The organism is Gluconobacter albidus (genome assembly GCF_002005485.1).
GTDB lineage: Bacteria > Pseudomonadota > Alphaproteobacteria > Acetobacterales > Acetobacteraceae > Gluconobacter > Gluconobacter albidus.
Map to the genome: position 1 here is coordinate 57,672 of NZ_CP014690.1, position 115,343 is coordinate 173,014.

Sequence of the window (115,343 nt, forward strand, 5' to 3'; positions counted from 1 at the left end):
CTCTGTCATTCCCCTGGATTGTGATGGCACTCGCTGCTGTAAGCTTCCTGATCGCATGGCAAGCCCGCTCCTATGGGTTCCGACCTGGCCATCGGCTCGGGCATGGAAAAGAAAACTGAGTATTCGATGACAAGCAGCGGATTGCGTTACCGCGTGATCACGCCCTGGCTAAAGATTGGTGCGCCGCTATACCTGCCAGGACACCCGACGCTGCTGCGACCGTTGCATTATGCATCGGGCTAGCCGCATCCCCAGCTACATAGACCCCGGACACAGAGGTTGCGCCCCAGGTATCGACCTTGATGAACGGACCGGTAGGTCCGTTTTCCAGAATACAGCCCAGATCCTCGGCAATCGGGCTGGCAGGTCTGGTTTTCGGTACCGTGAACACAGCTGCGACTTCAATGAGCCGTCCATCCGCCAGCTTCACGGCATCCAAACCAGGAGCATCTCCGATGAGAGAAATGATTGGAGTACGTTCGATCACGACGCCGCGCTTGTTAAGCAACATTGCCTGCTCTGGATCAGGCTCGTAAATTCCCTGAGTGAAGTAAGTTGTTGGCCCCCAATCGGGTATTAATGTTGCCTGATGGATTGACATTGGGTTTGTGGCGATAATTCCAAGCTGATGATTGCGGACCTCATATCCGTGGCAATAAGGACAATGAAGAACGGTCTTGCCCCATCGTTCCGCTACACCAGGGATATCGGGCAAAGTATCGGAAACGCCAGTAGCGAGTATCAGCCGCTTCGCCTGAAATTTTGCTCCGTTGGCTAGAGACACAGTAAACGTCTTGCCATTCCGTGCCACCTTCTGCGCGTCGTTCTGCAAGATCTGCGCAGTTGGATATCGCCGTAATTGTGCAGTGGCTTCACGCATAATGGTGTTCGGCGCTTTGCCGTCCTGGCCGAGGAAACCATGAGACGCGTCTGCGAAGCGGTTTCGCGGTAAGCCAGCATCGATCAGCAAAACGCTCATGCGAGCCCGTGCCAGCTGAATAGCTGCCGCTTGTCCGGCAAAGCTGCCGCCTATCACGATCACATCATACATGGTTAAATCCTATTCAACTTCATATGTAATGTCTGAAGTTACATATATGCATATCAGCTTTTTGCAACTCTTGATGTGACATGATAGAAGAGCCTAAAGGGCAGGCGATGCAACTGGACGGGCGATTATCGAGAATGATGCATTTGCTGATCCATATGGATCGCGCGAATGGGCCCATCACCTCCGGTGAAGCAGCGGAAATGCTGCATACCAATCCGGTTGTTATTCGGCGTACGATGGCAGGCCTGCGGGATGTGGGGTTCGTTCGTTCCATCAAGGGGCACGCTGGCGGGTGGACGCTTCTGAAGCCGCTGGAAAGTATCTCGATGCTTGATGTCTACAAAGCCGTGGGGCAGCCACGTATTTTCGCAATTGGCCTGGCCGACCCGGCGCCCGATTGCCTCGTCGAGCAGGCCGTAAATGCGTCAATGACGAGCGCACTCGAAAAAGCTGAGGCGCTTCTGATTGCTCAACTAGGCGAGGTCACTCTTGCAGCAATCGCCAAAGATTTTGACCGGCGCTTTTCTGCGTCTTGTGCGAGCTCTCCCTGAACCAGGGTAGTCTGCCGCTTTAGAGCTCAAAAAGCTTTGCAGTTACTCGATGGAATGAAGCTCAAACGTAAAGCCGCACAATGCATAAAAATGGTAGCGGCTGTTTGCAGGGGACCCTTCTTCTATGTGAGGTGTGCTTTGAGAGACCTTTTTGCCATAAACCTGTCTTTCATCGCGGAAACAAACGTTCGAACATTTACGGACTGACGTTCTTTGGCAGGGAACAGGATGAAGACCGGAAGTACTGAGGCGGGGGTGTCAGTCAAAATTCTTCGAAGCTGCCCATTTTCAACAAATTGGTGAGTTTGGTAGGATAATGCCGTGACGATGCCTAGATCTTCGGTGGCGGCTGTGAGAGCCGCATCGACACTGTTCACGAAAAGCCGGGGCGAGACTTTTATCGAAAAACCAGATTTCCCGCCCTGTCGCCACTCAGAATATCCCGCTGCATATTCATTAACCTCAATGAGGCTATGCGTTGCGAGATCCTCAAAGACCTGTGGCTCTCCGTGTTTCTTCAGATAAGCTGGGCTGGCAACAAAAATTTTCTGGACCTCTCCGATTTTCTGCATCTTCAGGGCGCTGTCTTGTGGAGGCGCAATCCGGATGGCGAGATCAACTCCTTCTTCCACAAGATGAACAACCCGGTCTGTCAAAAAAAGCCTGATGTTCAATTGCGGCCAGGCTTTTAAAAGTTCTGTGACAACGGGAAGGACGTGTACCCGTCCAAAAATAACGGGGGCGGTAATCGACAATACTCCTTGGGGAGCAGTCCTCGCACCTTGCGCTATAGCAATCGCACCATCTAGGTCGAAAATCGCTGCCCGACACCGAGCCAGAAACACCACGCCTTCAGTGGTCAGATGTACAGAGCGGGTTGTACGGTTGAATAAGGAGATTCCGAGAGCTGTCTCGAGGCTTCTCACCGTCCGTGTTACCGTTGTTGCGGAAAGACCCAGCTTTCGGGATGCTCCGACAAAACTGGCGTGATCGGCCACGGCCATAAAGATCCGCAATGCCGGAAGGTCGATCAGATCTCTCTCCTGTAATCAACAAATTATAGCCACAAAACGTAATAATGAAGTGCGCTTTTGGTAGATTATCGCACGCTTTGTTGCGTGAGAAGACAACGTATCTGTTCAACCGTTTTTTTCGGGAGTTCCCCATGAAGCTCTATTATCATCCCCTTTCGGGGCATGCGCATCGGGCGCACCTCTTTCTCTCTCTTGTCGGCTTGCCTCACGAATTGACGCTTGTCGACCTTGCCGCGGGTGAGCAGAGAACTCCGGAATTTTTAAGGCTGAACGCCTTTGGAGAAATTCCCGTTCTAGATGATGACGGGACTATCATTGCGGATTCCAATGCCATCCTTGTTTATGTCGCGCGAAAAATGGGGCCATCTCATTGGCTGCCAGAGGACCTAGTAACAGAGGCGGAAATTCAACGCTGGCTGTCTGTTGCGGCAGGAAAAATCACATATGGATGCTGTGCTGCGCGTCTTGTGACAGTCTTTGGAGCCCCCTTCAATCCGGAAGAGGTCATCCAGCGTGCTCATGACACACTCAAAGTGATCGAGCAAACCTTGCTGGGCCGGACCTGGATCGCAGGAACCCAAGAACCGACAATCGCGGATGTCGCGCTTTACAGTTATGTCGCGAGAGCTCCGGAAGGAAATGTTGATCTATCAGAATACAAGGCCATTGGTAGATGGTTGCAGCGCACGGAACGCCTGGAGGGATTTGTTCCATTCGCGAATATTGTAGCGGATTTAAAAACAGGAGAGGCGCAATGAACTTCTCTCATCTGAGTCTAGATCATGTAGGCATTCGTGTGACGGATCTCGCCGTTTCCGAACGGTTTTATGCCAAATTTGGCTTCATCCGTGATCCAGAAGAATACGCTCCAGCGGTGAAAGCCTGTGGTCTACATCACCCATCCGGGCTTCGTATTCATCTTATTTTTAATGGTGTGTCAGACCCGGCTGGTAATATTCTGATGGATGTTCCTGTCAAATATCCAGGATACACACATGCGGCATTTATTATCGAAAGTATGGTGGGTCTTGTGGCCTGGCTGAAACAGGAACGGATTACGATCACAGAAGGCCCAGTGCATATGGGGCATGACAGACGCGTCGTCTGTTTTATTCGTGATCCAGACGGGAACGTTTTGGAATTTAACGAAATTCTCCAGTAATTTGTCTTTCTGGAACTCTGAATTTGATAGCCGAATGAGGACACCGATAATAAAATTCAGCCGATATCACTTAGATCGAGTACTACCAAGGTAGATTGTTCGACGCATACGCTGAACGAATGAATCAAGAAGGTCGACGCCGGTAAGCAGACTAGTCTTGAATTTCTATCTGTTCGTGCATTTTAAACCAGATCAGGGACGGAGAGAATGGAGCAGGGTTCATGAGGCGGCATGCCTACCATTCGTGGCGGCAAAGAGCGCGAGGGAGGCGAGGCACATGAGCGTTCCTGCGATCGCAAAGCCCCACCAACCTGCAATGCTGTAGAGTGCGGCCCCGCAAGACGATCCGAGCGCACCGCAGACGAACACACCGCCCATATAAGCAGCATTCAGGCGTCCGCGCGCAGTGTCGTTGAGACTGTAAACCACGCGCTGGCTGATGACCTGATTGGTTTGCACCCCACCATCCAGCAGCAGCGCAAGTACCGCGAGGACGATAATCCAACCTGCAGCGACGGCCCAGCCCGAGGTGAGAGACGTTGCGCCTACGAGTGCGATTGCGCTCAGTGTCGCCGGACGGGTCAGTCCGGCGTCAGCCAAGCGTCCTGCGAGAGGAGCGGCCAGTGCGCCGCCTGCTCCCGCGAGTGCGAAGAGGGCAATCTTGCTCTGGCTAAAGCCGAACTGGGCATGAAGCAAAAGCGGAATGGCGGTCCAGAACATGTTGAAGACAGCGAAGACGAGACCATGACAGGCGATGCGAACCCTTAACGTCCTGTATTGGACCAGAAGATGCATGATCGACCGCAAGAGGCTTCCGTAAGACATGCGACGGGTTGGGGCCTGAACGGGCAGAACGCGCGCCAGCCCAAGACCCGCGAGCATCATGACGACAGCAGAGACCCAGAACACGGCTCGCCAGCCGAACGCGGCCGCCATAGCGTTTGCGACGGGCCGCGAGAGCATGATCCCCGACAGCAGACCGCCCATGATATTGCCGATCGTTCTGCCACGTTGACCGGGTTCCACGAAATGCGTGGCGAGCGGCAGCAGAATCTGCGATCCCACGGAACACAGACCGATGGTGACGGAAAACAGCATGAATGTCGCGACTGAGGTGCTGAGCGCCGCTCCGATCAGACTGACGACAAGCCCGGCAATCGTTAGGAGGATCAGACGACGGTTTTCGGACTGGTCGCAGAGCGGCACGATCAGGACCAACCCAGCCCCGTAGCCGAGTTGGGTCAGCGTGACGATACTTCCCGCCCATGTGGAGGAAATGGCCAGTGCACTCGTGATGGGGCCGATCAGAGCCTGCGCGTAGTAGATGTTCGCGACCGTCAGGCCGCACACCCCGGCGAACAGTCCGGTTATCGCCGGTGTCAGGCGGAATGTCGTGTGAGCGGTAGCGTTTGTCACGGGCGGCCTTCTGGCAACTTTTGAGGCGAGTGGCGGCTCAGAACGTGTTCCTGAAAATGATCTCGTCTGTCGGAAGGATGCCGCCGGTCGGGTGAGGGGACTTGGCACATTTACCGACCGCGACGAACATGACGATTTCATGGTCCTCGGGAAGATTGATCAGCTTGCCCACTGCGTCGAAGTCGAAACCGTCCATCGGGCATGTGCCGTAGCCCATGCTTTCGGCCTGTAGCATGATGGCTGCCGCTGCCATACCGCACGAGCGCATGCCTTCGTCGCGCTGGACCTGTTCGCGTCCACGATAATACTGATCGATCGCGCCGGTCATGAATTGCTGCACTTCGGTGGAGGCGTTTTCCCAGTAGCGCGTGGTGGATTTCTCCCACGCCTTGATGTCAGCGCAGAGAACCAGAAGCACGGAAGAGTCGGTAACCTGAGCTTGATCCCATGCGACGGCGCGGATCTTGGTGCGCAGTTCTGGATCGGTCACGGCGACGAAGCGCCAATTCTGGATGTTGAACGCCGTTGGCATACGGCGGGCGAGACCGAGCAGTGTGTCGAGTTCAGCGTCCGTCATGCGGTGGTCGGGATCGAAGACTTTGGTAGCGCGGCGTTGCAGAATGGCACTGGCGACGTCGAGGGGCATGACATTTCTCCTGTTGTGTGGCTCTGTTGTACAATTTACCCTGTCAACGCGGAGAGGGCATTAAGGGTGCTTAGGCTTATGAGACGGCCCGTCTGATGGGTGTTCCATCGTTCCCCTTGGCCCGTCCGGGATAGCCGTAGGCCTACAGAGTTTCATTTCGGGTGATGGCATCTTTGCTGATGCGAGGCGCCATAACACTACATTCTTTTTGGGAGGTATGATCTACCATGTATCAGGGCTGGTAATGGTTTCATGAGATCGCCTTGTGTCATACACACTACCAGCCGTGACGCTGACTGGCGATCTCTTCATCGTCGGGGATCTGTTCCCGAGACTGGGGCCGGAGCATAGCATCACTGATATCGCTTCCTATCATGTCTATGCTCCTGATTTATATGGCTATTCATGGAATTTTTCAAATGTACGGAAGGAAAAAGAAAGGCATGTTTAAGACATTACTATTTCCTAACATGCCCTTCAGGAAGAATACTAGCGCGTCATAGATTTAAACAATTGTGTCTGTTCGACCAGCGCGCGTTCGGTTGGCAACCGTTCCATACTCGATGCACCATAAAATCCATGGCAATCAGGGCAAGCCTTGAGGACTTTCTGGGCATCTTCAGGCATTGCAATCGGTCCGCCATGGCAAAGAACGATGACGTCGTCTCTCACACTTTTGGCAGCATCCGTCATCTGGTTGATCAGCGTTATACAGTCGTCCAGTGTGAATGCTGTTTCTGCACCAATATTGCCACCAGTTGTCAGGCCCATGTGGGCAACCAGAACATCCGCGCCCGCTTTTGTCATGCTGACAGCTTGCTCTGGGTCGAAGATATAAGGGGTCGTGAGCAAATCTTTCTTGCGGGCCCGAGCGACGACATCCACTTCCATAGCATAGCTCATGCCGGTTTCTTCAAGGTTTTTTCGGAATGTACCGTCAATCAGCCCGACTGTCGGGAAGTTTTGTATACCAGAAAAACCCACCCTGCGTATTTCGTCGAGGAATACATCAAAGTCCACAAATGGATCGGTACCATTCACGCCGGCAAGTACTGGCGTGTTTGGGACAACTGGCAGCACCTCACGTGCCATCTCCATAACGATCTGATTGGCGTTGCCATAAGCAAGCAAGCCCGCAAGTGAACCGCGTCCAGCCATGCGGTAACGACCGGAGTTATAAATGACGATCAGATCGATGCCGCCCTCCGCCTCACATTTGGCGGAAAGACCTGTTCCTGCTCCGCCCCCAACGATGGGGCGCCCTTCTGCGATAAGGCCGCGCAAACGACCAAGAATAGTTTCGCGTGCAATGCTAGGCATTGAATTCGGTCTCCTTGAACATTGTCTGAAATTCGTCCGCCATTGCCTGAGCAAAAGCAGAATCATTGAGCGCATATGGCAGGCGTATCAGCCTTCGCCTTGCGCTTTCGCGCAGCATCCCTGATAACGCCGCGACGAATGCTTCATCGGCTTCGGGATCGAAAAAGACCTCTCCAGCCGCATCAAGTAAAGAAAAGCCGCCTTCCGGTATAAAGAATGCGACGGGGCCTTCGCAGTGATTCAGGCGTTCGGCAATCATTTGCCCCATCTGACGACATTCTTCGGCTGATGTACGCATCAGTGTGATGTGTGGGTTATGCTCTACCAGAACACGATTTCTATAATTTTGTGGAACCGTATCTCGGGCAGCGAAATTGACCATGTCGAGACCACCGCAACTGCCGACATAAGGCACTTTAGTGCGTTCAACTGCGCCGAGCCGGTCTTCTCCACAAGGAAAAATACCATTCGCAATGAGGTCGCAGAATTCCGTTGTTGTAACGTCAATTACACCGCGTATGACTCCACGATCAATAAGCTGTTCCATCGAACGACCACCCGTGCCGGTGGCGTGAAACACCAAACAGTCAAACTGATGATGCAAGGTATCAGTCAGGTGTGTGACGCAGGGTGTCGTTACACCAAACATCGTCAAGCCAATCGCAGGGCGTTGGTCTTCGGGTTCATGCGTCGCAGAACGCACCATACCGGCCATGGCATTCGCTGCGTTTTCGAGCACTCGCCGCGACACACGGTTCAGCCCTTGCATATCGACCACGGAATACAGCATTGCTATATCGGATCCACCAACATAAGGCGCAACGTTTCCAGATGCCACGGTGGACACAAGAATTTTTGGAATACCGATGGGCATTGCCTGCAAAGCAGGTGCTACCAGTGCGCTGCCTCCAGACCCCCCTAGTGCCAGTACTCCTGCCACATCAGGGCGCGAGGAGAGATAGTGCAACAACGCGTCAGACATTCCTGCAATTGCTGGACCTCTGACATTCCCGAATACGGCATCGGGCCCACGCGGGTGGCATGATGCGACGTCCCATGCCACGACATCGGTGGCTTGAATGACACCGGTGCAATTGTGTCCTGTGGAGACATCGACAACTCTGGAGAGCACACCACGTTCCGACAATTTGGTTTGCAGATAACGGAGTTCTGCGTCCTTGGTGTCTCGCGTTCCGATGATATAGACGTATTTTGCCATCGTCAGGCCATCCGGGGACACGGCTCAAGCAATGTGACCGTCAGTGGTCTTTCCAGTCCTGCCGTAAACGTCTCTTTCATGGCCAGGAAATGTGCCGTCTGCTCATGAATTAGAAGCGCGTCGAGACTCTCCCACTGTTCGATAAACACGAGATGCTGCGGGTTGTTTTGGTCACGCTTGCAGTCATAGGAGATATTGGACGGCTCTAAACGCGACGCGATAACGCATGCCGCAACTGCGCCGAGGACGGCATCTTTGTGTTCAGGTCGGATGTAGATTTCGGCAATGATAGTAAGGACATTTGTTGATAGGTCTGACATGCTTTCTCTCCGCCGCCTGACTGTTCTTGTCAGACTAACGCGGAGTGACACTTTCAGCCTAAGACTATAGTGTCGCGTGACACTTTTCTTTCTACTAGTTCGCATGCCTGACGTATGCGCGTCAGCGCTACGGTCAGATTTTTGAAGGATACGGCACCCAGGGCGAGCCTTACGCCTGTTGTTTGAAGGGTGTCGCAACTGGCAAAAGCGCTCGGTGGTGCGATTGAAACACCGAGTGCCTTTGCGTTTTCAGCGACGTTCTCTGCTGTGGATGCATCCATGGGCAGCCAAAGGTGAAAGCCGTCTCCACCCGGTTCTGTCATGCGTTTGCCCAATATATTACGGGCAAGATTCCGTCGTCTTGCGGCTTCGGCACGTAAAGATTGACGGACGCTGCTAGCCGTTCCATCGCTCAACCACTGAGCCATCATCGCATAGGACAGGGGAGCGATCATCAGGGATGATGCAAGCAGTACTGGAAGTGTCTGCGCTGCGAATGCAGCTGGGGGGGCAAGCGCGCCTATGCGCAAACCTGGACTGATGATTTTTGACAGACTGGAAACATGAAAAGTCCGTTCCGGAATGAGCGCCGCGAGAGTGTGGTTTAGCTTGCTCTGTCCAGCATAGACACCATCTTCGATGACCAGAGCATCGAACCGGCGGCATAACTGGGCAATGGCATGTACTCGATCGCTATCCATGCAAGCGGTGGTTGGATTATGCAGGGTGGGCGTTACATACACTAATGCCCGTCCAGTTTGGGGTGACGATAAGGCGGCTTCCAGCCCATCAGGCATCATCCCGCGCGCATCCATGGCAATACTTTGCAAGGTTTTTCCTCCGCGACGCACTGTGTCCAGCATGCCGGGGTAGGTCACCTCTTCGGTTATAATGCTGCCCACATGTGGGCGCGCGACGGTGAACGCCACGCTGAGTGCCTGTTGCGCTCCACCAGTCAGTAACAGATTTTCCGGATCGATTTCGATACCGCAACCTGTCAGCCAGTGCGCCATAATTCGACGGTGTTCGATATGTCCAGCAACAGGTGGATAAACGTTAAAAAGGGCGGCGTCGACGGTACGGGCCAGACGTGACAGGGTGCGAGCGAGTGCTCGGTCACTAAACATGGGCGGGGGCATATTGGTGGACATATCCAGCAAAATCGACCGATCATCCGCCCGTGCTGCAACGAAAGATCCACGCCCATGCTCGGCCCGCACTAATCCGCGTCTTTCAAGAATGGCATAAGCGCGCGTAACGGATCCAATGCCGATGCCCAGACGCCACGCGAGGTCACGGTGTGCTGGCAGTCGATCGCCAACAGACAAAATACCATGGAGTATGTCTGATCCCAGCACGTCGGCTAGACGCTCTGCTGACGATCCGGTTCCGTCTGGGAGACGTGCATTCCAAGGTGACTGGCTTCGCATTGTTTTGCCTAATTAATTTTAGAAAGCTCAATAGTGGGGGAATACCCCGCTCTGGATGGCAGATGGAGGGTGGTTAGGACTATTCTATCGTATCGTCCCGCCCCCGCGAAGCCAGAAGCCAATCGTCAGGGCTACCTGGAGGGTTCGAAAAACCCTCTGGTTTTGAGTCTGTCTCTGTGATTCCATTTCTCCTGCATTGATTGAGGGAGAAGATGAAGCAGGCTGGTTTCTTTGACGTTGAAGAGCGGCTTGCGCGATTGAGCGGGCTTGGTGATCAGCTTGAAGCGTTCTGCCCTGCTCTGGAGAAGGCCCTGGCCTATTCAGATGGAAGCAAAGGCGGGCGACGGCCATTTGATCCGGTGCTGATGTTCAAGATCCTGGTGATCCAGACGCTGAACAATCTGTCTGATGAACGGACGGAATATCTCATCAACGACCGGCTGTCGTTCATGCGTTTCCTTGGTCTGGGGCTTTCAGATCGGGTGCCTGATGCCAAAACAATCTGGCTGTTCCGTGAACGCCTGACACAGGCGGGGGCCATTGAAAGACTGTTTGAGCGCTTTGATGCGACCCTGCGGAACGCAGGCTATCTGCCGATGTCGGGTCAGATCCTGGATGCAACGCTGGTGGCTGCTCCAAAGCAGCGCAATACTAATGCCGAGAAGGTAGATCTCCGGGCAGGACGTACCCCCGAAGACTGGCAGGACAAGCCGTCCAAGCTGTCGCACAAGGATCGCCATGCGCGCTGGACGCTGAAGTTCACGAAGGCGAAGCGGCAGGATGATGGAACCATGCCATCCAGCGATCTCGCCATCCCGTTCTTTGGCTACAAATCCCAGGTATCGATAGCGGGGCCGGGTTTGATGCCATGGAGAAAGTCGGAGAAGCGCAGGCTTCGGAGACGTGGTTGTGGATCAGACCCGGTTCCCAGCATGCCGGGAACCGGGTCTATACTCTCAGAGCGAACCAGGCCGGTTCGGGGCTGAAGTCCCTGAGAGATCCGCCGATCGTCTCGTCTTTTGTGAAGCATGAACCCGGTCCGGCCGCGCTGACGGGGCAAGAGTAACAAGATTGTGGCGTCTGCTTTGAGTGAAGTTGATCGGCCACGAATGACACACCTGACTGTGACCGTAGCGTTGGTTCCCTCACCAGAAAGGACCGACCATGACATTCCGTATCATTGGTATTGATCTGGCCATTCGCGGAGATCACCTCGCTCAGATCTATGACGATGGCCGCCCTAATGGCCGTGCAATTCGTTTCAGGCACGATCAGCCCTCACTCGCCGCTTTTGTTCAGACAGCCGTGATGGGGCTGAGAGCGGATGACCACATTCAGGCCATCATGGAGCCAACCGGCATGAGCTGGTTTCCTGTTGCCCACCATCTTGCAGATGCTGGCGTCACCGTGGCTCGTGTCAAGGGAAAACGGGTCAAGGCTCTACGCCGTTACCTTTCCGAACACGCCAAAACGGATATGGCTGATGCCCAGATCCTGGCGGCCATACCGTCATTTGGTGGACCACGTCTTGATCCAGTCCACATTCCGGATCCGCAAAGCCACGCTCTTCAACGTCTAATCAAACAGAGAAGCCGCTTTCAGAACGAGATCGCGGATGCCAGGCGGCGCCTGCTTGATCTCATTCGTTGGGCATCCCCCAGGCTTGAAGCAGTCTTGCCCGACTTAGGAACACGGCTCTCTTTGGCCCTGTTGCAGAAATGGTTTCACCCCTCGGATGTTTTGAAGGCGCGTCGTACGACATTCGCCAAATATGTTGGAGCTCATGCGGGAGGGAACCATCCGCGCAGTGGGCCCTTTGTGGAAACGCTGATCACAGGGTTACGTGAAGCGGCGCAATACGCTCAAGACCTTCATGGGACACACATTGATTTTTCGGAACTACAATTCCAAATCGCGACGGGAATTGAGAATGTTCTGAAGAAAATCCAACCAGTTGAAGATTTTGAGCAGCATATTGCAGATCTCTATAAACACCTCGACCCACAGGCTCTTCTGCTCAGTGTTCCGGGTGTCGGCCGTCATCTCGCGCCAACCCTGATCGGTATCTTGCAGAACATTGAGCGGTTTCATTCCGAAAAACATTTACGGTGGTTCTGTGGCCTGTTTCCCAGGAGGGCTGATAGTGGTGGTGTGGAGCGAGCGGGCCAGACCCTGATCCAGGGTGGCAATAACCGCATCAAACATGCACTTTATCTTGCTGCTGATACGGCACGAAAAACAGATCCTGAACTGGCAGAACTTTATTGGAGGCTGATGACGGCGAAAGGTCATCATCACAAACAGGCTTTATGTGCCGTTGCCAATCGTATTGTGAACCGGATCTTCAGCGTTCTCAAACGAGGAAAGCCTTATGAAGTGCGCGACAGGGAGGGAAACAGCATCACCCTCTGTGAAGCAAAAGCTATCACTCTGGAGCGCTATACTGTCGGAGAAAACAGTAGAGCAGGACGTCGTTCCAATCGGATCGAAAAGAACTCCTGAAACCGGAAAAATTGCTTGCGCTCTCGGTACAAGATCACGTCTCCATCGACCGGAAGTATCGGTTCATCCGGAAATGGAAGACGACGGATGCCGTTGCCAGCGATGGCGCGCGATTGAGAGAGGGGCTGCTGGATAAAACCAATACGGCCTCAAGCGTCTGGGCAGACACGGCCTATCGCTCCAAAGCCAACGAAGACTTCATGGAAAAGCAGGGCTTTGTCTCCAAGGTTCACAGGAAAAAGCCGCATCTCAAACCTATGCCCCGGCATATCCAGAAATCGAATGCCGGAAAGTCTGTGATCCGATCTCGTGTCGAGCATGTCTTTGCCGATCAGAAATCACAGACGGGACTGCTGATCCGAACTGTCGGTATCACCCGGGCCACCATGAGGATCGGGCTCGCCAATATCGTCTATAATATGCGCCGTCTTCTCTTCCTGGAGCGAATCAGCGCGAGCGCGTAGTCATCCAGCAGGGGACAGCCCCTAATCCGTTCAAAACACAAACAGAAAACGCCCCAAAGAACCGTCAATCAGATTGCCAAAACCCAGAAATCACGGGCCAAGCACATCAATCAACGGTTCTTCGATCCCTCCATCTGCATTTCGTGCCCTCTTGACGAGGCAAGCATCTCTTCCAATTTTTCTTTCGCTGGACGCCATCGGGTCCGGCATAGGCTCTGTGAGCCAGACAACTGAAGTCCATGTTGCTTTAATCGGAGGATGTGGATGTCGACACTGAAAGGACTTTATTCCCGCTATCGCCGCTCCTTGCGCACAGCCGCCCGGAGATGGCGCAACCGACTGGAGGGAGGCGTATCATGGTAACGCGCCCCCTTTTTGGAGACGATCCGCTAGCTCCGCGTGTCCTCTCCGTGCTCCGCCGCCTCGGTCATGACGGACGTGGCGTGATGCTGACGTCTCTGGTGGCCCATACCGGTATACCGGGGATCAGACTTCGCTCTACGCTGGAATGCCTGGTCCAGGCGGGCACGGTCACCCCTGCCGGGTGTGATCCTCTGGCTTCTGATCTCGCGTTCCGTGTCCCCATGCGGGCAAGAGCCGCACCGCCAGTTCCGATCGCGGCGTAAGGCACAACCGCGCCGGGTAGATCAGAAACGCCTTCTCCGAGCGGAAGCGCCATCTTTTCTGGAACGACCGCACGAATGAGAGGGTGGAGCGGGGCCTTCCATCGGAGGTCCCGCGTTTCTGCAGATGAAATCAAAAGCAGCGAGAACAGGGAGATGTCGAGTTTTATTCATTTTCTCAACCTGAAGGCGCTTCAGCACTATTGGAATAACCATCCCCCCGTGCCCCGTTCACGGGGGACAATGCGGCCAGTTTGGTCGCACTCCGCGGGAAAGACGGAGCGAGCGGAACAGACAGCCAAGCAACCTCGGCACCTTCGGCAGCGGGAGAGGCCACATGTCGCTGTCGGTCTCATCCTCATGCTGCTGGTCGGAATGGTCTCGCCGACATCAGCTCATGCACCGCAGGGTATGCTGTCGTGCGAGACAGAAAAGCAGCCGGTAAACATTCCATCCATGCCACTGGCCCGCGCCATAGAGATATTGAGCCGGCAGACCGGGTGCCCGGTCCTAATCGACCCGATCCTTATGGACGGCAGGACCTCGGCAGCCGTCAAGGGCGCCTATACGCCTCAGGCCGCCCTCCTGCATCTGTTCGGATCCGTGCATATCGACGTCACCGCCACTGTTTCTGGCTTGAGCGTCAGTCCTCTGGATGCGACGGCTCTGACATCGGGTGACACGCGGTCCGGCCTGAGGAGTGCACCATGACTCTTCATACGGACAGGCCGAACAAAATTATGTCGCTTCCGACCGTTCAGATCAGCACAGAACTGGCGGTCCTGCTTGCCCACTATCTCAGCTACGAGGAAAAAGACCGCGGATACGGCGGCCTCATGCATCGGGCGGCTGACCATCTGATTTACCACCTGGTATCTCGCTGGAGAACCGCGCCAGACCCGGAAGCGACGACCCGACCAACGCCGTGGTCCGAAAACTCCTGCCTGTCGCTGACCGCACGCACATGGCCAAGGCCTTGGGCTAGTCGTTGGGAGACCTCGAAAATCAACTGACATTGGCCTTGCCAAAGGCCGTGCGAGATCATGCCAGAATATTGTCCTGTTGTCTGCCATGCTGGCACCGGATGTAAGCCGGAAGGGCCATGAGCCCTTCCAGAGACTGATTCAGTCCGCAGGGGAGTTCGCATCCACATCCGAGGGATCAAGCGGTTCGACCAGTCCTTTTAACTCTGGATCAGTGGAACTGCTCTAAAAGAAAAACCAGACCCAGGGCGTGGGAACTATAACGCAATTCATAGATGGGAAAACGGCTATGGAAGACCTCTCCATGAAACGTTCCTGGCAGAGCAGGGACTGGTCCCACTTCATCAAGCTGTTCAGGGGCCTGACATTCTACGAGCGTTTTGAACAGGCGATCATTCTGACCCTGATTGCGCTCATCATGCTGGTCACCGCCATCGCGACGATTCATCTGATCGGCGCGGTATGGCATCTGGTCGTCGATGTCGGAATCGATCCGATCAACCAGACGATCTTCCAGGCGATTTTTGGCGCGATCTTTACTGTTATCATCGCCCTTGAATTCAAACACTCCCTGCTGGTCGTTCTTGCCCAGCATGAGAACGTCATCCGGGTACGGACCATCGTCCTGATCGCCCTCCTGGCGATTGCCCGCAAATTCATCCTGCTGGATCTGCATGATGTGACTGCCATGGAACTGTTCGCTCTCTCGGCGGCTGTTCTGGCGCTGGGTGCCGTCTACTGGCTGGTCCGCGAGCAGGATGCGCGTGTCGCGCGCGATGCCAGAGAACAGGCGCATCTTGAAGATAATCCTGCGGCCCGCTGTGAGCCTGAACGGTCTTCATCCTGAAGAATCGAAGTAAAGGCGGTCTATAACGCCGCCTTTACTCAATCCCCACTATGTCTCGTGCGATGAGGACGTCTTCTTCGCCGTCTCTGGCCCTGACGGTGCCAGATGATCTGTGTCGATGGGCCGGAACGGCGGAATGGGTTGTCCGGGAGAGTAGACCGGTCCCTTGTAGTTCTGATCCAACTGGCTTGCGTTCAAGCTGTCGACCAGCATATCACCTGTGCCGTCTTCGTAATGAGTGCGAGCCCCGGTTTCGGGGATTGTGGACGTTCCCTCAGTCGCCCTTGCATCGAACGATGTTGCAGTCGTCCGGACAACATCACCAGCATGTGCGCCCGACTGGCTCAGTAGAGACAAGCTCAGAGCAGCGCACGACAGAGATATTTTCATCCTCTTCATGCTCATGACCTTTCGAGATTCTCCCTCGGCCGGATGAATGGCCGGGGGAGAGTTTTCGTCACGCCATCAGGCTGCCTCTTTCCGCGCCTCAATCTGGGGCACGGCTTCCTCCGCACGTGCTGTAGAGGACGTAATCGCGATACGACGCGGCTTCATCGCTTCGGGTATCTCACGTTTCAGAGTAATGGACAGAAGTCCGTTCTCGAAGTGCGCATCGGTGACTTTCATATGCTCGGCCAGATCGAAGCGGCGTTCGAATTCTCTGCCCGCAATACCCCGATGGAGATATTCGGTGGCGCTTTGCGGCTCCGGCGCCTTTCGACCTGTCACGACAAGAGTATTGCGCTCCTGTGTGATCGTAAGGTCGGCCTCGGCAAGTCCGGCAACCGCCATGTCGATCCGGTAATCATCCTCACCGGTCTTGACGATATCGTAAGGCGGCCAGTTATCGACCGCCGGAATCCGGCTGGCGAGATCAAGGGCGTTGAGCATTCTGTCAAAACCCACGCTCGAACGGAACAGGGGAGCAAAATCAACGGTGGCTCTCATAGCCATATCCTCCTTTGAGCAACATGGACACAAGATCAAAACTGATAGTTCTGTCTGCCGACCCCTTCGGCGGCCGGCAGATTCAATCTGGGCACTCCGTGCATGGTGTCAAGAGGTATCAAAAATGCAGAAAGGCAGGTTTGGGCGTCCTCAATCGTTCGCGTGTTCAGAGTGGACCAGAACAATGCCTGATAGTATCGGATGGAAGTTGCTGGCCGTGGCATTCGCCGCGACCATGCTGATTGCCGCTCCGGCGGAGGCCTGGCCGTGGATTTATGCTGGACCACCCATTGTCGTTCCACCACCAGTCCTGGTCGCGCCGCTAGCTGTCAGTTGGGGTGGGCGGTCTCCTTCAGAAGGCTTATCAACCGCCGGTATGGCACATCAATGCCGCAAGGAGGCCTTCCACCCCATCTGACATGTCTTGTTCTATGATACGTTCTCAGAAGGGGCTGCTTTTATGCAGCCGAGCGGAGAATGCACTCGGGTGGGAGGAAACTCCATCAGCTCATGGTGATTGCGGACTGTCCGCTTAGGAGCTTGGCGAATGGGGGCTTGTATGTCCGGGATGAGGGCGACTACAGCCCGTCTGCTCTGTTGTTGATGAGCCGACAGGCTGTTTAGGGGGGGAAGCGGCAGGTCGGCTATGCACGCAGATATGACAAAAGCGGACACGAAACTTTGTGCTGCGATCTGGTTGCGCTTAATTTGTCTACCTTAGAATAAATCTCCGTGCTATGAAGTGACTAGTTTAATGGTCAGGAGATTCGATGTGCAAACTGTGAATTTGGTGGACGCAAAAGCCCACCTCAGTCGTTTGGTCGATCAGGCCATGCAGGGCGAACCCGTTCGCATTATGCGTCGGGGGAAAATCGTCGCACAAATCGACAAAGTCACATGCAAGCGCAAGCCTGTTGATTTGAACGCTCTGCGCTCGCTTACAGCCAATATGACAGTCCAGGCTGTGTCCGCGCGAGAAATGGTACGGGATATGCGAGACGAGGCACGATATTGAGCGTTTATATCGATACGTCCGTTCTGGTTGCCGCGCTGACCAACGAGGCAGAGACAGACCGGATGCAATCATGGCTTTCCAGTCAGGATCCAGACGAATTATTTATAAGTGATTGGGTCGCGACTGAGTTTTCTTCCGCACTTTCAATCAAACTACGGAGCGGTCAGATCAACGTTGCTGACCGTGCAAATGCGTTAGCCCTCTTTACTCGTCTGTCCGCTGAAAGCTTTCAGATTTTGCCCATAACGACACAGCAGTTCAGGGCAGCGGCGCGTTTTTCTGATCAGTATGCGTTAGGGCTGCGTGCAGGTGATGCCTTACACCTTGCCGTCTGCGCCGATCACGGAGCAACGTTATGCACTCTTGATAGACGCCTCGCTGAGGCAGGTCCTAATATAGGCTTAAAAACAAAGCTACTATAATTTGTCAGGAATGGGGGGGTAGCCGGTTGTGTTGGGATAAGAAGCGTAACCAAAGCCATCCCATCAGGGCAGACAGAACAGAGCCAGCAAAGATGCCCATCTTAGCTGGTGTCACAAGATCTGATCCGGAAAATGCCAAGTTTGCGATAAACAGACTAATCGTGAACCCAATGCCGCATAGCAACGAAAGCCCAAACAGCATCCCCGTCGGCGTTTCAGCCGGAAGCGTGGCGATCTTCAGGCGGGTCGAAAGCATTGTTATACCAAAGATGCCGACCGGTTTGCCAACAATCAGTCCTAATATAATCCCGAGCGGAGCAGCCTCCAGCATCATGTCCGGATGAACGCCAGCTAGTGAAACACCCACGTTCATGAAACCGAACAGCGGTAGAACGACCCAGGTAACGAAAGGGGTCAACGCAGAAGATGTCCGATCAAGTGGCGTAGCTTGTCTGGCATCCATTCCTGAGGTGACTGCTGGAAGGCATAGGCCGGTGATGACTCCAGCAAGCGTCGGGTGCAGGCCGGCATCCAGAAGCGCCACCCATAACAGGACGCAACCGATGCCGTAGCTCCAGAGAGTTCTGATCCCAATCCTGTTCGCGCCGACCAATGCGGCAGTCACGATCACGACCGCGATAAGCCCCGGCCAATACAGAGCGCTCCCATAAAATAGGGCGATCACCACAATCCCCAGCACATCGTCGAAAATGGCAAGCGCCATCAGCCAGGCCCTGGCTCCCGGCGAGACATGCCTTCCAAGAGCAAGGATGATTGGCAACGTAAACGCGGCATCCGTTGCAACAGGAACGGCCCAGCCGCGTGTCGCTTCCGGATGATCGCATGTTACCAGCAGATACGTAAGGGCCGGCACGATCATTCCCCCCAACGCTCCGATAAGCGGAAGGGCGATGCTGCGTAGTGATGAGAGGTGCCCGGAAACAATTTCCTTTTTGATTTCGAGAATGACCACCAGAAAGAATAGGGTCATGAGTCCGTCAGAGACCCATGCATCAATGTTTTCTGGCCCCCGCTCTCCCAAGATGGGTAATTTCATGGGCGTTGTTATCAGGGTGCCGTAACCCGACGCCCATGACGAATTCGCCAGGACAAGACCCAACAGGGATGCCAGCAGGAGAACAGACGCCCCACCTGCGGGAGAGGCCAGAAAACGTCGGATATGCGTTGTGGACGGAACAGAAAATTCGCTCATTCCTCTTTGTTGAATGAGGCAGGCTCCCACACAAGCCTGTAGCGATGCGCTACCTTGTCATAATGTTTCTATTAATGCCCGCTTTCCGGATGGCCGTTTAACGCGGCTGATGTTCGGCGTGTAGGCGTAAGCGGACCTGCTGCTTACGCCCTCATCTCGGACATGCAAAGCGCCGTAGAGAATTTCCAAAAGCAGACATGCTTTCTGTATGCCGTCTAACTACCGCTCATACGCCTGACTATGCATCCCATAATCTCTCAGGAATTCTTATCTGCCTCACCCAATGTCTGCGCCGCGACGATCGACCAGTCCTTTTCTCCATGCCCAGCATCAATGGCTTCTCCCATCTGTCCGAAGATCGCAGCCAGCATTGGCAGTTCACGACCGGTCGCAGCACCCGCTTCTGTCGCAAGCCTCAGATCCTTGAGGCCGAGAGCCGCACGGAAGCCGGGTTCGTAAACCCGGTTCGTGATATTCTTCGAGTAGACCTGATAAGATCGACTGCCAAACAGCGTATTTAGGATCAGATCAAAAAATACCTCGCGTGCGACACCATTAGCCTCTGTCAGCACAACTGCCTCCGCCATCGCCTCAATCGCCATGGTAATCATCATATTACACGCAATCTTAGCCGCATGAGCTCCCCAAGGTTTGTCCCCCATCGGCCAAATACGTTTGCTCAAAACCTCGAATACGGGCACGAGCCTGGCCAAATGTGTTGGATCGCCACCCGTCAGGATCTGCAACGCGCCGTCTGCCGCAACATCCGGCCTGCCAAGAACAGGGCTTGCCACAAATGCCACCCCGGCTTGGTTGTGCAGCGCCGTCAGCTCGCGCGAAAACGCGACCGAAATCGTGGACATCATCACATGGATCACACCTGATTTTGCGCGTGACAGCAAATCTGGATCGACGATTACGGAGCGAACAGCCGTATCATCTGACAATATTGTCAGTACGACATCGCCCTCGAAGGCCTTATCCGGTATTTCCAGCGTGGTCACACCTGCAAGCGTGCGGCCCGAGCGAGTCCAAGCGGAAACGTCATGGCCGTTGCGGACCAGATTGGTGGCCATAGCACGACCCATCGCACCGAGGCCGATAAAGGCTATCTTCATGCTAACGCCTCTGTGTTCGGCGCAAGCCATGCCAGTACTGGAGCCAGTGCTTCGTCAGAGTTTTTCTCGTAAATCAAGCCATGTCCGTTGCCGTGCACGCCATAATCCGGCAGGTGCATCAACTCGGCTGAAGCCCCCGCATTATTCAAAAATGCAGCAGTGGGCAGGCTTGCGGCGGCAAAGTCGCTAGCCTCGGCGGTCACGATCAGGATCGGCAATTCGACCAGAGACGGCAGGCGATACGTACCTGGCTCTGCAGCTTGCAGGACCGTTGCATCGCTCACAGGCGGTTCGAACGCCAGTGGCGCGGCAGCAGCGCCCCACGTCATCGGTCCGATGTTGGGAATGGTCGCAAAAGGCGGCCCCATTGGCTCGATCGCAACGATACCCCGCACGAGATCAGGTCTCCGATCAGCGACCAGCCAGCCATCCGGGCCGGAGGCAGAATGCGTCAGCAGGATCGCAGGGCCAATTTTATCCAAAAGGGCTGCGGTCCGGTCGGCATCCATCGTCTGGGAGACGCACAAATCAGCGGGCAATGGCCCATAACCCGCGATAAAATCGTCCATTGCCGACTCGTTATCCGCAGCAAACGGCCATTGTGTATGGCGCGGATTGGTACCAGGGAAATAGATCTGACGGCCGCCTTCATAGGAAAACGGCGGTCCCATTGCCCCGGTGATGTCCGTATGCAGGGGCGAACGCCCGTGCCCCGGCCGGTCGATCACTAGCACTGCATAACCTGCTTCAACCAGACGCTGCGCCCATCCCGCTCGGCCATCGGGCGTATCGAACCATTCCGTCCCCTGAAACCCGCCCCCATGCATCAAAACGATCGGGTAAGGACGTGTAACGTGTTCGGGTGCCTCCCACTCCACATACATCGGTGCACGCTGATAGGTGCGGCCAGATTGGACCACGCGCTCGCCTGGTATCCAGAAATGGCCTCGGCGAATACTGCGTAGCGGTGCATTCGACCATGGGTGATGAAAATTCATATCAGAACCTCAGAGAGGCAATACGCGCAGGCGCAGTGGTTCAAGATTGGTAAAGCGAGGCACATCCGCCATGACGGCCGCAACTTCCCGACTGCTGAATGCGACCTCGATACTGGCTGAATCGGTAAAGCGGCACTCGCAGATCGCGACAGTTTCGGAAGTGTCCTTCGCTGGGTAGAATGCTGCGAGCGACACAAGCCCATAGGCACCAAAGGCATTCCTCACCAGCGGCAGGTGGCGCTCCACATAGTATACCCGGTCGAAACGATCGGCTGGTGTGCCGCGATAGATCACATATAAGACCGCTTCATTCATGCGCCGAACCCGCCGTCAATCGTGTGCATGGCGCCCGTGATCCCACTCGCATGCGGACCTACGAGATAGGCCACCAAGTGTGCCACATCTTCTGCTGTGCCGTGCCGTTTGAGCGCCATCTCGTCATGCATCGCCTGCACGAGGGGACCGTCATGAGGATTCATGTCGGTGTTCGTCGGACCCGGTTGCACCACGTTAACCGTGATATCACGCGCGCCAAAATCTCGTGCCAGACCACGCGCAAGACCCTGCAATGCCGATTTACTCATTCCATAAGCCGTAAGACCTTCGAACGGCATTCTGTCTCCATGCACAGAACCTATCAGGATAATCCGGCCGCCCTCACTCATCTGACGCGCAGCTTCGACGGATGCGAAATAAGGGCCGCGAATATTGACGTCGATCAGATGGTCTACTGCATCCGGCTCCAGCGTTAGCGGGTCGCCTGGCAACAGAAGGGCGGAATTATAGACCAAAACATCAAGCGGCCCTATCTCGCGCAGGAGGGCAATCGTCGCATCGCGGTCTGAAGCGTCGCTGCGGATCGCGTGTGCGCCAGTACGAGCCGCGACTGCCTCCGCAGCTGTCTGCGATCCAGCCCAGGTGAATGACACGTCGTCGCCTTCTGCAGCAAAGCGCGCGACGATCGCCGCCCCAATTCCACGACTGCCGCCGATGACCAGAATTTTGCGTGTTGCCGAAGCCAACATTAGGAGCTCCTTGAATTTGTTGATTGATCGCTACATAATTCATTAAGCACTAACGTCAAGGATTTTTGAGTGACCGATCATTTATTATCAAAAGGAGCGCGTGGCCGCCCCCGCCGGTTCGATCCAAATGCCGCTCTCATCACCGGGCGCGCATTATTTCACACGCACGGTTATGAAGCGCTTGGTATTGCCGCCATTACCGAGGCACTCGGTATCCGGCCGGCCAGCTTCTATGCTGCGTTTGGGAGCAAGGCCGCCTATTTCGAGCGAATTGCAGAAGCGTATGTGGCCGAAGTTCTGCCGCTGGAGGCCTTCTTTCGTGATGACTGTCCGATTGTCGACAGTATTGCCGAGCTGCTGGGCGAAGCCGCACGCACATACACGACCTGCAGTGATCAAGCAGGGTGCCTGATCCTTGAAGCGTTGCGGGCCGATCGTAGCGGCGAAGGAAGGCGCATCGCTATGCGCGTTGCTCAGATCCGTCGTGAAAAGCTGCAAGCCTTCATCGCCCGCGGGGCACCAGCGGTAGCATTAATCGCAACCGACGTCGTGACGGTGACAATGGCCGGCATGTCGGCTGCTGCGCGAGATGGTGTCAGCTGTGTATGTCTGGAGCAGGTCGCAGCGGTTGCTACGGTCGGCCTACGTTCACTTATCGAGGGAAGCGCGTAGGCAGTTGATCAATAGTGATGATATGGTGATATGTTCGCAATCCCGACTCTACGAACTGATCTCAGGCTGACTTTCATTAAACTGCCTATCTGCTCAGTGATGTAGGAGCAGACAGGCGGCTTACGCCTTCAAAGCGGTCGTTCAGACGGTGTCTGCAACTTCCCAAAATCGGACGCAGCTAAATTTAGGATCTGACAGGCGATGGATTCTGCGTAATGTCGGGCAAACTGTGCATCCCAACCTTGGACTACCGCATTTCTCATTTTCGTCGTGGGCCTTCCTCTCTCTATAGACGGGCGTCGGTCGAAATCCGTGCCGGCAGGGTGAAGACGACATGGAAATACCCGACCGGCAGCAGATCGGCCTCCCGCTCGGCCAGCCATGTCCGCGCGGCGTTCACCTGACAGCGCGGACAGTGACGGTTGCGGCAGCTGTTATAGGCGATCCGCCAGTGTCCGCAGTACCCGCAGGGCGCGACATGCCCACCAGCGGCGCATGTTCCTGATGATATCCGCTTTGCCACCAAACCGGCGCTGGCAACTACGATGATCGGACGTGCGCTGGATGCCGACATATCGTTCGCTTGGGTCGCGGGCGACAGCGTGTATGGTGTCGGCGATTTGGAAATGGCTCTACGCCGCACGGGCAAAGGTTTCGTGCTGGGCGTGAATGCCAACCACTGGTTTTACTCCTGGCGACCTGACGTGATGTGGGTCGCCGAGGCCCGCGAGATTATCAACACCCTGCCTGACGAAGCCTGGGTCCGGTGTTCGGCCGGGCACGGTACCAAGGGCGAGCGATGGTATGACTGGTTGTATTGCCCGATGGCCGATCTCCACGCGTCGGAATATGCTGACACCCTGACCGGAACATGGACCCGAGGCCTGCTGGTCCGCCGCAATCCCGCTGATGGCGATCTGCGCTATTTCATAACCTGGTGCCCCCAGGGGACGCCGCTTGAAACGCTGGCCCGCGTTGAAGGCGCGCGCTGGCGGATCGAGGAAGGCTTTGAGACCGCCAAGAACGAATTTGGCCTTGACCACAACGAGACCCGTTCCTGGCACGGCTGGCACCGCCACGTCTCTCTGGTCATGCTCGCCCACGCCATGATGGCCGCCGTGCGCTCCCAGGCGAACGTCCTTGCGCTCAAAAAAAGACCGCTTCCAACGCGCAAAAGCTTATCCAGTGGTCAATTCAGGAAATCCGTCGCCTCGTCGTGAAAATCACCCAGGCCCAGATCCGGGTCCCGCATATCCTCCGGTGGTCCGTTTTTCGACGAGCCCATCAGGCTCAGGCATTAAAATAAAAACGCAACTGTGTGCTGATCACGGAATTTTCAAGCGTCGTATTATGTTCAATGTCGTATGCAGAGCGAATCGAACATAGGAATGTTATGAAAAACAACTTTTTTGTTACCTCATCTATCTTAATCGCTACGTTCCTTGGCTCTGCAAGCCAGGTATTGGCTGTTGAGCAAAAGCCAGCACTCGAGGACGCAGATGTTTTGAAGATGGCGTCGGCCGCCCGCAAAGCTTTAGCCGAGCAGCACATTAATGGCTGTATCGTTATCGCGGACCCTGATGGCGTTCCTCTCTATGTCGAGCGTCAGGTGAATGCTACTCCCAATTGTCTCTCTGCAGCATTAGGAAAAGCCAAGTCGGCCGCCATTTTCAAGACAGACACCAACGTGTCCTATGAAGGGCTGGTCAAAGGAGAGGTTCACAATCTCGCTGTGCCGGATCTCTCAAGCAACCCAGGTGGTGTTCCGCTCTTCGTCGGCAAAACCGTCGTCGGCTCCATTGCCATAAGCACTCCCGATGGCTCGAAGGATCTCGCAGTCGTCCATGCCGCTGCTAACGCTCTCTGACGCGCTGGAGTTGTCTTTGTATGAGCTCTAACCGTCTTTGGCGCTGCTGCCTCGCTGCCGCTGTAACACTGCTTGCGAGTTCGTCCGCAGCTTACGCTGATAATGCGACCAACACCCAGAGCTCGCCTGCATCTGTGAAAATGACAAACCTGCAGCAGACTATCCCCGGTTTTCTGCAATCGCCCTATGGGGCCCCATCATTCGGTGCACCATATGGGACGACGCACGCCCTCGGAGACTGGGGCGGGATACAGCCTTGGCTTCAAAAGCACGGCGTTTATGTCGCTCTTGCCCTGTACGAAGGGATTTCCGGAAATGTATCAGGAGGTCGCAAGAAAACTTACACCGTTGCAGGTCAGGTTGGCAGCACCGTCGATATCGACTTTCGCAAGCTTTTTGGAACCGGTCAGTGGTCAGATGATTTGTGGCTGCACACCCTCATCGTCAATGGGCACGGAACCAATCTCAGCCGCTCCTTTGGTGATAACGGCAATCAGGTTCAGCAGATCTACGGTGCGCGTGGAAACGTCGTTGCCCATCTCGTCTGGGCATATTTCGAGAAATCCTGGTTCAACCATAAAATCGACCTGGCCACCGGCTGGATCCCGACCGGGACGTTTTTCAACAATGCCCCTTGGGTGTGTAACTTCATGAACGTCTGGATGTGCGGAAACGTCACGCCGACGAAGTACCTCGTAGGCGGGCGGGACTGGCCTTCTGGCAATATCGGTGGGGTGCTGCGCCTGATGCCCAATCCTCATGTTTATGTCATGGGAGGTGTCTTCGCCGTCTCGCCACATTCATATAACGGCGGTATCTCCGGCTGGTCCTAGGGACAATCCAATCTGGGCAAACTTTCAACGGAAGCTGAAATTGGCTGGATTCCTGAATTCGGACACGACAAGCTGATCGGTCACTACAAGGTTGGAGTGATGTACGACAACTCGCGCTACAACAACCTGTATGAGGACATCAACGGGCGGCCATGGGTTGTCACGGGTCTGCCCGCTCGCAAACAAAGCGGTCAGACGTCTGTATGGGTCATGGCAGACCAGATGCTGGTTCGACACGGCGATGGCCCATCCAACGGCCTCGTCTTCGGTGCTCAATACGCCTACGCAGACGGTAAAACCTCACAGATCAACCACCATATCGTCGCGGCGCTTATGGATACAGGGCATCTGTGGGGCCGCCCGGAGGACGGTATCGGCATCGCTTTCCAGTGGGCCCATTTCTCCCGCAGTGCGGTTTTGTCCCAGCAGGCTGCTCTTGCCAACGGTTTGGCGCTGGTCGGTGCCAATTTCGGAACGCCATACGGCATTCAGGGCCATGAGACCATTTATGAAGCGTATTACACCTATCATGTCCGGACCGGTGTCACCCTTCAGGGCGACTTCCAGTACGTCAACCATGTCGGTGGAACGACGGTTTTTAACGACGCTGCTGTACTGAGCAGTGCTTTGAATGTTGCCTTCTAGGGAAGACGGGATGTTGAGGGTGTTAAAGCCTGCGTCACTGTCAGAACGGTATTTCAGAACTTGAGGATCTATCTCTATGCGCTTCACAAAAAAGGGTCTCTCCCGCCGGCAGGTTCTCGCAACCTCGTTGACGCTTCCAGCTCTCGGCAGCCTTCCGGGCTTTGCGCGCGCAGCCGGTCTCGTCACCCTTTCGCAGTTTCATGACCTGTGTGGAACCCTGACAGGAAAGTCAGGACTCAATCTTGAAATTTCCAACAGGATCCTCACAGCCCTGACGGCCCTGGACAGCAGCTTCCCCCAGAAGGTCGGTAGCCTCATCAGCGCCATGAAGACCTATGGTCTGAAGGACATGTCCGATTTCAAGCAGTTTGCTGAGCAGAATGCGAATCAGGCTCCTGTTGCGATGAGCATCATTTCCGCATGGTATCTGGGCTATACGGGCACACCCCTCATGGACGCCACGCCCGCCGTGGGCCATCCTGTCGATGACGCAACCTTCGTCACCTATGTGGGCGCCCTGATGTACGCGCCGACAGCCGACACAACCGTCATCCCAAGTTATTCCCGTGGTCACACCAATTACTGGGTGAACCCACCCGCCAGCCAGAGCGCTGGTTGATTGCTGATTTCAGGTAGGTAGAATCATGACCACTCAATACGATGCAGACGTGATTGTCGTCGGCTCAGGCGCAGTTGGCAGCAACGCAGCCTATGAACTTCTCAAACAGGGCAAGTCTGTCATTGTCCTGGAATCCGGCAGGTGGATCCCGCGTTGGAAAATCGTTGAGAACTTTCGTTCGTCTCCGCGGAAAGGCAACCATAACGACCCCTACCCGAACCAACCCTGGGCGCCGACATCTTTCTCACCCGATTATATTGAGAACACAGGTAGCTTTAAATTCCTTCCCGGAATGCTCCGCCTGGTCGGTGGTACAACCTGGCACTGGGCAGCGGCCACCTGGCGCTTCCTGCCCAACGATATGAAGCTCAGGACCCTTTATGGTGTCGGGCGCGACTGGCCTATTTCCTATGATGAACTGGAGCCTTATTACGGACGCGCCGAGTTCAATCTTGGTGTGGCCGGCAGCGACACGCAGGATCAGTCCGGGCAGGGCGGAGCAGGCCAGTTTCCACACCGCTCCACACCGTATCCAGTGCCTCCCGAAGCGGAAACCTACTACTTCCAGCGCATTAAGGCCCGCCTGGCTCCGGAAGGGTTCAACTTCATCCATGAGCCCAACGCACGCACCAATCAGCCCTGGGATGGTCGCCCTGGCTGCTCAGGCAACAACAACTGCATGCCCGTCTGTCCCATCGGGGCCATGTATTCCGGCGATGTCCATGCTAAGCACGTCGTAAAAATGGGCGGCAAAGTTATCGAGGACGCCACGGTCTATAAGCTCGAGAAGGGCTCGGACGGCAAAATTGTCGCAGCGCACTACAGAACGTCCGATCACAAAGACATCCGCCTGACTGCACGGTATTTCATCATCGCTGCAAACGGCCTGGAGACCCCAAAACTTTTGCTCATGTCTGATGTTGCCAACTCGTCCGACCAGGTCGGGCGCAACATTATGGACCATACTGGCATGGGGCTGCAGTTCCTGGCAGACGAACCGCTGTGGCCAGGTCGCGGGCAGGTTCAGCAAGGTGGCATCTTCAACTGGCGTGATGGTGAGTTTCGTCGTGAACACTCTGCCATCAAACATGCCTTGACCAACACCGTGCCAAACAGAGCCATCACACAGCATCTTCTGTCCCAGGGTATCGTGGGACCTGAACTCGATGAAAAAATCAAGGACTGGGCGGCACGTTGGGTGGATATCTCCTCGGTGTTCGAACTGCTTCCAAACCCTGAAAACCGCATTCAGCCCTCGGCGACCCGCAAGGACGCGCTGGGGATTCCGACCATGACCGTCCACTACAACACCGATGATTACATTGAGCGCGGAGCTGTCAAAGCCAAGGCAGATTACGCAAAGTTCGTTCAGACGATGGGTGGTACAGTTATTAACGACAATACCGGCTGGCAGAACCGTGACCACATCATGGGAACCGTCATTATGGGTAATGATGCCAAGACCTCGGTGGTCGACAAGGACTGCCGGGCCTGGGACCATAGTAACCTGTTCATGGCGACAACTGGCGTCATCCCGGCTTGCGGTGTCGTCAACCCGACCTTGACAGGCGTAGCCTTCGCCATTCGCGCTGCCGATATTATCGCCAAGGAAGTCTGAGTCATGACACGTTCTCTCATCGCTGGTCTTGGCCTTCTCACCCTTGCCGCCATCCCGCATTTCGCGATGGCTCAGGATGGCACTGACGATTTCATTAAAAAGGGAGCTTACATTGCCCGCGCGGCAGATTGTATGGCCTGCCACACCAATCCGGGTGGCAAAGATTATGGTGGCGGTTACGTCATTTCTTCACCGCTGGGGGACATCATTGCCTCCAACATCTCGCCTTCAAAAACCTACGGTATTGGCAACTGGACCGAAGGCCAGTTTGCTCAAGCCGTTCGTGAAGGCGTCGCCCCTGAAGGTAATCTTTACCCGGCGATGCCCTATACCTCATATTCCGGTATCAGTGATGCTGACATTCACGCGTTATATGTGTATTTTATGCAAGGTACCGCGCCTGTCGATGAGGCCCCGGTCAAGAAAACGAACCTTCCCTTTCCATTTTCCCAGCGCTGGTTGATGGCGGGATGGAACGTGCTGTATGCGAGCGGAAAGCCCATGCCCGCCGCAACCACACAAGAGGGGGGCGCCAAGCGCGGTGAGTATCTGGTCAACGTGTTGGCTCATTGTTCGACTTGTCACACACCGCGTAACATTGCCATGTCTGAAGACCAGAGCCGCTTTCTCGGCGGTGCGGACCTCGGGGGGTGGCACGCACCAAATATCACCTCGGATCCTGTCAGTGGCATTGGCGGATGGAGTGACGAAGACATCAAGTCCTATCTGCGTGACGGCAGTGCTCATGGCAAAAGCCAGGCGGCAGGAGGCATGGCAGAAGCGGTCGAACACAGTCTGCGTCACCTCACTGATTCTGACCTGACCTCGATTGTCGAGTACCTGCGTACCGTCAAGCCTGTTCGGGACCCGAACCAGAAAGCTCCGGGCTTCAGCTTCAGCACGCCAAAGCTCGCAGACCTCGCAAAGCTTGACGCACCGATCGACCGCAGCCCTGATGCGATGACACTGGGAACAAGCACCAATGGTGCGGAATTGTACACCGGTGCGTGCGCCTCGTGCCATCAGTTGAACGGGCAGGGGACACATGACCAGTTCTATCCTTCACTGACCTCGAACACCATTGTCGGTGGTCCAACGTCTCAGAACCTGGTTATGGCCATCCTCAAAGGCGTGGACCGTGCCACCAACAACGGAACCGTTGCGATGCCAGCCTTCGAAGGCCAGTTGAACAACGAGCAGGTTGCCGCTGTTGCAAACTATGTTCTCTCCAGATTTGGGAATGACGCCTTGCATGTCAGCGCTAGCGATGTCGAACTGCTCAAACGTGGCGGCCCCAAGCCCTTTATAGCACGCTACGCTCATAGCATGAGTGTTGCAGGAATAGCTGCTGCAGGATTGTTTGTTTTGATTATCATTTTTCTTCTAGCTCGCCGCAAAGTGGCAACGCGCTAAGGGACGAAGCTGGAGGGACCGAAGAACCGTTGGGTTGATGTGTCTTGTTTCTGATTCGCGGCTTTGGACGTTCTGATTGACGGTTCTTTTTGACGTACCCCGTTTTTTATGGCTTTGGGTTGATGGGATGACAAGTATCTCGTGGGCGTGCCCCCGAGATACTTGTCTGGCAACCTGATCCGGTGTTCTGCCACCCAGTTGGAAATGGGGGCGCACCGTATTGTAGTCTTTCCCGCCAGTCAGCCAGAGCCTGTCGGGCATGGCTGAGAGACGTGAACAGCGTCTCGTTGTGGCATTCATCCTTCAACCGGCCGTTGAAACTTTCGACAAAACTGCTCTGTTGCGGTGTCCCGGGGGCGATATAATGCCATTCAACCTTCATCTCATCCGCCCATTTCAGGATGGCATGGGATGTGAACTCCGTACCGTTGTCACTGACAATCATGAGGGTTTGCCATATCTTTCCACCAGGGCCGTCAGTTCCCGCGCCACACGTCCACCTGATAATGATACCGAAGGCTGTTCTGATTCAGTCCTTGGACGGAGGGTCGGGTATGGCTAGAGCGATTGCTTTACGGACGGATTATACGGCTGATGCGCTTCGGTGGCTGGCCGCTCGTACACGGGATGCGAATGTTGCAAGGCGCCTTTTGTCTCTGGCTGCGGTGCGTGAGGGTAGCAGTCGAGGCGAAGCGGCGCGGATCGGTGGCATGGACCGGCAAACCCTGCGGGACTGGGTGCTCCGGTTCAATGCTGCAGGCCCAGCCGGCCTGCGGTATCAATGGTGCAATGCCTCTGTCTGCCGCCTGACGGCGGACCAGCAGGCGGAGCTCTCGGCATTGATCGTCGCCGGACCTGATCGTAACCGAGGCTGTGTGGTCCGTTGGCGCAGTATTGATCTGAAGCGGGTGATTGAGAAGCGTTTCGGTGTTTCATATCACAATCGCCAACGCTATCCTCAAAACTGGAGTGCCATGGCGCATTAGCTCCGCCGCTTAAACACAGTTGCTAGAGACTGAATCAGCAAACGGTCTGATCGACTTCCGCAGAACTTCAGCAGATATCCTCGCTCATATTGCAGCCGCTTTGTTCCACGCGCTCATCCGCCGGGATAGAGTCTTCGGCACGATGGCTCCCATTCAGGCGATACGGTCAAACATAGATGAATAAATTCAAATAATTTTATCTGGACGCTGTCCACATGGTGAATGAACTATTTCAATAGTTCCTCTTCACGAGGCTCTTTTGAAATACTTTTCATAATGAGCCTCGTAAGGCGCTGCGCGAATTCAGCATCAAGTTTGCCTCCCAGAAGAAGGTGATACCAAAATGCACCATGAAACGCGGCGACCGCCATTTCCACATCGGCATCTTCCAGGATTTCTCCGTTTGCAATGCCGTCACGAAAAATGGTGGCGACGATTTCCGCTCTTGGCTCAACAAAACCGGCCCGGAAACTCTTTAGAAATTCGGGATCGTCCTGCGCGGACGCAATCAGGTTCCTGATCGCAGGTCCATCCTGCTGCAAGTTCCTGAACACGTTGACCAGAAAATGCAGCAACCGCTTCTCGGCGCGGCCGTCCGATAGAACGTCCGCATCACCAGCGCTTTCCAGGAACGCGGCCAGAACGAGTTCAGCCTTACTCGGCCATCGGCGATAGAGCGTCTGCCTGCCAACACCAGCCTCTGTTGCAATCATCTGGATGCTGACACCGCAATATCCGTGTTGCAGGACGAGCTGCCGGGCTGCCGCCAACAGGCTTGGCCCAACTTTATTATCGCGCGGGCGCCCCGGAGAGCGAGTAGAGGTTGTCATTTTCGTCATTGCGGTACGCCGGTCTCGTATATATTATGATACCTTGGTCTCGTATTTAGATTGCCCAAACAGGAAATGTCCATGTTAAAGCGAAGGGGCGTCTTTGCTCTGCTCTGTGTCGCATGTCTGACGATCATGGTCGGCTGCGTTATCGTACCTGGCCTGCCCGGCATCGCGACGGCTCTCGGTCTCTCCCAGGAAGCAAGCTGGCTGGTCACCTTGCCCTCACTCGGCGTAGTGATCTTTGGCCCCTTTGCCGGCCACCTGATTACACGCCTTGGCTCTCGCCAGGCCTTGCGTATTGGCCTCGCTCTGTACGGAGCGCTCGGGCTGGCATGTATATGGCTGAGCAACGCAGTATTGATCTTTTCTGACCGGCTTTTGCTCGGGGGAGCAACAGCGATCGTGATGGCTTCGGGCACAGGGCTTTTATCAGATTTTTTTGAGGGACACGCGCGGCTCAAGATGATCGCACTCCAGGGCATGGCCATTGAACTGGGAGGCGTTATCTTCCTGTCTCTGGGAGGACTCCTCGCCAGTATGGGATGGCAATGGCCGTTTTCGCTCTATCTGATGAGTTGGGTCTTTCTCGTCCTCGTCGAACTGTTCGTACCGTATCCGCCAGTCAAACCCGTTGCGTCACCCCAAACAGAAGCAGATCGAGGTTCTGTTCTGGGCAAACTGGCGCGAATATATATAGCCGCTCTCCTCTCCATGACCGTGTTCTTCACAGCGATCATCTCCTTGCCCAGACGGCTGGAAGGCATTCACTTCTCCGAGGCGCAAACAGGGTATTTTCTGTCATTCGTCTCTCTTGTCGCTGTAGGAGCAGCGTGGTTTCTCCCAAAAATCTGTCGGCGTATCGGGGAGCAAAACACTTTGCGGGCGGGCTTTCTGGCCTATGCAGCCGCCCATGCACTTTTTGCTTCCATGATGACGGCAGTCCCGATGATTGGCGCTGCAATCATGCTCGGGACCGGTTTCGGACTGACAGTTCCCCTCGTCAATCACCTGACGATCGAACGCACCCACTCTGTCGAACGCGGCTCAGCACTTGCCTACCTGTCTGTTGCCATTTTTATGGGGCAATTCCTGTCATCGTTTTTGGAATATCTCCCTGGCAATATAAGTTCTGCCTTCATAGCCGCCATTATTCTGGCTTTGGGCGGCGTTGCTGTCTCTGGTCGGCCATCGTTGTAAGAAACTGACCAACCTGCGGCGTTTTGCGACACCATCAACTATCCGTCGATCGGGTCTTCGTTCTCTTCAGATCCCAATGATCTGCGATACACCCCATTCAAACCCCTGCGCAGCAGCTCCTGCTGCTCAGCCGACCCGTCGACGGGCAGAAGGGTGCGCCTGGCAATCATCCAGCGACCTTTGTGCCGTTCAAGCTCCCAACGGTTCACGACCACGCGGTGAATGCGGTATCCCGTCGAGGCCCCATGATTTGGCAGTTCGCGTCGATGACCTTCATGGTCAAGATGAATAATCATGAGGTAGGATGTGACAATCGCGACGTCACCCCGCAGATCGATAAGCGGCAGACCAGTAAAATGGGCAAGGCCGCCTAGCAACTGTGTTTAAGCGGCGGAGCTAATGCGCCATGGCACTCCAGTTTTGAGGATAGCGTTGGCGATTGTGATGAGGCGCCGTGCGATAGCGACGATCACTAGTTTATGTGGTTTACCCCGCTCTTTCATGCGCTTGGCAACAGCTTTCAGAACTGGATTATGGCAGGCAGCTGCCAATCCTGCCTGGAACAGCACGTGGCGGAGAGATCTTCTTCCCCCTGAAATGACCCGTTTCCCACGCATCGCGCCACTATCATGAGCCATTGGCGCAAGTCCGGTCATGGCAGCGGCTTCTGTCGCTGTCATGGGGCCGAGCTTTGGCATTTCTGCGAGAAGCATGGCGACTGATACCGGGCCCATACCAGGAATGAAACGGAGAGGCTCTGCTATGGCGGAGAGTTCTTCTGCCTTTGCGATAACGCTTTTCAATCCGTTGTTCAAGCTCGCTGATCTGGCTTTCGAGAAATGCTTTGAGACTGCTGTCCATCTCCTCCAGTTCAGCGCTCACACCTTGCTTGCGGCGCGCCGAAATCTGGGCAGAAAGCCGTTTACGTGCCTCCACCATCTGAGCTCTGCGCACCGTCAGTGCCCGCAGAAACTGGAGCTTCTCATCCGGCAGTGTTCGTCCTGCTTCTGGACGAAAAGCCATAAAGCGCGCAATCAATTCCGCATCGATCTGATCGGTTTTCGCGCGTTTCCCCATGGCGAGTGCGAAAGCTTTGATCTGTGCTGGAGGCAACTGGACGGCATTGAGTCCCATACTGATGAGAACACGCCAGAGTGCCCATTCCTGTCCACCGGTGGCTTCAAATCCAACCGTGAGACCGTCCGGCATACTCTGAAGAGTTTCCAGTAATCTGGCATGGCCATCAGGTGAATTCTGAAAACGAAATCTCTGCTTTTCTGGCAGGCAAAAGCCATCAAGCCAGTCTCGAGACACATCTACTCCAATGACCGTTTCCGAAGACATATCACTCTCTCTCTTTCTTATGTTCGCGGTCCCGGAACCGGGCCGCCGTCAACTGTTCGAGACGGTGAAGAGAGGCGAGATCAGCCTGCTAGAAAACGTGGTCAGGCTACCAGGTGTTAAGCGCTGTATCTCACCTCATGAACGACCCTGGCCAGGGTCGTTCATGAGGTCATCATAACAGGCTGGAAACACATAAGGTGTTTAGTCCCGGGGTTTGATGGTGTGGTATTTTCACGCGAGTGGAAGGAAGCCTTATGGGACAGATACGTCATGGCAGCGCCACGACCACGCACGCCGTGCGAGCAGCAATACAGCGATCGCAGGCTTCGCTCGCGACGCTGAGCAAGAAGTTCGGGGTCAACCCGAAAACAGTTGCAAAGTGGCGGAAGCGTCAAACGGTTGAGGATCAGAAGACAGGTCCCAAAGAGCCGCGATCCACAGTTCTGTCCGAGACGGACGAAGCAATGATCGTGGCGTTTCGCCGGCATACGTTGCTGCCGCTGGATGACTGCCTTTATGCCCTGCAGGCCAGCATTCCCCATCTGACACGCTCGGCCCTGCATCGCTGCCTGCAGCGCCACGGAATATCCCGGCTTCCGGATATCGAGGGAGACAAGCCCAGACGACAACGTTTCAAACGCTATCCCATCGGCTTTTTTCACATCGATATTGCCGAGGTCCAGACTGCTGAAGGCAAGCTGTATCTCTTCGTCGCCATCGATCGGACCAGCAAGTTCGCTGTCACACAACTCGTCGGGAAAGCCGATCGGAAGACCGCCTGGGAATTCCTCGAATATCTCCTGAGCATCATTCCTTACCGGATCCATACCATTCTGACCGATAACGGCATCCAGTTCGCTGATCAGCCCCGTAACCGCAATACGGCCTGGTCTCGCCCCATGCGCTTCGACATGATCTGCGAAGCTCACGGGATCGAACATCGTCTGACGAAACCCAATCATCCCTGGACGAACGGTCAGGTTGAGCGGATGAACCGGACAATCAAGGAAGCAACCGTCAAACGCTTCCATAATCCAACCCATCAAACCACGGGACTAAACACCTAGATGATTTGGAGAGTCTTAAGTAATCAATTTTTCGTTTGAAGCGAAGGAGACTAATCAACGATGTCTGCTTGTTTGTAATAGGATCTAAAAGCAGACCTTTCGCTTCCCCCCCCCAAAGCCGCTGCACAACCGATAAAGGATTGTGGGTCTATGCGGGGGTGTAATTCCTCACGCCCGGAATGGCAGAGGCGATGAAACCATCTTTTCCAGAGTTGTTTTTGTCCGAGGACAAGGGCTCCAAATCAGCACATAGGAAGAGCATTTTAGAGACGATTTCATGCATACTACCCTATGTCCGATAATAGAAATTAACGGACATAGGGGGTGGGGAGGGGTCTATTTTTTGGAAAATTTGTACAGACCTGCCAGCTAAGACTAAAGCTTTAATTTTTTTTGCATTCGTATCAGTGGAACGTTCACTCCATCCCCTGTGGCTTCAACTCTTTCTAAAGGGTAATAACCGGAGGCGATGTAGAGGGGTTCTCCACTGAGAGTGGCCATGAGCTCAGCAGTTCTGAAACCATGATCTGCTGCAGCTTGTTCGCACTGCTTCAAAATAAGACTGCCGATCCCTTTTCGCGTGAACGCGGGGTCGGTGTACATTGCCCTGATCCTCGCAGGGTCTCGTTCAGGATTGAGTAGAATAGGATCACGAAGATCGCTGCTGTGATCACCTCCGTAAAGCGTTGCGCGCTTACTCCATCCTCCGCATCCCGCTAAAACCCCGTCATATTCGGCTATGAGATAGGATCCGTCTTGAACCAATTGGGTATCCAGACCCATGACGGCGTGACTGGCGATGATTTGCTCAGGAGTGAGAAATCCTACCTGTAATGCGTCGATAGATCTGTTGATGAGATTTTTTAACGCAGGAAGATCGCTGCTCGTAGCCCAACGTGTTCGAATCTTTCCTGCAGCGTAAGTCGTCATAATGGTCCTAAACTGGTCTCAGCCGAGCATTCATGGCTCGAACCTCATCAAAAATCTATTTTCTAAAACGTAGCTCTAAAGAAAAAAACCTATCAATCGGATGCATATCCTGCGGTGCTGAGGCAGACTACCGTCGGCTCATGAGAGATATCGTTGATTTTTCTATAGACCGTATCCTGTAGGGTGGCAGGAACAGTATTCCTTTCTGAGATCGGAGAAGAACATTCTCGAGTTTTAGAAGGTTGGCCCTTTCTGCTTGGCACATCCCACAGTTCACCCCACCTGTATGGGCAAACTGCTGACAGGGCGTTGCACATGATTCCACTTTCAATTCTCGATCTCGCGTTCATCACCGAAGGCAGTTCGGCGACCGAGGCGCTTCATCGGAGTGCGGATCTTGCGCAGCATGCGGAAAGTCTGGGCTTCAAGCGTTTCTGGCTGGCTGAACATCACTCAATGGCGGGCATTGCCTCCGCTGCGACTGCGGTAGTAATCGGCTATGTCGCAGGCGCTACGAAAACCATCCGGGTGGGTGCAGGCGGGATCATGCTGCCAAACCATGCCCCGCTTGCTATTGCCGAGGCGTTCGGCACGCTGGAAAGCCTTTATCCGGGCCGGGTCGATCTTGGGCTTGGACGCGCGCCCGGCTCCGATCAGGCCACAATGCGCGCGCTGCGTCGTGATCCGGCCTCCGCTGACCGCTTCCCACAGGACGTGTTCGAACTGCTGCGTTATTTTGAAAAACCGGAACAGGGTCAGGCAGTCTTTGCCGTTCCGGGCGCGGGGCTGACTATACCGGTCTGGCTGCTGGGATCGTCCTTGTTCTCCGCTCATCTGGCCGCCATCATGGGACTGCCATTCGCATTCGCCAGCCATTTCGCTCCTGATCTGATGGAAGAGGCTCTGACGCTGTACCGTGAGCGGTTTGAGCCTTCGGAGCGACTGCAGTCACCTTATGCCATGCTGGGCATCAACGCAGTCATCGGAGAGACGCAGATCGAAGCACAGCAGGCGGCAACATCTCTACAGCAGCATTTCATTGCTCTGCGTCAGGGACGTCCTTCGACTTTTCCTGCACCTCGGTCAGTGTCCTGGAATAGTCAGGAACAGCGTCTCCTTGACAGCACACTGCGTTATACCTTCGTAGGAACCGCAGAAGACGTCACAAAAAACATTTCCGCTTTCGCAGAGCGGTACAGGCCTGATGAACTCCTGATCGGTACGCCGTTATATTCTCAGGAGGCGAGGCGAAAGACCCTCAGTGGCATCGCGCACCATTTGATGGAAAAATAATCCCATACCTGAGCACACGGGGCGGCACCGCATGGGTTGTTTGTTATAGATGGTGGTGAAGCCGAACGCCATGACGCACATGGCCTTGTTTTTGTAGCATTGGGCAGCCACCACTAGGTCGCATAATATTTCTTATGCCAACTAGTGTTCGTTTTTTGAAGGATTCTGCTTTACTGTGGAATTTCGCAAAATGGAGGGATCGAAGAACCCTTGATTGATGTGCTTGGCGATTTGATTGACGGTTTTTACGATGCTCTCTGCTCTGCGTTTTGAGCAGATTGGGGCTGTACCCCGCTGAATGACTACGCGCTCGCGTTCAATCTTTCGAGGAAGAGGAAACGGCGCATATTATAGACGATATTAGCCAGCCCGATCCTCATGGTGGCCCGGGTGATACCGACAGTTCGGATGAATAGTCCGGTCTGCGATTTCTGATCGGCAAAGACGTGCTCGACGCGGGATCGGATCACCGACTTCCCTGCATTAGATCGCTGGATATGCCGGGGCATCGGTTTGAGATGCGGCTTTTTCCTGTGGACCTTTGAGACAAAGCCCTGCTTTTCCATGAAATCTTCATTGGCTTTGGAGCGATACGCCGTGTCTGCCCAGACGCTTGAGGCCGTATTGGTTTTATCCAGCAGCCCCTCTCTCAATCGCGCGCCATCATTGGCGGCGGCATGTGTTGTTTTCCATTTCCGGATGAACCGGTATTTCCGATCGATAGAGAAGTGCGATTTATAGCCAAAGAACGGGATAGCGAGATCCGTTGTGGGGATTGTTCCGTCATCCTGCCGTTTTGCTTTGGTGAACTTCAGCGTCCAGCGCGCATGGCGATCCTTGTGCGGCAGCTTTGCCCGCTTGTCCTGCCAGTCTGCAGGAATACGTCCTGTCCGGAGGTCGGCTTTCTCAGCGTTGGTATTGCGCTGTTTTGGAGCAGCTACCAGTGTGGCATCCAGGATCTGGCCGGACATCGGCAGATAGCCTGCGTTCCGCAGGGTTGTATCAAAGCGATTGAACAGACCCTCGATCGCTCCCACCTGGAGGGATCGAAGAACCGTTGGTTGATGTGCCTTGGTGCTGATTTCAGGCTTTTGGTGATTTGATTGACGGTTCTTGAGGTCGTTTTCGGTCTGCGTTTTGAGCAGATCGAGTGTAGTCCCCCGCTGGAGGACTACGCGCTCGCGTTGATCCGCTCCAGGAAGAGGAAGCGGCGCATGTTGTAGACAATATTGGCCAGGCCGATCCTCATGGTGGCCCGGGTGATACCGACAGTCCGAATGAAGAGCCCCGTCTGCGATTTCTGATCGGCAAAGACATGCTCGACACGCGACCGGATCACCGACTTCCCTGCGTTGGACCGCTGGATGTGGCGGGGCATGGGCTTGAGATGCGGCTTTTTCCTGTGGACCTTTGAGACAAAGCCCTGCTTTTCCATGAAGTCTTCGTTGGCTTTCGAGCGATACGCGGTATCGGCCCAGACGCTTGAGGCGGTATTGGTTTTATCCAGCAAGCCCTCGCGTAGTCTGGCACCGTCACTGGCGGCGGCATCTGTCGCTTTCCATTTCCGGATGAACCTGAACTTCCGGTCGATGGAAATATGCGATTTATAGCCAAAGAACGGGATGGCGAGATTCGTTGACGGGATCGTCCCGTCATCCTGCCGCTTCGCCTTCGTGAACTTCAGCGTCCAGCGCGCATGACGATCCTTGTGCGACAGCTTTGCCCGCTTGTCCTGCCAGTCTTCGGGAATACGGCCCGCCCGGAGATCGGCTTTCTCTGCGTTGGTGTTCCGCTGCTTTGGAGCAGCCACCAGCGTTGCATCCAGGATCTGGCCTGACATGGGCAGATATCCGGCGTTGCGCAGGGTGGTATCAAAACGATCAAACAGCCTTTCAATCGCTCCGGCCTGGGTCAGGCGTTCACGGAACAGCCAGAGTGTTTTGGCATCAGGAACACGATCTGAAAGCCCCAGGCCAAGGAAGCGCATGAACGACAGGCGATCGTTGATCAGATACTCCGTCCGTTCATCGGACAGAGTGTTCAGCGTCTGGATCACCAGGATTTTGAACATCAACACTGGATCGAACGGCGGTCGCCCGCCCTTGCTTCCGTCTGAATAGGCCAGAGCCTGCTCCAGATCAGGACGGAACACTTCAAAATCCACAGTCCGGGAAAATGCTTCGAGCTGATCACCAAGCCCGCTCAATCGAGCAAGTCGCTCTTCAACGTCAAAAAATCCCGCCTGCTTCATTTTCCATATCCCAATCAACTCACAGGAAATGGAATCACAGAGCTGCTTTCAAAACCAGAGGGTTTTTCGAACCCTCCAGATTTCACGTTTTTCATGACTTTTTGTCTTTCGCGTTGGTAGGCGGAACCGTCATTTCAGGCGAAACAGCAGGGGCAGTCGGCCGTTCGCCGGAACGCAGATAGAACGAGCGCATATAGGCCGCAGATCGGGCCTGTAGGATCGGATCGCCTGACAGCATCATGCCCTGGGGTAGGACAAGCGGGTCGAAAGTTATGCCGGTGCATGGGCCGTTTTCCTCACTCTTAATATCTGTAAGGGTCAAGGTTCCCGCATCGATCTGCCGATTATCCCGCGACCATTCCTTGCTCGGGTTATCAATCGCGTCGCCGCTACCCGCCAGTGTCACCATCAGCCGCCATTGCAGGGGGTGAGCGTGAAGGTCATTGATCAATTGGCGGAAGAGGTAATCGTGATCGTCCGCGTGACCATCGGCCGGTGTGACGGGCTGCAAAGGTACCATGGACCAGCGCACGGCTGTTTTCGCGCCGTCTTTAGCGACGAACAGGAAACTGTTTAGACTACGATAGGTGTCATCAGAAAAACCCGACGAAAGAGGCCGATGAGTGATCTGTGCGCCTGCCGCCTGCAACCAGGGATGAGCCGCCCGGAATGCCTTTACCCGCGCGGGGTCTGGTTTTCCGCTTGCCGGGTCGGGGCGCGACGCCAGCTGGAGGTCCTGAAACTCCTGCGGGGTCCGGACGGGAAAGACCGGGATGTCGTTCATGCCCATGCGCCACTCCTGGCTATCGGCTGGTTTCAGGCGCAGCGCCAGGCTGCGGACCTTTGCGGGCGCATCAGCCTGAAAGGGCATACCGCCCGCGAGGGCGAAACGTCCGATCACGGGAACTCTACCCGGTTGGAGGACGGACGCCGCCGAAATCCTGGCAGCATTGCCGTTACCTTCGAACCAGCCCGTCACGCACACACCCTTGGCGTGATTGCGCCGAAAGCCGGGGTGCGTGCCGTCCACTGCACGCAGGGCATCCAGCAGGCTGGTCTGTGTCAGGCGATGGGGCGTCAGCCCGCCGCCGGCCCACAGGAAACTCAGCGCCAGGGCCGTCGGTGCCGCGATCACACCGAGCCAGCGTAAGGCTGAGGCAGAGGGCACGAGTGGCTTCGTTGCCATGGTTTTCGATCCTTTGAAAGCGTCTGATGGCAAGACGCCCGACAGAACGGATCTATTCCCTTTGTGCTGCGTGCATTGCGAAATATTTTGCAGTCGCCCTGTCCGGGCGGGAATAAACAGACGCCAGAGGCGTCTTCATCAGCAGCGATACCGGAAACCATATGAGGCACGTGCAGGATTGAACGACGGTGATGATAGCAGGTTGCAGAACGCCATACCGGCCCTGAGACGGTATGCCCGTGTGCTGACACGTGACCCGCATCAGGCCGACGATCTGGTGCAGGACTGCCTGGAGCGTGCCCTGACCCGGATGGATCAGGTGCGTTGTGGGCCGGACCTGCGGCCCTGGCTGTTCACCATCGCGCATAACCTCAATGTCAGCCATTGGCGGCGTCTGCGGCGTCTGGTTTCCTTCATGGAAACGACCGATCCGGAACCGATGCAGGAGGCGGGGCAGATTCCCCATCTGGAATGGAAGGAAGTGGCGGGCGCCTTCGAACGTCTTTCCGACGACCACCGACAGGTATTGATACTGGTCGGTGTCGAAGGGCTGGAATACGCGACGGTCGCGGACATATTGGGGGTGCCGGTGGGTACAGTGATGTCCCGGCTGTCGCGGGCCAGGACGGCCTTGCACCGGCTTGTCGAACATGAGGAGCTTCCCATGCTCAGGAGGGTAAAATGACACGGCCCGACCGCCCCGTGACTGAGGACGATCTCCAAGCCTGGGTCGATGATCTTCTGTCTCCCGAACGGCGGAGAACCGTAGAGACGTGGCTGGATACCAACCTCGATACACGAACGCGGGTCACGGCATGGCGTGCGGAACGCGATCTGTTGCGGGCGACGATGGATGCCGAACTCCGACAGCCCGTACCGGCGCGTTTCAACATCACCCGGCTGAAACGACGCAGAGCCCGCCGTTTCAGCATGCCGCAGATGGCAGCTTCTGTCGTGCTGGCCCTGTCTCTGGGACTGGGCGGCGGATGGATGCTTCGTGACCGGGAAGTGCCCCTCGGCCTGGCCTCCGTCGAGCAGGAGGCGACGATCGTGCATGACGCCGGTAAGGGCAGCACAATCTCGTCAGGCAATGTCGCGCAACTGGCGGCATGGGGCGGTCGGACGCTCGGGCGACCGGTTCGTCCCCCCGATCTGTCGGCAGCGGGTTATCAACTCACAGGCGGACAACTGGTCACGACGGATCATGGTCCTGCCTGCGTCTTTTTCTACAAGGAAGGTAATGGCAACCGGATTACCCTATTCGTTCGACCCATGTACGGCCATGACATGACGGCTCCCATGCGCCCTATGCGACATATGCCGGGCTATATCTGGGCGCAGGACGGGCTCGGGATCAGCATGGTCGCAGACACGCCTGATAGCGATCTGCATCGTCTCGCCAATCATGCCCGAGATATGATGGGGGAAGCGGGGTAACGGTCAGATTGCCTTTTTTGACCCAAACGGGACTTTCTGCTTTCCCCTGATCCGCCTGTCTGTTCAGCGATACAGGAGCAGACAGGCGGCAGTCGCCTACATCTCGATTATAGATCAGAAACGGTGCATAGCCTGAAAGCGGACTTCATCCAATTCGACAATAACTGTTACGGCACATCTCAAACCTGAACGATAATCTATACAAAATCATGCCCACTGGTTTCAAACGCTGTACGGGAGAACAACCCGTTTCCTTTCGTTAGCCCCAGTAAGAAAAAAACTACTCCGAAGGAGTATTGATTTTCTGCTGTCCAGAAGCCTCCTCTCGTGAGAAGGCATCGCAGATGGCGAGCCCTAACCCTTCATCCGACACCTACTTTTATCGGTTACAGCGTAGCTCGTATTCTGAAGACAGCAGACATAGCATTCATGGTTATGATAGCGTTCTGCCGCCTCGCAATGACATCTGTCATTCGTCGGATCATGGCTCTTCGCCTTTTGACGCGAGGATGCTGGGTAGCCGCGTCTCAATCCAGTCTGCAAGTGCGGAGACTTTTTCTGCCGCCTCCTGCCCCAGCGGCGTAAGGCTGTATTTGACATGGGGCGGGACCACATTAAGTGCGACCCGATCTACAAGGCCGTCGCTTTCAAGCCATTGAAGTGTCTGAGCCAGCATACGCTCACTCACTCCGCCGATGAGACGACGTAGTTCGCCAAAACGATGTGTCTCATTCTGTAGCGCAATCAGAACCAAAACTCCCCAACGACTGGTTATGTGCTTGAGGACCTCACGCGAAGGGCATTGAGCAACCATCAGGTCGCCTCGACGGAGTTGTGCCGACAGGGGTTCTCCCTGAACTTTTGAATTTTTCTTCATACTTACATTTATGTATGTACTTACGAATAAGAAGCAATAGTCCTATCCTTGGACACGTCACAAATGACGATCAGGGAAATAAGCCATGACGATAGCGATTAGCGGTGCGAGCGGTCAGCTCGGTCATCTTGTTCTCAACGCTCTTGAAGGCCGGACAAACGCGGGAAACATCGTCGCTCTCGCACGCACGGCGTCAAAAGTCGCAGTTAAGGGCATCGAAACGCGAGAATTCGATTACACGAGAATCGAGACACTCGCTCCAGGTCTGACGGGAGTGGAAACCCTGGTCCTGATCTCATCGAACGAAATCGGCCAGCGTGTCACCCAGCATCGCAATGTGATCACAGCCGCAAAGGCGGCCGGAGTGCGGACCATTCTCTATACCAGTGTCCTGCATGCGGACACGTCCGTTCTGTCATTGGCTGACGAGCATCGTGCGACCGAAGCCGACCTGAGATTGTCCGGCCTGTCTTTCACGATCCTGCGCAATGGTTGGTACACCGAAAATTATACTGGTTCCGTTGGAGCTGCACTGAAAGGAGGGGCTTTCATCGGGAGTGCCGGAGACGGTCGTATCTCTTCTGCGGCTCGCGCTGATTATGCACAAGCGCTTGCTGTCGTTGCAACAGGCCCGGGCCATGTCGGGAAAGTCTATGAACTCGCAGGTGACGATGCCTGGACGCTTTCCGATCTGGCGGCAGAGATCTCGCGACAGACCGGAAAGGATATTCCATACTGTAATCTGACTGAATCCGATTACGCCAAAGCGCTTATCGGAGCAGGTCTTCCCGATGGACTGGCACACGCCATTGCGGGTTGGGACATCGCCGCGTCACAGGGCGCGCTTTTTGATGACGGACGGCAGCTCTCGGCTCTGATCGGACGGCCACCGACGTCCCTTGCGGAGAGTGTTGCGGCAGTGCTTAAGAAATCGTCCGAATGATGTAAATTGCGAGGATGTCTGCTTTCGGGACTTCGTCTCTGGCAGACTGTCGGGTTGGGGTGCCCTTTAAGGTGGAGGGATCGAAGAACCGTTAATTGATGCGCTTGGCTCATAATGTCTGGGCTTTGTCGTTTGATTGACGGTTTTTCGGTTCGTTTTTGAACTGCGTTTTGAGCAGATCGGGGGCTATTACCCGCTGAATGACTACGCGCTCGCGTTCAATCTTTCGAGGAAGAGAAAGCGGCGCATGTTGTAGACGATATTGGCGAGCCCGATCCTCATGGTGGCTCGGGTGATGCCGACTGTTCGGACGAACAGCCCGGTCTTTGACTTCTGATCGACAAAGACATGCTCGACACGCGAGCGGACCACGGACTTGGAGGGTTTGAAACCAGCTCTGTGATTCCATTTGTCTGGTTCTGACTGAGGCAATGGCGCTATGAAGCAGGCTGGTTTCTTTGTGGATTTTGAGGTGCTCCGTCCTGATCTGGAGCAGGATTTGGCCTACTCAGACAGGAGCAAAGGCGGCCGTCCCCCGTTCGATCCGGTGATAATGTTCAGGATCCTGATGATCCAGACGCTGAACAATGTGTCTGATGCACTGACAGAATATCTGATCAACGATCGCCTCTCCTTCATGCGTTTCCTTGACCTGGGGCTGTCGGACCGTGTGCCTGATGCCAAAACGATCTGGCTGTTCCGCGAGCGTTTGACCCAGGCGGGGGCCATTGAAAGGCTGTTTGACCGATTTGACGCGACCCTGCGGAACGCGGGCTATCTGCCGATGTCGGGCCAGATCCTGGATACCACGCTCGTAGCCGCCCCAAAGCAGCGCAACACGAACGCTGATCCGGGCAGGGCGTATTCCTGAAGACTGGCAGGATAAGCCATCCAAATTGTGCCACAAGGGTCGCCATGCGCGCTGGACACTGAAGTTCACTAAAGCAAAGCGGCAGGATGACGGGACGATCCCCACAACGGATCTTGCCATTCCGTTCTTTGGCTACAAATCGCATGTTTCCATCGACCGGAAGTTCCGGTTCATCCGCAAATGGAAGACGACAGATTCCGCCGCCAGTGATGGTGCGCGATTGAGAGAGGGGCTGCTGGATAAAACCAATACGGCCTCAAGCGTCTGGGCAGACACGGCGTATCGCTCCAAAGCCAATGAAGACTTCATGGAAAAGCAGGACTTTGTCTCAAAGGTTCACAGAAAAAAAGCCGCATCTCAAGCCCATGCCCCGCCATATCCAGCGGTCCAATGCATGGAAATCGGTGATCCGATCACGCGTCGAGCATGTCTTTGCGGATCAGAAATCACAGACAGGGTTGTTCGTCCGAACCGTTGGCATCACCCGAGCCACCACCAGGATCGGGCTGGCCAATATCGTCTATAATATGCGCCGCTTTCTCTTCCTGGAGCGGATGAACGCGAGCGCGTAGTCCTCCAGCGGGGGACAACACCCGATCTGCTCAAAACGCAGACCGGATGCCATCGCAGAAACTGTCAATCAGTACGCCCAAAATCCAAAATCAGAACCAAGGCATATCAACAAACGGTTCTTCGATCCCTCCATCTCATTTCGAAAAAGAGAACTCTACCGCTCTTCAGTATTGGGAACAGAAAACTTATTCCAAGAAACGCTTTGAAGTGATATATTAGAATACTAATCTCGATTAGAGTAAAAAATTGTCTATTTCCGTCCTCTCACGTAGCGCCCTGTCTGATCTTTCTTTGTCTGAATGGCAAGGACAACCTACCGTTCAGCACTATACGACCTTGCTGCGCCTGATCGACGCTGCTGGCCCCTTACCGTTCTCTTTCGCTGAACCCGTCGTTCAGTGGGTTGTCGATGACAAGCCGGGCCAGATCACCTGGTACGGGACTGTCGAGCACCCGTTCCGGCCTCTGACGGACTATCCCCCGCTACAGCAAGACGCCCTGCTCAAAAACTTGACAGTCTGCCTGCAAAAGCTCCAGCGGGTCGCCAGCAGTCATCCGCAGAGCTACGCCACGCTTCTTGAAAAGGCGCTTTTTGTTCCGAACCTAAAAGCTGTTTTCACAGACGGAACCCAACTAATTTTGGCGCCGTGGGGCGCGCAGGATGCCACGCACCGGATTGATCCCGCACTCCCCGATACCTTCTCCCGCACCCCTCTGGGGGCTCTGCTTGAACCCTCCTCAAAAAACCCGGACTTCCTGAATACCTCCGCACCCCAAAAGGGGGCAACAGCCTCTTATCCGGCGCAAAAAGCAGATCCTTTTTCCGGTACGACATCGGTCGGGACCTCTTTCGAGGCGCGACTTCACGACGAGTCTTCTATCGTTACAGCGCCCTTCCCGGCTTCTTCCGCACCACTCCCCTGGCTTCTGCCGTTGTGGATACGCATCATTCTGCATGTCCTGACATTTACGGCATTTTTTGCTCTGGCTTTCTGGGCAGTTCTGGCATTCGCGAGTCACTCGAAACTCATCACCATGTTCGGTCATGTCATGTTTGGAACGCATCTATGAGCCGCCAATTCCTGGGAAAAACCACTGGACATGACGTCGTCGCGCTCATGGCACAGGGCCAGCGGGTCATTGAATACTGGCCTGATTTCTGCCGCCTGCTCACTCAGCATTTTGGAGTTGAGGGCACGTCGCTGCTTGCAGAACCAGCTTTTCACGACAATGGCAGCATTGATTGGTACGGCGAAACTGGAACTCCAATTCCACAGGACGAATTGCTCGCACAATACGAGGCCATTAAGACAAAAATAGAAGCGCTGGGAGCACACCCGGAGAAAGCCACCACGGACACGGACAGAACTTTCCTCAGTCTCTTGCTCTTTGCAATCCAGATTCCAAGCCCAGACTATCTGCGATCCGGCCCGAATGGTCCTGTGCTGATTGGCTGGGGCCATCAGCCCGTGACCACCCGAATCGAACAGGTCGATCTGAAAGGCTTTGGCAAGCGCCCGCCTCCACGTCCGAAGGCCGATCCTCCGGCCTCTGAAACCAAGACGGCAGCCCAGCCTCCGGTAACCATCTTGCCTCCCCCCCCAGAACCGCCCGTAATGCGCCTCTGGGGGCCATGGCAAAGCTGGCTTCAACTGTTCGCCAAGCTCGCCGGACTGGCATGCATTCTGTGGCTCTTATCCCGTCTGGGCGGATGGATTGGTTCTTGGATCTGTCATTATCCAAACTTTCCGCTCTGGATCACTCTGCCACTCGTCCTGCTTATTGGCCTGCTGCTTCTCCTGCTCCTTCCCTGGCGCACTTGGTCGGACTTCCGGCGCGTTGGCCGTGTCGGGGCACAGACAGGAATTTTGCAGATCGTTCTGGCCTGGGACGACCTCAATGACCTCGATCTCCATGTCCTATGTCCCGATGGTGGACGTATTTATTTTGGTAACCGGAGCCATGGAGGAGGAATGCTTGACCACGATGCAAATGCCAGAACGACCGGAGCCGTGGCACCTACCAAGCGAGCCGTTGAAAACATTGTCTGGCAGGGAGCACCTCCTCCCGGACTCTACACGGTAGAAGTCGATCCTTTCTCGATGCCCATTTGCCCGCACACTCGCTTCCGTCTGACGGTACGCCATAACGGGCACGTGCTTGTGGCCAGACAGGGCATCGTATCGCAGACACGGGGCACGCTGTCGGTCTGCCAGTTCCGTATTTCGTCCTGATGCCCATTCTCGATCAAACCGGACCGCTGAATACCGTTGGCCATACGGCTTTTCTGGCTGCCCTCACTCAGAAATTCGGGCCAGATCATGCAGCGCTATTCGCAGTACCCACCCCTCACCCTCCCAACCAGACACTCTGGATCAAAGAGGGGCAAAACATCGTGCCGTTCAGGGATCTGCCTGAAACAACACGTCTGGAAGTCCTCCGCTATGTTGGAACCGCACTGTCCGACATCCGCCGCATGTCGCAGGTTGAAGAGGGAGATCTCAGAAGGCTCTTTCCCCAAGCACGGCGCATCCCGTCATTCGATTGTATTTATGTCGTCGATAGCCGCCCGGTTCTCAGTCAATGGGGCCTTGCAACAACACAGATCGATCCCCTCGCTGCCTATGACGATGGCCAGTTTCCGCTCATCCAGCAGACCCGACTTCCCACGCATCCTTCTTTATTGGTTTCGGGTCTGGCAGGTGCGCTACTGGGGCTTTGTCTGGCCTGTATCCTGACCTGGTTCAGTGCAACGACGCCTTATTGTGCCAGCGTGCCCCATCCTGCGGCATCAGAGCATATTGCAGTTAACGAACTGCCGCAGGGCGCGTGGGAGCAGCACGACCTTTCGGTTATGAAGGGGTGCTGGTTCCGTATCAGCAACATGAAGACCGAGAATATCCAGTCCAGTGCGGTTCAAAGTGTTGCAAAATGGACGTTCTGCTTTTCGGAAGACGGCTCACGTGGGCAGCAGCACCTAACCTATACGGATGGCAGCATGTGCACGGGCCCGATCTCCGCTGCTTTCGAAAACGATACACTCGCCGTAAAAGCCGAACGCTGTTACACGGCCCCCCATACCTTTCTGGTCCGGACAATTTTTCGCTGTACGCGCGGGCTGGAAGGACAGGCAATTTGTCCCGGTCATGATGCGGACCCTGCCGTTCCCGACTATACTGATCATAAGCATAAAATTGCTACCGGCGTTTTTCAGCGAGAGGCACCCTGATGAGTGCGCCTCTGATCCTGTGCCGGGACGCACGACCGGCCGATGCTCTTTTCGCGCGTCAGATTCATGATGCCGTTCTGCTCAGGCTTGGGGCTGCACATGCTGCCCTCTTCTCCTTACCACAATCCGATGTCTCGGCCACCGGCACGGAATGGATGACGACCGGCACACAGGCAATTGCCGCCGAAGAGCTACCGACCACAACACGAGAAGCCCTCTATGCCCATGCCGGGTCTATTCTCGCGGACCTCCGGCGGGTCGCCCAGAGCGAACCAGGCATTCTCCGCACCTATGCAGACCGTCTGCGCTCCTTTCCGGATCATGGCAGTCTGTTTGTGGTCGACGGTCGGCCCGTTCTAGCCCGATGGGGACAGACGCCCTATACGCCAACCTGGGTGTCTCGGTTCGATGATTTCCGTCCCCCCCAAGCAGCACGCGTTTTATTTCCGGCTTCCCCTAACCTTCTGATCACAGCTTTGGTGGCCATTCTCTTCGGCCTGATCGCTGCTGCGATCCTGATCTGGACACTCCCCCAAAACGGACAATGCCTTCTCGCAGACAATATTGCACGCTGGAAGCACCATGATCCAACCGTTATGGCAGGCTGCTGGGAGCGCGCGAACAACATGAGTGCAGCCAGTAACGACGTTCTGACACCGAGTGATTATAAACTCTGGGAAGTCTGCATGAAGCCGGACGGACAGAACGGATCACTCCGGCTGGAACTCGCCAACCAGGCCCCCTGTACCGCAAAAGCGACCTCCCATTTCGACGGCGACAAGACCGTTCTTGAGACCGAAGCCTGTCAGCTTCCATCTCTGATCTATCTGCCGCGCACCCTGACCTGTCATCAACACGACAGCGGACATATCGCGTGCATCATTCATGTTGATGCTCCTCTGAGCGAACTGCCAGCGGGGTATCATCAGGCCCATGAGGGATTGCTTGAGCGGATCAAACCGGAGTAAATCAATGACACATTCCGCAATAAACCTCCCGGAGCCGTTCTGATGTCTGGCAACCTGATTTCCCTGATTCCGAACAGCCTGATCCAGTTTGAAACACACGATCTGGATGCGAAAGGCTGGGGCAACGGCCGCGTCAGTTTCTGGGAAGAACCCTCTGAGCATAATGCCAGCTCCGATGCGACAGATGCTCCCGAGTTTACACTGCGCATGCTCGAACGTGATCCCGATACGGGAGACATGGTCTTTTTCAGCAAAGGTCGACTTCATAAGGTGCCCGATGACTGCGGCTATGCGATCGGACGCAAAGACGTCTTTGAAATGTTTGAAAACCAGTGGGTGCCACTTCCATTTCTGGCCATCATCGGCGACGGTGACAGAGAGAGTTTTCGCCCGGGGCCATCAAACTGGGTGCGCGGCCGCCTGCGGCGCACGGAAGACCCCGATACCCTCGAGGGGGAGAAAATTTTTCTGAACATTGCCTTCGATACGACACTGGCCTCGTCTGACGAAAACAGCTCCTATCTGGCACCAACGGCCGAAGACGAAAGCCGGGAACAGCGATATGCCTTCGTTTCGGAACCGCACAATATAAGTTGGCTTCTCGACAGTGACTGGCTCAAGGACTGGATTAGCGAACTATATCGCGTTACGCAAAGTGCCATTCCAAAACGCCGCCGCCCACGAACCGACGATGAAGACGAACAGCTTCCGGTTCTCAAATTCCAGGCCATTTATCAGACCTTTCTGAAGTTCCTGTCTGAAGCGACACCGCCACTCCCCGACGTCCGGCTCCTGAGCATCAAGGATCAGAAACCCGTTGATGTCGATCTTGTTCTCGATCTTGGAAACTTCCGGAGCTGCGGTATTCTGATCGAAGAACATCCCGGAGAAGGGCGCCGCGAAGCAGACAGCTACGTTCTTGAACTCCGTGATCTCGCCTCGCCGGACCTCACCTACAGCGACCCGTTTTCGAGCCGGATCGAATTTGGGCGTGCCCTGTTCGGATACGACATCTATTCTCGCCGATCGGGCCGTCCCCATGCTTTTTCATGGCCAAGCCCTGTCCGGACCGGTCTGGAAGCAGAACGAATGATGGGCGCCCGGATCGGTACTGAGGGTCTGTCCGGACTTGCCACGCCGAAACGTTATCTGTGGGACACCCGTCCGTCCGATCAAGGATGGCGTTTCAACAATGGCAAGGGCGCAACAGGACAGATCTCGGACCCACCGGTTAATGGGCCGTTCCGCCGAATGCTCGCCGAAACACTCGAAAAAGGTCGCTATCGCGCCGCACCTGAAGATCGAAAGGCTGTCAACCCCATCGGCCCGGGTGTCATGTCCCGTAGCCTGCTGTTTGTTCTGATGCTGAACGAGGTTCTGGTTCAAGCTATGGCCTACATGAACGCACCGGGGTTCCGCTCCCGCCGCCGCGACAGTGGCCGGGCGCGTCGCCTGCGCTCTGTCATGCTTACGATGCCGCCGGGAATGCCCGTCGCAGAACAGAGAGTCTTTCGTATTCGCGCCGAAGCCGCGATCTCGTTTGCCTGGAAAGCCGCCCAGCAGTCTGGTCCGCAACCTGCTCTTCGGGCAGGACTGGACGAAGCCACAGCAACCCAGATTGTATGGCTCCACAACGAAGTCACTCAGAGATTGGGCGGCCATGTCGAAGCCCTGTTCGAACTGTACGGCCAACCCACGGCCGAAGGCGAAAAACCGGCTATTCGCGTTGCCAGCATCGACATTGGCGGCGGCACCACGGACCTGATGATCACGACCTACACACTTGAAGGCGGGGATGCCCTCTCCCCTCGGCAGGAGTTCCGCGAAAGCTTCAATATCGCTGGCGACAACCTGCTGGAACGTGTGATCGCAACTGTGGTGATCCCACCACTTGAAGCCGCCCTGACCAAAGCGGGCGTCCCGTTGGCGGACCAGCTCCTGAACCGCGCCCTGAGCAAAGACCATGGCAATCAGGACGAAAAAGACCGGCACCGTCGCAAGCTGTTCGTCTCGACGGTTCTAGAACCGGCGGCTTTGCATGCGCTTGAACTGTATGAACAGATTGATAACTGGCAGCAGGGACCGTTGGGGAGTTTTCCTCTCGGAGACGAGACCCTGCGCAAGGCCGATGCCGACCAGCGCACGCGTTGCGTTGCCTTTCTGCACGAACAGATTGCCGCCCATCTGCAAGACCAGACCACATCTTTTGAGGCGAAATCATTCGATCCGTTCAGCATTGAAATTCAGGTCGATACCGAAACCATAGACCGCGCCATCCGCAGCACCCTGGAGACCATCATTTCCAGCCTGACCGAAAGTGTCTGGGCCTATAACTGTGATGTACTGCTCCTATCGGGCCGCCCGTCCAAACTGCGCCGGGTACGCAGTCTCATTACGGGGGCCATGCCCGTAGCGCCTCACCGCATTATTGCCATGCATGACTATACCGTCGGAAAACATTACCCATTTTCAGACTCGCTCAACCGAATCAACGATCCAAAAACTACCGTCGTCGTCGGGGCGGCCCTGTGCGTTCAGGCTGAAGGCAAGCTCCAGAACTTCGTACTTCGTACCAAGAGCCTCGCGATGCGCTCGACCGCCCGCTTCATTGGCAAGATGGACAAGTCGAGCGAAATCCGGAACGTCAATATGCTGCTGGAAAATGTTGATCTTGGCGGCCCTCCCGCCGGGGATGAGGTTGGGTTCTGCCTGAAGGATTTTGGCGGTTCTACCATGATCGGCTTTCGGCAGCTTCCCCTCGAGCGCTGGACCACAAGCGCGCTCTACTGCGTGGAATTCGACCTGAGCCAACAGAAACACCTCGCCGAATGCGCTATGCCCCTGACCGTTACTCTGGAACGCAAGTTCATTGAAGACGACGAAGATGAAAGCGGTGATTTTTCCAATCGCGAGATGTTTGAAATTACCCGCATTACAGACGCCAACGACGAGGATCACAGTCTGAGCCTTGTTAAACTGCGCCTTCAAACGACCCTGACACCCGAAGGTCACTGGCGTGATACCGGCTGTCTGATTCTGAAATGAGTATGCCTGTGACCCTCGCTTCCCAAACCCGCACCCTTGCCTCTCTGGCGACCACATGTGCCGACTGGGTGCAGCACCATGCTGCGGGAGCAAGCCCTTCCTGTCGTGCCGCCCTGCGCCGCGAACGCCGTCTGGCGCACCGGCTTCAGGCTGCGGCCTCCCGCCCCGCCGCTGTCGCAGTTTACGGGGCGTCCCAGGCTGGAAAATCCTATCTGATGTCGAGCCTCTCCAGTCCTGCAGAGGGACCGCTGCTTATCCGCTACGGTCAGCATACGCTCGACTTCCTGATGGACATGAACCCACCCGGGGGCGATGAGTCGTCTGGACTGGTTTCGCGCTTTACCCTCAATCCTCCAGCCGCACCGGCCAACGCTCCCCCCATTCCCGTCCGCCTGCTCTCGGTGACAGACATCATCCGGATCGTCGGTAATACGTTTCTGTCAGATTTCAAACTGATCGGCATCAAGCCAAGGGAATGGCGCGAGACGTCACAAATGCTGGAAACCCTTCCCCGGTCTGCTGGCGGGGGTATTTTCACCATTGATGACATCGAAGTTCTGGAGGAATACTTCACTCGGAAGTTCGGAGACCGCATCTGGCTGTCGGTCCTAGGCGAACCCTACTGGGATTGGCTTGCCGCCGCTGCGCCAGAGCTTCCTTTGCAGGCCTTGATAACCGCCCTGTCTCCGCTGTGGGGGCAGACACCCGAGCTGACCACCTATGCCACCGAGCTGGTTTCGGCCTTGCTTTCGCTTGGCCAGGTCAATCTCGCCTTCTGCGACGTTGAGGCGCTGGTCCCGCGTTCAGACAGCATTCTGAACGTCTCCACGCTGTTTCGCCCTCCCATGGGCATGGCCCCTTTGCGGCTAGTCGGTGAAAATGGCTCCACCGTCACGCTGCCACGCAACATCGTCTCGGCCATCGTTTCCGAACTCGTCGTTCCCATGGCGCAGAGCCGCTGGGAGTTTGTGAAAACGACTGATCTGCTCGACTTTCCCGGAGCCCGGTCCCGCTTGGAAATCCGCGAACTATCGGATGTCGCAGGGGTCTGCGGAAAACTGTTCCTGCGCGGCAAGGTCGATTACCTGTTCGAGCTGTATCAGGCCGATATGGAAGTCACGTCCACCCTACTGTGCGTGGCGGATTCAGCTCAGGAGGTGACCGGGCTTCCCGCCATGATCGAGGGGTGGATCAACGACACGATCGGCAAAACGCCCCGAGAACGTAAAAATCAGGCTGATGCGCTGTTCGTGATCCTGACGAAATTCGACCGGCAGTTCGAGGAAAAGGGCGGGGCAGACGAAAACAGCAGCGATGTCTGGGACAAGCGTCTCGAAGCATCCCTCATCAATTTTTTCGATGCCCCCTGGGTAACGGAATGGAAGCCCGGCCAACCGTTCAATAATGTCCAGTGGCTGCGCGCTTCAACTGTTGGGAGCCTGTATCGCCGCGACGCCCAGAAACGCGAAACCGAAATGCTTCCCGAAAATCACCTGCGGGTTGAGAGGCGCCGCAACTCGTATCTGGCCAGCACGACGGTGGATCGGCATATCCAGCATGCCCCCCGCGCGTTCGATGAGGCGATCCGGCCAAATGACGGTGGCGTCAGCTATCTGGCCGAGCGGCTGAAATCGGTTTGCGAAAGCAAAACCAAGAACGAACAGCTCGCCGCCCGCCTCAAGGCCTGCACCAGCAATCTTCTGTCCCTCATGCGGCCTTTCTATCACGATCCGGCCGGAATAGAGTCCGGCGCAGAAGCCCGCAGAGCCGCGTCTGAAATCGCACAGGCCTTGCTGAGCCTGCACCGCAATCGTCTGTTCGGAGCATTCCTGCTGCGACTGGAACTGGACCGCTCTGCAATCATCGAACAGTGGCGCGATTTCAGCAGCACGATCCATCATACCCCGCCGCCCGTGCCCGTAGATGATCTGCTGGGGGACATTCTGGGCGATGCGATCCCAGTTTCCGCCCCTCAGGAAGACCAGCATGACCGGTTCGCCAGCCTGATTATCGAACATTGGATCAACGACCGCCTATTGAGCCTACTGGCGCATCCCGAACAGCTTGCGGTCTTCAATCTGGACCTGTCTGTTGCCCGGCAGTTCATTGAGCGCCTTCAGAAACTGGCCGAAACCCTGAACCTGCGCGAGGCGATCGCCCAAAGGCTGCGCCTTCAGTGCAACCATGTCAGCACGCTGAACCAGTCCGGTGAAAAACAGGCGCTCATCTGTGCGGAGTTGATAGGCCGATTCGTAACCTATCTCGGTTATGCCAATCTGGCGTCGGAGGCCCGCCCCCGTCAGCGTAACAGCGACATCGCCATTTTCAGTGCTCCGCCCACCCCCCGTGATTATCCTGTCCTGAGCGAACAACCTTCCGTCTATCTCGATACCTTCTTTCGTGACTGGGTACTCGCTCTGCGCTCCCGTTTCGAAGAGGGTGGCCCACAGTTTGATGTGGATGCCAATCATGCCCTTGAAGCGCTGCTTTCCAGACTTGAGACCTCACCGCTATGAACACTGAACTACACGTTTCTGCTAGCCACGAAGTTGAGGAAGCCATCCTTCACCTCCCCGGCCGGGCCGCGGATGCCAGCCGGGAGCACGTGACGATCCGTGCGCCGGATTATTTTCCTGAAAGTCGGGCTACAGGCCGTCTCGAAGCCCAGGGGGCAGATCTTCTGGTGCATATCCCCCGGGAATTCGCGACCATGTTCGAGGCCAATGCGAGCTATCAGCTGGAAATCCCTGAACTCCAAATCGTCGGCGATGTCTTCGACTGGCCTGTACTGCGCGCCCGTCCCATCGTAGTCGAACCTCGTCCCGTCATACTTCCAAAAAAAATTACGACGAAACCCACTTCGGAAGAGGATGAAATGATCCATTCCGAAATACCCGTCGGGCCGCCTGAAAAAAAGACCGAACGCAAACACCTCGTTCCTGTTCTGGGTGGGGGGGTGATCGGGCTAGGCATTCTGGGATTTCTGGCATTTTATCTTCTGCATCACCCCACCCTCCCCGGCCAGGATAAGGTCGCCTCTTCTCGCAGTCCGATCGCCGCGCCCCTGAATGCGACCGCACCGGACAGCGACCCCTTCGCCAACAAATCCGTGCCCGATGTGATCCGAGAGGCAGGAACAGCCGTCCAAATCAGGCAAGAAGGTGAAACCCGCCTGAAAAACGGCAAGACGGATGATGGTGTCCTGCTACTGGAAGCCGCCGCTGATCGCGGAGATACTCCTGCCATGAACCATCTGGGACATCTTTACGATCCGACGACCTTCGATCCGAAAGGGCCTATCCCCAGCCCGGATGTGCGTGAATCCGCCCATTATTATCAATCGGCCGCCAAGGCCGGCGACACGAGCAGCGCACAGGACCGTGCCCGCCTCCATACCGCCCTGCAGCAGCAATCTGCCAACGACGACATGACAGCCCAGCTTGCCCTGAAGGATTTTTGGCCATGATCCCGGACGTTCGCCAGATCGCTAGAGCCACTCTATGCAGCCTTTCGCTGCTTGGACTGGCAACCGCCGTACACGCCGCCACCCCGCTCTTGCAGCCGGGGAAACACACGCTCTATCAGCGGATCATTACCCGCCCCGGCGCATCTCTCTTCAGTGATGCGAGTGGAAAAGACGCAAAACCACTGCCGGGCTTCGAAGTCTTCTATGTATTCGGTCGCGCTCAGGGGCGGGTTCAGATCGGAAGTTCGGCCCAGGGCCCGGTTCAGGGATGGATTGATGATGACCACACAATCCCCTGGGCACACACCATGGTGGCAACCTTCACAAATCCCGCGGGCCGCAACCGCGCGCTTTTCCTCGACACAGCTCAACACGAGGAAGATCTCCTGTCCGCTGCGGACTCTGCGGCGCGCGTCGATGCTCTGACCAAGGGTGTTCAGGCTGGTCATTCAGCGCCGGTCGTCGCTATGGAACCGGAAAATTTCGTCGATCCGTCCAAGAATTTCTATTTGCTTCCCGTGCTGGATGCCACGCAGATCGAGCGGGACAGTGGTCCGGCAATCAGAATGCTACATGTCATTTCCGCCTCCACGACTACGGGCAATACCGCCCGGACAGCATCGCCACAGACCCTGAAGCAGTTCAAGGCCGGGTTGGTCTTCGTCATCGACACAACAGCCAGCATGCAGCCTTATATCGACCAGACGCGAGCTGCGATTTCCAGCATCATTCATTCCGTCCAGAATACGGCGGTCTCGCAGAATTTTCGCTTCGGCCTCGTCGCCTACCGCGACAGTCTCGCAGACACGCCTGGGCTGGAGTACGCGACAAAACTCTACGCGTCGCCAGATTTTTCCCAGTCTCTGGATGCAATCCTTCCGGCCATTTCCACGGTTCACGACGCCAGCGTGTCCTCCAGCAGTTTTGATGAAGATGCGATTGCCGGTGTAAAAACCGCAGTCGATCAGGTTCCATGGCAGACGTTCAACGGCCGTTATATCGTTCTCATCACCGATGCCGGGGCACGAAGCAATGACGACCCCCATAGCCTGACGCATCTCAACATCGAGGATATGAACCACCTTGCCGCGTCAAAAGGCATTGCCTTGTTTGTCATTCATCTGCTGACCCCAGCAGGGAATGCGGCGAATGATCACGGCAAAGCCGCAACGCAGTATCGAAATCTTTCGAAGTTCAACAATGCTGGCAGCCTGTATTATCCTGTCCCGGGAGGTAGCCCGGACGCGTTCCGGCCTGTTATCCAAACCATGTCTACCTCCATGCTCCAGCAAGTGGCGGACATGACCGGCCGCCCCGTCGCCGGACTAACCCCGCAGGATGCGAAAGTCGATACGAAACTCTCAGTCGTCAGTCAGGCCATGCGTCTGGCCTATCTTGGCGACACACAGCACACAGCCGCACCGGATATTATCAACGCGTTCACCTCCGATCGTGATCCAGCCGATACGCTGCATAGAACCCTGAACATCCGTGTGCTCCTGACACGCAACCAGCTCTCCGATCTCGCCAACGCCCTTCAGCATATTCTGGATGCCGGGCTAGCCGGTCGAACCGCACCGGAAAATTTCTTCACCCAGCTTCAATCTGCCTTTGCGGCTTCGGCCCGTGATCCAAATGCTTTCTCGCATATCGACACGATCGGCCCGCTGCTTGGCGAATATCTGGATGGCCTGCCGTATAAGTCCGACGTAACATCTATCACACAGGAATCATGGCTCGCCATGGGCGCCGTCGGACAGCGTACCATCCTAAACAATATCGCAAGTCGTCTGCGTCTTTATCAGGAATATGAGTCCGACCCGTCATTGTGGGGGCAGATCGGGCAGTCTCACGATGATGGAGAGCGCGTCTATCCGGTACCCCTGGAAGCGTTACCTTGAACCCCGACCAATCCCTGCTCTTTGCAGAAAACCTATCTTGGCAGGCACCGGGGCAAAATTTCACGCTTAAAGTACCTCATTTTCGCCTGAACCCAGGTGACCGTTATGCGGTCGTAGGGCCATCGGGCTGTGGCAAAAGCTCGCTTTTGGGCCTGCTCTCCCTTTCACTTCGTCCAGACCGTGTCGACGTGCTGGACATTATGGGCAGTCCCACGGCATCCCTCTGGCGCGTACCCGGACAGGGGCGTCTGACCGCCCTCAGGGCGCGACATATCGGGTTCGTTCCGCAGATGAGCGCATTGCTGCCCTTCCTGAACGTCGAAGCCAACATTCATCTACCACTGGATGTTATGAACATTAAAAATCCTCATCACATCAACGATCTTATCGAATGTCTGGGCCTTGTCTCCCTACGGACAAACAGACCCGCTGCACTGTCGGTCGGGCAGCGCCAGCGTGTCGCCATTGCCCGCGCACTTTCGCATCAGCCTGATATCATTCTTGCCGACGAACCCACTGCGTCCCTGCATCCAGAACAGGCAACACATGTCATGACACTCCTGCATCAGCAGGCTGAACGGCACGCAGCTGTTGTTATGGTGACGCACGACGCCGAACGCGCGGCGGCAGCCGGGTTCACGCTGCTTCCAGTCTCGATGAACGGTTCTACGACCCAGATCGCTACAGCATGACAGACCGGCGCTTCATATTTCATGACATTCGTCTGGCGGCCCGTCTGGCCTGGTACGATCTTCTATCCGAAAAAATTCTGGCACTGTGCCTTATCATCGGTCTAGCAGCGACGGCAGCCCCCCTGATTATCCTGTCAGGCCTGCGAGGCGGACTTGTTGAAGGATTGAGAACCGTCCTTCTGGAAGACCCGCATGTGCGTGAGATTTCCAGCGCCAGCAACCGGGATTTTACAGCAGACTGGCTGGATAGCCTGCGAAAAGAACCGGATGTCGTTTTTGTCATGCCCCGAACACGCACTCTTGCGGCCAGTGTCCTGCTCGTTCCGCCCGGCCACCCCTTTGCGGGTCGACGCATCGAACTGATCCCGTCCAACACGGGTGATCCCCTGACCACACCCACGACGATGCCCGCAGACGAAAGCACCATCCTGCTTTCCGCAAGTGCCGCCGCCTCTCTGCATATTCAGGCGGGTGATCTCCTCGAACTGCATGTCACCCGTCTAGGCCTCGGCCCGGAAACAGTTCGGATTCCCCTGCATGTTCAGGCGATTACCCCGCAACGCGCCCTTAACCGGGATGCAGCTTTCGTATCGCTGCGTCTGGCTCAGACCGTAGAACTATATCGAGAGCACTCTCTTTCATGGTCCGATGCTTGGGCACAGGCGGCCACGCCAGCCCCGTCCTATCCCGGCTTCCGTCTCTACACCCGGCAGATCAACACCATCCCCGCCCTTGACACCAGATTGCGTGCAGCAGGCGTGGATATTTCGGATCGGGCGCAAGATGTCTCGGACCTTCTTCTTCTGGACCAGCGATTGACCGTGCTGTTCCGGCTGACAGCCCTGCTTGGAGTGACCGGTTTTTTCGCCAGTCTCACCGCCGCGCTATGGGCCAATGTGGAACGCAAACAACTTTCTCTCGCAACCCTGCGCTTTCTCGGCGTACAGCGTCTAACGATTTTTCCCGTCATCCAGGCACAAATTCTCGCGCTGACCGGTATTTTTCTGGCTCTGACAGGTGCGCTGATCGTAGGCAGCGCCATCAATCATGTCTTTGCAGAGACCCTGCCGCCCGGACATACGCTGTGCAGAATCGGGGCTGGTCTGTGGCTTGAAACCTGCCTCATAACCGCTCTGGGAGCTTTTCTGGCCGCCCTGGCCGCCGCCCGAAGCCTTCGCCGCATTGATCCCTGGGAGGGAGTCAGCACACCATGAAAACCCATCACACAGCCCTGCTTTTGCTGGGTTTCGCACCCGTGTTGTCTCTACAAACGGCTGCCGCACAGAGTTGGGACAAAAAATTCGTCGACCCACATCCCCTGCCGGATGATCTGGTTCTGCCTATGCCCTGCGGTGGCGCAATGACGTTCCGTCCCGTTGACGTTCCGACAGGAGACAATCTACTCGATGACGATGCCATTATTCTGGGCAGAAGCGATCCACAGGATGGCTACAACGAGTTTATGCGCCACGCCTATGTGGCTGCCCCTTTCGCCGTCAGCCAGCATCCGGAATTGCGCCGGTACTATCTCGGCAAATATGATGTAACCCAAAATCAGGCTGAAAGCCTGAGCGGAACCTGCGCGCCCCCTACCCTGGATGGACAGCATCCCAAGACGCATATTTCGTGGGATGAGGCCATTACCTTCTCCACGAAATATTCAACGTGGCTTCACACCCAAAAGATTCCGCTGCCAAACCATGACGGAGCAACCAGCTTTGTGCGTCTACCCACCGACGACGAATGGTCTTATGCTGCCCGTGGCGGCATGCATGTCAGCCCGACCGATTTCATGGCTCCCACATGGCCCATGCCGGAAGGTGCAGACCAGTATATCGCCGCAGGGCCAGACCTTGGCGGCATGCAGCGCGTCGGGCAGATGAAACCAAACCCGCTGGGTCTGTATGATATGCTTGGGGAAGCCAGCCAGATGATGCTGGAGCCGTACCGCCTCAACCGCGTTGGCCGCCTTCAGGGTCTGGCTGGCGGAATTCTGGTCTGCGGTGGAAATTACCTGTCCAACCCCGATGAGATTACGACCAATTCACGCGCCGAAGTTCCGCTTTATAGCCCGCAGACGGGTGAACCAACCCGATTGCCTGAAATGGGATTCCGCCTTGTTCTGGCGACAGATGCTATCGGCTCCCTTCACGGAACGGAACAGGCCCAGAACGCTTTCAACACCCTGATGAACAAAACCCTGCCTGCAAGTGCAGACGCCCAGACCGCGCTTGCAGGCCTTCAGAAAAACACGACTGACCCGGCCACACTCAACGGTCTGAAGCTGATCCAGACCGCCATGGCCAGCGACTCCCGTGCCCGTTTCGATGCAGATCGTCAGGCGCTGGCCGCACAAATTCAGGCACTAGTTGCCCTGGCAGCGGATATCTGGGAGGTCGACCATGCCATACAGCTTATTCAGAAATCGGCCGATATTCTGAAGTCGCAACCAACGCCTCTAACACCGGCCCAGACCGCACAAATCGCAAATCACCTTCAGGCCAGACAGACGGAGCTTGGAGGCGCCATCAATGGTTACATCAGTCTTCTTCAGGCCGTAACGAACAGTCAGGCCCTGCCCGATCTCTCCGCCATCACAGCACAGCAGGCAGATGCTATCAAAGCACTTCAGGATGATCGGGCAATACAGTTCCTGATGGTTACTGCTCAGAACATTCAAAGCAGTCATTCCGGAAAACTCCCTACAGGGCAGACTATAAAATCGCAGATCGAAGCAATTCATTAATTCTTTTCGTGTAAATTTTCACTTCCCAAGAGAATGCTTTTTTCTTATTCACAATGAAACATTATGTAAAAAGGTTGCTCCGTGTCACTTTCGCCCTTTCGTATCTCCGCTGCTTCTGTTGCTATGTGCGTGTTTGTTTCCGGATGCGCTCCTTCTTATGATTCCTCACTCACACCGGAACAGAACCGTCTGCGCCAACGCTCTGCCCAGCAGAACAATATGATTGGAGAGGGCGCCGCAGTGCTCGGTGGCCTTGCTGCTCTTGGTGTTGGCCTGGGAACGGGAAGTGTCAAAAATGCAGCCCTCGCCGGTGCAGCCGGCGCTCTGGTTGGCGGGGCTGTAGGCGCACTTGTTGCTAATCGTGCCCAAGCTCAAGAGCTGAGTGAAGATCAGGTTAAATCGCAGATCGCCACCGAACAAAAAAATATTGCACAAACTCAGACTGACATTCAGGATGCACAGAAAGAACTTCTGGAAACGCAGAACAATCTGAAACAGCTCCGTCAACAGCTAGCTCAGGGACAGATTTCTGCTGAAGCCTATCAAGCCAAGATTGCCGGTTATCAGAAAGATGTGCAGGCTCTGCAAAATCTTGCCAGTATGCGGCAGAAGCAGGCAGACAGTATGAAGTTGATTGCCGATGCACACGGAAATTCTAGTGCAGCCCTTGCCTCCCAGCAGAGCGCGGCTCAGTCAAAGCAGCTCGCAGAAGTTGCGTCCATTATGGCTCAGGACGTCGGACAGGCTGAGCCAATGCCTGCCGCCAAAGCCTGAATTTTCATTCTCCAAAGGGCTGCCTCGTGATGTCGCATCGGAAATTTACGATTCTTCCCCTTTTTGGCGCACTCTGTTTGAGTGCGTGTTCTGCCCAGCAATGTGACCCGACCACCGCCAATCTTTTCTCAGGTATCGGATGTTCGGTCGGGAATGGCTACCAGCAGCGAAACCAGCAACTGCAAACAGCACGTGATGCCTGGCATGAGCGCGCGCAAGCGACCGCTAACGAGAGCGCGGCCCTCAACCAGTCCTTAGCGGAGACACAGAAAAGCGTTGCTCAAACACGAACTGAGCTACAAGCTATGAACAGTCGCATCGGTGGATACAGGAAGCGTTTAGCCAAAGCTTCCAGTTCGAAATCCTCTGCCTATCTTGCCGCACAGAAGAGTCTTGCAAATCTGGAACAGATTAAAAACCAGGCTGCTGCCAATCCGACAGCAGAACAACTTGCCCGGGTTAAGGCCGCCGAGCAGGAAACACAGGATGCCGTTGATCTTGTCGCCACACGCTAGGTATTTAATTCCCGGATTTGATGGATTGATGATGAATCTTTCTGGCCCTGAAGTCCATATTTTGCAGACATATTCGTAAGGTGTGAGGCCACTGAGGGTCTTGAGCCTTCGCCCGGAGTCATAGGCTGCCATGAAGTCGTTAAGGTGTCTCCTCAGCTGCTCATGGCTGTCGTACTGGAAGCGTTTAACGGTTGCTTCCTTTATTGTCCGGTTCATCCGATAGAGGTTGCCCCCCGTTTTTCAGACAGGGGCATACGCTATAGACCGTTGTGAGAAAAGACAGGTTTATAGGCAAGGTCACGCGGAAGAGGTATTCGGGCGAGTTCAAGTCGCGTGTTGCGCTGGAGGCGAGCAGACGCTTTCCAAACTGGCGTCGAAGCACGGTGTGCATCGGGCAATGATTTCCCAGTGGAAGCGCTAGGCTGTCGCCGGCATGGCGGCGACCTTCTCTCGTTAATCCGGCGTCCAATCTTCAGAACGTAATCCATTTACCCGGGTAAATTCTCGTAGATTTCCGGTTATAACGACCAGTCCTTTGCTCCGGGCGTGCCCCGCAATCATTAAGTCGTACGGTCCGATAACACACCCACGGGCTTCCAGATCAGCCCTGATTTCTGCTGTATGTGCTGCCGCATCATCGTCAAATGGCAAAACAGACAAACGTCCAGAAAAATGCTCTACCTCACGTCGGATTTTTGCCGGATTTTGAGATTTTTCCGCCCCATAAAGGAGTTCGTAAAGCACAATATCTGAAATACAGAGGGCCTCGGCGTTATCGTTGAAACGTTCGCGTAAGCCCTTTGGACGGTCACGCAAGACGCGGATACAAAAATTTGTATCCAGAAGATAACGTAGCATCAAAAGCTTTCGCGTTCCTGCATTGCAGGTTGATTGCGTTCGGGTAACTCAGTGCCGGAGGACGAAAAAAAATCATCCCATGCGGCATGCGCGGGCGCAATAATGCGTCGTACGCCATCGGGAATGATCACGACCTCCTTCAGACTAAGGTCAAAGGCAACAGCTTTGGGAAGCCGTACAGCCTGAGAACGATTGGAAAGAAAGAGAGTTGTGCGGGCAAGCATGGCATCCTCCATATGGGATATCCTGAACGTATATCCATAAATTGATCTGATACCAACAACATTCGTTCAGCTTTAAATTGGACTATTTTCCGTCACTATCCTGAAAGGCAACGTCCATAATAAACATCAAAATATACGACGGCTCTTAATCTTTTTCCGCCGAGATCAGACTTCCCCTCTTCCCTCGAAGAAGATCAGTCATAGTGTATTTCATACTCCTTAAGATTCATTCCAATTCGATAGGGCCCTTCGAACAGATCCCCGAGGGCCAGACGCCGTCGCAACGTCAGACGGCGTTGGGCCAGATGATACATCCGGTCATGCAGCAGATGGCAGCGCTGACAGAGCGCGCGCAGATTGCGCCACCGGTTGCTGGTGGGGTCGTGATTCAGATGAGCCGCGGCTAGGGACACTTTCGTCTGTCGCATTTCCAAATGCTCGATCAAGTCTGGAGGGGACACCCGCCTGCCCCGGCCATTGAACCAGTATCCTGTGTCAGGATGCTTCCACCGGCCACCTGGCAGTACCTGAAGGCGATGGCCATGCGGCCGACCGCAGCGCTGGCACACGCCCCCTGCCCGCTCGAACCTGACCTGTCGGCTCAGTTCAGGCCAGTTGGGAGGGTAAAGCGCTTTCAGTTCCGGTCGGATCGGCATTCCCGTTTCCTATCACACAATCATAGTCCGATAGAGACTTCCTGCAGGTCCTGATCCCCGAGGTCGTGGATCAACTCCACTGACAGCGCGTTCCGAACTCTGGCCGACGACACCGAAGAAGCCTTATGCTCTCGACCATGACATCCTCTTCACTCGATCCCGTCCGTCTGACCGAAGCCCTCCTGTTCCAGAGCTGCGGTCCAGTGTCGCGAGCGATGCTGGCGCGGGCTCTGGGAGAGGAGGAGGAGATCGCTCAAATCGTGAGCGAGGTGTCCAGACGCACCAAGGGGCTTGGATTTGAACTGGTCGCGGCCGGAGACGGCTGGATGTTCCGCACCGCCCCCGATCTCGCGGGGGCCCTGAGGGCGGTATTGAAGCGACCGCCAGAACGTCTGCCCCGGGCCGTGCTCGAAGTGCTCCTGCTGATTGCCGCGCGTCAGCCCGTCACACGACCCGAGATCGAAAGCTTCCGGGATGCCATCCTGCCGCAGAAGACCCTCACCCTGCTGCAAGAGAAAGGCCTCATTCGCAGCGTTGGCCGCAAGCCAGTCCCAGGCCAGCCCCAGCTCTGGGCCACGACCAAGACCTTCCTCGTGACCTATGGTCTACGGTCGCTGTCGGAACTGGATCCGCTCCTCGAAGGCCTGAGAGGCCCGCTCTAGGCCGTTTTGGGCTTATTCTGCGGGGCTTTGGGTACTATTCTTTCGTCATTCTAACACGTGGTAATGTCCTCTTACCGCGTGTTAAAGTAAGGTTGCCTTAATTATCGTCCTGCGGCAGATTCCAAGGGACTTGAAAAGGAAGAATAACGGCATGACCGCTTCGACAGAGCCTGCAGAGCGTCTTTCCGAAGTCCCCTCTTCCGCTCTGCAGAGTGCTTTGGACGCGGCAAAGGACAGTGCCCGAACGGCAGCCTATGCGCCCGAGACCCTGCGCGCCTATGCCCATGACTGGCAGGCCTTTTGCCACTGGTGCAACGAACACGAGACGTCCCCGCTTCCGGCCGCCCCTCCTATCGTCGCAGCCTGGCTGCACAGTCTGGCGCCACATTTCAGCCGCTCGGCCCTCGACCGTCGACTGGCGGCCATTGGCTATCAGCATCGCATGCGGGGGCTGGAGTGGAGTTCTGGTCACGCTGCCATCCGTACCACTCTGCGCGCAGCAGGGCGTGTGTATGGCACGCCCCAGAAACAGGCCGCTGCCCTCACGTCCCAGGAACTCCGCAAACTCGTCGCACCCGAACAGAGCAAAACCGTTGAAACGCTGGCGGATCTGCGCGACCGGGCTCTTCTGCTGATCGGCTTTGCGGGTGCGCTGCGTCGTTCAGAGCTAGTTGCCCTTACAGCAGAGACCGTCAGGATCGTCGGCACAGGATTGAAGCTCCACATCGCCCGCAGCAAGACCGACCCCGAGCATCGCGGTGAAGAGGTTTTCCTTCCCCGGGGCAAGCATCGCGAAACCTGCCCGGTTTTGGCTCTGGAGCGCTGGCTGAAGAAAGCCGAGATTACGGATGGTCCTCTCTTCCGATCCATCAATCGCTGGGAGCAGGTCGGACGTGATGCCCTGCATCCGGATGCTATTCGTCAGATCCTGCTGCGCCGTGCCAGGGCGGCCGGGCTGAAGGTTCCTTCCGGAGAACGCCTCAGCCCGCATGGACTGCGCGCTGGCTTCGTCACCGAAGCCTTTCGGGCGAATGCCCGGGATGAACAAATCATGGCACACACCCGCCACCGCGACCTGCGCAGCATGCGCCGCTATGTCCGTCGAGCCCGCCTTGATCTGGACTCTCCCGCCCATCTTCTGGATCTGTAAGTCGTGCCCCAAACGACTGCTGAGATCATCGCAGATGTTGATGCCACGGTCGCACGCCTGGAAGCTTATCGGCTGGAGCTCGAAGCGCGGCCGATTGCTCACCGCTACAGTGAGCAGACCCTGACGGAGCATGAGGAACCAGATGCCGGGTTTCGTCTTCCCACCCGTCCACCGTTTCCTCGCCATGCCCCCAGACCACCCGCGAGCGGCACGGCGTTTTCAATCTCGGGGTCAGGGCTCGCAGAACCGCAGGTCCTTCCCTCTCCGCCCCTTTTCAATCCCCAGCCGGACTGGCTGGCACATGTCCTGACCGTCGCTGGCCCAGAGGCCGTGCTAAGTCAGTTCCGGGCGGCAGCAGAGGGCACTGGCCGTCTCTCGTGGGGACCGGATGTTACCAACCCCGAAGATCTGGGCCGAATCTTTCCTCCCCAGGATGCCCGGACGACTGCTTTGATCGACCAGATTGTCCAGAGCCAAAAGGCCCTTCTCGCCCGAGAGGCGGGATCTGGGTTCGTCCCGTTTGATCTCAATGCTCTCTGCCCTATGCCTCTGGATCTGCTCGCCCTCGGCCCCGCCTCCCCCGCAACACAGGCCTGGCTGTGGCAGCACTGGGGAACCTCGCGACCGCTGCAGCAGGTCGAAGTCATGGAGGGGCATCCGAAAGAGAATACACCCCGCTGGAGCATCTCATTCTGGTCGGCAGACTGGACGCCCTGGGGGGCCCTTCAGGCCATTGCGACCCGATGGCCCGACCTCAGCATTTCCATCCGCCCGCTTTACGATGTCTGATGAAATCCTTCTGGAGGTTGGCGTCTGGCACGGTCCGCTAGACGCGTTGTTGCAGGCCGTACGCCGTCGCGCGCTCGACCTTCGGACGCTTCCGCTGACAGAGCTGATTGACCAGTTTTTGATCTGCGTGGAAGAAGAGCTTAAAAACCGTCCGCTTGAGCAGACTGCCAACGATCTTGTTCTGGCAGCGACCCTTCTTCAAATGCGCTCAGCTCTTCTGCTTCGGGAAGATACTGAAGAGCACCTTGCCGCCCACTCAGCTGCCGAGCAGATCCAACGCGCCCTACTTCGAAAGGACACGCTTTTGCGAGCCGTGGAGTGCTTTGAAACTCGGCCTGTGCTGGGCGAAAGTGTTTTTAGACGGGGGGAACTGCCTCCCTCGTCTTTTGCTGTTGAAACAGCGTCTTCACCTCTCATCCGGGATGTGCTGGACGCACTTCTGTCAGTGTCCCGTCGGCGGGAGAAGCTTGTGCCTAAAGAGAGCATCTTCCAGCCCTACTTTGAACCCCGACTTTCTGTTCAGGATGCCATGGCATGGTGGCACCAGATGGTTCAGAACCATCCGGAGAGCACGTGGGACCTCATCGAGGGCGTGATTAGTCGCTCTTCTAAAGAAGGTTTCCAAAGCCTAATGCAGCGCAAAGCAACGTGGGTTATTCATCTTTCGGCGGTTTTGGAGTTGGCCAGAAAAAAAGAGCTGCTGCTTGAGCAGCTGACATGCCGCGAACCAATTAAGATCATGAGTCCAAAGCCCAGCACAAACGTATGTTGAGAAGGACATAGGTCGCATTGGATTCTACACACGGCTAGGAAGGCAATTGGGAATTGGACTCTACACACGCCCCAGCTCGCAGATATCTGCACTAGATTCGGTATTGGACTCTACACACACACCGACGTCATCGACAAAAAAACTTATTCACAGGCAGAAAACTGCTCTTATTGGTTATCCTCTGGACCCTACACACCTCATGTTTGGACTGTACTCACCAAAACCGGGTTATCCCTTGGACCCTACGCACACCATCTAATAAGATTACTAATATCTTTTTCTAGAACACCGTGCGCAGAGTCCAACCGAAGCGTGTGTAGAATCCAAGCACTGCGCTGTGCGTAGAGTCCAAATTGACACAATACCTCCGCTCGCCGATGGTCTGCTCATGGGAAAAATCCACAACCTTCTCGAACTGCATGGTTTAGAAGAGGCACGACGCCAAGCATCCTTAGAAAGCAAGGTGCAACGCTACTGCGTGGATGCCGCACATGAAGTGATGGCTGATGAAGCAATTTCGATAGGTATCACTCACTCCGGCTTCGCGATGGCAGCACTTCCTCATAAAAAAACTACCGAAACAGTTTGGGAACGTGACGGAGGTAATATAAAACTCCTGATCGAAAGTGGACTAGATAAAAATAAAGACGCCGTTGGAATTCCTTATGGATCAATGGCTCGTATGATTTTACTTTATCTGCAGACACAAGCAGTTAAAACTAAATCACGTGAAGTAGAACTTGGTGCGTCGATGAATGCTTGGTTAAAAGCGATGGGTATTACTGTAGGAGGTAATACCTATAATGCTGTTAGAGACCAAGCAAAGCGCATTAGCCGATGCAGACTAACATTTTTCCGAAACAATGGTAGGGAAGAACTCGTAAGTAATGGTGCCTTTATTAGGGACGCAATTTTTCCCGTAGATAATGACGTTAATCAACCTTCTTTATGGAGAGAGGTGGTTAGATTGGATGAGAGTTTCTACGAAAGCCTTATTGATCATCCATTGCCATTGAGAGAGGTTGCTATAAGGCAAATATCAAGCAAATCAAAGGCCATAGATATTTATATTTGGCTTGCCTACCGCCTTCATGTGCTTAAAGATCCAGTGAATATTTCGTGGGCTGCACTCAAGGGACAATTTGGATCTGAGTATAGTCAACTGCGGGGATTCAAGCGAGATATTATAGCTCCGCTTAAGCTTGCTCTTTCTGTCTACCCGGAAGCCCATGTGGAGTTTGATCAAGAAACAGGAATATTGCTTTATCCTTCTCCACCACCCGTACCAGAAAAGCGAATGATTGGTCGTTAGGGTAAATTGACTTGCTTTACTTTTCCTAGAAACATTTTCATTTAGCACACCAGCAGAAGCTTGATCAGGACGGGAGAGACCCCTGCCCCGGCCATTAAACCAGTATCCTGATAAGGATGCCTCCACAGGCCACCTAGCAGTACTTGAAAGCGATGGCCATGTGGCCGACCACACAGAATTGTCAGATACTCCTACCGAATCAATTCGGAGGATATAGCGGCTTTAGTTCCGGTCGGATTGGCATTCAGTCTTCATCAACACATTTTCAGTCTGCGTTGAACGGCGTTCGCGCTCCTCTCTCTGCTCCATACCAACTTCATGTTATCAGCACGCTAGTTTCTGGATTTACGGAGGTTTGCAGGCTCAGCAAAGGGCACCCGTGAAACTCTGCTGGACCAGAATATCTTTCCACCAGCTTCTTGCCGACGATCTACCATCGGCAGCAGAGCCTCTTTCAACCGATTGCTTCTCCTGTCGCCTCTCGCTAGCCATTCGCGGCATCGAATACCAGGACAATGCGTTTGCCAAGGAGGCTCCTCTGGGGGAAAGCAGATTGTTGGCTATCGGGTCACAATTCAAAATAACAGACATCCATGCGGATTGAAGTCAGCTTCGAGCTGTTTCCAATGCGAACAAGGTCCGCAAAATCATCAAAGCATGTCATCAATTAGCATCTGGGCCTTGAGGTGCCAGCGAAGCATCATGCAACAAATATCGGCGTCGATCGCCCCAACATTCAGATCTTTGTTGGCTTACTTGTGGGGCATGGGTCGAGCAGAGGCGTGTTTGTCACTACCTCATCCTTCAGCGCCCCGGCAATGGACTTCGTCCACCATCTGAGCCAGCGCGTCATTCTGATCGATGGAGCAACCCTGGCCGATCTGATGATTGAACATGGCGTGGGTGTGCGTGTCAGCCGCGCGGTAGAGATCAAGAAGCTCGATCTGGATTTCTTCGATCCGGGCTGAACGATCTTGCGCGGCCAGATATGTGCCGTCGCGCAGATGGCGCTGTCGATCGCCTGAAGATCACTTGAAAATCACGCTCTGATCCCCGACAGTCTTCTGTAACGAAGTATGGATTTTCTTCATATTGCGCTCAACGAGATCACAGGCGCATGTGTGAGATTATTGAGCGTTGTGGAGATTTCAGTGACAGCCGACCATGAACAGATTGCTGAGGACGTTGAAATCACCACAGAGGAAAAAAAGCCCGAACTTCGGATCGTCTTACAGGAAACGGTCAACGCTAGCCTGTGGGAGAATAGTGTCCCGATCCTTGAAGAATTGGAATTCGACAACAGAAGCGAAAATACATATCCGGTTATTGAAATAACCATTACCAGCGAGCCGCATTTTCTGACGCCTCGGTCGTGGATGCTCCAGCAGATCGGTCCCGATGAACTTCGGGTTCTGAACGATCGTGACCTGACACTGGATGGCTCATTGCTTTCGGCCCAGACCGAGGCATCAAGGGCCGTCGTGACCATTGTCGCCCGTGCGGGAGAACAGGAACTTGCGAGGGTAACACGCGATGTCCGGATGCTTGCCCGCAATGAATGGGGTGGCCTGTCCGGTATCCCCGACATCCTCGCCGCTTTTGTACTTCCCAATGACCCCGCTATTGCCCGTATCCTGCGCAGCGCATCCGAAATCCTCCGGCAAGCGGGGCAATCCCCTTCCCTCGAAGGTTATCAGGGGGACAAGGCGCGTGTATGGGCGCAGTCTCAGGCGCTGTGGTGCGCCATCTGTGCGCTGGATATCACCTACATCAATCCGCCTGCGTCTTTCGTTGAAAACGGCCAGCGTATCCGTCTTCCAACACAGGTTGTCGAGGAACGTCTGGCGACCTGTCTCGATACGACCGTTCTGTTTGCCGCATGTCTCGAAGCCATTGGTCTGCGTCCCCTGATCGTCCTGACGCGCGGGCACGCCTTCGCGGGCCTGTGGCTGGCCCAGCAGGATGCGGGTTCTTCGGTAGTCCAGGATCTGCCTGGCATTCGCAACCGCCTGAAGCTCGACGATCTACGTGTCTTTGAAACAACTTTGGCGACGGCAGCACGCAAACCCAGCTTCGCCGCAGCATGCGAGCGGGGCGAGGCCCATCTGCGCGACATAGACGATGACGATCAGGACGCGTTCCGCGAAGTTATCGATATTCACCGGGCACGCCTGCGCCGTATTCGTCCCCTCTCCACCTCTGCTGCCACGCCGGCTGACGACGCGGCAGAAACCGCCCTCGATGAGTCAGCGGGACAACCGGCATTCGAGGCTCCTCCCCCGTTACGTGAGGACCGCGAGGAAGAGCGCCTGCCGGATCGTCCGGCAGATCGCGTGCAGAGATGGTGCAATCGCCTGCTCGACATGTCCGCGCGCAACCGGCTGCTGAACCTTCCTAAATCCGATCGGCAATTGATTGAACTCGACTGCCCGGATGCGGCTGCGCTGGAAGACATGGTGGCGGAGATGCGCGCCGGCAGCAGTGCCAAACCGCTTCGTTTTGTCGCGGCCCCGGGGCTCATGGACGACGATGATCCCAGAAACAAGGCTCTCCATCAGGGACGACATCACGAAGACGCTTCCAGAGCGTATGCGCTGGAAGCTCTCAAACGGCGCGAGATCGTCGTTCAGCGGAAAGAGGACAAACTTCAGACCGCACTGACCGAAATTTATCGTCATGCCCGAAGCTCCGAACAGGAAGGCGGCACGAACGTACTTTTCCTGACCATCGGGGCGCTGGCCTGGACATCTCAGGACAAATCCAGACCGTATCTCGCTCCGCTCATTCTCGTGCCGGTCATTCTGGAAAGAGCCAGCATCAAGTCACCATTCACATTACGGGCGCACGGGGATGAAACCCGTATCAACACAACGCTGCTGGAAATGCTGCGTGCCGAATACGATATCCGGATCCCCCTGCTGGAAGGTGATGCGCTTCCGGAAGATGAGTCCGGCCTTGATGTTCCAAAAATTATCGAAGCCTTCCGGTTGCATCTTCGACATATTCCGGGATGGGAAATTCGCGAACATGTCAGTCTGACGACATTGAGCTTCGCGAAATTCCTGATGTGGAAGGACCTGCTGGAACGGAAAGAGCATCTCGCGACAAATGACGTTGCCAGCCGTCTGCTGAACGGGGTGCAAGACGGCGGACAGACCGGTTCTGCACTGGCGGAGGGCTTTAATCCTGCTGGCGATCTCGACGACGCTCTCGCCAAAGCCGATCTCGTTTGCCCGATGGAAGCCGACTCATCTCAGCTCAAGGCTATCGCACGCGCAGCAGCGGGCGAAAATTTTGTCCTGATCGGGCCGCCCGGTACAGGGAAAAGCCAGACCATTGGCAACATCATTGCCAACACGCTCGCGCAGGGTCGTACGGTCCTTTTTGTGGCTGAAAAACGGACGGCCCTTGAAGTGGTCCGTGCGCGTCTGGCCAAACTAGGCATTGCTGAGTTCTGTCTGGATCTATTCTCGCCAAAGGCGAACAAGATGGCGGTGCTGCAACAGTTCCAGACCGCACAGGCTGCGCTTGAGGATTTCCAACCTGAGGAATATTCGCGCACAAAGCAGACGCTTGACACCATTCGTACCGAACTTAACGCCTACGTCCGCGATCTCCATAAGCCCCGTCGCAATGGCTGGACGCCCTATCGCGGAATTGGCGTCACTCTTCGCGCTCAGGAATCCTCCATTACCCGCATCCCTCTGGAATGGGCCAATGCGGATGTTCATTCAAAAACCGATTACGATGCGCTGGTCCAGTCCGTTGAAGATCTGTCGACCCTTTATGCCCGTATCGGAGATGTTGTCGTATCACCCAGACTGGCAGGTCTTGAACAGACGGACTGGTCACCGCTGTGGGAAGGCAAACTGCTTGACGCTGTCAAGGAAGCACTCTCTGCCCTCGACACGCTAAGAGAGGCGGCGCTGAGCGTTACCAAGGCGCTTTCGCTGCCTCAGAACAATCTTTCCCATCAGCGACTTGAGCAGATCAAAGCGTTTTGCTCCCATCTTCTGTTGCCCCACGCAGTGGCATGGAGCTTCACGGAAAGCGCCCGCGAAACACGCGATGCCGTATTACTGGAACAGGAATCTGTTGCGCGGTGCCACGCCCTGACAGCAGATCTTGATACCCGCTGGAAAGACAGCATACGATCTCTTTCGCTGGCTGAAACACTTGCGGAATGGCGTACCACCAAGGAAAAATGGCTGCTTGCGCGTTCCATGGGGCAAAAAGCTATCCGTAAGCGGCTTGAGCCTCATGCCATCGCCCTGCCTGAAGACTGCGAAAACGACCTTGAGGCTCTTGTCGAACGTGCGGCCCTTCTTGAAAAGCTCGGGAATGCTTCTCACAAGACAAGCATCGGTCCGATGTGGCGGGGTCTGGAGACTGACTTCGACGCAATCAACGCCGCATTTGGCTGGGGACAGGAAACACGCACTCGCCTTGCGGGCTGTACAGCCGAAACGGGAGAACTGCTCACTGCTCGCGCCCACCTCAGGACGCTGCTGGCAGAAGGTCAGGATCTTCTGGCCCCTGGCGGAACAATCCACGCATCCCTGACCCGTTATCTCGCGGCATTTGCCAACCTTGATGCCGCCCTGAAAACACTGGGAAGTTGTAGCGCCAGCGACACTAGCCGCCTGATTTACCCCGAAAATCCTGCCTGGCTCGAACAGACCGCTGACAAGCTGCGGGACTGGAAAGAGGCGGCCCGTGAACTGCGTGACTGGTGTTCATGGCGTCGCGCCTGCCATCAAGCCACGCAACTCGGTCTAACACCCATGATCGAAGCCATCGAACACGGGTTAGTCGCGCAGGACGACGTGCTGGCCGTTTTCGAAGCCAATTATGCGCGCTGGTGGACCATGCACGCCGTCAGTGATTCTGCTCTGCTGAGTAGTTTCGTGGCTGCAACCCATGAAGGGCGCATCATCAAGTTCCGCGAACTGGACGAAAAGCTGAAAACCCTGGCCATTCGTCTGATCCGTGCACGCCTTGCCGGACGTATCCCCGGTGAAGCCGCGCGGCAGCACGATCCAGAATACAAAGTTCTGACACGCGAGATTGCCAAGAAAACCCGTCATCTTCCGCTCCGTCAATTGGCTGAAAAGATGCCAGGCGCCCTTCGGACCCTCACGCCTTGTCTCATGATGAGTCCGTTATCGGTCGCTCAGTATCTGCCCGCCGACGCAGATCCGTTCGATCTTGTCATCTTCGACGAAGCGTCCCAGATCGCAACATGGGACGCAATTGGCGCCATCGGTCGTGGCAAGCAGGTCATCGTGGTTGGCGATCCCAAGCAACTACCGCCCACGGACTTCTTCACCGCGGGTCGAGCGGCGGCTGATGCTGATACATCCGACGAAATGACCGATCTTGACTCGATCCTTGACGAATGCCTCGGGGCGGGTATCCCGGCCATCAGTCTGGAGTGGCATTATCGCAGTCGTCACGAAAGCCTGATCGCTTTTTCAAATCAGGCTTATTACGGTGGCGATCTGGTCACCTTTCCGTCACCGGTCACGGCGGATCAGGCAGTCTCTTTCCGCTTTGTCCCGAAAGGGATTTATGAACCCGGCAAAAATGGGTCGCACACTAATCCTGCGGAGGCGCGGATGGTGATCGCCGAAGCTGTCCGGATCATGCGCGATGGTACCGATCGCTCGGTTGGTATCGTTACGTTCAACGGAGAGCAGCAAAAACTGATTGTCGATCTTCTGGATGCTGAAGTCCGCAAAGACCCTGCGCTTGAAAGGTTCACGGGCGAGCAGGCTCATGAAGCGGTACTTGTGAAAAATCTGGAAAACGTGCAGGGCGAAGAGCGTGATGTCATGCTGTTCTCACTCACGTACGGGCCTGATATCGCAGGCAAAATCTCCATGAATTTTGGCCCCCTGAACCGTGACGGTGGGGAACGTCGTCTTAATGTGGCGATCACCCGCGCTCGTGAACAGTTAATCGTGTTTGGGTCGCTGCGGGGGGATCAGATTGCGATAGAACGAACACGCGCCGCCGGTGTCAGGGATCTGCGACGCTTCCTGTTGTTCGCTGAACGAGGCCCAATGGCTCTGGCCGGCGCGCATGCAGGGTCTGTTGGAGGGTATGACAGTCTCTTCGAAGTCGAAGTTGCGACGATGCTTCAAGCAAAAGGATGGGAGGTCACGACACAGGTCGGTGTTTCCGGATTCCGCGTGGATCTTGGGGTCATTGATCCCGATTTACCTAGCACTTTCCTCGCAGGCGTCGAATGCGATGGCGCCACATATCACCGGAGTGCCACGGCACGCGATCGAGATCGCCTGAGACAGGCTGTGCTTGAGAACCTCGGCTGGAATATTCTGCGTATCTGGTCCACGGACTGGTGGACGAACGCCCCTCGTGAGGTTGAACGGACTGATGCTGCCCTACAGAGCTTTCTGGAGATTGCCCGTCAGAAGCGCGCTGATCAGGCAGAGCAGGATGCAGCAAAAGCTGAGGCACTGCTGAACGCGACTGTAAATGAGCGCGAAGAAGAACCTGTTGTTTCGACCGAAATCCCGAAAGTTGAATCCGTTGCTGACGAACCCGTCTCAGAGACATCACCTAAAGGAACCAAACATTTAGAGCCCCTTTATGCAAAGGCACCCGAACATATTCCATCAGATGATGCGACCAGTTCGGATGTCGAGGCTGATCCATCCAGATTCACGCAGGACGATTATTTGCCGACGTTGACTCGCCTTGTCGTTCGCACAATCGATCAGGCAAGGGTCATTCGGGAAGATTCCCTTATTCAGACCCTGTCACGGGCACACGGTTTCAGTCGCGTCGGTAGGGAGATTCGTGAACGCGTCCAACGCGCTATTCCCTCATCAATGGCGCGCACCGAGGAAGATGTTGGCACTTTTCTGTGGTCGGATCGACAGCCTGTCGTTTCACGGCTATCCTTGGCATCATTACCGGCTGAGAAATCCTTGGACCCGGCGCTAGTCCCTCTTGCAGCCCTCGTAGACCTCGCCTGCCGCGCTATCGCCATCGACTGCCCAGACGAGGATGCCATTGCAAGAATGCGCGATGCCTGCGGCATGAGCCGTATGGGACAGGCAACGCGCGCTCGCTTCGCCATGGCTCTAAATGAAGCGCGCCGTATGAAAGATGCACACGACACGCCTCATCTATAGGGAAGCGCTGCTTGCTCCTTTTGAACTGATACGCTTTCAAAGGGATTAAAAACCGTAATACCCGTTCTTTGGAAATGTCGCAGAAGGGGGGGAAGCGGAATGTCTCCTATCTCTCAATTGAGGCGCAAAACCTGACGTTGGATGACATTATACATAGATTGAGCGGCTTCTACGGTTGTAGAGACGATTCAGGAAACAGACTATTTTCATTATGAAAGCTCTATTCTGTATCTATTTTTGAGGTTTACCTGGCATCTTACTTAAATCAAAACAGCTAGCATTATGCGCAATTCTAAATTCAAGCTCTATTTTTTCACCTGTTTCAATACTCGCAAAATTTTCTTTACCGGAATACAAATTATCTGTCGAAGTAATTAAAATATCTAATATTTCTTTAGGAGAAACCCAATCCATGTCTTTCCACATTTCGATAAATTCACCATTTTTTTCCTTTAAAACCAATCTCCACAAATGAAACGTTGAGAAGCAATGGTTTGTTTTATTTTCATGATCTGCACCAGTGATGCAATAATCATGAAGTAATGGAATATTGTATTCGGGTTTTTTTGCTTGCGAAGAACAGGAATAGTTTTTGTATTTCACGATGCACTTTCCTTTGCGTATTGCCTTTATTAAAACCATGATGAATTCTGACTATTAGATGAATATATCACGCCCGCAAGATATTTTGCCATGCTGAAAATGCAGGCCAAACAAGTGAGGTGTCACTGATGCCTTCCACATGTAACAAGAGCAATTATCAGAATTCCGCTTTCACTTGCTATATAGAGCTTTGCGAATGACCGATATGAGGCGGAAGCAGCAGGTCCGTTTACGCCCTCAACGCAGACATAGGACACAACAACATGTATTCTCGTAAGCGGACATGACTTAAATCACAGCACATTATCCGGCCTAGGACGGTTGTGGAATGCTCGCCTCGGAGCGCATTATTGGGCACAACTCCCGTTTGCTTGGGTGGGATTAGCAGTGGCTCACGATCAACTTCTTACGAAATGGACCTATCTTGAAGGGCGCTGCAATACCTTTGTCGCCGCGTTGCCGGAGGACAACATCCCCGTGATGTAACGTGCGGCGCGTTCGATGTCCGGGAACATAGTCTTTTCATTGATGCCGAGCTTGTTGAGTTCTCTGAGAATATCCTCCTTAGCGCCGGCGGGGATGAAATATGCTCCACTTTAATCCTGTCGATAGAGTTTGACTTGATTTCTTCATCTAAGCCGAAGGCAAAAAATGCCCCCGCCTGCGCTAGAATGCGCTTATTGTTCTGCTTTGGCTTCACTAAGATGACAAAATCTAGATCATTGGGCTCGATCTCATCAAGAAAGCCGCTCTTTTCCTGCCCTAATGAAATGAATTAGTCTTTTGAAGGGTGTAATTTCATTGAACTTTCCAAACTACAACTTCGTGTTTATTTTGCTCTTATAGGCCAAAGAGAGTCGCGCGAGATTTGTGAGGCAGCTTACTGTATCGCTGTCGAAGTGTCGTACCCGTCGCTTGACGACATGGAGCATGACAACGTGCCCGTCCATATCTTTCTGCATAGTTTTGCCATTTGAGGTAGGCACGCGCTTCTTAACCGTCTCGCAAGCAAAATAAAGTGCTGCTAGCGGCTTCATTGTCACATCAAGTAGCCGCGTAGGCAGCGAGAAATGCTGCATTCTGACCAACATCTCCAGTGCGCTCGTATCTCGATCGAAATCCTCAGGATGAGCGGCGATGAGTTAGCGCAAGAGGATATGCTCATTTTCGCGCGTAGTCGCTTTGCGGAAAATGAAGGGGGTCAGTTTGAAACCAGTGCTATCATGACCCCGACGAAATCCGTTACCGATTTGATAGGACTAATATTATAAGAAGGTTTTTATCGCAGATATATAATTATCTGCCGAGTCCGGACGAAATTTATCCATCTGCTCGACTATCTCTGGAGGGTAATTATTTTTTATATATGATTCCACTTTATTTTTATCAATTGATATTGTTATTTTTTCGTCTTTATCTCGTAGATATGGAAATAAAGACTCAGAAATATCTATCAAAGCAGCATTATAGAATATAATTGGCCACAGTTCATCAAGGCGCACAAATGGTTTTTTTTGAATATACCCAGTCCAATACGAGTAAGCTTGTACTATATTGCAAAAAGCATTTACTTTTTTCCTTGCGTCGATGTCGCTGACAGGCAGTATATCGAATAACGATTTCATTAATTCCAGAGAAATAGAATTGCGCATTATATCATTTTTTTCTTGTCCAATTAAAATATTATTTTCTATAAGATAATTAAAATTATTATAAGTACGAAGGCATGCTTCTCTATCAAGATCTAGGACTTCTCTTATATTCACAAGACTGAATAGTGCTTGTGGTTTAATGCCCTTTAATTTTGCTGTTTTTTCAGATTCTATTTTTTCTTTTTCTGTATATATTTGCCACAAAACTCCAAAACCTGCGAGTAATGCGATTAGGATTTCGATCCATGTTTGGTAAACAGTCTGCCATCTATATATCAAACCGTAAATATCCATAATTGTATTTTCCATCACATGATGAATAAAACCCAATAACGGAATTAATATTGAAAAAATTATGCAGAAGAAAATTGATAAAAATACCGTAAATAGGACTCTTTCATTTGAAAAATACTTCATTTTAACCCAGATCATGATATGATAAATTGAAATACAATTTTACGTTATTATACAATACAAACTGTTTGCAGGGAATCACTATCGTGAAATAATTTCCCAGAACGGACTTCCCGCCCCCCCCCCCCCCCCGGATATGCCTGTCCGCTCAGTGATGTAGAAGCAAGACAGGCGGCATCGCCTACATATCGGACGCTACGGCGTAGCCCAAGGCTTCCTCGAAGCGGACGTGGCGTACATGGTCGGGGCCCCTGCCAATCCCGGGGCGGCTCAAAGCATTCAATCTGACATTGTGCTCATCTGCCTGTGAATGATCCTGTGGCAATTTGCACAGAGACATTGTAGGTCTTCGAGACGAGTTTGATGCCCCGCTGACATCTGCGCGATCGGCAGCTTGTGATGCACTTCGATTACCGCGTCACCGTGCACTCCGAGAGTCATACTCGGGATTAAACCGCAGCACTCGCACGCTAGGTGCTGATGATCTTCAACAAACGCCCTGCGTTTTTGGTCAGCGAGGCCAGACGCACGCTCCCTTTTCAGGTGTGCCACTCGCCTTGGATGACCTTCGGCCCACTCCCTATCCTCTTCCGGCGGGGGAACGTCATCATAGTCATCATAAGAACCATCAGCCTTGCGATCACGGGCATTATTTTCAGAGCCTGTGCTGTGCTTATCCGATCCCTTACTATCGTACTTTGCCGGTGAACCGAGGACGTAAGTTTCTGGAACTACGGTAACCTTCGAGTCTGCCTCATGGACCTCATCCGCAAGCAATCTTCGGATCAATTCGCTCTTACTTAAAGAAACTTTTACAAGTATTGCTTTTGTCGAATTACCCTGATTTGGTACTGCATCCGGCGCACGACCGTGCTCTCGCATACGCTTTCGTATCTGCGCTTTAACTTGTCCAAGGGGTAAACGCCGGAAGTCACTTGATTCAGCTAGAACGACGGGCGTGCTGCCCTTCCGTGCCTTTTGGCTGTCAAGAACAACACGCCGAATGACCGCGTCTTGCGGGCACAAGCGGTCAAAAATAGCGTCAAATGCATCAGTATACCCGGGATTTCTCTCCGCACGGCCTCCAGTCGCACCGCCACGGCTATGAAGCCTTACCGCGCCGTTCTCAAGGTCGATGAAGGCCCGAATGCGTTGGCCGCCGGTGTCACGTAGATAGTAGGTCATGTCGAGATTATAGGCGCACCACGCTGCGAGGTCATGTTTTGCCCACGCTCGATGATGAACTGCACCGAGATTGGGAGAGGCGTCGGCTTTTAAATCCTTGCGTCGAATAGCAGACAGACCGCACTCCCCCCCAAGTTAGTCGCGAGCCAAAGACGATCAGACTGTCTTTCCCGGAGGCGCCTTTGTTCATAGACGAAGGTCTGTGGAACACGCCTCGAAGAGAGCTTTGCTGGTTGTTTTGGGTGCTTCACCCCCTATGTCCGATAAAGTAAAAAAACGGACATAGATTTTATGGCGAAAAACTGCCGGTTTTGGAGATTTCGTGCAGTTTTTGGGGTGCTCTTTGTCTGAATACCCGCCATACTGCTTGCCTCTCTGAATTATACGCCGTTGACGTATATGCTATTGGCATATATTCCATTGTGAATGTCAAAGCTGCAGACCGTTGTCGAACTGCCTGAATTCATAAAGCGGGCAAAAGCCCTGATGTCAGACGACGATCGTATGGCTCTGATTAACATGCTCGCTGCGATGCCAGATGCTGGCCTTTCTTTAGGCGGCGGTCTGCGAAAGGTCCGCTTTTCCCGCGAGAATGGTGGGAAGAGGGGAGGGTACAGAACTCTCTACGTTTTTGGTGGAAGACAGATGCCTCTGTTTCTCCTGACTGTTTTTGCCAAAAACGAGAAAGACAATCTGACGCGATCTGAACAGGCCGCCCTGGTAGGGTTGAGCAAGACGCTTGTTGCGAAATACGGAGAACCATCATGAGCGCTTATGACAGCATTCTGCAGGGGCTAAATGAGGCTCTTGCCTATTCGGACGCTCCGGCTGACGACTGTGTGACCCACCAGGTGCGTGTTCCGTCGGTTGACGTGGCGGCCATCAGAACCCGGACCGGACTCTCTCAGGCACAGTTTGCCAGAAGCATCGGGGTCGCCAAGGGGACCCTTCTGAACTGGGAGCATGGCCGTCGTCAGCCAACCGGACCGGCTCAGGTTTTGCTGGCGATGTTGGATAAGCGACCGTCGTTAGTGAGTGAGCTGCTTCCTGCCGCTCGCTGAAAAACAGAGGTCCCGATACGCTCATTCAGACGGCCGACATGGGGGACAGCCGAATGTCGGCTTTGTGTAGGGCGATCGGTAAAACCGGCCACGCACACGGACGACCCTCGCGAAGGCTTTTATCCTATTCCGATCGTTCAAATAACCCGTGAGATATTCTGAAAGCCGACATCCACAGACTCATTCACCAGCATCGAAAGCGAGTTTTCGTCCATCCACCACTCAATAGATAGACAATCCCGCAAATCCGGGGTGACTCACCTCGGCGATCGTGCGACTAAACGGTGAGGGGTGAAAGGAATTCTGCGGTATGGAGCAAACTGTAGCACAATCGGATTGCCGTACCTCTCGTCCTGCCACCTATTACATCGATGAGAGTGGGAACACCGGCGACCTGACCACGGCAAAGATCGAAACCTACGGCAAGGAGCAGCGCATGTTCACGCTTGCCGCCGTGGGTTGCGATCTGGACCAGCCGTTCAAGGACCGGTTCGAGGCCCTCAAGGTGGCCCATCGTATCCAGTCCGAGGAAGTGAAGTCTAGACAAAGCTATGAGCGGCCGCAATTCGTCTCCGACCTCCTCGACCTGCTGGAGGAGCGAGGATCCCCGATCTTCATCGAGGCCGTCGACAAGCATTATTTCGTCATCGCTAACATCATAGATCGGATTGTCGTGCCCTATGTTGGGGGGTGCGACGTTCAGCCAGGCGCGTTATGGATGAAGGGGGTGATGGCGGACCACATGGCGACCCACGGGCCGCCTGAGCTAGCCCAAGCCTTCATCTCCTGTTGTCAGAGCCGGGACTACGTCGAGGTCCGCGACTTCTACAAGCAGATCATCCGCTGGGCCCAGTCATGTCGGCTTCCCACCGAAGGTGTAGCCGATGCTTTCGTCCGTTTCACTCGCGACAGCCTCAAGGATTTTCGGAAACTCCCCAAGGCAAGGGCGGTGGAGCGCGCGCTGCCCATTTCGGACACTTCACCTAAAGGCAAGCTCCTCTGGGTCCTGCCGAACCTGACGTCCTTCACCCACATCTATGCCCGGATCAACCGGTTCCTTGAAAAGCGGGTGTCGGGCGTGACGCTGTTCCATGACGAGCAACTGCAGTTCGGCGACATCCTGCGTCAGAACAAAATGGTGATGGAGGCCTTTACCAACGAGGATGTGATACCTGCATTCAAGACCGCGGATTTCGAGTTTTCGGAAGCCGCGAAGTTGGAGTTCGTGCGCTCCCACGATTGCATTGGCATCCAGATCGCCGACGTCCTGGCCGGCTTTGTCGCACGATACATCCAGGATGCAGTCTGGGCCGGAATGGCGATGGATCCTGGCCGGATGTCGATTTTCAGCCGCCTTGTAACTGCTGGCGTGCGTGAGCGGGGAACAGGTGTGAACATCGTGGCCCCGGAAAGCCTGGTCCGCTTTCTCGGCATAGTTCCTCGAGCGAATTATTCATCAATATCTATTTAGAATAGAAATATTCCCTCTTTGGGCGGAATGAGCAGCGTGTTGGAAAGGAAGCTGTGATGGAAGCGGTCGGCGATCTTGAACGTGAAAAGTATCTCAGAAGCGCACCCGCTGATCTGCCATCCAGCCTTGGCAATGTCGTAGAATACAGGAAATCCGGTCTCAGCCTGAACCACGTCGTCGGGTGCCCGCTAGATTGCGGCTACTGCGTGCGCCACCTATTCGACAACTTCGAGATGAAGCGTCCTCACCTCGTGATGGACGATGAACAGGCCGTGGCCACGTTGATCGCGCATTGGGCCTTCGTGCCCCACGTCACCCCGGTCCAGATATTCAACCGCGCGACCGATCCGTTTCTGCCTGTGGTGAAGCAGCACATGCTACACTCCCTCGAACTGCTCGATGGGCACGGCCTCAGAAATCACGTTCTTGTCATCACCCGCTGGAAGGTCACGCCTGAGGACGTCAAACGCCTCGAACGCCTGCGGCATCTAAAGGTCACGGTTCTTGTGACCTGGTCTGGCATCGCGGACCCCCGTCTCGAACCGGTTGACAGCATGATCGCGGAAAGGTCGCTCGAGGTGCTAGCCGAACATGCCAGCCGGACGAAGAGGCTACTCTACTGGCGCCCCATCATAGCCGGTGTCAACGACACCGACGCTTGTATCGACAGGGCGAGCGCGCTGTCGCGACTGGCCGACGCCACCGTCTTTACAGGCCTGTTCCACCGCGAGCAGATTCGTGCACACTTCCGCTCGGCTGGCATTGAGGATCTCTATGCCGACGTACCCAGGCGGAAGATCCTCCCGCGCGAGGTCGAGCAGCACGTCCTGCGCCGCTACTCCGGCGCGCCGATCTTCCGCAAGACCTCCTGCGGCATCGCCTACGTCTATGGGGAGACCGACTACAACGGCCATTACGGCATCCGCGAGATATGCGACATCTGCCCTACCGGTCAGATCAGGCTATGCGCCGCAGGTCACCATGAGCCATCGCGTGAGCGGCTGTCGTCGCTCGCGAAGGCGGTCGGCCTAGACCCGGGACGAATTGAAATCGCTACGGGAAAGGTGATTGTCGAGGACAGCACCGAGCAGCAGCGCTATTTTATCCAGCATTCGCTAGGCTTTCAGGTGCATGATCGCGCTCAGCCGCATCTGCCGGAACGCCACGGCCGCGCCGAGGAGGGCTGGAATTGAGCGAGATAATGTGGGCCGTCGATGTCGAAGGCAGCGGCAAGTCACCCCCTGAGATCGTCGAACTGGCGATCGCCGAGATGGAGGGGCTGACTCTGACCGGGCGCAGCAAGCATTGGCGCTTCAGGCCAAAGAACGGCATCTCCCCCATCGCCTCCCGCATCCATGGGATCTGGGACGAGGACGTGGCCGATGCGCCCGAGTTCGAGGACGTCGTCGATGACGTGCTGCTGTGGCTCGAGGACAAGCCCATCGTTGGCCATAACGTTAAGGTCGAGGTCGACATCCTCAGCCAGGCGCTTGAAGGGTGGGAGCCCGCCGCTGCCTATGACACGTTGAAGATCGCGCGGCGCCTTCTCCCCACCGAGGAGAAGCATGGTCTGGAGCATCTCGGATCCAAGTTGGGCCTGAGCCCCGAGGCAGGAAAGATCACCGGCGGGAAAGCGCACTCCGCCCCCTTCGACGCGGTATTGTCGGCTCTGCTTCTGGACCACATGCTGCGTGACCAGACAGAGCATGACCGAAGGTCGATCCTTGCCGATGCGGACATTCTGGGACGCGCCCAGGGCTCGCTCCTGTGAGGCGGCCACCATTCCGCATCGCGGTCGCAGGAACGCACTCCACCGGCAAGACGACCTTCCTCACACGGCTGAAGGAACTATTCGAGCAGCGCGGGATTGCCGTGGCCTACGTCCACGATAGCGCGGTCAACGCCAAGGATAAGGGCTTCCCGATTCTTGCCGACCACACCTTCGACAGCACGGCGTGGCTGATGGCGAGGGCCATCGAACTGGAGGCCGAGGCCACCCTCGCGGCAGAGGTCATCCTCGTGGACCGTCCCATCGCCGACGCTCTCGGATACTTTCTGGCCGCACTGCGGCACACCAACAGGTCGATTGCTCCCGCCCGCGCCGGGGCTCTGGAGCGGATCTGCGAAGCCTGGGCGTCCGAATACGACCTCGCATTCCTGACGGTCCTCGATCCATCGGTCGAACTCGGTGCGGGGCGTGACGAGGATGCGCTTTTCCGCGCGCGGGCCGCCGAGGAGGTGACCCGTGTGGTCGACAGGTTCATGCCCGACCGCCACCTTCTTTGTCATGACGGCGCGGAGGCAGCCCTGGCGCTCGCCATCGCCGCGTTCGAAGATTACGACCGTGAAGCCTCATGATGGACTTCGAGCGGATCGTGCCCGCAAGGATAGCCGAACACCGGGCGATCGGGCTGGCGGGCGAGCGTCGCATCGGCCTCGGTTGCATGGCGCTGACAGGGATTTATGGCTCCGTTGGCCGTGAGCAAGCCATCGCGACGATCATCGCAGCCCTCGATCATGGCGTAACGCTTTTCGACACCGCCCCGCTGTACGGCAACGGCGCGAACGAGACGTTGCTGGGCGACGTGCTGGGCGGCCGCCCCGATGCGACCATCGCCACCAAATTCGGCCTCTATGCTGATGCCGGGGGCAGTCTCTATCGCGACAGTCGGCCCGCGCAGATCAGGCAGTCAGTCGAAGCCTCGCTCACGCGCCTAAGGCGCGATCGCATCGACCTGTTGATCCAGCACCGCACCGATCCCGATACGCCTGACGACGACGTTAAGGCCTGCATCGAGGATCTGATCTCCGCAGGCAAGGTGGGCGAGTTCGGGATCTCAAGTGTTTCCGCTGACCTGATCGCAAGGCAGCCGATGGGATGCGCCCTCGGTGCTGTGCAGAACGAGCTTTCCCTGGCGACCGGTCCCAAGGGAGCGGAGGTTGCCGCTTCGGCTGCGCGGGGAGCCTGCTTCATGGCCTTCTCCCCATTAGGACGAGGCATCCTGACAGGCTCAAAGCCGTCACGGCCAGACGATCTCAGGACATCCATGCCGGCCTTCGCGCAGCTCTCCACGAACGGGCGCTGCCACAAGGGTAGTTCTGGCGACGATATCGAAGTTGGGGCCCAGGCCTCCGCGCGCCGGGCACTGGCCTGGGTTCTTGCACAGGGCACCAATGTAGTAGCTATTCCCGGCTGTCGAGCCCCGGACCACGTCTCAGCGATTTTTGATGACGCCGATGGCTTTACCACCGTCCGTGCCCCTATGATTGAGGACAAGTGCTCCCAGCACGTTTCAGACTGAAGCGGCTTGGCATGCTTTGGGCTGACATGGCTTCGACCGTGTCCAAGCTATGCCGATCAGATGATGATGCTACATCGTCGGCGAACTCTACCTTCGGGAGCATCAGCAGTCCATCTGCCCTGAAGGTAAGACCTTCGGCACCGGCCTACGTCGAGGCAGAAGCGTTTGTCGCGGCCCATGCGCGCGCCAGCCGATTCAGCCGCGTCAAGTTATCCGTCAGCACGCGATCTGTGCCGAGGTCCGGTTCCAGATCGAAGCCCAGACCGGCCAGCATCAGCAGATAGCATATCGCTTCGGTCAGGAGAGTCGCTTCTAGGACTGAGCCAGCATAGCGTCCGAGCAGCGGGTCATCCCCGTGAGCGTATCTTCTCGTCTGCGCCCAAACAAGACATGCCCCTACAGGTCCAATCTGGTGGCAGGGCCTCAAACTAATCATGTCCGCTATGTGGAAAGCAATGTTGTAGCATGAATGACCGAAATGAGGCGTAAGCGGACCTGCTGCTTTCGCCTCATTCGGGACTTTTAGGTAGCACAATCGTAATTCCTTTAGCGGACTTTAGATATTACAGAACTTCACCGATCTCCCGGCTCTACAACTTCGGCCCCTAATTGCATCAGTTCCAGATCATACCGCGCACTGTCCAGATTGGGCACCAGCTTGTCACTGGTCGAAACCAGCTTCGTATGGCGTCAGTAAACCATGTTTTGCCATGCGGTCGACGGCTCGCAGACCGGGGTCAGCATGAACGGGTTATGCTCGCTAGAGGTCGTCATTCACCCGGTGTGAAAGCGGTAAGCCCAAGTCGACCCGATAAACCGATTGGTCTTGTGCGCCCACGTCAGGTATAATTAAGACATGTAGACAATAGTCGGCGCTAGAGATAACAGACTATACCAAATCACCGAATACGAGGCGCACAGCGCCTTCTCACATGAGATCCTTTCGATAGATCTCCCCAAACAGACCTATCATCAAGTCGCTCTTTACCTCTTTGAATGGGATCTCCCGATAGTTCTTTTTTTGCCTAGGCATAGCTGGACCATCGTGCGCCACGTTTTTGGTATGACCATTCACGCCCTCTCCACTTTCTTTAATATAAGGAAGAACAACTATTCTCCCGTAATTCTTGGAGATGATCTTCCCTTCATGCCAGATCGTGCGTCCTTCGTCCGATGACTCAGAAGACGTCACTTTAACCTGCCAGCCGATATCGTCGTCTGGCTCATACCAGAACACGAACCCGCCACTCACCAGCACATGCTCGCCTTGCACGAGGGCTTGGTCCAACATCTTTTTCACATCGGCTCGCAACAGCACCTTCGTTGCATCAGGCAGAAGTATTTCCCGGATAGCAGCTTTTGTTCGTCCCCAATGCTCTCGGAAGTCCAAATCGAATCCGTCGGATACTCTTGCTCTCCAAACCTTCAATGCCCATCTTTTATCTGCATACCTTGGTTCTGACCAAATATTGTCTTCAATCTTAAAAGTCACATACCGGTAGAAATTTCCTAGGCTAACCAATGCCGCTTTCAGATATGGCATTTCTATTAACTGGTTTTTTAATTCTGACTTTAGTGCTTCCATTTCGTCATCAACGTATCTAGGATTCCCAGCGAACGAAATATTTGACGTATCGACCGTCAAGTCCGCATTTCTACCTTTGGCAGCTACAAGCATCAACAGTTCCTCGTCCATCAGCCTCGTTTTCGCTGTGAGAGCCTTTTCGACTTTCAGTTGGAGAGAGCGTTTCTGGACTTCTGGCACGTTTCTGAGAGCAAGGGTCTGACGATACTGCTCATTCAGGCTGTCTCTCGCTACAAATGCTTCCTCACGAGTGCGATACCCATCTGCTCGAGGATTACCTGCAGGTCCTTCAATCTGTCGGGACCGCCATTTTGGTGGTAGGTCATCGTCTTCATAAAGTTCGTGCAGATACCAGTTCCCTGAAGCCGGTTCGTAAACTGGCCATACGGCTAAAATATTTGCATAATCTCGCTTTCGTTCTCCCCACTTCTTCATAATCAAACCTCTATCCTCTAATTACGATCTCGATCGCTTCAGGTTCCAGATTGTAGAATGCAGCCAAACCTTGCTTTGCCTCGGCAATCGACAGCGGCCGAACGCGAACGCTTCCATTGTCCATGGTAGCAGGCGCTTTAGGGCTGCCCGCAGGCTTCGGTGGCGGATGCTTACCCTTAAAATTCTTTGCTTCTTTCCAGATTAGGCCATCTGGCGTCCCCCATGCTCTCGGCTAGCTTACGCAGTTGGTTAACTACGCAATCTAGTCGTCACGAGAAAAGCTGCCGAGGTGAAGCAAGCGTTAGGCGGTTAAATCAATTCCCACGACCGCTAGCTTCACTTGGTAGTTCAGCCTCACCTCAAGGCTGGCTGCAAGGCTTTGGAGCCGCTTTAGAAGGCTCGAGAAATCAATCACAGATCCAGTATTCGGGCATCGCCAAGTGCGGTGCTTGCTCATGGTCACAAGTAGGCAGCCTGCACGACAATCATCATGCTGCATATATTGACCGATCAATTGGTCTTCCAGAGCCCGTTCGAGATCGACAACGGAATACCCATTGTTGGCAAGTTTCAATTCGATCACGGCCTTCACATTCGAACGCACTGAAAGGAGACGGATATCCGTTTCCTTATCATTGACCACCAGCGCCTCACGATCAACACGATAAGCTCCATTCTCGCGCTCCTGCAGACGCTTGGCGAACCATACCTGCATATCCTTTTCCTTTTGGATACCGACCAGGATTGATCGCTCGGAAAACTCGTGTGCGCGAATATCGTGCTGAAGATCGGTAAGCCGATCTATCATCATCCGAAACATGCCGTTGCGGTCCGCCTGCGGGGCTTCGCCATAAAGCTCGATCTGCGAAATATCGCGATCGGCAAGTGGGAGGCCTTCAGCTTCACAGGCCGCTTTCTTGCTCGCAAGCTGGTCGAGCCTGTCTTTGAAGTGGGCGAACAAAGGGTCATTCCGCATGTCCTGCTTGATGGCCCAAGCCTCAGCGCCAGTGCAGGCGAGCAGAGCACTCAGCACGGCTCCCCGCCCATCCTGCGCCTTGTCGCGCGCAGTCGGACTGAAGACTCCGCCGCCCGCCCGGTCGATGTCATCACGGAGGCGGATTTCAGCATAAGCCAGCCTAAGCAGCGAAAGAAGCACCGCAGGGGTGAAATCTTGACCAGAGAGATCGAGACAGAAGCGGACGCTGCGTCGGTCATCGAACGTGGCGAATAGATTTTCGCACAGACGATACCGGCTTGGCGGATCAAGCGTTCCGATATGCTGTTCCAACAGCCCAATAGCCTCTCGCGGCGCGGTGCTCAGCAAAAGCATCAACCAGAGCAGCGTGAAAGGTTCGCCAAGACCCTCCAAGAGCCGGTTTTGCGCCAGAGTGATCAGAAGGGACCGATCGAATGAACTCCGAAGCAAGTAGTCGATCGCCCTCTCAAGATGATCATGCATTCGAGCCTGCTGCCTGTCATCGGCGAACGCAGCCTCGGTCGTCGACAGCCATGCCCATACGCGCGGTGCGCAGAGCTCAAGGACCTGCTGGTCAGCCTGGGAGAAGTCCGCGAGCAATCCCGGGAATTCGAAACTGACGGCATCACCCAGTTGTGCTGAAAGCTCTTCACCAAGCGTAGCCTCGACGGCCTCAGGTTGATGCGCGACCAAATCCACTATCCATGGGGGGAAGCCGCCGGACTCGGCAGAAGCCAGGCAAGCAGCTGTCTCGGCATCCTTGCGTTTGAGATCACGTGCCCAGCCCGTGTGTTCTGCTTCAGCATAAACCCCCGCTAGCGCAAGGATCCAGGCGCTCCAAACAGTATTTCGTTCATCCGCAGGGCGCTTGCTGTACAGCGGAACCTTGATGGTGCGCCAATAGGTGCAGAAGGCGGTACGCACGCATTCGGTGATCGCAGCATTAAAATGGCCCGAGATTAATGCGCCGCTCCAATGGGAGCGCTGCCCCACGTCTCTGAGATCATGATTAAGAACATACCCAAAATCACTAACTATTCTGGCAATGCTCGCTTTTGAGAAATAGGCATCGGGATCACGCAAGACATCCTGCCGCCAATCGATCCAAGTTTGAATGGCCGCAGCTTCTTTGGCCTGCCGCGCAGCTGCCTGCCTCTTCCACTTCGCTTCCTGCGCCGCGTGGGACCGATCCAACTTCGCAGGGACGAGCCATTGCGCCAGCCTTTCGATCCAGGCGAGATTATCCTTCGCAACCTCGCGCAAAGCTGCGGCCCGACCTTCAAGTATCTGACCATCCACACGAAGCAGCTGTAGAGCATCGTAGAAAGCCTCGGCGCGGATGCGCTGATCACAGCCTGTGTCGGCCACCACCTCCAACAGCCAGTCGAAATCGTCATAGTCAATTGCACCGACGGTAGAGGCGTAGGCGATGTTCATTCCGAATTCGTTGTCATTGCGGGGCGGAACATGTGCGGCCCAAAATCGTCCCTCCGCTAAATAGATAAATTTTCGCCAAATTCTTGGGGCATGGCGGAGCCGCTCGATCACTTCTTCTACGGGCTTTTCATCGCCAAATTCATCGTTTTTCAGTCGAGCCGCGACTATGGCGGCCTTAAGCAATCCCTCAGTAGGTAGATGAGTATCCTCGAACTGACGCAGGCAAAATGCTGCCAACGCCGACGTGAGGTATCGATATTTGCTCGTATAAAGCGGCCAGTGTTTAATACGCTCGATGCTGTCTTCGATCAGCCGTGCCAACAAATCACGCAGTAAAGTGACTTCCGTTTCAGGGATCATCCAATGCGATATCAGCCTTGGCAGTGTCCATTCGATCCCGCCAACACTACGTTTGTCGACATCAATCTGTCCGAGAAGCCGGACGAAATCCTCAGCTGAAAGATGTTTGGGGAAAAGTGGATCAATCACCCCCTCTTTCACACGCGATGGCCAGTGCGGTTTGCTTAGTAATGACGCGATCAGGCTTGCCAGCTCACCCGGGGCCTTCATCTCTGCAAGAGCTGTGACAGCCGTTACACGGTCAGTCAGTGACGCTTGGGGATCATGTGCTACTTCTATTGCGATATCACAGCAATCGTCCATGCGCGCCGCCCGAATGAGATCGATCAGCAGTTCGCGAACTTCTGGGCTGGTGCTTTGTTCTTGCCAAAGCCTACGGACGGTGGGCGACAGATCGGACGATGCGAAACGCAATACTTGAGGGTAGGGAATGCGCACCCCGCGCCAGCCATCGCCTCCATAGCGTTCGACATAGGCCGCGAGGATGCGGGAGCGCGCGCTCGTGGAAAAACTTTCCGGGTCACCGTCATCCATCAAGGCTTCAGGCTCTCGGCGCACCATCTCATCGCGTACAGCGTCGTCCGTTATTGCCAGCCAAGCCGCGACTGGGCGCATCGAAGGGAATACCAGATCCCGACCATAGCATTCGCCGAACAGGAGCCGAAACAACGCTGCCTTTGGCATTTGGCCGTGGGCGCTGAGGCGCCGCAGTCGCTTGGCCGCGAGAAATTCGGAAGCTGAGCGATGGTGAAAGCGGACACGTCCATAGCTGGCAAACCCGAACAACGGACGCTGCAGTAATTCAACTCGATCCTTGTCCGACCAGTCATAAAGAATGATCGAAGGGTCGAGCGCTGCTTCTACCTCGTGTGCATCAAGCGACAAGTCTGAAAAACGAATGGTCCTTTTGCGAGTCAACACTAGCGCGAGAGCTAATCGTTCGGCGCCCTCGAGGGCTCGTGCATCGGACAGGCAAATGTGGCGCTTGCGCTCCCCTGCTTCCTGAAGTTTATGACGGATATCTTCGGCGATCTGTTCAGAGCGGGTTCCAAGACGCTTATATTCGTTCCAATAGGCACATATCTCAATCAGTTCTTGAGGGCGCCGAGCGAACTCCCAAGCGCGTCTATGGCCGATCTCCGCTAGCAGCCCAGCAATGTTCCTGACTTGCTTGCCTTCAGCAATCTGCTTGATCTGCACCTCGCTCAAAGGCGTAAGTCCGACGATGCGGACGCCGCTTTGCGGGTCATGGTCGACCGGTGTCTTCTTCGCTTGGGATCGCTGCTTGAGTACCTCGCCGCTGATTAGACGCCAGAACTCTGCATCAGAATCTTCGACAATATCTGGCGGCGGTGCAGGTTCGACGACAGGCACTTCACTGGCAAATGCATCAAGATCGAGCGCGATCGGCCGACTGGTGACGACAATCTTTGCTCGATGAAGTTGACCATCTATCGCGCGCGTAAGTTTGTGCAACGCGAGCCGGAAGTTGCCGTGAGACAATAGGAGTTCGTCGGCAGAATCGAGAAAGAAATGCGCTTCGGAGTGGCCGTCGGCCAACCACTGCTGATAGCGCATCATCTGTTCTCGGTTGAACAGGAGCGACAGTTCAGTCGTCGCAACAGATTCGAGGGTGAGAAAGAACGCAGCCTTTCCATTGAGGAACAACCGCTTTGCCGTCTCCCGGCATTCATGAGTCTTACCCGACCCTGCAGCCGAAATCAGCAAAACCCTAGACGATACTAGCAAATCATCCCATGTGAGACGGCCGCCAAATCCCATAGCCTCGAGCGCATCAAGCTTGTTGAGGTCTGTGATTTCCTCTCGCCCGAGATCGCGGAACGATCGCTGCACAGCGGAATATTGAGAGTGTTTTTGGGCGCCTGCCATGCGTTTCTAAATGCGCATCTTATTGTTCTGGCGCAAGTTCAGTTTATGCCGAGGCCTGCCGCCTATCCGCTGCGTCTGTCTGAGCTCGATGATCATGGCGACTGTCTCACTTTTCTGTTCGAAAGCTGACATTCCGCTTCTCCCCCAGTAATGTCTGTCCGCTCAAGGAATATGAAGCAGACAGGCCGAATACGCCTACATGTCAGACATCCAAGCGGCTATGATAGTTGCCCGAAAGCTGACATTGTTAGGCGGACCGCAGTAGACCGAGTTTGGGACATTTCTGCCGTCCCATAACAGCGTGCCGAACGGCAGGTCTGCCTAGGAACTGACAATCCGGCGTCGGCCCGACAGGAACTGAAGAACGGTAGAGATAAACCGGAAGCCGACCAGCGGGTATTGGCCGCGCATTACACAAACGGACGCAACAAAACCGGGGTCAGTGAGGTGCCTTGACGAGGAACGGAGTGCCCACGAAACGACGTGGCGTGACTTCGTCAGTTTCGAATACAGGGCGGAATGCGGCCGGACCCTGCACGCCTTCGAACTCAACATTCATCATGACGAGATCAGGCCCGTCGTAACGTAGCTCTCTGGCAAACTCCCCCGCCGACGCGTCGAAGTCAGAATCCGAGAGCTCATCGCCGAGCTTGGGATCGATGCGAGCCCGTTCGAGATAAAGTTTTCCGTGGATGGCGGCACCGGAGCTGCTCACGGTGACCAGAATCTCGATTGTTTGTTCGCTTTCGATAAAGTGGTCAGAAACCGTCAGCGACACCATGGCGTCGCGTGCGAGCAGGATGCCATAGGCGTTAAAAATATCTTGCAGCGCTTCTCGCGTTTCGTCGGACTTAATAAGCGCGCCGTGGTTCTTGTCCGTGAAGAGGATTTGCTGGTTCTCAAGCATAGCGCCATGCAGGTTGACCGTACCGTCCCCGCTGTCGCGCGTCTTGACGACTACGCTGTTAAATCCGTCCCACAGAATGTGTGTCATTGTCTCGAAGCGGGTACCGACGAACATGAATGTGCGTATGTCCGGCCAAGTTGTGGCGAGGGTATCATGGACCGCCGAGGTGTCGGAGAGGCTCTGCGCGTTCAGGCCCAGAGCGCCCGCAATGTCGGGCTCGAACACGTCGTGAGCGCGCAGGCGGCCAGCGCCGCCCCGCTCCCAGATCGGGCGTGCCCCCATCTGCGGGAACAAGTTATAAAGCCCTTGGAATCGAGGGTCGTTAGCAAGTGTCCTCGACTGCTCGACACTCATGAAGTCGGCGCGCTTATGCCCCAGCGCCGCCGCAAGCGCCACGACCGCGCCCCGGTGGGGAGTGCCAAAGGTGAGGAACGACACGATGCGGTCCAGGCCCGGCGTCGCCTGGAATGCATCACTTTGCAGGAAGTACCGCGCGACGAGGCCCCCCATGCTGTGCGCGACGAGATGAATCTCGGCGTCGACGCCGTGCAGGTCCGCGACGCGCGCAATCACCTTCGCCAAGGCCATTGCCCCCACCGCGATGGACTTCCGCCAATCGTAAGGCACGGTGAAGAGCGTCGGAACATCGCCGCTCTCGACGAATAGCGGCTCGTTGGTGTGATAGTCGGACAGGTTCGAGAAAGCCGAGATCCAGCAATCGTAGATGTTGACGATGCCGACTGCCTTACGGATGATATCGCGCGGCTCCAAGTCATTTGCACAAAGCCTGTCGAATTTCACGTCCGCGTATCCGAAGGCCCAGTCTCTCGCAGTGCCTGGCCAGAGCTTGCCGTCGGCATCCCACAGCTCCGAGCCCATAAGGCCCGGCACGAAGACGAGGACTTGGGTCACCGCCTGTACTCGCGGATCACCTGGAGGCATTTTTCGACGCTCTCACGCGCGTCGAGCGGAATTTCTGCGATCGAGTCGGGACAGAGTTTAACCTGCCGGATTACCTCCACAAGGTCGTCGCGATTCTGGCAGAAGTCGAACGCGCACCCCCGCGATTGCGGGTGGAACGAGGCGCCGTAGAGTGCTGACCATATTTGCGCGAGGGTGAGGATCGCCACCGCTGCCTCAAACGGACGTCCTGCTCGCTGCGCATATTCGCGCAGGCCGTAAACAGAGATCGCGACCTCCACGCCCACTCCGAGGGAGAAATAGTTCCAGTGATACTGCTTCGTGGCTCCCTCGCCGTCGACGTAAGCCAGCATGGGCGAGAATAGGCCTGCCATGACATCGACCTGGACCACCTCACGCACGTGCTTCAGAAACGGCAAATACTCCTCGGCGATGATATTATCCCCGATGTCCTTCAGTTCGTCATCGGAGCAGGTGGGTCTGAGGTCCGAGAGCCACAGTTCCCCAATCGTCCCTAGGCCCATCGGGACCGATGTCTCGACCTGGTAGAAGGTGAACATTTTTTGGCGCCGGCTGATTATTTCGAGCAAGTCGAACAACAGGCCCGCATGGGCGCTTACGTCAAATATCCCAATCTTGCGGGTATCGGAGTGTACGCGCGTGCGCACCTTGCGAGTGCGCGCAAGCGGTGATGACGTGGCGTTTCTCGTCGCGGTGTTCGCGAACAAAAGATTGGTTGGACGCTTGATGTTCATGCGCCCGCTCCTTTCTGAAACAATTGGCTGCAGCCCGGACGGCGGTAAAGCACCGGCACTCCCCATTCCACCGCAGCGACTTTGTGGTTGTCAAAAGCAACGCCCATCGCGATGCGGCCGACATTGACGGCCCAATCGATATTTCCGTCGCGTAGCAGATCGCCATAAAGCGCGCCGCAGAAGGTGTGAATGGAACGCAGCGAGATCGGCATTTGGTTGGCGACAACGGCAGGCACGCCGGCCTGCACGACGCGCTCAGCGATCGGGATGAGCGAAGCGATGTCGGAGCCGACATTGGCCGTGTCACAGGCCGAGAGTATTAAGAGCCGCGTCGATTTCGAGGCGAGCACCGAATATACAGTGCCGGCCCCCACCAGCTTCGAAGTCGTGGTCTTGTGCTTCGTAAAGACGAGCCCTTCAGGGCGCCCATGACCGATGAAGTGGACGATGTGCGGGTCGAATGCCTGAACCTCTTCGCGCACGGCTGCAGCTGCGGAAGCCTCGCATACTTTGAACGTCATCTTCTCTCCGACGACCGCGGGCGTGTACACTTCGATTTGCGCGCTGAGAGTTTTTTGCGTTTCGATCCACTCCACCGCGGGCTGATCCGTTGGCTGCGACACGACAAGCATAATGCGGATGCCTGCATCCAGCTTGAGCGCGGGTAGCGCCTTAGTAGTCGTGCCCTCGACGAGACGGCAAATAGAACGCTTGTCGTGCGGCGCCGATTTTAGGTCGGGCCAGACGACAAATTCCCAAGGTATGGCCTTTAGCTCAGGGTCGCACGCACATAGCGATAACTGAACCGATGTGCCGTTCGCTGTCCCGTTGTACAGATCTCGGACACTGCCGGCGAGCAAGACCTCTGCAATCTTCTCGCCGATTTCAGTGAGTTCCGCGGGGGTTAGTTTCTCACCGCCCTTGAAGCTGTCAAGGATCTTTGAACGAACAGCGATTAACGGCGCTAGGCTCACATGCGCGGTATTCGGCGCCACGGCGATGTTTTTGTCGGTTCGCGCAGAATGCATCATCGCGTCGGCACCTTCGCGATGTATGATCATGTCGATCTTCGCATAGTTCGCCATGCGCGTTCGTTTGCCTCCCCAAAGCACACAGTGACGACATTGTCACGGCTCCGAACCGCCCCGGACCTGCTGGAGGCGTTTGGTTGTGATTCACGCTGCCATATCGATGTTATCTGCGGTAGTATAGTAATTATCTTCAATTTCGGCGAGATGTTCGAGTGCCGGTTGTTCATGTTGACCCGCTGTCAAAGATGAGCATTCTACATGCTTTCACTGAAGGTCGTTGCGGATCACATAAACGATCCCGCTCAGAACGCGCCGGTCATCCACGCGTGGCACTCCATGCGCCAGAGGGAAAAATGGCTCAATCAGCTCCATCTGTCTCTCAGACAGCAAAAAAAAGTCACTCACAGCCTCACCTCCATCAGTAAAACTGTGAATCACAGAAAACCGTTCAATTTAATCAATTAACAAATCCTGAGTTTAATATATTTTTACAATACAAGAACAGTACGAAAGTGCTTTATACTATCTTATACTTTATTCTTATATTCAGGGTTACAGTTATCCCCTGCAAAAAAGCGTTGACACGATTTGATAGCCCCTTCCTTAATTCAAACTGAGCAGACAGACTGCTGTCGCCTTCAAGTCGGACGTAAATGAGTAGTCTTTTTCTTCTCCAAAGCCGACGCAATTTCTTGGGCGCAATTAGTATTCGCCAATCTCGGGCGGTTAACTCGCCGCAAAGGTTACCTCAGAGAATGAGGGACACTACATCTAAAGATGCAAACGTGAGTACTACTCACCTAAGTGAACAGATAGCCCGTTCGCACAGTTGGCCGGCCCGTCAGAAAAACCAACGTAGATAGTCGCTGACGAATACTTTTTCTTATACCCCCAGCCTTGCGGGGGCGGTGGATCGGCAGCGTCTATAAAAATATTTTTATTAGTAAATTTATAATACTTTTTCACGTTGTCTCTTTCAAGGCAACGGCCTTCATCGCGGTTACTCAGGCGCAGATAAACCATACCATACCGCCCAAGTGTGAACGGACGTACTTCGATTCCGTGAATTATGTAGGCATCCTGTGTGCGGATACTGGTCTCTATATCACCTCCCTGCCGAAGCTTCTGTTGGAGCGGAGGTGAGAAAATATTCGCAAGTCGGGGAGCAGGTTTCTCCATTTCAGTACGTATGGCGTCGAAAACCTCAAACAAGGTTCCATTGCAGCTACGAGCGTTACAGGAAATCTGCTTGGGTGTCTGAGAGACGGCACTGCTTGGCAGGATTAGAATAGTCATCAAGCACGGGATCAACTTCATTTTACTCAGCGTCCGCTCGCTCTATTGCGACAATCCTGATGCTCTTACGGGCGAGACGCCGTGTCAATATCGCAACAAAACGTCTTCTTCCAATGAAATTTGTCCAAAAGCAGACGGACCGCTTCCCCCCCTTTTGAGACAGCTCCCTTCCTCCTATCATTGATAGCCCCTTCTCAGTCGCACAATGCGATCCGACTATCGTCCTGTCACCAAACAGGAGAGCCAGGAATGACCGATACAGAGATCAGTGGGCAGCGCGTGTTGGAGATCACGATATATGGGGTCGTGCTGCACGTTCTGCTCGATAACGTGGATGCCGTTATGGAGGCTGAGCCTGACGAAGACATGCCAGAGAATCTGTTAGCTCTGCTGTCTCTCCGGAACCAGCCATTCATGATTCATGCGGTGCTGGACAATTATATCCTGAGCAAACTCGGAAAAGAGTTTGGAGCGCCGGTAAGCGCGGACGAGGTTCTCTCGATTGCAGAAGAAAACGATCCGTATTTCGGCACTTTGCTTGCCGCCGCTGCGGGTTCAGACATCATCACGCATCCTGATCCGTCCGCTACGCCATACTCGAACGCCCGGGTCTCAGGCGTGAAGCTGGAGGCGCCGTCACAACCGCACGAATGATGTGACGAGTTAATTTTCGACGTGCGTAAATCCTATGGATTTATGGACAGCCGCTCTACGGTCGCTCGCGTCCTGATGGACAGCCCTGCAGGCTGACCACAGGCGCGGCTCTGCCCACAAGTCCACAAGTTCAACACCAACAAGTATTTCTATATTTTTCAAATAAGATCGGTCGAACCGATTACCCTCCTATCGAAAGTCCCGAGCCTTCAGCAGCTCCGATCCCTGAAGCAATGGCGTTCGGTCTTCCAGACTGAGCACAACGACATGGATCACATCGCCTTCCTTCTGAAGCCTGCCCTTACAGGCCAGAAGACGGGACGCGAGAAGAGGGCGGCGGTATTTCTCCTGCACATCCTTCCAGACAATCAGATTGGCCGTGCCCGTTTCGTCTTCGATCGTGACGAACATGGTGCCGTTGGCCGTCCCTGGCCTCTGCCGCATCAACACCAATCCGCTGAGCTGGATCCGGCGCCCATCCCGTAGATAAGGAAGATCCCCGCAACGAACGATCCCTTCTTTTCGCAGTCCCTCCCTCAGAAACGCGACGGGATGACCTGTCAGACTGAGGCCCGTGGCCCGGTAATCCTCATGCACCGACGCCCGCTCTGACATCTGCGGCAGGGCAATCTCCGGCTCGATTACTTCCGGCAGTGGAAAGTTCCGCCCCCGATCCGCCGCTTCGAACAACGGCAGGGCCGTGTCCGCTAACCCCTTGATCGACCAGAGCGCAGTACGGCGCATCTGCCCGAACACTCGAAACGCATCCGCTTCCGCCAGACATTCCAAGGCCGAGACCGGCACATCCGCACGCCGCCAGACGTCATCAATACTCTCATAATCCGGCATTCGGGCCGCGATCAGGGCCGCCCCGTGTCCGTTCGCCAAGCCGCGCACCATCCTGAACCCCAGCCGGACCGCCGCGTATCGTCCGTTTCGGCCGCGCTCCAGGGTGCAATCCCATCTGGAAGCATTGATACAGATCGGCCGGACCTCGACGCCATGGCGTTGCGCGTCCTGAACAATCTGGGCCGGCGCATAAAACCCCATGGGCTGACTGTTCAGCAGGGCGGCACAGAACACATCCGGATGATGACATTTCATCCAGGCCGAGGCGTAAGCAATCAGGGCAAACGAGGCGGCATGGCTTTCGGGGAAGCCGTAGCTGCCAAACCCCTCGAGCTGGCTGAACGTCTGCTCAGCAAACCCCTGCTCATACCCATTGGCCAGCATCCCGTTCACCAAGTTGTCGCGGAACGGCGAGACCCCGCCTGTCGCTTTGAACGTCGCCATGGCACGGCGGAGCTGGTCGGCCTCGCCTGGCGTAAAGCCCGCGCAGTGGATCGCCACCTGCATGGCCTGTTCCTGGAACAGCGGGACACCCAGTGTTTTCCCCAAAATGCCGTGCAGGGTCTCGGACGGATAGGTGACAGGCTCCAATTTCTCTCTCCTGCGGAGATAGGGATGGACCATGTCGCCCTGGATTGGCCCCGGCCGGACAATCGCCACTTGAATCACCAAGTCGTAAAAGGTCCTGGGCTTCATGCGCGGCAGCATCGACATCTGCGCCCGGCTTTCGATCTGGAATGTCCCGAGTGTGTCGGCCTGCTGGATCATGCGATAGGTCTGCGGATCCTCGGCCGGGATCGAAGCGAGATCCATGCGGGTCTGATACACGGTGTGCAGCAGTTCGAACCCGCGACGCAGACAGCCGAGCATTCCGAGACCCAGAACATCCACCTTCATGAAGCGCAGCACGTCTATATCGTCTTTGTCCCAGACGATGATCTGACGGCCGTCCATGGCGGTCGGCATCAGGGGAACAAGCTGGTCCAGGCGATCCTCGGTCAGCACAAATCCGCCCGGATGCGTGCCAAGCTGGCGTGGGAAGCCGAGAAGCTGGCGGGCGAGATGAAACGTCAGGCCGAGGCGTCTGTCCTTCAGGTTCAGGCCAAGATCGGCAGCGCGCGCCTTGCACAGGTCCGGATCCGGCAGGGACGAGGCAATATGTTTGGAAAGCTGGCCGGTCAGATCCTCTGGCAGGCCCAGCACCTTGCCGACCTCACGCAACGCGCCTTTGGGCTGATAACGCTGCACGGTGGCACACAGGGCCGCGCGGTGACGGCCATAGTGACGATAGATCCACTGGATCACTTCTTCGCGGCGGTCGCTCTCGAAATCGACGTCGATGTCGGGCGGTTCCTGCCGTTCGGCCGAGATGAAGCGCTCGAACAGCAGACCCGAGCGAACCGGATCAATACTCGTGATGCCCAGGACATAGCAGACGGCCGAGTTCGCAGCAGATCCGCGCCCCTGACAGACAATCCCGAGTGAGCGGGCATGACGCACGATCGTATGTACGGTCAGGAAATACGGCGCGTAGGCGAGAGAGCCGATCAGCCTCAGCTCATGGGCGATCTGCGTCTCGACTTCTGGGGGCGCCCCGGCCGGGTAGCGACGCGGCAGTGCGGCTTCGACCAGGCGTGTCAGGGTGTCCTGCGCGCTTTCGCCCGTTCTCTCGGTTTCGGTCGGATACTGATAGGTCAGGTCATCCAGACTGAACGTGCAGGCCTCGGCAATTCGCCGTGTGTTGGCCAGAGCGTCAGGAAAGACGGCAAACAGGCGTGCCTGCTCTTCAGGGGCCTTCAGATGGCGATCGGCGTGAACGTGACGGCGGTTGCCGAGAGCATCGACAGTGCAGCCTTCCTGGATGGCTGTGATCACGTCCTGCAGAACGTGCCGGCGCGCATCGTGGTAAAGAACATCTCCTGTCACAACACAGACCAGACCGCGCGCTGTGCAGAAGCCCGCGAGCGCGTGAAGCCGCGCCAGATCTCCCGGCTGCCTGAGCACCGTCAGCGCGACAAACCGGGTCTCTTCTTCGCCTTCCCTGTGTCCGGGCAGATCCAGCAGGCTCTGAACGTGCCCGGGAAGTGCTGCCAGATCCTCGGGCGGCAACAGGATCAGGAGGAGATCCGGTGCCGCTCCGACGAGATCCTCCCAGCCCAGAAGGAAGACCTCCCGCTCGCCCCGGTGATGGCCAAGGGTCAGAAGCTGGCAGAGACCTGCCCAGCCCGCACGGTTTCGGGGATAGGCCAGGAGCGCGCTGCCATCGCGCAAAGCGAGGCGGCATCCGGGCAGGAGGCGCAGACCGGCCTCGCGCGCTGCCAGATGGGCGCGGATCGCTCCAGCTACAGTGTTCCAGTCGGTCAGACCGATCGTGTCATAGCCCAGGGCTTTCGCCTGGAACATCAGCTCATCCGGCTGGCTGCTCGAGCGCAGGAACGAAAACGAGGACGTCACCTGCAATTCGACGTAAGGCGTGCTCATGGCCTAGCGGCGGTGGGGATGGGGATGTCGGCTGCTGTCAGGCGCGTTGCTGGTGGGCGCGCGCATGACCACGAAGCCCGAGCGTTCGAGATAAGCGACCAGACGCTCGGCTACGAGACGCGCCATCAGCTCGGCGGCGTCATGCGTTCGCCTGCGTCCGTCGTAACACAGCGCGTGCATCAGGACTTCGGCCACATCCGAGGTGCTGGCCGGGATCAGATCATCGCGGGGGGCCATCAGAACATCCCCTGAAGAAACCACTCGCCCGAACCGGACCAGTCGTGGCGGCCGTCCCCTTTGCGAAACAGCCACAGGCGCAGGCCGGTCGTGGTCTCGACCCGCCAATAGTCGCGGATCGCGCCGTAACTTTCGGACGTCTGCCACCATTCGCCCAGCAGACGTTCGGGGCCGTCGGCCGCTGCAATGCGATGCGTCTGTCGCTTCAGGACGAACTGGCGGGGCGCACCGTCCGGAAGCAGGCCAGTCACCTGCACCCGGACGGGCAGATCGAACACAATGTTCGGCCGCGCCCAGAGCATCTGGCTCGCGAGAGGCGGTTTTGCCATGTTGCCTGGAGAAACGCGAGCCTGTCCGTCCTCCGGCCAGGCGGAAAACCGGGGCGCGAGCTGGTGGACCGAAACAACGCCCGGACGGTTCAGCAGCCGGTCGATCAGAGAGGCCGGGAGGCCCGTTTCAGAGGATCCCGCTTCGTCCGGCAGGACAGAGCGCTCAGGCCCGGCTTCCAGCGGCTCGCTGGCGCTCACGGTCAGGATGACGGTTTCAATTCCAAACTCGGGCGCGATCTGCGGGATCTGGTCCTTCAGCAGGCGCGTCAGACGCGTGCCATCAGCCGTCGGATCGGACGTCCCCACGCGGACGGCCTGGATGGATCCGTCCACGCGCACACAGAGAAAGTCGAGCTGCCGCGCCCCCTCCCCGCGTGCCACCAGCTTTTCGCAGACAAGCGGCACAAGGGCTGCAATCACCGTGGCAATGGCCTCCGGTGTGCTGATCGGCTCGACCAGAGACCGGGTCAGGGAGATCCGGTCCGCAGGTTGAAAGATGCTGAGCGGGCGGACCTGTCGTGCCAGAGCCTCATCGAGACAGGTCAGGAGGTCTGCGCCAAAGCGCTTGGCCAGAGGTGCGCGCGGGAGGTCCGCCAGCGCGCCGATCGTGTTCAGTCCGAGCCGTGCCAGGCTGGAGAGTGTCCTTTCTGTCAGAGGAAGCGCTGAACAGGGTAACGGGTGCAAGGCCTCTTTCTGCTGACCGGAAGGCACGAGACAGACCCGGTCGATCCCCGACCGGGCCAGAGCGCGTGAGGCTGCGGCGGTATCGCTCAGCGCCACAGAGCAGGAATGCCCCCTCGCCTTCAGGCGTTCCCTGACGAGATCCAGCATGGCCGTCTCACCCCCATAAAGATGGGCGCAGCCGGTGGTATCGCTGTAGAGCCCGTCCGGAGCGTCGAATGCAGGTAGCGGCGACAGCCAGATCAGCCAGGAGCACAGATCGGTCAGCGCGGCCCTCTGTGCTTCGGCGTCTTCTTCTGCCGTCAGAAGATCCGGCACCAGAGAGCGTGCCTGTGCCAGCGGCATTCCGAGTGTCAGTCCGGCCGCGAGCGCAGCCGGACTGACACCCGTGACGGTGTGGCGGTTATGCGCTGGCGCGTGCACGGCCAGGGGCCTGTCGGTCGGGAAGTCTTCCGGGCGGGAGAGCTGAAGGCGCTCGGTGCGCCAGAAGGGCATCCAGAGAGCGAGAAAGCGGCGCATGATCGGTACAGTCGAGGATCCAGTGAGCGGGGTGGCCTCCCCTCACCCGCAACAGCGCGGCAGAAAGGCGTCGGGAACCGGGAAGCGGCATGGCCAGTCCCGGAAGCGCTTGAGGCGATGAGGGATGAGAGAGGATCCGCCAGCGCGTGGCGCACGCGCAGGGATCTTTCCCGGGAGCGCGCGTGAGAGGGGCCGAACGCAGAAAGAAGCCTGTGTTGCCACTCGCCTCCACAGCCAGATTGAGACGCCGGATTTCCTTGAGGCTTGGGACGTGGCTGCCACTGATGACGGCCAGTGCGCGCTCTGGTCCGCGCAACACGTCTTCGGCGACAGCGAGTAGACTGGCGGGATCCGTTTCAATGCAGACCAGAGTCTCTGGAGACAGACCGGACTGATGCAGTCCGCAGGCATTCAGTTCGGCAGGTGTATCGCTGATCCAGAAGACAGGCCCCCTGCCCTCTTTCAGGATGGGCAGCAGCATGGCGAGACTGGCCCCGATCTCCAGAGGATCAGAAAGCAGGAAGTCATGCAGGCTGCCGGTCCTGAGGCCGCCGCCGAGATGGGTATCGACGGCAGAATGCCCCGTGGCGAGTATGTCAGTCTGGGAGTGAGGCAGGTCTCGACGCTCCAGGCGTCGGACCTGCTCGCGCAGTCGCGCCACGGCGTCCGTTGTCATTTATGTTCTCCTTAACGAGAACATAAAGAGAACAAACTTCCAGGCTAAGCAACATAAATCTTGGTGTCTGGAACCAAACCAGTGGACACTTTTCTGCAAATATTTGAAAAAAGCAGAAAAATTACCAACCTCGCAACGGTGTGAATTATGTATATTTGTACACAAATACATGTAAGAAAAGACATGTAACCATTGACATGTAACCAGCAACATGTCAGTCACTACATGTAAACCTGTAAGTGCCGGCTCTATCGTGAGGTATTTTCTGTGGCTGTTTTATCTATAGCTTCGGCCAAAGGCGGGTGTGGGAAGACCACCTTGTCGATCATTCTTTCAACTGCCCTTGCTCAAAAGGGGTACAAGGTCCGCCTTCTAGACTGTGACTTAAATCAGCACGCTAGCGAGTTCGGGGCCAAAAGCGAGATGCAGGATCTCACGGTTAGGCCGTCAATAGACGAGCATAATATTTTGGCTGAGGTGCGAACTGCGGAAAGCGAGAGTGACCTGACGATCATTGATCTTCCTGGTGGATCCTCCACCCTAGCCTTAAAAGCGTTGCAGCGTTCCAACTTCGTGCTTGTGCCATGCCAAGCGAGCCTTCCGGACGTGCGGGACGCATTCAAAACTATCGCTCAGATAGACGATGCAGAAGACCTAGCGCGAAGCTCTATTCCCCGTGCTCTCATCTGGAGCCGTGTGTTACCTGGCTTTGAGTCCAGAGCAGCGAAGCATGTTAGGGAGAGTGTGGAGCAGCAGAATGTACCAGTCTTTAGGGCGGCGATGCTGGAAAGAGCTGCCTTCAGAGAGATGCACATCACCGGCACAAGTCCGGTTGAAAATGCCGGTGCGTCTCCCGCGGCCCAGAATGTAGAAGCTATTGCCGAGGAGCTTCTTGAGAAGCTATCGGCTCTGGCGGAGAGTGCCAGATGACAAAATCGCCTCTACCGCCCATCACCGATGCGCTGACGCCTCGTCCTGCTAAACGACCTAATCTTCGTGATCTCAAGGCCCCACAGATTGTCGAAGACAGTAGCGTTTCAGAAAACAGCCGTGCGTTAGGCACAAAATGGGGCGCACAGACATCATTAGATGAGCCCGATCCTGCTATGACATCTTTGCGGATGGTTATCCCAGAGTATGTGGATCGACAGCTATCGCTAAAGGCTGCGGAAGCTAAAGTCACAAAGCAATATCTTGTTCTTAAGGCCCTCTCTGAAGCCGGGTATGAAGTGAGGGAGGCTGATCTGATTGAGGACAAGCGTAAAAGGCGCCGGCGCTAAGTCTTTGAACTAAAGGTACATGTTGAGAACTACATGTACCTTTAGCTGCTTTTGAGGTTATGAGTGTTCTCCATCCCCTGATTTAAACCCGCCTTGGAGCGATAGAGCAAAAGCAACCAATAGGCAGAATTACTTGTAATTCACAACATGTAAATAAACACATGTAAACAATGACGCATAAATAGGAAGTGAAAAGGAAAAAAAGGATTGGCTAGGAGCCGCGCAGCCCCTAGCCGAGCGCGACGATGCTCAAACCAAAAATGGATCGAGCACCATGCGCCGTTGCAATTTCCTCTGTGTTCCAGTGCCTCTCGGTCGGCCTCTTCTGCGGTGGACCGATACTTAGGAACTCATGTCCTGCCGTCGGTGCAACACCTACAGAGCAAAAGCAAGAAATGACCAAGATTACTTGTAATTTTCAACATGTAAACAATAACATGTACACAACAACATGTAATTATGAAATATAAATAGAGGGGAAATAAGGAAATGGCTGGCCGGGAGCTGCCCAGCCCGCAACAGGTGGGTCAACGCGTGTCCTCGCCACGCTCGCCGGCTGCGCCGTCTGCGCGTGGCTGCGGGCCGCGTTGATCCTGCCGCTGCGCGGCACTGTTGCAGTCTGAACAGCCCCCAGCCGGACGCGACGATGTTCAAAAACCAGAAATGGATCGAGCATCATGCGCCGTCATTATCTTCCTTACGTCCCAACACCACGCGGAAGGCCGCCCATGCGGTGGACCGATACGCAGGAGCCGGTGTCCTGCCGCAAGTGCAATGAGCACTGGGCTGGCGGTGATCCGGCTCTGACGATCCCGTGTACGGGCTGCAACGCGCCAGCCCATGAGCCCTGCCGTCGCAGTGCGGGCGGTAATGAGCGGGTCTGCGCGTGCCGGGATGAGGCAGCGACCCAGCTTGGACTCCTCTCACGCTGCGAAGGCCTGAGCTGGGGCAACCGGCATGTGAAGCCGCTTCTCCTGCGTGACGCTCCGATCGCCAGTGCTCTGATGTGCCGCTCTGTCCGGACAGGTGCCCCGGTCAGCAGGTTCGTGTCATGACACCGGATCTGACGTCGTATGACAGCATCATCGTGGCCGTATCGGGCGGAAAAGACGGCATTGCCTGTCTCCTTGCCCTCCTTGAAGCCGGTGCCTCGAAGGACCGCCTGGAACTATGGCACCACGAGGTGGACGGGCAGGGGCCATCCTTCATGGACTGGCCCTCCACCTCGCCCTATGTGAGCGCGCTGGCGCGGGACTTTCGCCTGCCGCTCTATCGCTCCTGGCGCGAGGGCGGCTTCGAGCGGGAGATGCTCCGCAAGGATGCACCGACAGCCCCTGTTCTTTTCGAAAGCCCTGAGGGTCTGATCCGCGCAGACGGGCAGGGGCCGAACGGGATGCGCCTGCGATTTCCCCAGGTCTCCGCCAGCCTGACGACGCGCTGGTGCTCCAGTGTCACCAAGATCGACGTCGCCGACCGCGCGCTACGCGGCCAGGACCGCTTCCTGCACCGCCGCACGCTGTTCGTAACGGGCGAGCGTGCCGGGGAAAGCCCAAACCGTGCCCGCTATGCCGTCTTTGAGCCGCACCGCACGGATACGCGGCACGGCACGCGACGTCGCCGTCATGTCGATCACTGGCGGCCGGTCCACCAGTGGAGCGAGGCGCAGGTCTGGAACAGCCTGAAACGCTGGAACGTGATGCCGGCGCTGCCATACCGCATCGGCTTCTCCAGACTGTCCTGTGCCACCTGTATTTTTGGCGATGTGCGGCAGTTTGCAACGATCCGCTGGCTCGATCCGGCCCGCTTTGACCGTCTCGTGCAGTACGAGCAGCAGTTCGGCTGCACGATCAAGCGCACCGTGTCGCTGGAGCAGCTCGCCGAGCAGGGCAGGCCGTATGCCGCCGCCCTGGCAGAACCCGATCTGGCCCGCGCGTGCCTGTCGGCGCGGCCGATCCCGACCGTCTTCACACCAGCCTGGGAACTCCCGGCCGGAGCGTTCGGGCAGGGCGGGGGGGCAACCTGAAAAAAAAGAAGAAAAAACAGAAGGTTGGAAAAAGGAAAAGAGGGGAGGGGGGGCAGCACAGGCCAGCCCGCCCTGCAAGAGGTGGGTCCGTCCGTGTCCTCGCTCCGCTGCGGGCCGGGCGGTCCCGACGCTGCGCGTCGCTCTGGCAGGCCGCACTGTCCTGCGCTCGCCGGAGAGGGTCAGGAAAGGAAATAAAGACAATGTCAGACACCCTCGAACGTCCCGCACAGGCGCACGCCTTCGACCTCAAACAGGCCCACGAAGAGGGCTGGACGATCCTCGAAGGCTGCGGACCCGACAATGACGAGACGCGTCTGGTGGGTCTGCATTGCAGCGATCCGCAGGCCTGGTGGCGCGTGGCGAGGAAGGCAGGCGAGGGTTCAGCCTACCACCGTGAGGCGCTGTCCCGCCTGTCCGAGAACGAGCGCGAGCAGATCCGCCTGCGCTTTGGTCCCCTCTGACCCCGCGCTGATCCGGGAGGTCTGACGCCTCTCTCCCCGCACTGATTCTGTTTTCCGGCCCCCCGGTCTGCCTCCGCGCAGCACCGGGCGCTGCCGCTTGTCCGGAGTTTTCCCATGTCCATGTCCCAACTGAGCTTTTTCGATACCTCAGCACTCGGCGGCAGCCAGTCCAATCTCTACTGGGGTGATCTTCCCGGAGACCGCGCCCTTGAGGAAGCCGCCGCTGCGGTCCGACAGGCGACACAGGCCCCGGCTCCGATCCCCGCTGTCCTGCCGAAGGTGGATTTCGTCCTGAGCGGAACGCGTGGCCTCGCCCCGGGCTGGAAAGAGCGCGCCCGCGACAATCTGGCAGCGATCCGCCTTCTGGCCACACTGGAAGCAGAAGACCGCAACGCCAGCGCGGAAGAGCAGGCCGTGCTTGCCCGCTTTACGGGGTTCGGGGCGGGAGAGCTGGCCAACAGCCTGTTTCCGCGTGCCGGAGAGACCTTCCGGTCCGGGTGGGAAGAGATCGGCAGCCAGCTTGAGGAACTGACCAGCCAGCAGGAGCGGGCGGGTCTGGCACGGGCCACGCAGTACGCCCACTACACGCCCGAGCTGATTGTTCATGCGATGTGGGATCTGGTGGCCCAGATGGGGTTCCGGGGCGGCCGTGCGCTGGAACCGGGCTGTGGCACCGGACTCTTCATGGCGAGCGTGCCCCCGAAGCTGGCCCCGAAAACCGCCTGGACTGCGATCGAGAACGACCCGCTGACGGCCCGCATCACGCGCAAACTGTTTCCGAACCAGTGGGTCCGCGGCGAAGATTTCACGACAGCCAGGCTGGCCGAACGCTACGATCTGGTGATCGGCAACCCGCCGTTCAGCAACCGCACGGTCCGGGGCACGGACGAGCTGGGACGCCTTGGTCTGTCCCTGCATGATTATTTCATCGCCCGGTCCATCTCCCGTCTGCGTCCCGGAGCCGTGGCGATGTTCGTGACGTCGCGATGGACGATGGACAAGTCCGATGCCGGCGCACGGCGGACGATCTTCGAGACCGCCGATTTCGTGGGCGGCGCACGTCTGCCAGCCGGCGCCATGCGCGACGATGCCGGAACGGATGTCGTGGTGGACGTGCTCGTGTTCCGCCGTCGCGCACCGGGAGAGGATGCGGGCGATGCGACATGGCTGGACGTGGCGGCGCTGGAGGACACCGATCAGGGCGAAGGTCCGCTGCGGATCAACCGCTATTTTGCGGAGAACGGCCAGCAGGTTCTCGGTCGGCACGACTGGACGAGCGGTCAGTTCGGCCCGGAATACTCCTGCAAGGCCAACCCGCTCCAGATGCTGGACGAGGCCCTGCCGCTCGCCCTCGGCCGTCTTTCTTCGCTCGCCCGCTTCCCGACCCCGCAGACGCTCGATGTCGCGACAGTGCAGGACAATCATGCCGCCGAGGTCGGAACGGCCGCAGACGGTGCCCTGCTGAAAGAGGGCAGTTATCTGCTGCACAAAGGCGCGCTGCACCAGATCATCGACGGCGAAACCGTGCTGGTGAAGGTGAAGAAAGGCGAGCAGAAGGAAGGGATCTTCCAAAAGCACGCGGCCATCATCAAAGGTCTGATTCCTGTGAGGGACGCGGCCCGTCTGGTGCTGCGCGCTCAGGTGGAGAACCTGCCCTACAGCGCGCATCAGGCGGATCTCAAGCGCGCCTATCAGGCGTTCAGCCGTCAGTTCGGGCCGATCAATCTGACGAACACCACGACGCGGGTGGATGAAGAGACGGGAGAGGAGAAATCCACACAGCGCCGTCCGAACCTTCAGCCGTTCTACGACGATCCGGATGTGTGGCTGGTCAGCTCGATCGAGGAGTATGACGAGAAGAGCCAGACCGGCCGTCCGGGACCGATCTTCAGCGAGCGCGTCATTCAGGCCCTGTCCGAGCCCGAGGTTCACGGCGCTCATGACGCGCTGGCGGTCTCCCTGCATGAGACGGGTGGCGTGGATGTCGAGCGCATGGCGGAGCTTCTGGGCCGTCCCGGTGAAGAAGTGCTCGCCGAACTCGGATCCTCGGTCTATCTCGATCCGATCCGCAGCACGGGCGGCCGTGAGGTCTGGGTGACGGCCGACGAAGCCCTGTCAGGCGCGGTCCGCACCAAGCTGGCGCAGGCCCGGGAGGCTGCCGAGCGCGACCGACGCTATCTGCGCAATGTCGCCGCCCTTGAAGAGGTTCAGCCCGAAGACCTGCGCCCGTCCGACATTACCGCCCGTCTGGGAGCCCCATGGATCCCGGTGCTGGATGTTGAGGCCTTTGTTGCAGAGGTCATGGGGGTTCGCACGACCATTCACCACACGCTGGAGGTGGCGACCTGGAGCGTGGACAAAAGCGGCTTTTCCGGCAAGGCCGAGGCCACCTCGGTCTGGGGGACGCAGCGTCGTCATGCCGGGGATCTGCTGGACGATGCGCTCAATCAGGCCAGCCCGAAAATCTGGGACACCTGGCGCGATGTGAACGGCGAACACCGTGAGCTGAACACGAAGGAGACAGAGGCGGCCAAGGAGAAACTGGCCGCGATCAAGACCGCGTTCGAGACATGGGTCTGGCAGGACACCGACCGCGCCGAGCGTCTGGTGCGGCTGTATAACGATGCGTTCAACAACCTTGTCCCGCGCACGTTCGACGGCTCTCACCTGAAACTGCCGGGAGCCAGCACGGCGATCAGTCTGCGCGACCATCAGAAGCGGGTGATCTGGCGGATCATCGCCAAGGGCAGCACCTACATGGCTCATGCGGTGGGGTCCGGGAAGACGTTCTCGATGTGCGCGGCCGTGATGGAGCAAAAGCGCCTCGGCCTGATTTCCAAGGGCATGATCGTGGTGCCGGGCCACTGCCTTGCGCAGATGGCGCGTGAGTTCATGATGCTCTACCCGAACGCTCAGATCCTCGTGGCGGATGAGACCAACTTCGTGAAGGACAAGCGCCAGCGGTTCCTGGCCCGGGCGGCCACGGGAAACTGGGACGCCATTGTCATCACGCATGACGCCTTCAAGTTCGTGCCGGTCGAGAGCGCGTTCGAGCAGGAGATGGTCGAGGACCAGATTGCCTCTTACGAAAGCCTTCTGGAGAATGTGAGCCGCGATGATCGACTGTCGCGCAAGCGCATCGAGCGCCTTAAGGAAGGGATGGAAGCCAAGCTGAAAGCCCTGTCCAGCCGCAAGGACGATCTCGTGCATCTCGGCGAGATCGGGGTGGACCAGATCCTCGTGGATGAGGCGCAGCAGTTCCGTAAACTGTCTTTCGGCACAAACCAGTCCGACCTGAAGGGGATCGACCCGAACGGCAGCCAGCGCGCCTGGGATCTGTTCGTCAAAACGCGCTACCTCGCCAAGCGCAATCCAGAGCGCGTGCTGGTCATGGCGTCAGGCTCGCCGATCACCAACACCCTGGGTGAGATGTTCTCGATCCAGCGCTTCATGGATCTGCCAGCCCTTGTCGAGCGTGGCCTGCACGAGTTCGACGCCTGGGCCGCAAGTTTTGGCGAGACCCGCACGGAGCTGGAGCTTCAGCCGAGCGGTCTTTACAAGCCGGTCACGCGCTTCTCCGAGTTCGTGAACGTCGCCGATCTGATGGCGATGTATCGCGACTTTGCCGACGTCGTGCAGCAGGACGACCTGCGACGCTACGTCAAACTGCCCGAGATTGCGGGCGGCAGGCGTGAGATCGTCGTGGCTGATAGCGGGGACGCCTTCCGCGAGTATCAGAAGACGCTCGCCGAGCGGATCAAGACGATTGAAGAGCGCACGGGCAAGCCCCAGAAGGGTGACGACATCCTGCTGTCCGTCATCACCGATGCCCGGCACGCTGCCATCGACCTGCGTTTCGTGCGGAACTGGGCGGCGAATGACAACAGCAACAAGCTGAACGTCATGATCCGCAAGGTCTTCCAGATCTGGCAGAACACGTCGGCCAATCGCTACACCGACCCGGAGACCGGACGGGAATACGATCTGTCCGGTGCCACGCAGATGATCTTCTCGGATCTGGGCACGGAATCCGCGCTGGAGACACGCGGGTTCTCGGCTTATCGCTGGATCCGCGACGAACTGATCCGCATGGGCGTGCCGCGCGACGAGATCGCCTTCATGCAGCACTACAAGAAGAGCACGGCCAAGCAGGCGCTCTTTCGGGACATGAATTCCGGACGCAAGCGCATCCTGATTGGATCGTCCGCAACCATGGGAACGGGCGTGAATGCGCAGCAGCGCCTGATCGCCCTGCATCATCTCGATGTGCCTTGGCTGGTCTCGGATATCATCCAGCGCGAGGGCCGGATCGAGCGGCAGGGCAATCAGAACCCGGTGATCCAGCTCTATGCCTACGCCCTGAAAGGGTCGGTGGATGCGACGAACTGGCAGATGCTGGAGCGCAAGCAGAAGTTCATCTGCCTTGCCATGTCCGGAGACCGGACGATCCGCCGTCTGGAGGATGTGGGAGCAGAAGCCAACCAGTTCGCCATGGCCAAGGCCCTTGCGTCGGGAGACGAACGCCTGATGCAGAAGGCCGGACTGGAAGCCGAGCTGGCCCGCCTGGAGCGCTTGCAGGCCGCGCATCACGACGATCAGTACAACGTCCGTCGTGCCATCGACCGTGCCGAGCGTGACCGTGAGACGGCGCAGGCCGTGATCCCGCGTCTTCAGAACGACATCGCACGGCGCGAGCCGACACGCGGTGAAGCATTCCGTCTGGTGCGCAAGGACCGGGAGATGACCGAGCGTGAGAAGGGAGGGCAGTGGCTTCTCGGGCAGGCCCGTCTCGCGGCGAAGTCCGCGGAGAAAGGCAAGTGGACCCTTGGCACGATTGGCGGCTTCGAGATCCTGTGCGAGACCTGGCGCACCCGCTTTGACGGCGAGGAGACGTGGGACGCGACCCTCAGCCTTGTGCTGGACGGGCGGATCCTCGGCATGAATTTCGACCGTGAGACCAGTCCGGTCGGGCTGATTAGCCGCATCGAGAACGCACTGCTGCGGTTCGAAGCGGAACTGGCGGACGCGCGCCGTCAGGTGGAGGAAGCCAAGCGCAAGCTCCCCGGCTACCGCGCCCGCGTGGGTCTGGCGTTTCCGGAGGCGGCGCTGTTGCAGGAAAAGCGCGAGGCCATGGCGGCCCTTGAGGCGGATCTCGCAGCCGATACGCAGCGCCGGGAGGAAGCGGAGAAGGCTGAAGCAAAGGCCGCGCTCGAAGCTGCGTGAAAATCGGGAAGATAGTCAGAAATTTGGGGAAAGCGGAACGTCCGCTATAGGCAAGCAAGAACTGAAGGCAGCCATTCCCTGCGCTCATTTTCATGACGGCTAAAGGTGTCCTGGACTACGCGGTCGACGGTCGCTTGTCGCATTCGTCGCGGTGAGCGTCGAAGTCGCCGGTTTCCCTAACCGGGTCGCGCCCGCGGGCTAGATTGCAGAGGGTTAGGCGAAGCTGGTCGAAATCGTCCGTACGTTTGTCGCGGCGGAGCAACCACTTGATACGATACCGTAGTTCCGCATTGATCATCGCTGGGGCCGCCCTATTGAAGTGGGCGCCTTAACGGCTAACACCATCATCGGCTGACAGGTACGTCTCATCGAACGCCGGATGGGGTTCGAATCGCGGAGTCTGAATTATGATTCTCCCGACCTCAACTGGCTCGTTCACGATCCGATCCAGTGCTTCGTTCACGATCTGACATTGCTCGGCATCGAGGTAGAATCGATGTTCGTCGAGGAACGACCGCGCGTTGTGGAACGTGTCGAGCGTGGCGCTAGCGATTTCCGCCACGGCCTCCTCGATACGGCTCCGGGATACGCGGGAACGAAGGAGCGGGATGACGTCGAGCGTTCGATCCTCCGAAATGACGAACGCCATGCGCGGCACGTCGCCGGAGGCGACATAGCGTACCGCGGAGTTGTAGCGGGCCCCGCGCGAAGGCGTGCTTTCTTCACTCGCCGGACCGTCGAGGATGACGCCGACCGCATGGCAGATGCCTGCCGGATCGGCAAGGATGGTTCCGTCGATTGCCGTGGCCCGCTCGAGTAGCTCCTTGGTGAGCGGGGTCCGAACGATCTTTGTGCCCTGCCGCACCAGACGCTCCGCTTCGTCCTCCGCGTCGCTACCTATAACGAGCGAGCTGCCGTGGCGCAGTTGCGCGAGCAGATCGAGCACGATGCGGAAGCGAGCGATGGCTGGCTCGTTAATCCCTGGAAAGACGCGCCGCATGTTGTCGATAAAGCGCTCCTTGCCTATCGTTTCCTGTGGCAACAGCACCTCGCCGAAGCGGCAGCGCATGAGCACCTGCTCGCCGCGACACAGATCCCACTGGTGATGATCGAGGAACTCGACCGAGAATGGCGAAGCGCTGACGTCGGAGACTGTTCCAAGTCCCGATATCGTGTCGTATTCCGCCACCAATGCTGACGGCCCGGTCGCCATCTGCAGCAGCTTGCGCGCCCAACGCGGCTCGGTGATCCGTACCGGATACGCCAGGCGCAACACATAGTTGACGTTGGGATCGTCGGCTGCCGCCAGCACAAGTCGGCCGATGCCAATATCGCCTTCGTATCGCTGCTGCGACAAGCGGTTGACCGCCTCGAATAGATCGACGGTGCAGAATTTTTCGGCGATGAACGACGAGCGCATGAAGTTTGAAGCCGCCCGTCGGGTGATCTCCTCCGGCGATCGGAGACCGTCGTCGCCAATCATTCGTCCAGGTTCGGGTAGCCCGAGGCCGCGCCGAGCCTCTTGGAGAAGTACTTGAATGCAGGCGAGGGTGAGGCTCGTTTCGTAGACCTCGCGATTGTAGGTCACCGACACCGGCGGGAATTGCCGGAACAGACGCACAGGCAGTTGCAGCACGCAGACCACGTCATAGTCATCGACCGGATGGGCCGTGCTGCAGAAGCTCTGCCAGCCAGTCATCTGGTCGGCTCGGTCAAGCGCACGCTTCACCTCGTCGGTGATGGTCGCCTGTCTGATGCGCTCGGGCTTTTCTCGGTTCGTACGTTCGTCGCCGTATAATATTAGCTGGGCGGGGTGGGAGGGGATTGCTTGCTCCACTCGGGTGGGTAAATCGCCGAAGATGGCCAATGGCCAGACCCCGTCCTCCGGCTCGACGCAGACGGGGTGTCCTTGCGAGAGGCCCGGACGTCGCATGCCGACGAGCAGGACTCGCGGTTCGGTTTCAG

Annotated in this window: 96 protein-coding genes and 14 pseudogenes (2 of these 110 cut by a window edge); 63 read left to right on the plus strand and 47 right to left on the minus strand. The window is 56.2% G+C overall.

Annotated elements, in window-relative coordinates; genetic code table 11:
• On the plus strand, positions 1–119 hold the final stretch of the coding sequence (locus A0U94_RS14615) for an MFS transporter (RefSeq protein WP_063904058.1). The gene continues 1,096 nt to the left of window position 1, outside the view; 119 of the gene's 1,215 nt are visible here — the last part of the coding sequence; its start codon lies off the left edge, out of view; it ends in the stop codon at positions 117–119.
• A 38-nt stretch (positions 120–157) separates the two neighbouring features.
• On the opposite strand, the gene A0U94_RS14620 is transcribed toward A0U94_RS14615, so the two are convergent.
• Entirely contained in the window at positions 158–1,051 is an 894-nt protein-coding gene (locus A0U94_RS14620; protein ID WP_077804067.1) for an NAD(P)/FAD-dependent oxidoreductase, read from the minus strand.
• Positions 1,052–1,158: 107 nt separating this feature from the next.
• Here A0U94_RS14620 and A0U94_RS14625 point away from each other — a divergent pair, with 107 nt between their 5' ends.
• Complete coding sequence (locus A0U94_RS14625) at positions 1,159–1,602, plus strand: RrF2 family transcriptional regulator (protein WP_077804232.1); 444 nt, start codon at positions 1,159–1,161, stop codon at positions 1,600–1,602.
• Between the two features lie 122 nt (positions 1,603–1,724).
• Here the strand turns inward: A0U94_RS14625 and A0U94_RS14630 are convergent, their stop codons facing one another.
• Positions 1,725–2,606, minus strand: coding sequence for a LysR family transcriptional regulator (locus tag A0U94_RS14630; RefSeq protein WP_077804233.1), 882 nt, complete (start codon positions 2,604–2,606; stop codon positions 1,725–1,727).
• A gap of 161 nt (positions 2,607–2,767) precedes the next feature.
• Between A0U94_RS14630 and A0U94_RS14635 the strand changes: the two genes are divergently transcribed.
• Complete coding sequence (locus A0U94_RS14635; RefSeq protein WP_063904081.1) at positions 2,768–3,394, plus strand: glutathione S-transferase family protein; 627 nt, start codon at positions 2,768–2,770, stop codon at positions 3,392–3,394.
• A complete protein-coding gene (locus A0U94_RS14640) occupies positions 3,391–3,798 on the plus strand; it encodes a VOC family protein (protein WP_063904056.1) in 408 nt (135 codons plus the stop codon). The genes A0U94_RS14635 and A0U94_RS14640 overlap by 4 nt, the downstream gene beginning before the upstream one ends.
• A 219-nt stretch (positions 3,799–4,017) precedes the next feature.
• On the opposite strand, the gene A0U94_RS14645 is transcribed toward A0U94_RS14640, so the two are convergent.
• The 6 genes from A0U94_RS14645 to A0U94_RS14670 all read right to left on the minus strand — a co-directional run bounded on the left by A0U94_RS14645 (position 4,018) and on the right by A0U94_RS14670 (position 10,077).
• Positions 4,018–5,214: an MFS transporter gene (locus A0U94_RS14645; RefSeq protein ID WP_244178138.1), complete on the minus strand. Its 1,197-nt coding sequence runs from the start codon at positions 5,212–5,214 to the stop codon at positions 4,018–4,020.
• A 37-nt stretch (positions 5,215–5,251) separates the two neighbouring features.
• The gene (locus A0U94_RS14650) at positions 5,252–5,860 is read right to left on the minus strand and encodes a nitroreductase family protein (RefSeq protein ID WP_077804069.1); all 609 of its coding nucleotides are present in this window, start codon (positions 5,858–5,860) and stop codon (positions 5,252–5,254) included.
• Positions 5,861–6,349: 489 nt separating this feature from the next.
• The gene (locus tag A0U94_RS14655) at positions 6,350–7,180 is read right to left on the minus strand and encodes a phosphoenolpyruvate hydrolase family protein (protein WP_077804070.1); all 831 of its coding nucleotides are present in this window, start codon (positions 7,178–7,180) and stop codon (positions 6,350–6,352) included.
• On the minus strand, positions 7,173–8,399 hold the full coding sequence (locus A0U94_RS14660) for a Tm-1-like ATP-binding domain-containing protein (protein WP_077804071.1): 1,227 nt from the start codon (positions 8,397–8,399) through the stop codon (positions 7,173–7,175). The genes A0U94_RS14655 and A0U94_RS14660 overlap by 8 nt, the downstream gene beginning before the upstream one ends.
• Positions 8,400–8,401: 2 nt before the next feature.
• On the minus strand, positions 8,402–8,719 hold the full coding sequence (locus A0U94_RS14665; RefSeq protein ID WP_077804072.1) for a putative quinol monooxygenase: 318 nt from the start codon (positions 8,717–8,719) through the stop codon (positions 8,402–8,404).
• A gap of 53 nt (positions 8,720–8,772) precedes the next feature.
• Entirely contained in the window at positions 8,773–10,077 is a 1,305-nt protein-coding gene (locus A0U94_RS14670) for an aminotransferase-like domain-containing protein (RefSeq protein WP_338030065.1), read from the minus strand.
• Positions 10,078–10,361: 284 nt separating this feature from the next.
• Between A0U94_RS14670 and A0U94_RS14675 the strand changes: the two are divergent.
• From A0U94_RS14675 to A0U94_RS14705, 7 genes and pseudogenes are all read left to right on the plus strand, one after another.
• Positions 10,362–10,997: pseudogene (locus A0U94_RS14675) on the plus strand (transposase); the annotation flags it as partial.
• A 316-nt stretch (positions 10,998–11,313) separates the two neighbouring features.
• On the plus strand, positions 11,314–12,651 hold the full coding sequence (locus A0U94_RS14680; protein ID WP_077804074.1) for an IS110 family RNA-guided transposase: 1,338 nt from the start codon (positions 11,314–11,316) through the stop codon (positions 12,649–12,651).
• A gap of 29 nt (positions 12,652–12,680) precedes the next feature.
• Positions 12,681–13,115, plus strand: a pseudogene (locus A0U94_RS14685) (transposase); the annotation flags it as partial.
• A 356-nt stretch (positions 13,116–13,471) separates the two neighbouring features.
• On the plus strand, positions 13,472–13,741 hold the full coding sequence (locus A0U94_RS14690) for a hypothetical protein (protein ID WP_077804075.1): 270 nt from the start codon (positions 13,472–13,474) through the stop codon (positions 13,739–13,741).
• Positions 13,742–14,098: 357 nt separating this feature from the next.
• A complete protein-coding gene (locus A0U94_RS16190; RefSeq protein ID WP_235993401.1) occupies positions 14,099–14,449 on the plus strand; it encodes a hypothetical protein in 351 nt (116 codons plus the stop codon).
• A complete protein-coding gene (locus A0U94_RS14700; protein WP_233142707.1) occupies positions 14,446–14,751 on the plus strand; it encodes a hypothetical protein in 306 nt (101 codons plus the stop codon). The genes A0U94_RS16190 and A0U94_RS14700 overlap by 4 nt, the downstream gene beginning before the upstream one ends.
• Before the next feature lie 259 nt (positions 14,752–15,010).
• Positions 15,011–15,568, plus strand: coding sequence for a phosphate-starvation-inducible PsiE family protein (locus A0U94_RS14705; protein ID WP_077804077.1), 558 nt, complete (start codon positions 15,011–15,013; stop codon positions 15,566–15,568).
• Between the two features lie 48 nt (positions 15,569–15,616).
• Here the strand turns inward: A0U94_RS14705 and A0U94_RS14710 are convergent, their stop codons facing one another.
• Together A0U94_RS14710 and A0U94_RS14715 are read right to left on the minus strand one after the other, a co-directional pair.
• Positions 15,617–15,958, minus strand: coding sequence for a hypothetical protein (locus A0U94_RS14710; RefSeq protein ID WP_099287170.1), 342 nt, complete (start codon positions 15,956–15,958; stop codon positions 15,617–15,619).
• Between the two features lie 75 nt (positions 15,959–16,033).
• Positions 16,034–16,516 carry an Hsp20 family protein gene (locus A0U94_RS14715; RefSeq protein WP_077804079.1) on the minus strand — a complete coding sequence of 161 codons (483 nt, stop codon included), beginning with the start codon at positions 16,514–16,516 and terminating at the stop codon, positions 16,034–16,036.
• A 754-nt stretch (positions 16,517–17,270) separates the two neighbouring features.
• Here A0U94_RS14715 and A0U94_RS14725 point away from each other — a divergent pair.
• Together A0U94_RS14725 and A0U94_RS14730 are read left to right on the plus strand one after the other, a co-directional pair.
• Complete coding sequence (locus A0U94_RS14725; protein ID WP_207728951.1) at positions 17,271–17,531, plus strand: type II toxin-antitoxin system Phd/YefM family antitoxin; 261 nt, start codon at positions 17,271–17,273, stop codon at positions 17,529–17,531.
• The gene (locus A0U94_RS14730; RefSeq protein WP_077804081.1) at positions 17,528–17,953 is read left to right on the plus strand and encodes a type II toxin-antitoxin system VapC family toxin; all 426 of its coding nucleotides are present in this window, start codon (positions 17,528–17,530) and stop codon (positions 17,951–17,953) included. The genes A0U94_RS14725 and A0U94_RS14730 overlap by 4 nt, the downstream gene beginning before the upstream one ends.
• A gap of 4 nt (positions 17,954–17,957) precedes the next feature.
• Here the strand turns inward: A0U94_RS14730 and nhaA are convergent, their stop codons facing one another.
• The 5 genes from nhaA to bdcA form a co-directional block, all read right to left on the minus strand.
• On the minus strand, positions 17,958–19,166 hold the full coding sequence (gene nhaA / locus A0U94_RS14735) for a Na+/H+ antiporter NhaA (protein WP_077804082.1): 1,209 nt from the start codon (positions 19,164–19,166) through the stop codon (positions 17,958–17,960).
• Positions 19,167–19,423: 257 nt separating this feature from the next.
• Entirely contained in the window at positions 19,424–20,284 is an 861-nt protein-coding gene (locus A0U94_RS14740; RefSeq protein WP_077804083.1) for an NAD(P)-dependent oxidoreductase, read from the minus strand.
• Positions 20,281–21,204 (minus strand): alpha/beta hydrolase, encoded by a 924-nt coding sequence (locus A0U94_RS14745; RefSeq protein WP_244178139.1) that lies wholly within the window; start codon positions 21,202–21,204, stop codon positions 20,281–20,283. Before A0U94_RS14745 ends, A0U94_RS14740 begins: the two co-directional genes overlap by 4 nt.
• 87 nt (positions 21,205–21,291) lie before the next feature.
• Positions 21,292–21,597, minus strand: coding sequence for an EthD family reductase (locus A0U94_RS14750; RefSeq protein ID WP_077804085.1), 306 nt, complete (start codon positions 21,595–21,597; stop codon positions 21,292–21,294).
• Positions 21,594–22,307 (minus strand): SDR family oxidoreductase, encoded by a 714-nt coding sequence (gene bdcA / locus A0U94_RS14755; RefSeq protein WP_077804086.1) that lies wholly within the window; start codon positions 22,305–22,307, stop codon positions 21,594–21,596. The genes A0U94_RS14750 and bdcA overlap by 4 nt, the downstream gene beginning before the upstream one ends.
• A gap of 69 nt (positions 22,308–22,376) precedes the next feature.
• On the opposite strand from bdcA, the gene A0U94_RS14760 reads away from it, so the two are divergent.
• Positions 22,377–22,979, plus strand: coding sequence for a TetR/AcrR family transcriptional regulator (locus A0U94_RS14760; protein WP_077804087.1), 603 nt, complete (start codon positions 22,377–22,379; stop codon positions 22,977–22,979).
• A gap of 304 nt (positions 22,980–23,283) precedes the next feature.
• Here the strand turns inward: A0U94_RS14760 and A0U94_RS14765 are convergent.
• Positions 23,284–23,478 (minus strand): annotated as a pseudogene (locus tag A0U94_RS14765) (transposase zinc-binding domain-containing protein); the annotation flags it as partial.
• On the opposite strand from A0U94_RS14765, the pseudogene A0U94_RS14770 reads away from it, so the two are divergent.
• The 6 genes and pseudogenes from A0U94_RS14770 to A0U94_RS14795 form a co-directional block, all read left to right on the plus strand.
• Positions 23,468–24,199, plus strand: a pseudogene (locus A0U94_RS14770) (IS701 family transposase); the annotation flags it as partial. The pseudogenes A0U94_RS14765 and A0U94_RS14770 overlap by 11 nt on opposite strands.
• 173 nt (positions 24,200–24,372) lie before the next feature.
• Positions 24,373–24,846 carry a GlcG/HbpS family heme-binding protein gene (locus A0U94_RS14775; protein WP_158093574.1) on the plus strand — a complete coding sequence of 158 codons (474 nt, stop codon included), beginning with the start codon at positions 24,373–24,375 and terminating at the stop codon, positions 24,844–24,846.
• 140 nt (positions 24,847–24,986) lie between these two features.
• Positions 24,987–26,324 (plus strand): annotated as a pseudogene (locus A0U94_RS14780) (carbohydrate porin).
• A gap of 76 nt (positions 26,325–26,400) precedes the next feature.
• Positions 26,401–26,943, plus strand: coding sequence for a sugar dehydrogenase complex small subunit (locus tag A0U94_RS14785; protein ID WP_077804089.1), 543 nt, complete (start codon positions 26,401–26,403; stop codon positions 26,941–26,943).
• Between the two features lie 25 nt (positions 26,944–26,968).
• A complete protein-coding gene (locus A0U94_RS14790; RefSeq protein WP_077804090.1) occupies positions 26,969–28,561 on the plus strand; it encodes a GMC family oxidoreductase in 1,593 nt (530 codons plus the stop codon).
• Between the two features lie 3 nt (positions 28,562–28,564).
• A complete protein-coding gene (locus A0U94_RS14795) occupies positions 28,565–29,974 on the plus strand; it encodes a cytochrome c (RefSeq protein ID WP_077804091.1) in 1,410 nt (469 codons plus the stop codon).
• 156 nt (positions 29,975–30,130) lie between these two features.
• Here the strand turns inward: A0U94_RS14795 and A0U94_RS14800 are convergent.
• Positions 30,131–30,484 (minus strand): annotated as a pseudogene (locus A0U94_RS14800) (integrase core domain-containing protein); the annotation flags it as partial.
• Positions 30,485–30,528: 44 nt separating this feature from the next.
• Here A0U94_RS14800 and A0U94_RS14805 point away from each other — a divergent pair.
• A pseudogene (locus A0U94_RS14805) lies at positions 30,529–30,921 on the plus strand (helix-turn-helix domain-containing protein); the annotation flags it as partial.
• Between the two features lie 266 nt (positions 30,922–31,187).
• Here the strand turns inward: A0U94_RS14805 and A0U94_RS14810 are convergent.
• Positions 31,188–31,799, minus strand: coding sequence for a TetR/AcrR family transcriptional regulator (locus A0U94_RS14810; RefSeq protein ID WP_077804094.1), 612 nt, complete (start codon positions 31,797–31,799; stop codon positions 31,188–31,190).
• A 72-nt stretch (positions 31,800–31,871) separates the two neighbouring features.
• Here A0U94_RS14810 and A0U94_RS14815 point away from each other — a divergent pair, with 72 nt between their 5' ends.
• Positions 31,872–32,990, plus strand: a complete 1,119-nt coding sequence (locus A0U94_RS14815) for an MFS transporter (RefSeq protein WP_211556245.1) — start codon at positions 31,872–31,874, stop codon at positions 32,988–32,990.
• 38 nt (positions 32,991–33,028) lie between these two features.
• Here A0U94_RS14815 and A0U94_RS14820 read toward each other — a convergent pair whose 3' ends face one another.
• Genes A0U94_RS14820 through A0U94_RS14825 form a run of 3 tightly spaced genes read right to left on the minus strand, consistent with a single transcriptional unit; the run spans position 33,029 to position 34,334 of the window.
• Positions 33,029–33,367, minus strand: coding sequence for a nuclear transport factor 2 family protein (locus tag A0U94_RS14820; protein ID WP_077804096.1), 339 nt, complete (start codon positions 33,365–33,367; stop codon positions 33,029–33,031).
• 6 nt (positions 33,368–33,373) lie between these two features.
• On the minus strand, positions 33,374–33,724 hold the full coding sequence (locus tag A0U94_RS16195) for a transposase (protein WP_338030066.1): 351 nt from the start codon (positions 33,722–33,724) through the stop codon (positions 33,374–33,376).
• The gene (locus A0U94_RS14825) at positions 33,618–34,334 is read right to left on the minus strand and encodes an IS110 family transposase (RefSeq protein ID WP_235993398.1); all 717 of its coding nucleotides are present in this window, start codon (positions 34,332–34,334) and stop codon (positions 33,618–33,620) included. Before A0U94_RS14825 ends, A0U94_RS16195 begins: the two co-directional genes overlap by 107 nt.
• 254 nt (positions 34,335–34,588) lie before the next feature.
• Here A0U94_RS14825 and A0U94_RS14835 point away from each other — a divergent pair.
• Positions 34,589–35,377 (plus strand): annotated as a pseudogene (locus A0U94_RS14835) (IS481 family transposase); the annotation flags it as partial.
• Between the two features lie 399 nt (positions 35,378–35,776).
• Here the strand turns inward: A0U94_RS14835 and A0U94_RS14840 are convergent.
• On the minus strand, positions 35,777–36,331 hold the full coding sequence (locus A0U94_RS14840; protein ID WP_077804097.1) for a GNAT family N-acetyltransferase: 555 nt from the start codon (positions 36,329–36,331) through the stop codon (positions 35,777–35,779).
• Positions 36,332–36,646: 315 nt separating this feature from the next.
• Between A0U94_RS14840 and A0U94_RS14845 the strand changes: the two genes are divergently transcribed.
• Positions 36,647–37,624, plus strand: coding sequence for an LLM class flavin-dependent oxidoreductase (locus A0U94_RS14845; RefSeq protein ID WP_077804098.1), 978 nt, complete (start codon positions 36,647–36,649; stop codon positions 37,622–37,624).
• 302 nt (positions 37,625–37,926) lie between these two features.
• Here the strand turns inward: A0U94_RS14845 and A0U94_RS14850 are convergent.
• From A0U94_RS14850 to A0U94_RS14860, 3 genes and pseudogenes are all read right to left on the minus strand, one after another.
• A pseudogene (locus tag A0U94_RS14850) lies at positions 37,927–38,673 on the minus strand (transposase); the annotation flags it as partial.
• 122 nt (positions 38,674–38,795) lie between these two features.
• The gene (locus tag A0U94_RS14855) at positions 38,796–39,875 is read right to left on the minus strand and encodes an IS5 family transposase (RefSeq protein ID WP_077804099.1); all 1,080 of its coding nucleotides are present in this window, start codon (positions 39,873–39,875) and stop codon (positions 38,796–38,798) included.
• A gap of 91 nt (positions 39,876–39,966) precedes the next feature.
• Positions 39,967–41,061, minus strand: a complete 1,095-nt coding sequence (locus tag A0U94_RS14860; protein WP_077804100.1) for a catalase family peroxidase — start codon at positions 41,059–41,061, stop codon at positions 39,967–39,969.
• A gap of 202 nt (positions 41,062–41,263) precedes the next feature.
• Between A0U94_RS14860 and A0U94_RS14865 the strand changes: the two genes are divergently transcribed.
• Together A0U94_RS14865 and A0U94_RS14870 are read left to right on the plus strand one after the other, a co-directional pair.
• Positions 41,264–41,746 (plus strand): sigma-70 family RNA polymerase sigma factor, encoded by a 483-nt coding sequence (locus tag A0U94_RS14865; RefSeq protein ID WP_208611715.1) that lies wholly within the window; start codon positions 41,264–41,266, stop codon positions 41,744–41,746.
• Positions 41,743–42,498, plus strand: a complete 756-nt coding sequence (locus A0U94_RS14870; protein WP_077804102.1) for an anti-sigma factor family protein — start codon at positions 41,743–41,745, stop codon at positions 42,496–42,498. The genes A0U94_RS14865 and A0U94_RS14870 overlap by 4 nt, the downstream gene beginning before the upstream one ends.
• A 481-nt stretch (positions 42,499–42,979) precedes the next feature.
• Here A0U94_RS14870 and A0U94_RS14875 read toward each other — a convergent pair whose 3' ends face one another.
• Entirely contained in the window at positions 42,980–43,375 is a 396-nt protein-coding gene (locus tag A0U94_RS14875) for a winged helix-turn-helix transcriptional regulator (protein ID WP_149026835.1), read from the minus strand.
• Between the two features lie 85 nt (positions 43,376–43,460).
• Here A0U94_RS14875 and A0U94_RS14880 point away from each other — a divergent pair, with 85 nt between their 5' ends.
• Positions 43,461–44,318 carry an SDR family oxidoreductase gene (locus A0U94_RS14880; protein ID WP_077804103.1) on the plus strand — a complete coding sequence of 286 codons (858 nt, stop codon included), beginning with the start codon at positions 43,461–43,463 and terminating at the stop codon, positions 44,316–44,318.
• Positions 44,319–44,522: 204 nt separating this feature from the next.
• Here A0U94_RS14880 and A0U94_RS15785 read toward each other — a convergent pair.
• Positions 44,523–44,696: pseudogene (locus A0U94_RS15785) on the minus strand (IS5/IS1182 family transposase); the annotation flags it as partial.
• 82 nt (positions 44,697–44,778) lie between these two features.
• Here A0U94_RS15785 and A0U94_RS14885 point away from each other — a divergent pair.
• From A0U94_RS14885 to A0U94_RS15790, 14 genes and pseudogenes are all read left to right on the plus strand, one after another.
• Positions 44,779–45,761 (plus strand): annotated as a pseudogene (locus A0U94_RS14885) (IS5 family transposase); the annotation flags it as partial.
• A gap of 292 nt (positions 45,762–46,053) precedes the next feature.
• Positions 46,054–46,833, plus strand: coding sequence for a hypothetical protein (locus A0U94_RS14890; protein ID WP_149026836.1), 780 nt, complete (start codon positions 46,054–46,056; stop codon positions 46,831–46,833).
• Positions 46,830–47,996, plus strand: coding sequence for a hypothetical protein (locus A0U94_RS14895; protein ID WP_077804105.1), 1,167 nt, complete (start codon positions 46,830–46,832; stop codon positions 47,994–47,996). The genes A0U94_RS14890 and A0U94_RS14895 overlap by 4 nt, the downstream gene beginning before the upstream one ends.
• Positions 47,996–48,991, plus strand: coding sequence for a hypothetical protein (locus tag A0U94_RS14900; RefSeq protein WP_077804106.1), 996 nt, complete (start codon positions 47,996–47,998; stop codon positions 48,989–48,991). The genes A0U94_RS14895 and A0U94_RS14900 overlap by 1 nt, the downstream gene beginning before the upstream one ends.
• Positions 48,991–49,959, plus strand: a complete 969-nt coding sequence (locus A0U94_RS14905) for a hypothetical protein (protein WP_077804107.1) — start codon at positions 48,991–48,993, stop codon at positions 49,957–49,959. Before A0U94_RS14900 ends, A0U94_RS14905 begins: the two co-directional genes overlap by 1 nt.
• Before the next feature lie 42 nt (positions 49,960–50,001).
• A complete protein-coding gene (locus A0U94_RS14910; protein WP_077804108.1) occupies positions 50,002–53,004 on the plus strand; it encodes a virulence factor SrfB in 3,003 nt (1,000 codons plus the stop codon).
• A 2-nt stretch (positions 53,005–53,006) separates the two neighbouring features.
• Positions 53,007–55,520 carry a virulence factor SrfC family protein gene (locus tag A0U94_RS14915; RefSeq protein ID WP_167369415.1) on the plus strand — a complete coding sequence of 838 codons (2,514 nt, stop codon included), beginning with the start codon at positions 53,007–53,009 and terminating at the stop codon, positions 55,518–55,520.
• Positions 55,517–56,470 (plus strand): SEL1-like repeat protein, encoded by a 954-nt coding sequence (locus tag A0U94_RS14920; protein ID WP_077804110.1) that lies wholly within the window; start codon positions 55,517–55,519, stop codon positions 56,468–56,470. The genes A0U94_RS14915 and A0U94_RS14920 overlap by 4 nt, the downstream gene beginning before the upstream one ends.
• Positions 56,467–58,371, plus strand: a complete 1,905-nt coding sequence (locus A0U94_RS14925; RefSeq protein WP_077804111.1) for a vWA domain-containing protein — start codon at positions 56,467–56,469, stop codon at positions 58,369–58,371. The genes A0U94_RS14920 and A0U94_RS14925 overlap by 4 nt, the downstream gene beginning before the upstream one ends.
• A complete protein-coding gene (locus A0U94_RS14930) occupies positions 58,368–59,063 on the plus strand; it encodes an ABC transporter ATP-binding protein (RefSeq protein ID WP_077804112.1) in 696 nt (231 codons plus the stop codon). The genes A0U94_RS14925 and A0U94_RS14930 overlap by 4 nt, the downstream gene beginning before the upstream one ends.
• Positions 59,060–60,277: an ABC transporter permease family protein gene (locus A0U94_RS14935; protein WP_077804113.1), complete on the plus strand. Its 1,218-nt coding sequence runs from the start codon at positions 59,060–59,062 to the stop codon at positions 60,275–60,277. Before A0U94_RS14930 ends, A0U94_RS14935 begins: the two co-directional genes overlap by 4 nt.
• Entirely contained in the window at positions 60,274–61,809 is a 1,536-nt protein-coding gene (locus A0U94_RS14940) for a formylglycine-generating enzyme family protein (protein WP_077804114.1), read from the plus strand. Before A0U94_RS14935 ends, A0U94_RS14940 begins: the two co-directional genes overlap by 4 nt.
• An 81-nt stretch (positions 61,810–61,890) precedes the next feature.
• Complete coding sequence (locus A0U94_RS14945) at positions 61,891–62,583, plus strand: GAS domain-containing protein (RefSeq protein ID WP_149026837.1); 693 nt, start codon at positions 61,891–61,893, stop codon at positions 62,581–62,583.
• A 29-nt stretch (positions 62,584–62,612) separates the two neighbouring features.
• Entirely contained in the window at positions 62,613–63,098 is a 486-nt protein-coding gene (locus A0U94_RS15790; RefSeq protein ID WP_149026838.1) for a hypothetical protein, read from the plus strand.
• A gap of 15 nt (positions 63,099–63,113) precedes the next feature.
• On the opposite strand, the pseudogene A0U94_RS14950 reads toward A0U94_RS15790, so the two are convergent.
• Positions 63,114–63,335: pseudogene (locus A0U94_RS14950) on the minus strand (IS481 family transposase); the annotation flags it as partial.
• Positions 63,336–63,385: 50 nt separating this feature from the next.
• On the opposite strand from A0U94_RS14950, the pseudogene A0U94_RS15795 reads away from it, so the two are divergent.
• Positions 63,386–63,516: pseudogene (locus tag A0U94_RS15795) on the plus strand (transposase); the annotation flags it as partial.
• Positions 63,517–63,551: 35 nt separating this feature from the next.
• Here A0U94_RS15795 and vapC read toward each other — a convergent pair.
• From vapC to A0U94_RS14965, 3 genes are all read right to left on the minus strand, one after another.
• A complete protein-coding gene (gene vapC / locus A0U94_RS14955; RefSeq protein ID WP_077804116.1) occupies positions 63,552–63,956 on the minus strand; it encodes a type II toxin-antitoxin system tRNA(fMet)-specific endonuclease VapC in 405 nt (134 codons plus the stop codon).
• Positions 63,956–64,180, minus strand: coding sequence for a type II toxin-antitoxin system VapB family antitoxin (gene vapB / locus A0U94_RS14960; protein ID WP_077804235.1), 225 nt, complete (start codon positions 64,178–64,180; stop codon positions 63,956–63,958). Before vapB ends, vapC begins: the two co-directional genes overlap by 1 nt.
• 194 nt (positions 64,181–64,374) lie before the next feature.
• The gene (locus A0U94_RS14965) at positions 64,375–64,836 is read right to left on the minus strand and encodes a hypothetical protein (RefSeq protein ID WP_077804117.1); all 462 of its coding nucleotides are present in this window, start codon (positions 64,834–64,836) and stop codon (positions 64,375–64,377) included.
• Positions 64,837–64,973: 137 nt separating this feature from the next.
• Here A0U94_RS14965 and scpB point away from each other — a divergent pair, with 137 nt between their 5' ends.
• From scpB to A0U94_RS15005, 7 genes are all read left to right on the plus strand, one after another.
• Positions 64,974–65,498 carry an SMC-Scp complex subunit ScpB gene (scpB, locus tag A0U94_RS14970; RefSeq protein WP_244178141.1) on the plus strand — a complete coding sequence of 175 codons (525 nt, stop codon included), beginning with the start codon at positions 64,974–64,976 and terminating at the stop codon, positions 65,496–65,498.
• A 151-nt stretch (positions 65,499–65,649) separates the two neighbouring features.
• On the plus strand, positions 65,650–66,648 hold the full coding sequence (locus A0U94_RS14975; protein ID WP_077804119.1) for a site-specific integrase: 999 nt from the start codon (positions 65,650–65,652) through the stop codon (positions 66,646–66,648).
• Between the two features lie 3 nt (positions 66,649–66,651).
• Complete coding sequence (locus A0U94_RS14980) at positions 66,652–67,437, plus strand: hypothetical protein (RefSeq protein WP_077804120.1); 786 nt, start codon at positions 66,652–66,654, stop codon at positions 67,435–67,437.
• Positions 67,430–68,209 carry a segregation and condensation protein A gene (locus tag A0U94_RS14985; protein WP_077804121.1) on the plus strand — a complete coding sequence of 260 codons (780 nt, stop codon included), beginning with the start codon at positions 67,430–67,432 and terminating at the stop codon, positions 68,207–68,209. Before A0U94_RS14980 ends, A0U94_RS14985 begins: the two co-directional genes overlap by 8 nt.
• Before the next feature lie 388 nt (positions 68,210–68,597).
• A complete protein-coding gene (locus A0U94_RS14990; RefSeq protein ID WP_077804236.1) occupies positions 68,598–69,521 on the plus strand; it encodes a replication protein RepA in 924 nt (307 codons plus the stop codon).
• 686 nt (positions 69,522–70,207) lie between these two features.
• Complete coding sequence (locus A0U94_RS15000) at positions 70,208–70,489, plus strand: restriction endonuclease (protein WP_244178142.1); 282 nt, start codon at positions 70,208–70,210, stop codon at positions 70,487–70,489.
• A gap of 183 nt (positions 70,490–70,672) precedes the next feature.
• Positions 70,673–76,684, plus strand: a complete 6,012-nt coding sequence (locus A0U94_RS15005) for a DUF4011 domain-containing protein (RefSeq protein ID WP_244178143.1) — start codon at positions 70,673–70,675, stop codon at positions 76,682–76,684.
• A gap of 231 nt (positions 76,685–76,915) precedes the next feature.
• Here the strand turns inward: A0U94_RS15005 and A0U94_RS15800 are convergent, their stop codons facing one another.
• From A0U94_RS15800 to A0U94_RS15020, 4 genes are all read right to left on the minus strand, one after another.
• Entirely contained in the window at positions 76,916–77,287 is a 372-nt protein-coding gene (locus A0U94_RS15800) for a hypothetical protein (RefSeq protein ID WP_149026839.1), read from the minus strand.
• A gap of 815 nt (positions 77,288–78,102) precedes the next feature.
• Positions 78,103–78,378, minus strand: coding sequence for an FRG domain-containing protein (locus tag A0U94_RS16200; protein ID WP_338030063.1), 276 nt, complete (start codon positions 78,376–78,378; stop codon positions 78,103–78,105).
• Between the two features lie 174 nt (positions 78,379–78,552).
• Positions 78,553–79,233, minus strand: coding sequence for a hypothetical protein (locus A0U94_RS15015; RefSeq protein ID WP_077804124.1), 681 nt, complete (start codon positions 79,231–79,233; stop codon positions 78,553–78,555).
• A 399-nt stretch (positions 79,234–79,632) separates the two neighbouring features.
• Entirely contained in the window at positions 79,633–80,538 is a 906-nt protein-coding gene (locus tag A0U94_RS15020) for an HNH endonuclease (protein ID WP_077804125.1), read from the minus strand.
• Between the two features lie 426 nt (positions 80,539–80,964).
• Here A0U94_RS15020 and A0U94_RS15025 point away from each other — a divergent pair, with 426 nt between their 5' ends.
• The 7 genes from A0U94_RS15025 to A0U94_RS15055 all read left to right on the plus strand — a co-directional run bounded on the left by A0U94_RS15025 (position 80,965) and on the right by A0U94_RS15055 (position 86,372).
• Positions 80,965–81,306: a type II toxin-antitoxin system RelE/ParE family toxin gene (locus A0U94_RS15025; protein WP_077804126.1), complete on the plus strand. Its 342-nt coding sequence runs from the start codon at positions 80,965–80,967 to the stop codon at positions 81,304–81,306.
• Complete coding sequence (locus A0U94_RS15030; protein ID WP_077804127.1) at positions 81,303–81,599, plus strand: helix-turn-helix domain-containing protein; 297 nt, start codon at positions 81,303–81,305, stop codon at positions 81,597–81,599. Before A0U94_RS15025 ends, A0U94_RS15030 begins: the two co-directional genes overlap by 4 nt.
• 310 nt (positions 81,600–81,909) lie before the next feature.
• Complete coding sequence (locus tag A0U94_RS15035) at positions 81,910–83,070, plus strand: DUF3800 domain-containing protein (protein WP_077804128.1); 1,161 nt, start codon at positions 81,910–81,912, stop codon at positions 83,068–83,070.
• Between the two features lie 56 nt (positions 83,071–83,126).
• On the plus strand, positions 83,127–84,263 hold the full coding sequence (locus A0U94_RS15040; RefSeq protein ID WP_077804129.1) for a radical SAM protein: 1,137 nt from the start codon (positions 83,127–83,129) through the stop codon (positions 84,261–84,263).
• Positions 84,260–84,841: a 3'-5' exonuclease gene (locus tag A0U94_RS15045; protein WP_077804130.1), complete on the plus strand. Its 582-nt coding sequence runs from the start codon at positions 84,260–84,262 to the stop codon at positions 84,839–84,841. The genes A0U94_RS15040 and A0U94_RS15045 overlap by 4 nt, the downstream gene beginning before the upstream one ends.
• Positions 84,838–85,428 (plus strand): AAA family ATPase, encoded by a 591-nt coding sequence (locus tag A0U94_RS15050; RefSeq protein WP_077804131.1) that lies wholly within the window; start codon positions 84,838–84,840, stop codon positions 85,426–85,428. Before A0U94_RS15045 ends, A0U94_RS15050 begins: the two co-directional genes overlap by 4 nt.
• The gene (locus A0U94_RS15055) at positions 85,425–86,372 is read left to right on the plus strand and encodes an aldo/keto reductase (RefSeq protein WP_077804132.1); all 948 of its coding nucleotides are present in this window, start codon (positions 85,425–85,427) and stop codon (positions 86,370–86,372) included. Before A0U94_RS15050 ends, A0U94_RS15055 begins: the two co-directional genes overlap by 4 nt.
• A 928-nt stretch (positions 86,373–87,300) precedes the next feature.
• Here A0U94_RS15055 and A0U94_RS15060 read toward each other — a convergent pair.
• The 6 genes and pseudogenes from A0U94_RS15060 to A0U94_RS15085 form a co-directional block, all read right to left on the minus strand.
• Positions 87,301–88,392, minus strand: a complete 1,092-nt coding sequence (locus A0U94_RS15060; protein ID WP_149026841.1) for a hypothetical protein — start codon at positions 88,390–88,392, stop codon at positions 87,301–87,303.
• A gap of 301 nt (positions 88,393–88,693) precedes the next feature.
• On the minus strand, positions 88,694–93,055 hold the full coding sequence (locus tag A0U94_RS15065; protein WP_077804134.1) for an NACHT domain-containing protein: 4,362 nt from the start codon (positions 93,053–93,055) through the stop codon (positions 88,694–88,696).
• 439 nt (positions 93,056–93,494) lie between these two features.
• Positions 93,495–94,874 (minus strand): esterase/lipase family protein, encoded by a 1,380-nt coding sequence (locus A0U94_RS15070; protein ID WP_167369416.1) that lies wholly within the window; start codon positions 94,872–94,874, stop codon positions 93,495–93,497.
• Positions 94,871–95,638, minus strand: coding sequence for a hypothetical protein (locus A0U94_RS15075; protein ID WP_077804136.1), 768 nt, complete (start codon positions 95,636–95,638; stop codon positions 94,871–94,873). Before A0U94_RS15075 ends, A0U94_RS15070 begins: the two co-directional genes overlap by 4 nt.
• The gene (locus tag A0U94_RS15080; protein WP_077804137.1) at positions 95,635–96,723 is read right to left on the minus strand and encodes a CHAT domain-containing protein; all 1,089 of its coding nucleotides are present in this window, start codon (positions 96,721–96,723) and stop codon (positions 95,635–95,637) included. Before A0U94_RS15080 ends, A0U94_RS15075 begins: the two co-directional genes overlap by 4 nt.
• 213 nt (positions 96,724–96,936) lie before the next feature.
• Positions 96,937–97,074, minus strand: a pseudogene (locus A0U94_RS15085) (transposase); the annotation flags it as partial.
• A 1,140-nt stretch (positions 97,075–98,214) separates the two neighbouring features.
• Here A0U94_RS15085 and A0U94_RS15095 point away from each other — a divergent pair.
• Positions 98,215–98,619: a hypothetical protein gene (locus A0U94_RS15095; RefSeq protein ID WP_244178133.1), complete on the plus strand. Its 405-nt coding sequence runs from the start codon at positions 98,215–98,217 to the stop codon at positions 98,617–98,619.
• A 189-nt stretch (positions 98,620–98,808) separates the two neighbouring features.
• On the opposite strand, the gene A0U94_RS15100 is transcribed toward A0U94_RS15095, so the two are convergent.
• From A0U94_RS15100 to A0U94_RS15115, 4 genes are read right to left on the minus strand one after another with little or no spacing between them, the layout of a single operon-like run.
• Positions 98,809–101,949, minus strand: a complete 3,141-nt coding sequence (locus tag A0U94_RS15100) for an error-prone DNA polymerase (RefSeq protein ID WP_077804138.1) — start codon at positions 101,947–101,949, stop codon at positions 98,809–98,811.
• Positions 101,950–101,952: 3 nt separating this feature from the next.
• Positions 101,953–102,186, minus strand: a complete 234-nt coding sequence (locus A0U94_RS15105; protein ID WP_077804139.1) for a PDDEXK family nuclease — start codon at positions 102,184–102,186, stop codon at positions 101,953–101,955.
• Positions 102,186–103,715, minus strand: coding sequence for a Y-family DNA polymerase (locus A0U94_RS15110; RefSeq protein ID WP_244178134.1), 1,530 nt, complete (start codon positions 103,713–103,715; stop codon positions 102,186–102,188). Before A0U94_RS15110 ends, A0U94_RS15105 begins: the two co-directional genes overlap by 1 nt.
• Positions 103,600–104,391, minus strand: coding sequence for an ImuA family protein (locus A0U94_RS15115; protein WP_077804140.1), 792 nt, complete (start codon positions 104,389–104,391; stop codon positions 103,600–103,602). Before A0U94_RS15115 ends, A0U94_RS15110 begins: the two co-directional genes overlap by 116 nt.
• A gap of 318 nt (positions 104,392–104,709) precedes the next feature.
• Between A0U94_RS15115 and A0U94_RS15120 the strand changes: the two genes are divergently transcribed.
• Together A0U94_RS15120 and A0U94_RS15805 are read left to right on the plus strand one after the other, a co-directional pair.
• Positions 104,710–105,321 carry a ParA family protein gene (locus tag A0U94_RS15120; protein WP_244178135.1) on the plus strand — a complete coding sequence of 204 codons (612 nt, stop codon included), beginning with the start codon at positions 104,710–104,712 and terminating at the stop codon, positions 105,319–105,321.
• Entirely contained in the window at positions 105,318–105,671 is a 354-nt protein-coding gene (locus A0U94_RS15805) for a hypothetical protein (RefSeq protein WP_064275342.1), read from the plus strand. The genes A0U94_RS15120 and A0U94_RS15805 overlap by 4 nt, the downstream gene beginning before the upstream one ends.
• A gap of 457 nt (positions 105,672–106,128) precedes the next feature.
• Here A0U94_RS15805 and A0U94_RS15975 read toward each other — a convergent pair whose 3' ends face one another.
• A complete protein-coding gene (locus A0U94_RS15975; protein WP_167369417.1) occupies positions 106,129–106,350 on the minus strand; it encodes a hypothetical protein in 222 nt (73 codons plus the stop codon).
• A gap of 49 nt (positions 106,351–106,399) precedes the next feature.
• On the opposite strand from A0U94_RS15975, the gene A0U94_RS15130 reads away from it, so the two are divergent.
• The 4 genes from A0U94_RS15130 to A0U94_RS15145 all read left to right on the plus strand — a co-directional run bounded on the left by A0U94_RS15130 (position 106,400) and on the right by A0U94_RS15145 (position 113,378).
• Positions 106,400–106,726 (plus strand): hypothetical protein, encoded by a 327-nt coding sequence (locus A0U94_RS15130; RefSeq protein WP_244178136.1) that lies wholly within the window; start codon positions 106,400–106,402, stop codon positions 106,724–106,726.
• On the plus strand, positions 106,723–107,694 hold the full coding sequence (locus A0U94_RS15135; RefSeq protein ID WP_208611714.1) for a phosphoadenosine phosphosulfate reductase domain-containing protein: 972 nt from the start codon (positions 106,723–106,725) through the stop codon (positions 107,692–107,694). Before A0U94_RS15130 ends, A0U94_RS15135 begins: the two co-directional genes overlap by 4 nt.
• Before the next feature lie 200 nt (positions 107,695–107,894).
• Entirely contained in the window at positions 107,895–108,155 is a 261-nt protein-coding gene (locus A0U94_RS15140; protein ID WP_077804144.1) for a hypothetical protein, read from the plus strand.
• 114 nt (positions 108,156–108,269) lie between these two features.
• On the plus strand, positions 108,270–113,378 hold the full coding sequence (locus tag A0U94_RS15145) for a DEAD/DEAH box helicase family protein (RefSeq protein ID WP_077804145.1): 5,109 nt from the start codon (positions 108,270–108,272) through the stop codon (positions 113,376–113,378).
• Positions 113,379–113,706: 328 nt separating this feature from the next.
• Here the strand turns inward: A0U94_RS15145 and A0U94_RS15150 are convergent, their stop codons facing one another.
• Positions 113,707–115,343 carry the 3' portion of a diadenylate cyclase gene (locus A0U94_RS15150; RefSeq protein WP_077804146.1) on the minus strand. Its footprint extends 136 nt past the window's final position, so the window shows 1,637 of its 1,773 coding nt (coding positions 137–1,773); its start codon lies off the right edge, out of view — the gene reads right to left on this strand; its stop codon occupies positions 113,707–113,709.

Coding starts and splice junctions, on each gene's coding strand:
- A0U94_RS14620 (WP_077804067.1), bottom strand. CDS start 1,051: ATGTATGATGTGATCGTGATAGGCGGCAGCTTTGCCGGACAAGCGGCA.
- A0U94_RS14625 (WP_077804232.1), top strand. CDS start 1,159: ATGCAACTGGACGGGCGATTATCGAGAATGATGCATTTGCTGATCCAT.
- A0U94_RS14630 (WP_077804233.1), bottom strand. CDS start 2,606: ATGGCCGTGGCCGATCACGCCAGTTTTGTCGGAGCATCCCGAAAGCTG.
- A0U94_RS14635 (WP_063904081.1), top strand. CDS start 2,768: ATGAAGCTCTATTATCATCCCCTTTCGGGGCATGCGCATCGGGCGCAC.
- A0U94_RS14640 (WP_063904056.1), top strand. CDS start 3,391: ATGAACTTCTCTCATCTGAGTCTAGATCATGTAGGCATTCGTGTGACG.
- A0U94_RS14650 (WP_077804069.1), bottom strand. CDS start 5,860: ATGCCCCTCGACGTCGCCAGTGCCATTCTGCAACGCCGCGCTACCAAA.
- A0U94_RS14655 (WP_077804070.1), bottom strand. CDS start 7,180: ATGCCTAGCATTGCACGCGAAACTATTCTTGGTCGTTTGCGCGGCCTT.
- A0U94_RS14660 (WP_077804071.1), bottom strand. CDS start 8,399: ATGGCAAAATACGTCTATATCATCGGAACGCGAGACACCAAGGACGCA.
- A0U94_RS14665 (WP_077804072.1), bottom strand. CDS start 8,719: ATGTCAGACCTATCAACAAATGTCCTTACTATCATTGCCGAAATCTAC.
- A0U94_RS14680 (WP_077804074.1), top strand. CDS start 11,314: ATGACATTCCGTATCATTGGTATTGATCTGGCCATTCGCGGAGATCAC.
- A0U94_RS14690 (WP_077804075.1), top strand. CDS start 13,472: ATGGTAACGCGCCCCCTTTTTGGAGACGATCCGCTAGCTCCGCGTGTC.
- A0U94_RS16190 (WP_235993401.1), top strand. CDS start 14,099: ATGCTGCTGGTCGGAATGGTCTCGCCGACATCAGCTCATGCACCGCAG.
- A0U94_RS14700 (WP_233142707.1), top strand. CDS start 14,446: ATGACTCTTCATACGGACAGGCCGAACAAAATTATGTCGCTTCCGACC.
- A0U94_RS14705 (WP_077804077.1), top strand. CDS start 15,011: ATGGAAGACCTCTCCATGAAACGTTCCTGGCAGAGCAGGGACTGGTCC.
- A0U94_RS14710 (WP_099287170.1), bottom strand. CDS start 15,958: ATGAAAATATCTCTGTCGTGCGCTGCTCTGAGCTTGTCTCTACTGAGC.
- A0U94_RS14715 (WP_077804079.1), bottom strand. CDS start 16,516: ATGAGAGCCACCGTTGATTTTGCTCCCCTGTTCCGTTCGAGCGTGGGT.
- A0U94_RS14725 (WP_207728951.1), top strand. CDS start 17,271: ATGGTCAGGAGATTCGATGTGCAAACTGTGAATTTGGTGGACGCAAAA.
- nhaA (WP_077804082.1), bottom strand. CDS start 19,166: ATGAGCGAATTTTCTGTTCCGTCCACAACGCATATCCGACGTTTTCTG.
- A0U94_RS14740 (WP_077804083.1), bottom strand. CDS start 20,284: ATGAAGATAGCCTTTATCGGCCTCGGTGCGATGGGTCGTGCTATGGCC.
- A0U94_RS14750 (WP_077804085.1), bottom strand. CDS start 21,597: ATGAATGAAGCGGTCTTATATGTGATCTATCGCGGCACACCAGCCGAT.
- bdcA (WP_077804086.1), bottom strand. CDS start 22,307: ATGTTGGCTTCGGCAACACGCAAAATTCTGGTCATCGGCGGCAGTCGT.
- A0U94_RS14775 (WP_158093574.1), top strand. CDS start 24,373: ATGAAAAACAACTTTTTTGTTACCTCATCTATCTTAATCGCTACGTTC.
- A0U94_RS14785 (WP_077804089.1), top strand. CDS start 26,401: ATGCGCTTCACAAAAAAGGGTCTCTCCCGCCGGCAGGTTCTCGCAACC.
- A0U94_RS14790 (WP_077804090.1), top strand. CDS start 26,969: ATGACCACTCAATACGATGCAGACGTGATTGTCGTCGGCTCAGGCGCA.
- A0U94_RS14795 (WP_077804091.1), top strand. CDS start 28,565: ATGACACGTTCTCTCATCGCTGGTCTTGGCCTTCTCACCCTTGCCGCC.
- A0U94_RS14810 (WP_077804094.1), bottom strand. CDS start 31,799: ATGACGAAAATGACAACCTCTACTCGCTCTCCGGGGCGCCCGCGCGAT.
- A0U94_RS14815 (WP_211556245.1), top strand. CDS start 31,872: ATGTTAAAGCGAAGGGGCGTCTTTGCTCTGCTCTGTGTCGCATGTCTG.
- A0U94_RS16195 (WP_338030066.1), bottom strand. CDS start 33,724: ATGGGCCCGGTATCAGTCGCCATGCTTCTCGCAGAAATGCCAAAGCTC.
- A0U94_RS14825 (WP_235993398.1), bottom strand. CDS start 34,334: ATGTCTTCGGAAACGGTCATTGGAGTAGATGTGTCTCGAGACTGGCTT.
- A0U94_RS14840 (WP_077804097.1), bottom strand. CDS start 36,331: ATGACGACTTACGCTGCAGGAAAGATTCGAACACGTTGGGCTACGAGC.
- A0U94_RS14845 (WP_077804098.1), top strand. CDS start 36,647: ATGATTCCACTTTCAATTCTCGATCTCGCGTTCATCACCGAAGGCAGT.
- A0U94_RS14855 (WP_077804099.1), bottom strand. CDS start 39,875: ATGAAGCAGGCGGGATTTTTTGACGTTGAAGAGCGACTTGCTCGATTG.
- A0U94_RS14860 (WP_077804100.1), bottom strand. CDS start 41,061: ATGGCAACGAAGCCACTCGTGCCCTCTGCCTCAGCCTTACGCTGGCTC.
- A0U94_RS14870 (WP_077804102.1), top strand. CDS start 41,743: ATGACACGGCCCGACCGCCCCGTGACTGAGGACGATCTCCAAGCCTGG.
- A0U94_RS14875 (WP_149026835.1), bottom strand. CDS start 43,375: ATGAAGAAAAATTCAAAAGTTCAGGGAGAACCCCTGTCGGCACAACTC.
- A0U94_RS14880 (WP_077804103.1), top strand. CDS start 43,461: ATGACGATAGCGATTAGCGGTGCGAGCGGTCAGCTCGGTCATCTTGTT.
- A0U94_RS14895 (WP_077804105.1), top strand. CDS start 46,830: ATGAGCCGCCAATTCCTGGGAAAAACCACTGGACATGACGTCGTCGCG.
- A0U94_RS14900 (WP_077804106.1), top strand. CDS start 47,996: ATGCCCATTCTCGATCAAACCGGACCGCTGAATACCGTTGGCCATACG.
- A0U94_RS14905 (WP_077804107.1), top strand. CDS start 48,991: ATGAGTGCGCCTCTGATCCTGTGCCGGGACGCACGACCGGCCGATGCT.
- A0U94_RS14910 (WP_077804108.1), top strand. CDS start 50,002: ATGTCTGGCAACCTGATTTCCCTGATTCCGAACAGCCTGATCCAGTTT.
- A0U94_RS14915 (WP_167369415.1), top strand. CDS start 53,007: ATGCCTGTGACCCTCGCTTCCCAAACCCGCACCCTTGCCTCTCTGGCG.
- A0U94_RS14920 (WP_077804110.1), top strand. CDS start 55,517: ATGAACACTGAACTACACGTTTCTGCTAGCCACGAAGTTGAGGAAGCC.
- A0U94_RS14925 (WP_077804111.1), top strand. CDS start 56,467: ATGATCCCGGACGTTCGCCAGATCGCTAGAGCCACTCTATGCAGCCTT.
- A0U94_RS14935 (WP_077804113.1), top strand. CDS start 59,060: ATGACAGACCGGCGCTTCATATTTCATGACATTCGTCTGGCGGCCCGT.
- A0U94_RS14940 (WP_077804114.1), top strand. CDS start 60,274: ATGAAAACCCATCACACAGCCCTGCTTTTGCTGGGTTTCGCACCCGTG.
- A0U94_RS15790 (WP_149026838.1), top strand. CDS start 62,613: ATGTCGCATCGGAAATTTACGATTCTTCCCCTTTTTGGCGCACTCTGT.
- vapC (WP_077804116.1), bottom strand. CDS start 63,956: ATGCTACGTTATCTTCTGGATACAAATTTTTGTATCCGCGTCTTGCGT.
- vapB (WP_077804235.1), bottom strand. CDS start 64,180: ATGCTTGCCCGCACAACTCTCTTTCTTTCCAATCGTTCTCAGGCTGTA.
- A0U94_RS14965 (WP_077804117.1), bottom strand. CDS start 64,836: ATGCCGATCCGACCGGAACTGAAAGCGCTTTACCCTCCCAACTGGCCT.
- scpB (WP_244178141.1), top strand. CDS start 64,974: ATGACATCCTCTTCACTCGATCCCGTCCGTCTGACCGAAGCCCTCCTG.
- A0U94_RS14975 (WP_077804119.1), top strand. CDS start 65,650: ATGACCGCTTCGACAGAGCCTGCAGAGCGTCTTTCCGAAGTCCCCTCT.
- A0U94_RS14985 (WP_077804121.1), top strand. CDS start 67,430: ATGTCTGATGAAATCCTTCTGGAGGTTGGCGTCTGGCACGGTCCGCTA.
- A0U94_RS14990 (WP_077804236.1), top strand. CDS start 68,598: ATGGGAAAAATCCACAACCTTCTCGAACTGCATGGTTTAGAAGAGGCA.
- A0U94_RS16200 (WP_338030063.1), bottom strand. CDS start 78,378: ATGTTGGTCAGAATGCAGCATTTCTCGCTGCCTACGCGGCTACTTGAT.
- A0U94_RS15015 (WP_077804124.1), bottom strand. CDS start 79,233: ATGGATATTTACGGTTTGATATATAGATGGCAGACTGTTTACCAAACA.
- A0U94_RS15020 (WP_077804125.1), bottom strand. CDS start 80,538: ATGACCTACTATCTACGTGACACCGGCGGCCAACGCATTCGGGCCTTC.
- A0U94_RS15025 (WP_077804126.1), top strand. CDS start 80,965: ATGTCAAAGCTGCAGACCGTTGTCGAACTGCCTGAATTCATAAAGCGG.
- A0U94_RS15030 (WP_077804127.1), top strand. CDS start 81,303: ATGAGCGCTTATGACAGCATTCTGCAGGGGCTAAATGAGGCTCTTGCC.
- A0U94_RS15035 (WP_077804128.1), top strand. CDS start 81,910: ATGGAGCAAACTGTAGCACAATCGGATTGCCGTACCTCTCGTCCTGCC.
- A0U94_RS15040 (WP_077804129.1), top strand. CDS start 83,127: ATGGAAGCGGTCGGCGATCTTGAACGTGAAAAGTATCTCAGAAGCGCA.
- A0U94_RS15055 (WP_077804132.1), top strand. CDS start 85,425: ATGATGGACTTCGAGCGGATCGTGCCCGCAAGGATAGCCGAACACCGG.
- A0U94_RS15060 (WP_149026841.1), bottom strand. CDS start 88,392: ATGAAGAAGTGGGGAGAACGAAAGCGAGATTATGCAAATATTTTAGCC.
- A0U94_RS15065 (WP_077804134.1), bottom strand. CDS start 93,055: ATGGCAGGCGCCCAAAAACACTCTCAATATTCCGCTGTGCAGCGATCG.
- A0U94_RS15075 (WP_077804136.1), bottom strand. CDS start 95,638: ATGAACATCAAGCGTCCAACCAATCTTTTGTTCGCGAACACCGCGACG.
- A0U94_RS15080 (WP_077804137.1), bottom strand. CDS start 96,723: ATGGCGAACTATGCGAAGATCGACATGATCATACATCGCGAAGGTGCC.
- A0U94_RS15095 (WP_244178133.1), top strand. CDS start 98,215: ATGACCGATACAGAGATCAGTGGGCAGCGCGTGTTGGAGATCACGATA.
- A0U94_RS15100 (WP_077804138.1), bottom strand. CDS start 101,949: ATGAGCACGCCTTACGTCGAATTGCAGGTGACGTCCTCGTTTTCGTTC.
- A0U94_RS15105 (WP_077804139.1), bottom strand. CDS start 102,186: ATGGCCCCCCGCGATGATCTGATCCCGGCCAGCACCTCGGATGTGGCC.
- A0U94_RS15110 (WP_244178134.1), bottom strand. CDS start 103,715: ATGCGCCGCTTTCTCGCTCTCTGGATGCCCTTCTGGCGCACCGAGCGC.
- A0U94_RS15115 (WP_077804140.1), bottom strand. CDS start 104,391: ATGACAACGGACGCCGTGGCGCGACTGCGCGAGCAGGTCCGACGCCTG.
- A0U94_RS15805 (WP_064275342.1), top strand. CDS start 105,318: ATGACAAAATCGCCTCTACCGCCCATCACCGATGCGCTGACGCCTCGT.
- A0U94_RS15975 (WP_167369417.1), bottom strand. CDS start 106,350: ATGATGCTCGATCCATTTCTGGTTTTTGAACATCGTCGCGTCCGGCTG.
- A0U94_RS15130 (WP_244178136.1), top strand. CDS start 106,400: ATGCGGTGGACCGATACGCAGGAGCCGGTGTCCTGCCGCAAGTGCAAT.
- A0U94_RS15135 (WP_208611714.1), top strand. CDS start 106,723: ATGACACCGGATCTGACGTCGTATGACAGCATCATCGTGGCCGTATCG.
- A0U94_RS15140 (WP_077804144.1), top strand. CDS start 107,895: ATGTCAGACACCCTCGAACGTCCCGCACAGGCGCACGCCTTCGACCTC.
- A0U94_RS15145 (WP_077804145.1), top strand. CDS start 108,270: ATGTCCATGTCCCAACTGAGCTTTTTCGATACCTCAGCACTCGGCGGC.